105 protein-coding genes, 1 tRNA gene and 1 riboswitch (2 of these 107 running past the window's edge) are annotated in these 115,343 nt (G+C 34.7%); of the genes, 49 read left to right on the plus strand and 57 right to left on the minus strand.

Going from position 1 to position 115,343, the window contains the following annotated elements; all coding sequences use genetic code 11:
- On the minus strand, positions 1-618 hold the 5' portion of the coding sequence (locus ACFOWM_RS03620; protein ID WP_379707186.1) for a hypothetical protein. It extends 330 nt beyond the left edge of the window; only the first 618 of its 948 coding nucleotides appear in the window; its start codon is at positions 616-618; the stop codon falls past the left edge of the window.
- A 224-nt stretch (positions 619-842) separates the two neighbouring features.
- Between ACFOWM_RS03620 and ACFOWM_RS03625 the strand changes: the two genes are divergently transcribed.
- From ACFOWM_RS03625 to ACFOWM_RS03635, 3 genes are read left to right on the plus strand one after another with little or no spacing between them, the layout of a single operon-like run.
- A complete protein-coding gene (locus ACFOWM_RS03625; RefSeq protein WP_379707189.1) occupies positions 843-1,652 on the plus strand; it encodes an SDR family oxidoreductase in 810 nt (269 codons plus the stop codon).
- Between the two features lie 39 nt (positions 1,653-1,691).
- Positions 1,692-2,525, plus strand: a complete 834-nt coding sequence (locus tag ACFOWM_RS03630; protein ID WP_379707192.1) for an SAM hydrolase/SAM-dependent halogenase family protein — start codon at positions 1,692-1,694, stop codon at positions 2,523-2,525.
- Positions 2,526-2,543: 18 nt separating this feature from the next.
- Positions 2,544-3,371: a DUF2911 domain-containing protein gene (locus ACFOWM_RS03635; RefSeq protein WP_379707195.1), complete on the plus strand. Its 828-nt coding sequence runs from the start codon at positions 2,544-2,546 to the stop codon at positions 3,369-3,371.
- Between the two features lie 32 nt (positions 3,372-3,403).
- Here ACFOWM_RS03635 and ACFOWM_RS03640 read toward each other — a convergent pair whose 3' ends face one another.
- Together ACFOWM_RS03640 and ACFOWM_RS03645 are read right to left on the minus strand one after the other, a co-directional pair.
- Positions 3,404-5,044, minus strand: coding sequence for a sodium:solute symporter (locus ACFOWM_RS03640; RefSeq protein ID WP_379707198.1), 1,641 nt, complete (start codon positions 5,042-5,044; stop codon positions 3,404-3,406).
- Positions 5,045-5,199: 155 nt separating this feature from the next.
- Positions 5,200-7,677: a PIG-L family deacetylase gene (locus ACFOWM_RS03645; RefSeq protein WP_379707201.1), complete on the minus strand. Its 2,478-nt coding sequence runs from the start codon at positions 7,675-7,677 to the stop codon at positions 5,200-5,202.
- 191 nt (positions 7,678-7,868) lie between these two features.
- Between ACFOWM_RS03645 and ACFOWM_RS03650 the strand changes: the two genes are divergently transcribed.
- Positions 7,869-9,659 (plus strand): MutS family DNA mismatch repair protein, encoded by a 1,791-nt coding sequence (locus ACFOWM_RS03650; protein ID WP_379707204.1) that lies wholly within the window; start codon positions 7,869-7,871, stop codon positions 9,657-9,659.
- A 4-nt stretch (positions 9,660-9,663) separates the two neighbouring features.
- Here the strand turns inward: ACFOWM_RS03650 and ACFOWM_RS03655 are convergent, their stop codons facing one another.
- The 4 genes from ACFOWM_RS03655 to ACFOWM_RS03670 all read right to left on the minus strand — a co-directional run bounded on the left by ACFOWM_RS03655 (position 9,664) and on the right by ACFOWM_RS03670 (position 15,378).
- Positions 9,664-10,320: a protein-L-isoaspartate(D-aspartate) O-methyltransferase gene (locus ACFOWM_RS03655; protein ID WP_379707207.1), complete on the minus strand. Its 657-nt coding sequence runs from the start codon at positions 10,318-10,320 to the stop codon at positions 9,664-9,666.
- Positions 10,321-10,386: 66 nt separating this feature from the next.
- A complete protein-coding gene (locus ACFOWM_RS03660; protein ID WP_379707210.1) occupies positions 10,387-11,415 on the minus strand; it encodes an LIC11966 family surface protein in 1,029 nt (342 codons plus the stop codon).
- A gap of 39 nt (positions 11,416-11,454) precedes the next feature.
- Positions 11,455-13,521: a carboxy terminal-processing peptidase gene (locus tag ACFOWM_RS03665; RefSeq protein ID WP_379707213.1), complete on the minus strand. Its 2,067-nt coding sequence runs from the start codon at positions 13,519-13,521 to the stop codon at positions 11,455-11,457.
- Between the two features lie 135 nt (positions 13,522-13,656).
- Positions 13,657-15,378 carry a phospho-sugar mutase gene (locus tag ACFOWM_RS03670; protein WP_379707216.1) on the minus strand — a complete coding sequence of 574 codons (1,722 nt, stop codon included), beginning with the start codon at positions 15,376-15,378 and terminating at the stop codon, positions 13,657-13,659.
- Between the two features lie 159 nt (positions 15,379-15,537).
- Here ACFOWM_RS03670 and ACFOWM_RS03675 point away from each other — a divergent pair, with 159 nt between their 5' ends.
- Positions 15,538-16,488, plus strand: a complete 951-nt coding sequence (locus ACFOWM_RS03675; RefSeq protein WP_379707219.1) for a DUF2279 domain-containing protein — start codon at positions 15,538-15,540, stop codon at positions 16,486-16,488.
- Positions 16,489-16,545: 57 nt separating this feature from the next.
- Here ACFOWM_RS03675 and ACFOWM_RS03680 read toward each other — a convergent pair whose 3' ends face one another.
- Together ACFOWM_RS03680 and ACFOWM_RS03685 are read right to left on the minus strand one after the other, a co-directional pair.
- Positions 16,546-17,001 (minus strand): response regulator, encoded by a 456-nt coding sequence (locus tag ACFOWM_RS03680; protein WP_379707222.1) that lies wholly within the window; start codon positions 16,999-17,001, stop codon positions 16,546-16,548.
- A 123-nt stretch (positions 17,002-17,124) separates the two neighbouring features.
- Positions 17,125-17,613 (minus strand): phosphoribosyltransferase family protein, encoded by a 489-nt coding sequence (locus ACFOWM_RS03685; protein WP_379707225.1) that lies wholly within the window; start codon positions 17,611-17,613, stop codon positions 17,125-17,127.
- A gap of 125 nt (positions 17,614-17,738) precedes the next feature.
- Here ACFOWM_RS03685 and ACFOWM_RS03690 point away from each other — a divergent pair, with 125 nt between their 5' ends.
- Positions 17,739-19,055 (plus strand): 4Fe-4S dicluster domain-containing protein, encoded by a 1,317-nt coding sequence (locus ACFOWM_RS03690; RefSeq protein WP_379707228.1) that lies wholly within the window; start codon positions 17,739-17,741, stop codon positions 19,053-19,055.
- A gap of 63 nt (positions 19,056-19,118) precedes the next feature.
- Positions 19,119-20,255 (plus strand): tetratricopeptide repeat protein, encoded by a 1,137-nt coding sequence (locus ACFOWM_RS03695; RefSeq protein WP_379707231.1) that lies wholly within the window; start codon positions 19,119-19,121, stop codon positions 20,253-20,255.
- Between the two features lie 61 nt (positions 20,256-20,316).
- Here the strand turns inward: ACFOWM_RS03695 and ACFOWM_RS03700 are convergent, their stop codons facing one another.
- Together ACFOWM_RS03700 and ACFOWM_RS03705 are read right to left on the minus strand one after the other, a co-directional pair.
- Positions 20,317-20,985: a LysE family translocator gene (locus tag ACFOWM_RS03700; protein ID WP_379707234.1), complete on the minus strand. Its 669-nt coding sequence runs from the start codon at positions 20,983-20,985 to the stop codon at positions 20,317-20,319.
- A gap of 12 nt (positions 20,986-20,997) precedes the next feature.
- Positions 20,998-21,534 carry a YceI family protein gene (locus ACFOWM_RS03705; RefSeq protein ID WP_379707237.1) on the minus strand — a complete coding sequence of 179 codons (537 nt, stop codon included), beginning with the start codon at positions 21,532-21,534 and terminating at the stop codon, positions 20,998-21,000.
- Between the two features lie 188 nt (positions 21,535-21,722).
- Here ACFOWM_RS03705 and ACFOWM_RS03710 point away from each other — a divergent pair, with 188 nt between their 5' ends.
- From ACFOWM_RS03710 to ACFOWM_RS03720, 3 genes are read left to right on the plus strand one after another with little or no spacing between them, the layout of a single operon-like run.
- Entirely contained in the window at positions 21,723-22,841 is a 1,119-nt protein-coding gene (locus ACFOWM_RS03710; RefSeq protein WP_379707240.1) for a type III polyketide synthase, read from the plus strand.
- The gene (locus ACFOWM_RS03715) at positions 22,834-23,526 is read left to right on the plus strand and encodes a methyltransferase domain-containing protein (RefSeq protein ID WP_379707243.1); all 693 of its coding nucleotides are present in this window, start codon (positions 22,834-22,836) and stop codon (positions 23,524-23,526) included. Before ACFOWM_RS03710 ends, ACFOWM_RS03715 begins: the two co-directional genes overlap by 8 nt.
- Positions 23,526-24,665 (plus strand): NAD(P)/FAD-dependent oxidoreductase, encoded by a 1,140-nt coding sequence (locus ACFOWM_RS03720; RefSeq protein ID WP_379707247.1) that lies wholly within the window; start codon positions 23,526-23,528, stop codon positions 24,663-24,665. The genes ACFOWM_RS03715 and ACFOWM_RS03720 overlap by 1 nt, the downstream gene beginning before the upstream one ends.
- Here the strand turns inward: ACFOWM_RS03720 and ACFOWM_RS03725 are convergent.
- The gene (locus tag ACFOWM_RS03725) at positions 24,662-25,711 is read right to left on the minus strand and encodes a hypothetical protein (RefSeq protein ID WP_379707250.1); all 1,050 of its coding nucleotides are present in this window, start codon (positions 25,709-25,711) and stop codon (positions 24,662-24,664) included. The genes ACFOWM_RS03720 and ACFOWM_RS03725 overlap by 4 nt on opposite strands.
- A 90-nt stretch (positions 25,712-25,801) precedes the next feature.
- Here ACFOWM_RS03725 and ACFOWM_RS03730 point away from each other — a divergent pair, with 90 nt between their 5' ends.
- The 10 genes from ACFOWM_RS03730 to ACFOWM_RS03775 all read left to right on the plus strand — a co-directional run bounded on the left by ACFOWM_RS03730 (position 25,802) and on the right by ACFOWM_RS03775 (position 36,044).
- A complete protein-coding gene (locus ACFOWM_RS03730; RefSeq protein WP_379707253.1) occupies positions 25,802-26,578 on the plus strand; it encodes a (Fe-S)-binding protein in 777 nt (258 codons plus the stop codon).
- A 24-nt stretch (positions 26,579-26,602) separates the two neighbouring features.
- Positions 26,603-27,106, plus strand: coding sequence for a hypothetical protein (locus ACFOWM_RS03735; RefSeq protein WP_379707256.1), 504 nt, complete (start codon positions 26,603-26,605; stop codon positions 27,104-27,106).
- A gap of 118 nt (positions 27,107-27,224) precedes the next feature.
- Positions 27,225-29,528: a hypothetical protein gene (locus tag ACFOWM_RS03740; RefSeq protein WP_379707259.1), complete on the plus strand. Its 2,304-nt coding sequence runs from the start codon at positions 27,225-27,227 to the stop codon at positions 29,526-29,528.
- 75 nt (positions 29,529-29,603) lie between these two features.
- On the plus strand, positions 29,604-31,025 hold the full coding sequence (gene miaB, locus ACFOWM_RS03745; protein WP_379707263.1) for a tRNA (N6-isopentenyl adenosine(37)-C2)-methylthiotransferase MiaB: 1,422 nt from the start codon (positions 29,604-29,606) through the stop codon (positions 31,023-31,025).
- A gap of 30 nt (positions 31,026-31,055) precedes the next feature.
- Positions 31,056-32,300, plus strand: a complete 1,245-nt coding sequence (locus ACFOWM_RS03750; RefSeq protein WP_379707266.1) for a sigma-54 interaction domain-containing protein — start codon at positions 31,056-31,058, stop codon at positions 32,298-32,300.
- A gap of 39 nt (positions 32,301-32,339) precedes the next feature.
- A complete protein-coding gene (gene lptE / locus ACFOWM_RS03755) occupies positions 32,340-32,867 on the plus strand; it encodes an LPS assembly lipoprotein LptE (RefSeq protein ID WP_379707269.1) in 528 nt (175 codons plus the stop codon).
- 9 nt (positions 32,868-32,876) lie between these two features.
- On the plus strand, positions 32,877-33,611 hold the full coding sequence (locus ACFOWM_RS03760) for a hypothetical protein (protein WP_379707272.1): 735 nt from the start codon (positions 32,877-32,879) through the stop codon (positions 33,609-33,611).
- 1 nt (position 33,612) lies between these two features.
- Positions 33,613-33,966 (plus strand): preprotein translocase subunit SecG, encoded by a 354-nt coding sequence (gene secG / locus ACFOWM_RS03765; RefSeq protein WP_379707275.1) that lies wholly within the window; start codon positions 33,613-33,615, stop codon positions 33,964-33,966.
- A 99-nt stretch (positions 33,967-34,065) separates the two neighbouring features.
- Complete coding sequence (gene mltG, locus ACFOWM_RS03770) at positions 34,066-35,088, plus strand: endolytic transglycosylase MltG (RefSeq protein ID WP_379707278.1); 1,023 nt, start codon at positions 34,066-34,068, stop codon at positions 35,086-35,088.
- 8 nt (positions 35,089-35,096) lie between these two features.
- On the plus strand, positions 35,097-36,044 hold the full coding sequence (locus ACFOWM_RS03775; protein WP_379707281.1) for a YihY/virulence factor BrkB family protein: 948 nt from the start codon (positions 35,097-35,099) through the stop codon (positions 36,042-36,044).
- Between the two features lie 39 nt (positions 36,045-36,083).
- On the opposite strand, the gene ACFOWM_RS03780 is transcribed toward ACFOWM_RS03775, so the two are convergent.
- Positions 36,084-36,554, minus strand: coding sequence for a TspO/MBR family protein (locus ACFOWM_RS03780; protein ID WP_379707284.1), 471 nt, complete (start codon positions 36,552-36,554; stop codon positions 36,084-36,086).
- 40 nt (positions 36,555-36,594) lie between these two features.
- Positions 36,595-37,638 carry a DUF3810 domain-containing protein gene (locus ACFOWM_RS03785; RefSeq protein WP_379707287.1) on the minus strand — a complete coding sequence of 348 codons (1,044 nt, stop codon included), beginning with the start codon at positions 37,636-37,638 and terminating at the stop codon, positions 36,595-36,597.
- Between the two features lie 161 nt (positions 37,639-37,799).
- Here ACFOWM_RS03785 and ACFOWM_RS03790 point away from each other — a divergent pair, with 161 nt between their 5' ends.
- The 3 genes from ACFOWM_RS03790 (at position 37,800) to plsX (ending at position 39,627) form a co-directional block, all read left to right on the plus strand.
- A complete protein-coding gene (locus tag ACFOWM_RS03790; RefSeq protein WP_379707289.1) occupies positions 37,800-38,342 on the plus strand; it encodes a YceD family protein in 543 nt (180 codons plus the stop codon).
- A gap of 56 nt (positions 38,343-38,398) precedes the next feature.
- Positions 38,399-38,596 (plus strand): 50S ribosomal protein L32, encoded by a 198-nt coding sequence (rpmF, locus tag ACFOWM_RS03795; protein ID WP_379707292.1) that lies wholly within the window; start codon positions 38,399-38,401, stop codon positions 38,594-38,596.
- Between the two features lie 89 nt (positions 38,597-38,685).
- The gene (gene plsX / locus ACFOWM_RS03800; protein ID WP_379707295.1) at positions 38,686-39,627 is read left to right on the plus strand and encodes a phosphate acyltransferase PlsX; all 942 of its coding nucleotides are present in this window, start codon (positions 38,686-38,688) and stop codon (positions 39,625-39,627) included.
- 57 nt (positions 39,628-39,684) lie between these two features.
- Here plsX and ACFOWM_RS03805 read toward each other — a convergent pair whose 3' ends face one another.
- A complete protein-coding gene (locus tag ACFOWM_RS03805; protein ID WP_379707298.1) occupies positions 39,685-40,194 on the minus strand; it encodes a hypothetical protein in 510 nt (169 codons plus the stop codon).
- Positions 40,195-40,285: 91 nt separating this feature from the next.
- On the opposite strand from ACFOWM_RS03805, the gene pdeM reads away from it, so the two are divergent.
- Positions 40,286-40,942 (plus strand): ligase-associated DNA damage response endonuclease PdeM, encoded by a 657-nt coding sequence (gene pdeM, locus ACFOWM_RS03810; RefSeq protein ID WP_379707301.1) that lies wholly within the window; start codon positions 40,286-40,288, stop codon positions 40,940-40,942.
- Here pdeM and ACFOWM_RS03815 read toward each other — a convergent pair.
- Entirely contained in the window at positions 40,939-42,159 is a 1,221-nt protein-coding gene (locus ACFOWM_RS03815; RefSeq protein ID WP_379707304.1) for a proline dehydrogenase family protein, read from the minus strand. The two genes, pdeM and ACFOWM_RS03815, sit on opposite strands and share 4 nt — an antisense overlap.
- A gap of 164 nt (positions 42,160-42,323) precedes the next feature.
- On the opposite strand from ACFOWM_RS03815, the gene ACFOWM_RS03820 reads away from it, so the two are divergent.
- The 3 genes from ACFOWM_RS03820 to ACFOWM_RS03830 all read left to right on the plus strand — a co-directional run bounded on the left by ACFOWM_RS03820 (position 42,324) and on the right by ACFOWM_RS03830 (position 44,591).
- Complete coding sequence (locus ACFOWM_RS03820; protein ID WP_379707307.1) at positions 42,324-43,820, plus strand: cryptochrome/photolyase family protein; 1,497 nt, start codon at positions 42,324-42,326, stop codon at positions 43,818-43,820.
- A 35-nt stretch (positions 43,821-43,855) separates the two neighbouring features.
- Positions 43,856-44,011 carry a DUF2256 domain-containing protein gene (locus tag ACFOWM_RS03825; RefSeq protein WP_379707310.1) on the plus strand — a complete coding sequence of 52 codons (156 nt, stop codon included), beginning with the start codon at positions 43,856-43,858 and terminating at the stop codon, positions 44,009-44,011.
- A 70-nt stretch (positions 44,012-44,081) separates the two neighbouring features.
- Positions 44,082-44,591, plus strand: a complete 510-nt coding sequence (locus ACFOWM_RS03830; RefSeq protein WP_379707313.1) for an acyl-CoA thioesterase — start codon at positions 44,082-44,084, stop codon at positions 44,589-44,591.
- A 32-nt stretch (positions 44,592-44,623) separates the two neighbouring features.
- Here ACFOWM_RS03830 and ACFOWM_RS03835 read toward each other — a convergent pair whose 3' ends face one another.
- Positions 44,624-45,373, minus strand: coding sequence for a lysophospholipid acyltransferase family protein (locus tag ACFOWM_RS03835; RefSeq protein WP_379707316.1), 750 nt, complete (start codon positions 45,371-45,373; stop codon positions 44,624-44,626).
- A gap of 194 nt (positions 45,374-45,567) precedes the next feature.
- Here ACFOWM_RS03835 and rpsA point away from each other — a divergent pair, with 194 nt between their 5' ends.
- The gene (gene rpsA / locus ACFOWM_RS03840) at positions 45,568-47,472 is read left to right on the plus strand and encodes a 30S ribosomal protein S1 (RefSeq protein ID WP_379707319.1); all 1,905 of its coding nucleotides are present in this window, start codon (positions 45,568-45,570) and stop codon (positions 47,470-47,472) included.
- Between the two features lie 77 nt (positions 47,473-47,549).
- On the opposite strand, the gene ACFOWM_RS03845 is transcribed toward rpsA, so the two are convergent.
- Entirely contained in the window at positions 47,550-47,963 is a 414-nt protein-coding gene (locus tag ACFOWM_RS03845) for a hypothetical protein (RefSeq protein WP_379707321.1), read from the minus strand.
- An 81-nt stretch (positions 47,964-48,044) separates the two neighbouring features.
- Positions 48,045-49,202, minus strand: coding sequence for a homogentisate 1,2-dioxygenase (locus tag ACFOWM_RS03850; RefSeq protein ID WP_379707324.1), 1,158 nt, complete (start codon positions 49,200-49,202; stop codon positions 48,045-48,047).
- 64 nt (positions 49,203-49,266) lie between these two features.
- On the opposite strand from ACFOWM_RS03850, the gene ACFOWM_RS03855 reads away from it, so the two are divergent.
- Positions 49,267-49,785, plus strand: a complete 519-nt coding sequence (locus ACFOWM_RS03855) for a metallophosphoesterase family protein (RefSeq protein WP_379707326.1) — start codon at positions 49,267-49,269, stop codon at positions 49,783-49,785.
- 1 nt (position 49,786) lies between these two features.
- Here ACFOWM_RS03855 and ACFOWM_RS03860 read toward each other — a convergent pair whose 3' ends face one another.
- Positions 49,787-50,533 carry a hypothetical protein gene (locus ACFOWM_RS03860; protein ID WP_379707328.1) on the minus strand — a complete coding sequence of 249 codons (747 nt, stop codon included), beginning with the start codon at positions 50,531-50,533 and terminating at the stop codon, positions 49,787-49,789.
- A 59-nt stretch (positions 50,534-50,592) separates the two neighbouring features.
- On the minus strand, positions 50,593-51,696 hold the full coding sequence (locus ACFOWM_RS03865) for a TolB family protein (RefSeq protein ID WP_379707330.1): 1,104 nt from the start codon (positions 51,694-51,696) through the stop codon (positions 50,593-50,595).
- Positions 51,697-51,860: 164 nt separating this feature from the next.
- Between ACFOWM_RS03865 and ACFOWM_RS03870 the strand changes: the two genes are divergently transcribed.
- From ACFOWM_RS03870 to ACFOWM_RS03925, 12 genes are all read left to right on the plus strand, one after another.
- Positions 51,861-52,661: a tetratricopeptide repeat protein gene (locus ACFOWM_RS03870; protein ID WP_379707332.1), complete on the plus strand. Its 801-nt coding sequence runs from the start codon at positions 51,861-51,863 to the stop codon at positions 52,659-52,661.
- A 27-nt stretch (positions 52,662-52,688) separates the two neighbouring features.
- The gene (rpe, locus tag ACFOWM_RS03875) at positions 52,689-53,336 is read left to right on the plus strand and encodes a ribulose-phosphate 3-epimerase (protein WP_379707334.1); all 648 of its coding nucleotides are present in this window, start codon (positions 52,689-52,691) and stop codon (positions 53,334-53,336) included.
- Position 53,337: 1 nt separating this feature from the next.
- On the plus strand, positions 53,338-54,141 hold the full coding sequence (locus ACFOWM_RS03880) for an SOS response-associated peptidase (RefSeq protein WP_379707336.1): 804 nt from the start codon (positions 53,338-53,340) through the stop codon (positions 54,139-54,141).
- 48 nt (positions 54,142-54,189) lie between these two features.
- Complete coding sequence (locus tag ACFOWM_RS03885; protein ID WP_379707338.1) at positions 54,190-56,694, plus strand: TonB-dependent receptor; 2,505 nt, start codon at positions 54,190-54,192, stop codon at positions 56,692-56,694.
- 131 nt (positions 56,695-56,825) lie between these two features.
- Entirely contained in the window at positions 56,826-57,833 is a 1,008-nt protein-coding gene (locus tag ACFOWM_RS03890; RefSeq protein ID WP_379707340.1) for a PhoH family protein, read from the plus strand.
- Between the two features lie 9 nt (positions 57,834-57,842).
- Positions 57,843-58,520, plus strand: coding sequence for a hypothetical protein (locus ACFOWM_RS03895; RefSeq protein WP_379707342.1), 678 nt, complete (start codon positions 57,843-57,845; stop codon positions 58,518-58,520).
- A gap of 37 nt (positions 58,521-58,557) precedes the next feature.
- Entirely contained in the window at positions 58,558-59,091 is a 534-nt protein-coding gene (locus ACFOWM_RS03900) for a hypothetical protein (RefSeq protein ID WP_379707344.1), read from the plus strand.
- Between the two features lie 110 nt (positions 59,092-59,201).
- The gene (locus ACFOWM_RS03905; protein ID WP_379707346.1) at positions 59,202-59,615 is read left to right on the plus strand and encodes a hypothetical protein; all 414 of its coding nucleotides are present in this window, start codon (positions 59,202-59,204) and stop codon (positions 59,613-59,615) included.
- Between the two features lie 11 nt (positions 59,616-59,626).
- The gene (locus tag ACFOWM_RS03910; protein WP_379707348.1) at positions 59,627-60,184 is read left to right on the plus strand and encodes an inorganic diphosphatase; all 558 of its coding nucleotides are present in this window, start codon (positions 59,627-59,629) and stop codon (positions 60,182-60,184) included.
- A 4-nt stretch (positions 60,185-60,188) separates the two neighbouring features.
- Positions 60,189-60,623 (plus strand): sulfite exporter TauE/SafE family protein, encoded by a 435-nt coding sequence (locus ACFOWM_RS03915; RefSeq protein WP_379707350.1) that lies wholly within the window; start codon positions 60,189-60,191, stop codon positions 60,621-60,623.
- Positions 60,624-60,676: 53 nt separating this feature from the next.
- A complete protein-coding gene (locus ACFOWM_RS03920) occupies positions 60,677-61,246 on the plus strand; it encodes an RNA polymerase sigma factor (protein ID WP_379707352.1) in 570 nt (189 codons plus the stop codon).
- On the plus strand, positions 61,239-61,565 hold the full coding sequence (locus ACFOWM_RS03925; RefSeq protein WP_379707354.1) for a hypothetical protein: 327 nt from the start codon (positions 61,239-61,241) through the stop codon (positions 61,563-61,565). Before ACFOWM_RS03920 ends, ACFOWM_RS03925 begins: the two co-directional genes overlap by 8 nt.
- An 80-nt stretch (positions 61,566-61,645) precedes the next feature.
- On the opposite strand, the gene ACFOWM_RS03930 is transcribed toward ACFOWM_RS03925, so the two are convergent.
- The 5 genes from ACFOWM_RS03930 to ACFOWM_RS03950 all read right to left on the minus strand — a co-directional run bounded on the left by ACFOWM_RS03930 (position 61,646) and on the right by ACFOWM_RS03950 (position 73,717).
- Positions 61,646-69,331 (minus strand): T9SS type A sorting domain-containing protein, encoded by a 7,686-nt coding sequence (locus ACFOWM_RS03930; RefSeq protein WP_379707356.1) that lies wholly within the window; start codon positions 69,329-69,331, stop codon positions 61,646-61,648.
- Positions 69,332-69,593: 262 nt separating this feature from the next.
- A complete protein-coding gene (locus tag ACFOWM_RS03935; protein WP_379707358.1) occupies positions 69,594-70,130 on the minus strand; it encodes a DUF6799 domain-containing protein in 537 nt (178 codons plus the stop codon).
- A 107-nt stretch (positions 70,131-70,237) separates the two neighbouring features.
- Positions 70,238-71,548: a ribosome biogenesis GTPase Der gene (gene der / locus ACFOWM_RS03940; RefSeq protein ID WP_379707359.1), complete on the minus strand. Its 1,311-nt coding sequence runs from the start codon at positions 71,546-71,548 to the stop codon at positions 70,238-70,240.
- A gap of 147 nt (positions 71,549-71,695) precedes the next feature.
- The gene (gene era / locus ACFOWM_RS03945; protein ID WP_379707361.1) at positions 71,696-72,565 is read right to left on the minus strand and encodes a GTPase Era; all 870 of its coding nucleotides are present in this window, start codon (positions 72,563-72,565) and stop codon (positions 71,696-71,698) included.
- A 1,080-nt stretch (positions 72,566-73,645) separates the two neighbouring features.
- Positions 73,646-73,717 (minus strand) — tRNA-Met (locus ACFOWM_RS03950).
- Between the two features lie 103 nt (positions 73,718-73,820).
- Here ACFOWM_RS03950 and ACFOWM_RS03955 point away from each other — a divergent pair.
- Positions 73,821-74,603 (plus strand): hypothetical protein, encoded by a 783-nt coding sequence (locus ACFOWM_RS03955; protein ID WP_379707363.1) that lies wholly within the window; start codon positions 73,821-73,823, stop codon positions 74,601-74,603.
- Between the two features lie 45 nt (positions 74,604-74,648).
- Here the strand turns inward: ACFOWM_RS03955 and ACFOWM_RS03960 are convergent, their stop codons facing one another.
- Both ACFOWM_RS03960 and ACFOWM_RS03965 read right to left on the minus strand, forming a co-directional pair.
- A complete protein-coding gene (locus tag ACFOWM_RS03960) occupies positions 74,649-75,365 on the minus strand; it encodes a head GIN domain-containing protein (protein WP_379707365.1) in 717 nt (238 codons plus the stop codon).
- Positions 75,366-75,392: 27 nt separating this feature from the next.
- Positions 75,393-76,085, minus strand: coding sequence for a GIN domain-containing protein (locus ACFOWM_RS03965; RefSeq protein WP_379707367.1), 693 nt, complete (start codon positions 76,083-76,085; stop codon positions 75,393-75,395).
- Between the two features lie 118 nt (positions 76,086-76,203).
- Positions 76,204-76,299: riboswitch (TPP riboswitch) on the plus strand.
- Between the two features lie 43 nt (positions 76,300-76,342).
- Here ACFOWM_RS03965 and ACFOWM_RS03970 point away from each other — a divergent pair.
- Positions 76,343-78,493, plus strand: coding sequence for a TonB-dependent receptor (locus tag ACFOWM_RS03970; RefSeq protein WP_379707369.1), 2,151 nt, complete (start codon positions 76,343-76,345; stop codon positions 78,491-78,493).
- 62 nt (positions 78,494-78,555) lie between these two features.
- On the opposite strand, the gene ACFOWM_RS03975 is transcribed toward ACFOWM_RS03970, so the two are convergent.
- The 5 genes from ACFOWM_RS03975 to ACFOWM_RS03995 all read right to left on the minus strand — a co-directional run bounded on the left by ACFOWM_RS03975 (position 78,556) and on the right by ACFOWM_RS03995 (position 81,634).
- The gene (locus ACFOWM_RS03975) at positions 78,556-78,858 is read right to left on the minus strand and encodes a rhodanese-like domain-containing protein (protein ID WP_379707371.1); all 303 of its coding nucleotides are present in this window, start codon (positions 78,856-78,858) and stop codon (positions 78,556-78,558) included.
- A gap of 3 nt (positions 78,859-78,861) precedes the next feature.
- A complete protein-coding gene (locus tag ACFOWM_RS03980; protein WP_379707372.1) occupies positions 78,862-79,680 on the minus strand; it encodes a PASTA domain-containing protein in 819 nt (272 codons plus the stop codon).
- A gap of 37 nt (positions 79,681-79,717) precedes the next feature.
- Positions 79,718-80,698 (minus strand): D-alanine--D-alanine ligase, encoded by a 981-nt coding sequence (locus ACFOWM_RS03985; protein WP_379707374.1) that lies wholly within the window; start codon positions 80,696-80,698, stop codon positions 79,718-79,720.
- 20 nt (positions 80,699-80,718) lie between these two features.
- Positions 80,719-81,204: a YybH family protein gene (locus ACFOWM_RS03990; protein ID WP_379707376.1), complete on the minus strand. Its 486-nt coding sequence runs from the start codon at positions 81,202-81,204 to the stop codon at positions 80,719-80,721.
- An 82-nt stretch (positions 81,205-81,286) separates the two neighbouring features.
- On the minus strand, positions 81,287-81,634 hold the full coding sequence (locus ACFOWM_RS03995) for a 4Fe-4S dicluster domain-containing protein (RefSeq protein ID WP_379707377.1): 348 nt from the start codon (positions 81,632-81,634) through the stop codon (positions 81,287-81,289).
- Positions 81,635-81,669: 35 nt separating this feature from the next.
- On the opposite strand from ACFOWM_RS03995, the gene ACFOWM_RS04000 reads away from it, so the two are divergent.
- Together ACFOWM_RS04000 and ACFOWM_RS04005 are read left to right on the plus strand one after the other, a co-directional pair.
- Positions 81,670-82,665 (plus strand): acyl-CoA reductase, encoded by a 996-nt coding sequence (locus ACFOWM_RS04000; protein ID WP_379707379.1) that lies wholly within the window; start codon positions 81,670-81,672, stop codon positions 82,663-82,665.
- A gap of 138 nt (positions 82,666-82,803) precedes the next feature.
- Complete coding sequence (locus ACFOWM_RS04005) at positions 82,804-84,345, plus strand: trypsin-like peptidase domain-containing protein (protein WP_379707381.1); 1,542 nt, start codon at positions 82,804-82,806, stop codon at positions 84,343-84,345.
- Between the two features lie 68 nt (positions 84,346-84,413).
- On the opposite strand, the gene ACFOWM_RS04010 is transcribed toward ACFOWM_RS04005, so the two are convergent.
- Positions 84,414-85,691, minus strand: a complete 1,278-nt coding sequence (locus ACFOWM_RS04010) for an alpha-amylase family glycosyl hydrolase (protein ID WP_379707383.1) — start codon at positions 85,689-85,691, stop codon at positions 84,414-84,416.
- A gap of 85 nt (positions 85,692-85,776) precedes the next feature.
- Here ACFOWM_RS04010 and ACFOWM_RS04015 point away from each other — a divergent pair, with 85 nt between their 5' ends.
- Positions 85,777-87,012: a 4-hydroxy-3-methylbut-2-enyl diphosphate reductase gene (locus tag ACFOWM_RS04015; RefSeq protein WP_379707385.1), complete on the plus strand. Its 1,236-nt coding sequence runs from the start codon at positions 85,777-85,779 to the stop codon at positions 87,010-87,012.
- Here the strand turns inward: ACFOWM_RS04015 and cmk are convergent.
- The 4 genes from cmk to ACFOWM_RS04035 all read right to left on the minus strand — a co-directional run bounded on the left by cmk (position 87,009) and on the right by ACFOWM_RS04035 (position 91,535).
- Positions 87,009-87,689 carry a (d)CMP kinase gene (gene cmk, locus ACFOWM_RS04020; protein WP_379707387.1) on the minus strand — a complete coding sequence of 227 codons (681 nt, stop codon included), beginning with the start codon at positions 87,687-87,689 and terminating at the stop codon, positions 87,009-87,011. The genes ACFOWM_RS04015 and cmk overlap by 4 nt on opposite strands.
- A gap of 197 nt (positions 87,690-87,886) precedes the next feature.
- Positions 87,887-88,534, minus strand: coding sequence for an HAD family hydrolase (locus ACFOWM_RS04025; protein WP_379707389.1), 648 nt, complete (start codon positions 88,532-88,534; stop codon positions 87,887-87,889).
- Positions 88,535-88,606: 72 nt separating this feature from the next.
- Complete coding sequence (locus ACFOWM_RS04030) at positions 88,607-88,777, minus strand: phosphatidate cytidylyltransferase (protein WP_379707391.1); 171 nt, start codon at positions 88,775-88,777, stop codon at positions 88,607-88,609.
- A 211-nt stretch (positions 88,778-88,988) separates the two neighbouring features.
- Entirely contained in the window at positions 88,989-91,535 is a 2,547-nt protein-coding gene (locus ACFOWM_RS04035) for an ATP-dependent Clp protease ATP-binding subunit (protein WP_379707393.1), read from the minus strand.
- A 172-nt stretch (positions 91,536-91,707) separates the two neighbouring features.
- Between ACFOWM_RS04035 and ACFOWM_RS04040 the strand changes: the two genes are divergently transcribed.
- Together ACFOWM_RS04040 and ACFOWM_RS04045 are read left to right on the plus strand one after the other, a co-directional pair.
- Positions 91,708-92,094 (plus strand): STAS domain-containing protein, encoded by a 387-nt coding sequence (locus tag ACFOWM_RS04040; protein ID WP_379707395.1) that lies wholly within the window; start codon positions 91,708-91,710, stop codon positions 92,092-92,094.
- Positions 92,095-92,148: 54 nt separating this feature from the next.
- Complete coding sequence (locus tag ACFOWM_RS04045) at positions 92,149-93,051, plus strand: ribonuclease Z (RefSeq protein ID WP_379707397.1); 903 nt, start codon at positions 92,149-92,151, stop codon at positions 93,049-93,051.
- On the opposite strand, the gene ACFOWM_RS04050 is transcribed toward ACFOWM_RS04045, so the two are convergent.
- The 4 genes from ACFOWM_RS04050 to ACFOWM_RS04065 all read right to left on the minus strand — a co-directional run bounded on the left by ACFOWM_RS04050 (position 93,041) and on the right by ACFOWM_RS04065 (position 96,573).
- Positions 93,041-93,763: a hypothetical protein gene (locus ACFOWM_RS04050; protein ID WP_379707398.1), complete on the minus strand. Its 723-nt coding sequence runs from the start codon at positions 93,761-93,763 to the stop codon at positions 93,041-93,043. The genes ACFOWM_RS04045 and ACFOWM_RS04050 overlap by 11 nt on opposite strands.
- A gap of 26 nt (positions 93,764-93,789) precedes the next feature.
- A complete protein-coding gene (gene dapA / locus ACFOWM_RS04055; RefSeq protein WP_379707400.1) occupies positions 93,790-94,683 on the minus strand; it encodes a 4-hydroxy-tetrahydrodipicolinate synthase in 894 nt (297 codons plus the stop codon).
- Positions 94,684-94,816: 133 nt separating this feature from the next.
- Complete coding sequence (locus ACFOWM_RS04060; RefSeq protein ID WP_379707402.1) at positions 94,817-95,563, minus strand: murein L,D-transpeptidase catalytic domain family protein; 747 nt, start codon at positions 95,561-95,563, stop codon at positions 94,817-94,819.
- A 191-nt stretch (positions 95,564-95,754) separates the two neighbouring features.
- On the minus strand, positions 95,755-96,573 hold the full coding sequence (locus tag ACFOWM_RS04065; RefSeq protein ID WP_379707403.1) for a purine-nucleoside phosphorylase: 819 nt from the start codon (positions 96,571-96,573) through the stop codon (positions 95,755-95,757).
- 117 nt (positions 96,574-96,690) lie between these two features.
- Between ACFOWM_RS04065 and ACFOWM_RS04070 the strand changes: the two genes are divergently transcribed.
- Positions 96,691-97,287, plus strand: coding sequence for a TIGR04282 family arsenosugar biosynthesis glycosyltransferase (locus ACFOWM_RS04070; protein ID WP_379707404.1), 597 nt, complete (start codon positions 96,691-96,693; stop codon positions 97,285-97,287).
- Between the two features lies 1 nt (position 97,288).
- Here the strand turns inward: ACFOWM_RS04070 and ACFOWM_RS04075 are convergent, their stop codons facing one another.
- The 15 genes from ACFOWM_RS04075 to ACFOWM_RS04145 form a co-directional block, all read right to left on the minus strand.
- Positions 97,289-98,332: a VOC family protein gene (locus ACFOWM_RS04075; protein ID WP_379707405.1), complete on the minus strand. Its 1,044-nt coding sequence runs from the start codon at positions 98,330-98,332 to the stop codon at positions 97,289-97,291.
- A gap of 27 nt (positions 98,333-98,359) precedes the next feature.
- Positions 98,360-99,160 (minus strand): SDR family oxidoreductase, encoded by an 801-nt coding sequence (locus ACFOWM_RS04080; protein WP_379707406.1) that lies wholly within the window; start codon positions 99,158-99,160, stop codon positions 98,360-98,362.
- Positions 99,150-99,854, minus strand: coding sequence for a TIGR04283 family arsenosugar biosynthesis glycosyltransferase (locus ACFOWM_RS04085; RefSeq protein WP_379707407.1), 705 nt, complete (start codon positions 99,852-99,854; stop codon positions 99,150-99,152). Before ACFOWM_RS04085 ends, ACFOWM_RS04080 begins: the two co-directional genes overlap by 11 nt.
- 177 nt (positions 99,855-100,031) lie before the next feature.
- Positions 100,032-101,975, minus strand: coding sequence for a T9SS type B sorting domain-containing protein (locus ACFOWM_RS04090; protein WP_379707408.1), 1,944 nt, complete (start codon positions 101,973-101,975; stop codon positions 100,032-100,034).
- Between the two features lie 109 nt (positions 101,976-102,084).
- On the minus strand, positions 102,085-103,383 hold the full coding sequence (locus ACFOWM_RS04095; RefSeq protein ID WP_379707409.1) for an MFS transporter: 1,299 nt from the start codon (positions 103,381-103,383) through the stop codon (positions 102,085-102,087).
- A gap of 30 nt (positions 103,384-103,413) precedes the next feature.
- Positions 103,414-104,091, minus strand: coding sequence for a bifunctional 4-hydroxy-2-oxoglutarate aldolase/2-dehydro-3-deoxy-phosphogluconate aldolase (locus ACFOWM_RS04100; protein ID WP_379707410.1), 678 nt, complete (start codon positions 104,089-104,091; stop codon positions 103,414-103,416).
- 2 nt (positions 104,092-104,093) lie between these two features.
- Positions 104,094-105,089 (minus strand): PfkB family carbohydrate kinase, encoded by a 996-nt coding sequence (locus tag ACFOWM_RS04105; RefSeq protein ID WP_379707411.1) that lies wholly within the window; start codon positions 105,087-105,089, stop codon positions 104,094-104,096.
- A 66-nt stretch (positions 105,090-105,155) separates the two neighbouring features.
- Positions 105,156-105,986 (minus strand): 5-dehydro-4-deoxy-D-glucuronate isomerase, encoded by an 831-nt coding sequence (gene kduI, locus ACFOWM_RS04110; RefSeq protein WP_379707412.1) that lies wholly within the window; start codon positions 105,984-105,986, stop codon positions 105,156-105,158.
- 29 nt (positions 105,987-106,015) lie between these two features.
- The gene (locus ACFOWM_RS04115) at positions 106,016-106,774 is read right to left on the minus strand and encodes an SDR family NAD(P)-dependent oxidoreductase (RefSeq protein ID WP_379707413.1); all 759 of its coding nucleotides are present in this window, start codon (positions 106,772-106,774) and stop codon (positions 106,016-106,018) included.
- A gap of 24 nt (positions 106,775-106,798) precedes the next feature.
- Positions 106,799-107,998 (minus strand): alginate lyase family protein, encoded by a 1,200-nt coding sequence (locus ACFOWM_RS04120; RefSeq protein ID WP_379707414.1) that lies wholly within the window; start codon positions 107,996-107,998, stop codon positions 106,799-106,801.
- 10 nt (positions 107,999-108,008) lie between these two features.
- A complete protein-coding gene (locus tag ACFOWM_RS04125; RefSeq protein WP_379707415.1) occupies positions 108,009-109,487 on the minus strand; it encodes a polysaccharide lyase 6 family protein in 1,479 nt (492 codons plus the stop codon).
- 108 nt (positions 109,488-109,595) lie between these two features.
- The gene (locus ACFOWM_RS04130) at positions 109,596-113,048 is read right to left on the minus strand and encodes a beta strand repeat-containing protein (protein WP_379707416.1); all 3,453 of its coding nucleotides are present in this window, start codon (positions 113,046-113,048) and stop codon (positions 109,596-109,598) included.
- Positions 113,049-113,053: 5 nt separating this feature from the next.
- Positions 113,054-113,947, minus strand: a complete 894-nt coding sequence (locus ACFOWM_RS04135; RefSeq protein WP_379707417.1) for an alpha/beta hydrolase fold domain-containing protein — start codon at positions 113,945-113,947, stop codon at positions 113,054-113,056.
- A gap of 16 nt (positions 113,948-113,963) precedes the next feature.
- Complete coding sequence (locus ACFOWM_RS04140; RefSeq protein WP_379707418.1) at positions 113,964-114,869, minus strand: alpha/beta hydrolase fold domain-containing protein; 906 nt, start codon at positions 114,867-114,869, stop codon at positions 113,964-113,966.
- Between the two features lie 2 nt (positions 114,870-114,871).
- Positions 114,872-115,343, minus strand: partial view of a RagB/SusD family nutrient uptake outer membrane protein gene (locus ACFOWM_RS04145; protein ID WP_379707419.1) — the final stretch only. Its footprint extends 1,073 nt past the window's final position; only the last 472 of its 1,545 coding nucleotides appear in the window; its start codon lies beyond the right edge, outside the window — the gene reads right to left on this strand; it ends in the stop codon at positions 114,872-114,874.

Here is a 115,343-nt window from a genome sequence, read left to right on the forward strand (position 1 = left end):
GATGTCTGACCCATATATGAATGCCTTCTCCTGCAGGTCAAGTAACGAAACCTGGAAGTACAGGGGATCGTTCACTAATTGCACAGGGTCGCAACCTTTTTCTTTTAAAAGGTGCATAAGCCAATCTTTTGTGTCTGGATTTTTGTCTAGTTTATAAACCAAAGCTTTGAGTTGCTTAAACTGGTTTGCTCGAATTTCTTCGGCTCTTAGGAGGTATTGAAACTGCTGCTTGTTACCATCGGTAGCATCGTATGTAATTGTGAAAGTGCCGTCGTAATGTATACCAAGTACATCGGCCGCTTTTTGAAATGAGGTTAATGTTACGTTGAAATTTTTATCAACCTTCACCAATTCTAGTCTACACAGTTCTTTTAAATGGCTTCTGAATGAATTTTCTCGAAGCTTTAAGTACTGCAGTAAATATTGCTTCTGATTAATCCAATGCTGAATAGTACCACTGGTAGTTTGTGCCTTCAGCAAAAAGAAAGTACTCCACACCTTAATAGATCGGTTGGTAAAGTAACAGCTGCGCTGTTCTCTTTGGCCGACTAGTTCCTCAGGTGCACCGTTTAAAACGGGCACTTCGAAAATAACTTTATCCGTGTGAGCAATATGCATTTTGCTTGCAAAAAGGTTACAAATGGGGTTGATAATCTGTATCTTTGCAGCCGTAAAACGGGTAAGAAAGCATTACAAAAGGCATATTACTCACATGAAATTAGGCAGCTAACGCAACGATGGACTTCAAGTCGTGTATAAAAAGGTTCGAAAAAAGTACCTCTTTGTTCACTAAGGGAGTTCACAAAAGTGAACTCCTTTTTTTATGCTTTAATTATCTTCATATGAACGATTTTTTTAAAGGCAAAACAGTTGCAGTAACAGGTGGTAGCGATGGTATCGGAAAAGCACTTGTAACATTATTAATACAGGCTGGTGCTAATGTAGCCACTTGTGCAAGAACTCCCCAAAAATTAGAACAATTAAAAACTTTGTTTGCAGATAAACCTTTTTGGTGTGTACCTGCTGATGTAAGTGTATATGAAGATTGCAAACATTTTATTGAAGGTGCTATTGAGCAATTTGGCTGTATAGATATTCTCATTAATAACGCAGGTATTTCTATGAGGGCTGAGTTAAAAGATGCGGATGTAACAGTATTTAAAAAAGTAATGGATATAAACTATTTGGGTACGGTGTACTGTACCAAATTAGCGTTACAAAGCATCATCAACAATAAAGGCACTATTGTAGGTGTATCATCAATTGCAGGTTACAGAGGCTTACCTGGTCGCAGTGGTTACTCAGCTAGCAAGTTTGCAGTAAATGGCTGGCTTGAAGCTGTTAGAACCGAATTAATACAAGAAGGTGTAAATGTAATGTGGGTTTGCCCAGGCTTTACACAAAGCAATATCAGAAATGCTGCTTTAAATGAAAAAGCTGCGGCACAAGGTGAAAGTCCGTTAGAGGAAGGTAGCTTAATGTCATCAACTGAATGTGCACAACATATTTTAAAAGCCATTGAAAAAAGAAAGCGAACCTTGGTGCTCACCTTTACAGGTAAGCGTACCGTTTTTATGAATAAATTTTTTGCAGCATTAACTGATAAGCTTACCTATAATTTCTTTTATAAAAAAGGCAAACTTATAAAATAGCAAAAGCCTATTCTACTTAACTTGCAGCAAATTTTTTAAATGCCATTAGTAACCCTCACAAGCGATATAGGTGTACAGGATTTTATGCCTGGTGCTATTAAAGGGCAGTTAATGCAAGCTAACCCTAGCTTTAATGTTATTGATATTACGCATTTACTATCGCCATTTAATTATCCGCAAGCTGCGTATGTTTGTCGTAATGCCATCAAAAATTTTTCTGCTGGTACTTTCCATTTAATACTTATAAATTTATTTCACGAAAAGTTAGATCATCTTTTAATAGTTGAACATAATGGCCATTATATCGGCTGTGCCGATAATGGGCTTATCACTATGATTTTGGAAGAAATTCCACAACAAATTGTTGGCATACCACTCGAAAAAAATCAATCTATCAACGCATTGTATTGTACCAATGTTTTAGCAAATGCATTTAGTAAAATAGCGGCCGGTGCTAGTTTGCAAAGCTTGGGCGATACCAATGTTTCTATTAACGTAAAAAATCCACTACGACCATTATTGGGCAATGATTGGATTGAAGGTCAAATTATTTTTATTGACAACTTTGGTAACGTCATCGTAAACATTAGTAAAGAGGCTTTTGAAGAACAACGGAAAGGAAGACGATTTGCCATCGTATTTAAAAGAGATGAAAGTATTGAAAAAATTAGTGAGACTTATGCTGATGTGCCTGAGGGTGAAAAATTAGCTATCTTCAACTCAGCAGGTTATTTAGAAATTGCCATGAACAAAGGGAATGCAGCGAATTTATTTGGGTTACAGAGTTACTCTGAACACCAACAAAAAACATTAGGACCACAGTTTATGAACAACAATATTTTTTACCAAACCATTAAAGTACATTTTCAATAAACATTAAAATCAAAAAAAATGAAGCAACTATTATTTGCATTGTGTATCATGAGTGCCGCTGCTGTAAATGCACAAGTAAAAATGCCGGCACCTTCGCCTAAGCAAACCATTGTACAAGATTTTGCATTGGGTACCATTGAATTAACCTATAGCCGTCCTGCAATTAAAGGGCGTAAAGTATTTGGTGATTTAGTTCCTTTTAACGAATTATGGCGTACAGGTGCCAACGCAGCCACCATCATTAAATTTACCGATGCTGTAGAAATTGGCGGTAAAAGAGTTGATACAGGTTCTTACGCTCTATACACCATACCTACTGAAGGTAGCTGGGAAGTTATTTTAAACAAAGGCATTACCAACTGGGGTGTTGATGGTTATAAAGAAACTGAAGATGTAGTACGTTTTAAAGTACCATCAATGAAAGTAAAGCAATCATTAGAAACGTTTACGATGCAGTTTGCTAACATTAAACCAGAAAGTTGTGAGCTACATATTATGTGGGATAAAACTGCGGTGGCTATTCCAATAACTGCTTTAATTAAAGACAGGGTTAGGGCACAAATTGAAAAAGCTATGGCAACAGATAAAAAGCCATATTGGACCGCTGCTCAATTTTACAATGAATACGATAACAATCCTAAAAAAGCATTAGAAGCCATTAACGGTGCGGTGGAGCAAAACCCTAAAGCATTTTACATGTGGATTTACAAAGCAAAAATTGAAAAAGCAATGGGCGACAAAGCAGCTGCTTTGGCTAGTGCACAAAAATCATTAGCACTTTCAAAAGAAGCTAAAAACAATGATTACGTAAAAATGAATGAAGATTTAATTAAAACGTTGAAATAATATAAAATTCAAATATTTTAAATAATGCCATGTTACAACATGGCATTATTTTTTTTGAATAAGTTAAACAATGGCTGCATCATTAGAGCAAGTAACACCACTAATAATGCACCAATAACATTCAGCCATAAAAAAGAAATAACATCTAGTTTATAAATAACAATTACAGCTATTTGAGCCAGTATTGCCGCTGTAAAAACTGCATTTGCTTTTATATGCTTTATCCAAAAAGCTACTAAAAAAACACCTAATATTACCCCATAAAATATGGAGCCTAAAATATTGACCGCTTCAATTAAACTGTTACCAATATTTTGTGCAAACATGGCAATAATAATACAAAATATACCCCAACCAAATGTATACCATTGCGATGTAGTATAATCTTGTAAATCAGTACCCTCCTTCTTAAAAAACTTTTTATGAAAATCAATCATGGTACAGGCCGCTAAAGCATGCAAAGCGCCGGCAATACTGCCCCAAGCGGAAAGAAAAATAACTGCAAACAATAAACCCGTTAACCCAATAGGCAAATTATCTTTCACAAATCGTAAAAAAATAAAATTGGTATCATTAGCATCATCACCTGGCAAAGCTTGCTTTAATACAGCTTTATATTGAGCCCTTATGATGTTGGCGGCTTCAATATTTTTTGCAGTAATAGCTTTGTTATATTGTTCCGTTAAAATTTGTAACTCACTGGCATAAGTAGTTTTTGATGCCGCTTCAATTTTAGTATCATCAAAAAATACAGGTGCTTTGTGGTATAAATAAAATGTAAAAATTAAAATACCTAATAATAAAATAAAAAACTGCATTGGTATTTTCACCAATCCGTTCATCAACAAGCCTTTTTTACACTCTTGCGTATTTTTTGCTGTTAGGTATTTACCAACCTGACTATGATCTGTACCAAAATAGCTTAATGCTAAAAAAAAGCCCCCAATTAAGCCACTCCAAATGTTGTATTTATCTTTCCAATTAAAGCCGTGTTCATCAAAGCCTGAGGTGATCACATTCATTTTTCCATATGTGGCTGCTTCGTTAATGGCTGCTTTAAAACCCATATCAGCTGGTAACATTTTTACAGCGATGTAACCAATTATAAACAACGAAATAAATACAATTATCATTTGCAGCTTTTGGGTATGAGCCACTGCCCTAGCACCTCCTGTAATAGTATAAATAATTAATAAGCCACCCATTAAAATATTGGTGTAATAAATATTCCATCCCATTATGGAGCATAAAATTAATGATGGTGCATAAATGCTCACACCCGTACTCAAACCTCTTGACAGTAAAAATAAAAACGATGTAAATGTTCTTGTTTTAACATCAAACCTGTTTTCTAAAAATTCATAGGCTGTAAACACTTTTAATTTGTTGTATACAGGCACAAAAAATAGGCTGATCACCACCATGGCAATAGGCAACCCAAAATAATATTGAACAAACCGCATACCATCGGTATAGGCTTGTCCGGGCCCGGTTAAATAAGTAATGGCACTTGCCTGCGTACCCATAATGCTTAACAGTACTAAATACCAAGGCATGTTACGGTTACTTAAAAAATAGCCTTCTAAGTTTTTGGATGTATTGGTTTTATAAATACCATATAAAATAATACCTGTTAACACCAATACCAGTATAATCCAATCGTACAAACTCATATTATTGTTTTTTGGCGCTTTCGGCAATGGGTGCCAGTGGCAACAGTTGTTCGGTGCTTTCGCTTGTACGTCTCGGCCTTTTGCAAAGGCCTGTGGGGTACCGCTGCAGCACCGCAGCCCTTCAACTTTATATCATTATTGATCGATGTTGTACACTATTTCTTTTTATTTGCAATTAAATTGGCAAACAAACGATACGCACCTGGCACACCTGCTGGCAACTCTCTAAAAAATACCAATCCTGTATAAACAAATCTTCCTTTACCATAATCAGCAATAATTAAACTACCGTCTTGGTTTTGTTCACCAGGGTCTTTCATGCTAATAATTTTTTTGTAGGCTGGGTCAACGTTTTCAGCATTGTAAATACTGCGTTCTTGTATCCATCCATCAAAATCACTTGCAACAATTTTATTAGGGAAATTTAATGCAGGGTGATCAGGAATTAAAAAATTAACCGCTGCTGTTTCATCAGTTATACGGTTTCTACTAATCGTAAAAGGAAAAGGTGAAATATTTGCCTTTACTGGGCCAATACTATTATTTGTATTGTATTGCGTAAGTAAAACACCTCCAGTTTTAACATAGTCCATTAATACAGGGTATACATTACTCAACCAAGTATGAATATTATAAGCCCTTACACCCGTTATAACAACATCAAATTGTTTTAAATTATTGGGGTTAATATCTTTCTCCGTAAGTATGGTAACGGTATAGCCCATTTGTTCCAGTGCCTGCGGCACTTTATCGCCAGCACCTACAATGTAACCAGCCTTTGTGCCTTCTGTTTTTAAATCCATTTTGAGTACTTTCACCTTATCTTGATAATTGTAAAAAATATCAGGAATATGATCGTAACTAATTTTATGTAACGAACCATACTGGTGCTCATAAAAAGAAGCCGCTACCATTTCGCCACCAATAGTTGTAGTGCTATTATTAGGCAATTCGTTACCATTTATGGTATAAATAAATGTACGTTGTTCATTTTTTTTAAGTGTTAATACAGAGTCGAACAATAGCTTTTGTTCATTATTAAAACGAGCTAAAAATTGTACCTTTTCGTTTAATGCAATATTGCTTTGTACTTCAAACTTGAGGGGCTTTTGTTCGCTTTTTTTATTGTTTGAAAATATCATTAATTGTGGCGAAACATTTATAAAAGCAGGAGCAACCAATTGCACAGGCTCATACAACTCACCTTTTACAGGGTCAGTATATTTATATGATACTGGTTGTGTAAATTCAAATGTATTATCATCAATTTTTATAGAAAATGAAGCCGTTGTAGTAAAAATTTCAGGCGATCCAACTTCTGTTAAATCTGCCACGTAGCTTCCTAATTTTTTGGGTGATACTAAAAAATAAGGCTGTGTTACTTTAGTATCTGCCGGTACAAAAACAGTTTTGATGATTTCATTATTTTCATTTGATACTACTTCTTTAAAATTAACGGTACTACCCATACATGAAATAGTAATATTATTTACATTAGTTACAGAACGATTAATAAAATTAAAACGAAGTTTCATACTATCACCAATGGTATTGAGTTGGTTCACCGCTGTTACTTCAGCATAAATACCTGCACAATTTTTAATTATTTGTTGTATCAGCATTTTACGTTGTGGCGTAACAAAAGCTAATGTAGCCGCTTTATTATACAGATCTATTAAGCTTTTTACAGATGCCGATGGGTTTTCTATTTTATATGATTGCAAAATATTGCTCACCATTGCAAAATAATCACTGGCTTCAGGTTTATTAAATGGGCTCACATCTATCCCATCCATTAAATCATAAACAGGTTTATCACCTTTAATAGTTGTAAAATATTCAATAGCTTTACCACGTTGTGCTGGCACCCCAAAGCCTTGACTTTTATGCCTGCTCCTACTTTCGGCAGCCATTTCACCATAACTTTTTCCGATGATAGGGTTGTACAAACCACAATCAATTTTAAACTGATCTTCTTTTGTAGTGTTCGTATTGCCGAAGTTAAATGTATTCCAAAGCAAACGCTTGGCTTGCCATACTTGCACATATTTTAATTGTTCAGGAAACATGGCTGGGTTAGCAGCAGCATCAAACGCTTCACCAGCTAATATTGCAGAAGCGGTATGGTGCCCGTGGCCGCCTTCGCCTGTGGTTGGGAAACGTGTAATAATAACATCTGGCCTAAACTTTCTTATTACCCAAACAACATCTGCCAGTACCTTATCATGCTCCCAAATTTTCATAGCTTCCTCAGGGTTTTTACAAAAACCAAAATCATACGCTCTTGTAAAAAATTGTTCAGCGCCATCAATACTTCTGGCAGATAACAATTCTTGCGTACGAATCAATCCTAAATCAATGCCTTGTTCATCGCCAATTAAATTTTGGCCACCATCGCCCCTTGTTAAACTTAAATAACCCGTACGTACTTTTTTTTCGTTGGCCAAATAACCTAGTAAACGGGTATTTTCATCATCCGGATGAGCAGCTACGTATAATACAGAACCAAATACTTCTAACTTTTTTATTTGCTGATAAATATCAGCAGCCGTATTTTTTGATGATGTTTGTGCGTTTATGGATGTACCAAAAAAGATGAATAACAAACAGCTGAATATAACTTTCATTTTCATGATCTTATTGTATAGAATATAACTTCAAATAAAAGATGAAATTAAAGTCAAATACCGAAAAAGCCATTATTATTTTATAAATGCTTATTAATTGCAATTAAACATGCTACAGAAAATAAAAATATTATTACCATTTAAATAAATGCATTTTATAAAGCAGGTTATATTGTGTTTTTACCGTTACTTTAATTATGAGCAATAGGGTATTTTACGAAACTAGGTTAGCAACACTTCAACAACAATTAAAAACACACCAAAAACGTACAACAACTTTTGCGGTAGTTAGGTTAGGTAATGTATTTGCAATAGTATTATTAATGTATTTTTTATGGTCGCATTACCAATGGTTGGCCATAGTAAGCACTGTAATTTTAATAGCAATATTTATAAGAATTATTTATAAAGATGTTGCGAATAGGGCTGCCATAAAGCACCTTCAACTATTAATTACAATTAATGAAAATGAATTATTGGCGTTAGATGAACAATACCATCCTTTTAAAAACGGACAAGCATTTACACGTCATGATCATTTTTACGCCAACGATATGGATATATTTGGCGCTGCTTCGTTGTATCAGATGATTAACCGTACAACCTCCGAAATTGGTGCCGCTACTTTAGCAAATTGGTTATTACAACCTGCTACTATTGATACAATCACTAATCGACAAGAAGCTATAAAAGAACTTTCAAATCAACAAACATTTACACAACAGATTCAAGCTTTAGGTAAAGCCAATTTTATTAAAAACGATACGATTGCATCAATCAACAAATGGCTGCAATCGCCCAACCAATTTTTACAATACAAACATTGGCAATGGTTGCGTTGTGTGTTACCTGCTATAAGTATCAGTATTACCGCTTTGTATGTAGTTGATATTATTACCATCAATTGGTGGTATCTCTCCCTTTTTATTTTTGCTGCAGTGGCGTTTCAATTAAACAAAATTATAGCCCCAATTCATAACCAATTGAGCCATATTGTTGATGAATTAAATATTTTGTCGCAAAGCTTGGCTTGTATTGAAACGCAAACATTTCATTCACCCTATTTACAACAATTACAAACGCAATTAATTTCTCAAAACAAAACAGCATCTACCCAAATAAAACAAGTCACTAAAATTTTAGAAAGATTAGACCTTCGTTACAATGTTGTGATTGCCATTCCGCTCAACATTTTGCTATTATGGCATTTACAGCAGATACTCGATTTAGAAAAATGGAAAATGAACCAGCAAGCGCATTTAGACAATTGGCTGCAAACCTTAGCCACATTTGAAGCGCTCAACAGTATGGCAGTACTACATTTCAACCAGCCAAATTGGTGTTTCCCCGTTTTAAAACAGCAACATTTTTTTATGAAAGCTACTGCATTAGGGCACCCACTTATTAAAAGTAATAAACGTGTAAACAATTATATTGATATTGAAACAGCAGGACAAATAATGCTGATAACCGGTAGTAATATGGCAGGCAAAAGCACCTATTTACGAAGCATTGGCATCAATACAATTTTAGCCATGGCAGGCGCTCCTGTATGTGCAAGTCACTTCGAATTATCGCCAGTACAGCTCATTAGTAGTATGCGAATTGCTGATAATTTAGAAGAAAGTACCTCTACTTTTTATGCGGAACTAAAAAAACTTAAAACCGTTATTGAAAAAGTAAATGCAGGTGAAAAAGTATTGATTTTACTAGATGAAATTTTAAGAGGTACCAATACACTCGATAGGCATACAGGCTCTAAAGCACTTATACAACAAATCATTAAACAGAAAGCAGCTGCTATTTTAGCAACACATGATGTTGATTTGGCTGCGTTACAACAACAATACCCTCACCAAATTATGAACTACCATTTTGATGCTCAAATAAATGGCGAAGAGTTATTTTTTGATTACAAATTGAAAGATGGTGTATGCACCAATATGAATGCCAGCTTACTCATGAAAAAAATTGGGTTGGATGTATAAAAGCTTATGCATTTTTACCTTTTAGCATTGGTACAAATGAAAAATTTTCAAACAATTCTTCACTATAACTACCATCAGCTTTTTTGGTTAAACGTAGCATTTGTTGGGTTTCGCCTTCACCCAATGGAATCACCATCATACCGCCTGTTTTTAATTGAGCAATTAATTTGGGTGGAATAATAGGTGCAGCAGCAGTAATTAAAACTTTATCAAAAGGAGCAAAGGTTGGCAACCCTTCAAACCCATCGCCGTAAAAAAATTTCAGGTTGGGGTATTTATCTTTAAAGATGTATTGCTTCGTTTTATCGAACAATTTTTTTTGTCGTTCAATGGTAAACACTTTGGTACCTAATTCAGCTAATACGGTAGCTTGGTAAATACTTCCTGTACCAATTTCTAATACTTTATCGTTTGGCTTTAATTGCAATAACTGCGTTTGGTACGCCACTGTGTAAGGTTGTGAAATGGTCTGATCGGCATCAATAGGAAAAGCCCTGTCTTCATAAGCAATATTATCCAACGCACTATCCATAAAAAAATGACGTGGAATATTGTTCATAGCCGTTAATACAGCCTCATCTGTTATACCTTTTGTACGTAATAGTTCTAGTAATTTTTTTCTTAATCCTTTGTGGCGGTAAGTATCTTGTAAAATGCTCATGATTGAAATGCAATTTAAAATAAATGCCAGATTTCTCTGGCATTTATTTTAAATTTTTATGAAGTGTTATTTATAACGAGGTGTATGCTCATCAAAAAAAGTTTTGACTGATTTATTCCACTCGTTTAATTTTTCGTTACGCATATTGTTGAGTTCATTATTATTATTGTTATACACTTCAGCAGCTTTATTGATATCATTTACCCCTTTATTGTAAGCATCAATATCTTCTTTTGATTTGCTGCTTTTCTTCTCCATTTCTTTTTTAATGTTCTCAAATTTTTCTTTTGTTAAGAAGAAGTCGCTAATGGTTGATGATTTTTCAGCTTCTTTCACATAAAAATTAAGCATGCTTTTACAACTATATACAATACTTTTATCGCCATTAAAACCAGTCATGGTGCTGAGTTTCACCAAACCTTCTTGTGCATATTTCAACATTGCGCTTCTACTCTGCTCCATACCTGTCATATTACCTTTTGCTATGGCAGCTAGCATATTTTTCTCTTGTATATATGGTTTAAAAAATACCAAATAAACTTCATGGTAATGTTTACTAACTCCGCCAACTTCTTTCATCATTTCGTTGAGGGCAGATGTTGATTCTACTAAATTTACTTTGTTATTGGCAGCAAAAGTTTTTGCAGCTAACGAAAGTTTGTTATTAGCTTCTGATAATTTTTCTTGAATTTTTTCTTGCAATAAAAGATAAGCTTCCATTTCATCATAGCTTTGCTCAGCAATCTCTTCCATATTGATGATTTTATTGTAATCATCATTCATAACATTGTAATAGAATTTCATAAAATTTACAGCAGTGTCACGGTAACTTTTATCACCATTATAACCGGGCAAAGCTTGAATATTACTTTTAGCTTCTTCAATTTCGGCCAATAATTTGTTACGCAAGTTCTCTACCTTACGTTCTCTTTTACCGTGAGCAGAAGCACTTACATACGACATATATCGCTTTGATATATTTTCTTGTTGTTTTGAAATAGCATCCATGTATTGCCCAGGATTTGTAATTTCTTGTGCTTGTAAATGCGTAAAGCTCATTAATAAAAACACCACAAAAGCGTATACAATTTTCATAAAGTTTTAATTTTTAATGTAGGTTATAGTTTCAAATTTTTATTTACTGATCCAATCATAAAATATTTTACAAGCCTCTGCTATCTCATTATCGGTATTAATATTTTTGATATAAGTGTCATTTGTTTTTTTATTGGTGGTAGTTCCTAAAGAAATTCTTTCTTTATCAAAACTGTTGTTCTCCACTTTTAATAAAGTAGCAACAGCTTTTTCATCTTCATTTAAAAAAGAAAATAGTTCTTTGTTGTTTTTGTTGTAAGCCGTATAGGTTTGCCATTGCAACGGAACAGTTGTTCCATTTTGGTAATTTGCTAAAAATTGTGATGCCGTTGTGATGTTTTTAAAATAACTATTTTGCTTTATACGTTCTTCACTTTTTAACTTCAATTGTTTTGTTGGTAAGCCTTCTAAAGGTTTGTAAAACCCCATTTTACTGGTATCGGGCAATAAGGCACTTTCATTTACTTTTTCTTTGAATGAAATGTCAGCATAAATATCAGGCAACAAAATATCTGGTATTACGCCTTTCCATTGCACTGTATTACCATTTATTCTATAAAATTTCATATTGGTTACTTTTATAAAATCAGCGTAATCTGTTTCTTTTTTACCCACAAACGAAGTATCTAAAGGCAAAATTTCTTGTCCGGTTCCTTTACCATATGTAACACCCCCAACAATTAAAGCCCTATTATAATCTTGTAAAGTAGCACTCAAAAACTCACTTGCACTAGCACTAGCTCCGTTTATTAACACCATTAATGGTCCATCATAAATAGTACCTCTGTTGGGGTCTTTTAAAAACACGGCTTTACCATCTCTTTCTTTAATTGATGCAACAGGACCAGCATCAATAAAAATTCCTGCAAGTTGCATAGCTTCCCAAATGCTACCACCGCCATTGTTTCTTAAATCTAAAATGAGCCCACTAATATTATCTTTTTTGAGTTTTAAAATTTCTTTACTGATGTCATTGGCACAACCATCTACTTGTTGGTTTTTTCTTCTAGCACCTTCATCTCTATTATAAAAACCGGGCAGGTTAATGTAACCGATGTTGAAGGCATCTTTTATAACAAAGCTCTTCACAATTTCTTCATCATCGCTCACTATTTGTTGCGTAAGCACTACTTTTTTAATTTCATTTGCTACAGTTCGTACAGTTAAGGCAATTTCATTATTACCTGCACTTTTTAATATGGCCACCACTTCTTTATTTGATAATTCGGTAACATCCATTTCTTTTGAAGCAATTTCTATTTTTAATAACACGTCGCCTTTATGTAGTTGTCCGCTTTGCCAAGCACTACCACCTGGTTGTAAAAAATCTATGGTTTTATCGCCTTTATCATTTGTGTTAAAAGTGAAACCTGTAGTGTATTCCATTGCACTCACCTCAGCGGTGAATGCTTCTTTCTCTTTTAGATTAAAGTAATTTGAATGTGGGTCGTAACACCAAACAATATCATTCAAATATTCATCTTGCTTATCACTTAAAAAAAGTGCAGGTGTTTGTAATAAATCTGATAAATAAGCTTTCTCTTTTACTTTTAGTTTGGAACGTTCTTGTTGTTCAACAGTATTAAAATCTGCTGGAGGTACAGCAGAAAGTATAATTTTTTGTTCAATGTATTTATTTGTGATACGTGATAACAGTTGCCATTTTAAATACTGTTGCCATCTTTTTGCAAGCAATGCATCATTGATAGCATAGTTTTTTTGGGGCCATTCAAGGTTATCTACTTTTGAAAAATCAACGGGTTTTGATAAAAAACTTGTTACAATACTATCAGCCTTTTTTATTTGTTGTTGCAGTAATTGTGTTGATACGTCAAAAAAACGCCATCCTTTACCATTCAATTCATCATCTAAAGTAGTGGTATAGTTTTTTAATTGGTCAACTTCTTTTTGCGTAAAAAAGAGCTTTTCATCATCCAACGTATTCATCCATTTTTTATACAGCCTTGCAGATGATGAATCGTTCCATACCAAGGGTTGGTAATGGTATTTGTCCATAAACTTAACCGCCAATAAAGCTTTTGATTGTAATGTGTTGCTATTGCTAGGTTGTGCCGTACACAAAAGCGGAAAAAGCAGCGTAAGCAAACAAATAATTTTATTCATAAAAGGTACCTATAGGAAAATAAAAATAATAAAAGTTCTAATAATTACAATAAAAAAACGATACAAACCAACATTAAATTGTTGTTAGTTTATATCGTTTCATAACAATCAACCAGGTTATAAATTCATTTCTTTAATGATTACTTCAATTTTATCATCTAATACTTTTTCAGTAGCATGAAAATCCGCAGCACTTGCCAATGTAGTATTCACACTAAAATAAAATTTAATTTTAGGCTCCGTACCGCTTGGTCTTGCTGATATTTTTGTACCATCTGCTAACTCAAACTGCAACACATTACTTTTTGGAAGGGTTATTTTCCATTCTTTATTTTCAACTAAATCTTTACCAACTTGCAATTCATAATCAAGCAAATATTTTACTGCAATACCATTAATAGTCGCTGGCGGATTTTTTCTGTAACCTTCCATCATTGCTGCAATTTCAGCAGCACCATTCATACCTTTTTTAGTGATGCTGATTAAGCTTTCTTTGTAAAAGCCATACTGCACATACAAATCAACCAATTTATCGAACAACGAACGACCTTTATTTTTTTCGTATGCCGCCATCTCACAAATAATAGCCACTGCACTTACAGCATCTTTATCACGAATTTTATCACCTATCATTAAGCCAAAACTTTCTTCACCACCAATAATATAATTTTCGGTGCCTTCTTTCTCAGCAATTAATGATGAAATCCATTTAAAACCTGTTAATACATTATAGCAAGCCACGTTATTTTGTTCAGCAATACGATCAATTAAATCAGTGGTTACAATTGTTTTAATCACCATATCATTTGGCGCTGCAATACCTTTTGCTTTACGAGCTTCTATCATATAATTAAAAGCCAGTAAAGCGGTTTGGTTACCATTCATTAAAATCCATTCGCCTTTATCGTTTTTAACGCCAATACCTACTCTATCTGCATCGGGGTCGGTACCTAGTAATATATCAGCATCTAATTTTTTGGCTTGTTCTAACCCAATACTCATGGTTTCTTTTTCTTCGGGGTTAGGGTAATTTACAGTGGGGAAATTACCATCTGGCGTACGTTGTGCCTCTACAACATGAACATTGGTAAAGCCATATTTTTTGAGCACATCAGGCACCAACATAATGCCTGTACCATGTATAGGTGTATACACAATTTTTAAATCATGCTGTGCCGTACACACTTCTGGGTAAACACTTAAGCCTTTCACCATATCTAAATAAAGGGCATCTGTTTCTTTCCCAATAATTTCAATATTGGCTTCGCCACCACTCCATTGCACATCATCTACCGATGCAATTTTTTCTACCTCAATAATTACATTTTTATCATGCGGCGCTACCATTTGTGCTCCATCATCCCAATAAGCTTTATAACCATTGTACTCTTTGGGGTTATGGCTAGCCGTGCAAACTACACCACCTTTACAGCCATAATGCCTAATAGCAAAGCTTAACTCTGGCGTTGGGCGAAGGCTTTCAAATAAAAATACTTTTATACCATTGGCAGCAAAAACGTTGGCGGTAATTTCTGCAAACGTTCTGCTATTATTTCTACTATCGTGTGCAACGGCCACACTAATTGCACCTGAAAAACATTTTTTTAAATAGTTAGCATACCCTTGTGTGGCCATACCAATAGTGTATTTGTTAATGCGGTTGGTACCAATACCCATTAAGCCACGTAGGCCGCCTGTTCCAAATTCTAAATTTTTATAAAAGGCATCCGCCAATTCATCGGCATCATTTTCTTGTAACTTTTTTATACCCTCTTTTGTTTCGGCATCGTAATTACCTTCAAGCCATTTATTTACATTGGCTGCTATTATTTTTTCCATATTGCTGGTTTTAACATCTTCAAAAATATAATATTCGTATCTGTTTACAGTATATCTAGTATTTTTGTTTCAAGCATTTTATCATTTTTCAACATCGTTGTGTCACTCACTTCAACATTTAAAACATTATTCATCTTTTTTTGCAGCACACTGCCCTATTTGAGGCTGTTTGCTCAAGTTGGTAATGTACCTGATTCAACTGCTGTAATAGATACTACGCAAACAAAACCCAATTTAATTGTAAACAACAATACAACCTACCCTTTTAATAAAAAAAGAGTAAAAACAATTGCTATCGCAAATATTGCTGGGTACAGTGCTGCTATGGTTGGTTTGTATGCCGCTTGGTATAAAGATTATCCGCAGAGTAAGTTTCATACGTTTGATGATAACAGCGAATGGTTACAAATTGATAAAATTGGCCATGCCTATAGTGCTTATGCGGAAAGTAAAGCTAGTATGGAGTTATGGCGGTGGACGGGCATTAGCCGTAACAAACGCATTTTAATTGGTGGCTTTAGTGGTGCCTTTTACCAAACAGCTATTGAAACACTTGATGGCTTTAGTGCTGAATGGGGCTGGAGTTGGGGCGATTTTGCGGCTAATATTGCTGGTAGTGGTTTATTGGTGGCACAAGAGTTTGCTTGGGATGAACAACGCATACAGTTTAAATTTTCGTTTCACCGAAAAAAATACAACGATGCTACTTTAAATGCTAGAAGTAATGAAATATTTGGTAAAAGTGGCGCTGAACGATTTTTAAAAGATTATAACGGCCAAACCTATTGGCTCAGCACTACACTAAAACCTTTTTTTCCTAAAAGCAATATACCAGCTTGGTTGCAAGTGAGTATTGGCACCGGTGCCGAAGGTTTATTTGGGGCCAATAGTAATTATGATACTGATAAGCTAGGCAATGTAACTTTTAATAGGCCCGATATTAAGCGGTACCGCCAATGGTATTTAGCACCCGATATTGATTTTACAAAAATTAAAACGAAAAAGAAAGGCGTAAAATTGCTTTTAAATATATTGAACATTGTAAAGTTCCCTACCCCATCATTAGAATATTCGAGAAACGGGTTTAAATTTAATTGGCTACATTTTTAAGTAGCAAGTAGGCATCATTTTGCTCCTTTGCTTATAAAATTAATGTAACAGCAGTTATTATGATGCAATGTAAAAATTCTCTCTTGTTGGCCTTACCAATAAATCTTCTGAAGTAAAATTTAAAATGTGCTTGAGTAGTTGCTTTAATTTTTGAAAATTATCAGGCTTACACATGTAGTAGTTTGCACCTTTTTTATATACCTGGTCCATGGCTTCTTGCTGACAAGAAGTTGAAAAAATCACCACAGGTACATCTTTATAATTATCATCTTTCTTTAAATCTTCTAAACATTCCATACCATTTTTTACGGGCATGTTTAAATCTAAAAAAATTAAATGTGGTTTGGGTGGCGTATTTTCATCAAGTGATTGTAGCAGTAACTCACCATTATTGGCAGTAGTTAATTTTACCTCATTGTTCACTTCCATTAATGCCTCTTCAAACAATAAACGATCATCTGCATCGTCATCAGCTAAAAAAACAGAAAGCATTTCGTTGGAAACTGTACTCATTTTACAAAAATAACTGTTTACATTAATAATATTTGGTGATTTCTATTAATATAAAAATGTTACAAATAATTGACAATCAAATGTAAATATTTAATACAACTTATATAATTATTTTAAAATATATTACTCATTTATTATAGATGCACCCTTTACAACACCTTCATTAACAGTAACCACAATATGCTGTGCCGTTGTAGTAGCAACTGATAGGCCTACATAATTTAATGCCACAGGAAAAGTTTTATGCATCCGCTCAACCAACGCCAAAGTTTCTATTTGTGAAGGATGTTGATTTAGCAATGACTCAATTGCATACATCATTGTTTTACCACTGTTTGCTACATCATCAATTAACAATATCGCTTTATTATGTAAGGCAATAGGCTCACTTAATGAAATATCAGTACAGCTTTTTTTATTAATAGTTAAAGCGATGGTATGTATGTTTCCTTTAAAATATTCTTTCAAATAATGGGCTATTTTATGAGCAATGTAAATACCATTTTCCTTTATACCAATGATAATAATTTCGTTTTGGTGCAAATTACGTTCAGCAATTTCGAGTGCCATTCGGCGTAATTTTTTATCGGCAGTTGTTTCGGTTAAAATCATATTAGGTTAGCTGTTTTAAAAAGTAGCATTAAAGCAACATTACTTTTATTGATTCATAAAATTAAGTCCTTATGATTAATAATGAAACTGTATTTACTATAACTTTACGCTATATAATTTAAACTATGCATTACTTAGGTCAAATTGCGTTTGTGTTGTTGTTTGCTGCGGCAGTAGGCTTATTCACCAAAAACATCACTCAAATTAGAAGAAATATTTTTTTGGGATTGCCTGAAAACTTAAACGATCAAAAATCGTTGCGTTGGAAAAACTTAATGTTATTAGCATTAGGCCAAAAAAAGATGTTTAAAAATCCATTTGTGGCCATAATGCATTTAATTATTTATGCAGGTTTCATTATCATTAATATTGAAGTTTTAGAAATATTGATTGATGGAATTGCAGGAACACACCGTATATTTTTTGAAACCTTAGGTAGTTTTTACACATTTGCTATTAACTTTTTTGAAATTTTAGCTTTTGGCGTAACAGCCGTATGTGTGGTGTTTTTAGCTAGAAGAAATATCATCAAACTAAAACGTTTTATCAGTAAAGATTTAAACGGATGGCCTCGTAGCGATGCCAATTATATTTTGATCACTGAAATTGTGTTGATGGCATTGTTTTTAACCATGAACGCAACTGACAGTGCCCTACAACTCAAAGGTGCTGAGCATTACAAAGCAACAGGCGACTTTGTAATTTCAGGCTTTATGGCACCTTGGTTTAGTGGTTTTTCTGTTGAAACACTTACCATTATTGAACGTAGTTGTTGGTGGTTGCATATTACGGGCATTTTCATTTTCTTAAATTATTTACCTTACAGCAAACACTTGCATGTAATACTAGCTTTCCCTAACGCATATTATGCCCGTTTACAACCTGTAGGTGAAATGAACAACATGGTGCATGTACAAAATGAAGTAAAGTATATGATGCAACCAGAGTTAGCACCAACAGGTGAAGCTGCACCAATGAAATTTGGCGCTAAAGATATTTTTGATTTGAAGTGGAAAAATTTGTTAGATGCATACTCATGTACTGAATGTGGAAGGTGTTCAAGTGCATGCCCAGCAAATATGACAGGCAAATTATTGAGCCCACGTAAAATAATGATGAATACCAGAGATCGTTTAGAAGAAGTAGGTAAAAATATTGCAAAAAACGGCTCGTTTGTAGATGATGGTAAAACATTATTAAACGATTACATTACGGTTGAAGAATTGAGGGCTTGTACATCGTGTAATGCATGTGTTGAAGAATGTCCGGTAAGTATTAGCCCACTTGAAATTATTTTTGAACTACGCCGTAGTTTAATTATGGAAGATAGTAATGCACCACAAGAGTGGAATGGCATGTTTAGTAATATTGAAAATAATTATGCACCATGGAAGTTAAGTCCTGATGAAAGAGACAAATGGGCAACAGAAATGAATGCTTAAAATACCCTCAATTGGGTATAAATTACAATACAACAAACAATACTTTTACCAAAACAAACCAACATGAAAAAAATATCAAAATTGTTATCAGCACTAGTTTTATTACTATGTTTATCAATAACAGTTAACGCTCAAAAAACAGCAACAGAGTGGTACGATAAAGGTATTAGTTTAAAAGAAAAAGACCAGTTTAAAGAAGCACTTGAGGCATTCAAAAAATCAGCTGCTATAGATGATAAAAATGATAAAACATTTTACCAATTAGGTTGGTGCCTTAATGAATTAGAAAATTATAACGAAGCAATAACTGCTCTTAAAAAAGCAACTGTTTTAACGCCTGATTATAGTGCTGCATATTACGAGTTAGGTTATGCTTACAAAAACCAGCAAAAATACAACGACGCTATTGTTAGTTATAAAAAATTTATTGAATTAGAAGGCGAAGACCCAAGTGGCTACAAACAATTAGCTTTAATTTATAATAAGGTTGATAAAATTGAAGATGCGATTGAAACATTTAAATCAGCTTATTTTTATGATGCGGAAGATAGTGATTTACCATTTTATATTGGTTATGATTATAATGAATTAGGCAAATACGACGAAGCCATTACTTGGTTAAATAAAGCAAACGCTATTAAAGAAGAGTTTGAAACTTTTTATGAACTAGGCTTTGCTTATTACAGTTTAAAGAAAAATAATGAAGCGGTTGAAGCTTACAATAAATCGATTGCAATAAAACCAAATGCCACTGCTTACACTGGTTTGGGTGATGTATACAGGAGAAATTTTGACCCAATTAAAGTTGAAGAAAGCATAGAAGCTTATCAAAAAGCTATTACCTTAAACCCAAATGCTGGGGGCGCTTACTACGGTTTGGGTTGGCTTTATAACGATACCCAAAAATATAAAGATGCAATTCAACCACTTAAAAAAGCACTCGATATCAACAAAAACAACAGCTCTGCTTACAGTGAATTAGGGTATGCTTATTACATGACAGACAATAATGATGATGCTTTAAAAACTTTAGAAAAAGGCATTGAAATTGACAAAGAAAATGCCCTTTGCTATTATTACAAAGGCTTTGTATTTGTTGACCAAAAAAAGAAAAAAGAAGCAACTGCTGTTCAAAACGAATTAGCTAAACTTGATAAAGATTTAGCCAGTAAATTGCTTGAAAAAATAAACAAATTGTAAATGCTGAAATATTTTATAAAAAAGCCCATCACAAAATGATGGGCTTTTTATTTACATCTTTTTACAATGCTTGTTTCTTTTTAAAATTAGAAATAGCATCTTTCTTAGTGAGCATCTTAAATAATTGTATCAATGCAGTAATTGTAAAAATGCCCCCTATTATCCAGTTTATGTACTGTTGACTATTACCAATTTTTTCTACTAAATATTTGCCACCAAAAATAAATACTGCATTACCCATTAGTGTACCTAAACCAATACCAACAATGTAACTGTTGTATTGTGATGGTGATGGCGCTAAAATTTTTTTCTGAAATAGTACTGTACTCCAACCAAACCAAAAAGGTATTTGAACAGGGTTTATTGCACACATAAACATACCTAATAAAAACCGATGCATATTGTTATTGAGCACCACATTTTTTGAAGCACCATCACCTTTCATTGCTGCTAAAAAACTACCTACTGCCAATGCTATGATGATGCCTAAAGTGATCCACTCTAAAATTTTCATTAACCGTTGTTGTTTCATAATCCAATCAATACCAATTAATGAAAACCGTACATAAATCATTTCAACAATTAATGACCCAACTGAAAACAATAAAGCATTGTAAATACCTTCATATATACCAATTTGCATAGCTGCCACATTTAAAGTACCTAACGGCAGCGACCCTAAAAAACTGATTCCCAATCCCCAACAAAAAACTTTAATTAATTTTTGCATAACTATTTGCAATTATAATGCTTTTGCAAAAGCATTAATACTAATTTTTACTTTATTTGAAAGTACAGCACTACTACCCCCTACGCCAAATGTTTGTCTATTTATTGTGAAACCACCTGTTAAAAATATACCGTCATTTTTTTGCGTTACTACAAATGGAAACTCAACAGCAACCGTTTTATTCTTAATAGTTAGGTTACCTTTTAAAATGTAATGATGCGGCTGGGTGGTTGCTAAAATTTGTGTGCTCACCAATTGCATGGTAGGATAATTTGCTACATCAAAATAATCTTCTTTTTTTAAATGTTGGTCACGGGCTTTATTATCAGTATCAATAGTAGCTACTTGTAAGGTTACATTAACTGTTGCGTAACCCAATAATTGCGGATTTAAATTGATAAAACCATTTATACCACCAATATCGCCACCGGTATTGATACCAAAGTTTTTAATTTCAAAATGGCATTTACTAGCTTCATTAACCAATTGGTATTTTTGACCAAATGCCTGTAAGCAACAGCAACAAATAATACACATCACAAATTTCATAACCTCAATTTTTAAAATGTAAAGTAACTCCAAAAAGCGTAACCACTAAAAAATCGTTTAAGGTGCATATATCGTACATTGTAGTACCATTATTTTGTGGCACGTTTCATGTACCTCTTGCAATAACATTATTGTGTGTTGCAAGTAAACACTGTTCATCAATATTAAAGTTTATACAAATAACTTTAATGAAAGATTATAAAAATTATACTTTGAGTAATATAGTTTCCATAGCAACCGGCGTACCAGCGTACAAACATTTACAGAAAGATTTATTCAATTTTGCTGATGCCACTTTTAATAGCAACGAACAAGACAGTAGAAAACTTCGTTTTTTATACAACCAAAGCGGTATAGCATATCGCCATTCTATTATAAAAGATTTTTGTGTACCAGCAAGTGAACGCAATTTTTTTTCATTAGAAGATGGCAAAACCCAAGTACCAGATATTGCACAACGCATGGCATTGTATAACCAATTTGCAGCGCCACTTTCAGTGAAAGTAATTGAAGATTGTATTGCACCTTTCATCAATAAAAATGATATTACACACCTCATTACCGTGAGTTGTACGGGTATGAGTGCTCCAGGGTTAGATTTACAAATTATGGAAGCAATGGATTTGCCGAATAACATTGTAAGAACATCCATCAATTTTATGGGTTGTTATGCTGCCATACATGGTATGAGATTGGCCGATGCTTTTTGTAAAACCAACCCTAATGCCAATGTAGTAGTTGTTTGTACAGAATTTTGTACGCTCCATTTTCAATCTGCTTACACAGTTGATAATTTAACAGCTTCACTTTTATTTGCTGATGGTTGTGCTGCCTTTTTAATGCAAGCACAACATCAACACAAGGGCTTACAACTACAAAATTTTTATGCAGAAGTTAGTTTTAAAGGTAAAAAAGATATGGCTTGGGAACTATCACCCACAGGTTTTTTAATGACCTTGAGTGGCTACATTCCCGAACTTGTAAAAGCCGATTTTGATAAACTAGTAACCAATGCACTACAAAAAAGTAACTTAACAAAAAAAGATGTTACACAATGGTGTGTTCACCCTGGCGGTAAAAAAATATTGCAGAGTATTGAAGATAGTATGCACTTGCAAAATACAGCATTACAATTTTCTTATGATGTATTGAATGATTACGGCAACATGAGCTCTCCCACAATTTTGTTTGTATTAAAAAAGATTTTAGAAAATTTACAACAAACAAATGCCACAAATGAAACTATATTTGGTGCAGCATTTGGGCCAGGCTTAACAATGGAAACCTTCACTGCAACTTATGGTTAATGTAACTTACAGGTCAACACAAACCGAAATTTTAGATGAACCTCATCTTCCTTTCGAAGATGTTATTCAGTGTATGAAGGAATTAAATAGCATCAACACTTTATTAGGCGGACATGCTATTACAAAAGTTGCAGTAAAACAATTTCTAAAAAACAATTCAAATAAGCCTATTCAAATTTGTGAAATTGGTTGTGGTGGTGGCGATAATTTAGCTGCCATTGATAGCATAAAAAATAAACCAACTACAACCTATATTGGTATTGATTTAATTGAAGCTTGTACTGCATTTGCAGCATCGCAATACCCACAACTACCAGCAAAATGGATAGCCAGCGATTATAGCAAAGTAATATTCGAAAAAAAGCCTACCCTCATTTTTTCATCGCTTTTTTGTCATCATTTTAGCGACGAGCATTTGGTTACCATGTTGCAATGGATGTATCATAACAGTGAACAAGGTTTTTTTATAAACGATTTGCAACGGCACCCCATTGCTTATCATCTTATTAAATGGCTTACAAAAATATTTTCAAAGTCGTACATGGTAAAAAATGATGGACCAATTTCTGTAACCAGAGGATTTAAAAGAAAAGAATGGGAAATACTTTTTCAAAAAGCAGGCATTCAACAATACAAAATTCATTGGAAATGGGCTTTTAGGTATTTAATTATTTGTAAAAAATAATGGAAACAATCGTATACGATACCGCAATTATTGGTGGTGGTTTAGCCGGATTGAACCTTTCCATTCAATTGGCTCAGCAAGGTTACAACGTAGTACTATTTGAAAAAGAAACTTACCCTTATCACAAAGTTTGTGGTGAATATATTAGCTTAGAAAGTTGGCATTTTCTTAATAACGAAATTGGTATTCCATTAGAAACAATGGATTTGCCGATCATAAAAAAACTATGGGTAACCAGCCCTAACGGCAGCGCTTTACATGCACCATTACAATTGGGAGGTTTTGGTATTAGTAGGCATAAGTTAGATTTTGAATTGAAACAATTAGCCATACAAAAAGGTGTGCATTTGTTAGATGATTGTAAGGCAACAGATGTAATTTTTAACGACGAACTATTTACCATACACACAAGCAAAGGTATTTTTAAAAGTAAAGTTTGTGCCGGCTCATGGGGCAAGCGCAGCAATATTGATGTAAAATGGAAACGACCGTTTCTCTCAAAAACATCAAGCAGGCTCAATAATTATGTTGGCATAAAATACCATGTCACCATGGATTTTCCTGATGATGTAATTGCCTTACATAATTTTAAAGATGGGTACTGTGGTATGTCAAAAATTGAAGATGGCAAATATTGTGTTTGTTATTTAACCAAAGCAACCAACCTTAAAAAAGCAGGTAATTCAATTGAAAAAGCGGAACAACTGATTTTATCTGAAAATCCACATCTTAAACATACTTTTCAAAACATGAAAAAATTGTACGATGCACCGCTATCCATATCACAAGTAAGTTTTAGTAAAAAGGCGAATGTTGAAAATCATGTACTCATGTTAGGTGATGCCGCTGGTATGATTACGCCTTTATGTGGCAACGGTATGAGCATGGCCATGCATGGCTCAAAATTAGCAGCGCAAGCTATATCAAGTTTTTTAAAGGGTAATGTTACAAGAGCCACTATGGAACTGCAATACAGCAGCAACTGGCGTAAACAATTTGCTACTCGTTTAGCAACAGGTAAAACCGTTCAATATTTATTCGGCCGAAAATTAGTAACCAATATTTTAGTGAATTGTATGAAGCGTAGTAAGCGACTTACGCAATATTTAATTAGTCTTACCCACGGCAAACCTTTTTAGCCAATTTGGGCATCAACAGCTTTCATATGCTTCATAAGGGCTTTCGTTGCTTTTAAAAATTTGTACCCTTTTACAAACGACCATGGTTTAATACCCTTAGCTGCATTGTATTTACTTATTTCATACAAGGCTTTCCAATGTTTTAAAATTTCTTTGTGTGCTGCTCGTAAAGTGTATCCGGTATCGTAAAAATGATTAGGCTCAGCACCACAACCGTTGTATTCTAAAATAGTAAAATTTTCGCCTTGCTTTAATTCTTCAATACTATTGCACATAATATCATACCTACCATAAAAAAAGTCATTGATTTGTGTACTAAGTCCATCAAATATGGATAACAATTGATCATCAATTTCATGTTTCAAATCTATGAAATGAGCGCCCCTGTTATGATTTGCAGCATAACTCAAAATATATTTTTCGCCAACCGGTATTATATTTTGCCAATTATGTTGGTGCTTAGTATACAATTCATCTATACGTAACGAAGCTTTAGGGTGTGCCTTCATTAAAGCCTCAAGTGTGCTGTTACCATCACCCACAACATGTAATGGAATTTTATGCAAAAAACCAGTGATAGTTCCTTTTACTGCAGCTGGGTGTTTAATATGAAATACACTTACCTCAATAGGAAAATGTACCATTTGTTGTACAATATACTCAACCGTAACAATGCTGTGGTAATGAGCAAGTGCCGCCTCATCATCAATTTTCCTGAAAAGAATGCCTTGTCCGCCCACTTCAGGCTTTACAATAAATGGGTATTGTATATCGTGTTGTTGTAGTGTTGCTACAATACTTTCAAATGTTTGCTGAGGTTGTACATTAAACGTAGTTGGATATAGGTGTTGTGGCAGCAACGCATACATTTCTTTTTTGGGTTCACCTTCCATACCACCAAAAGTTAATTTGGGGTTACTGGGTGTAAAAAACCAAACAGCTTTCGATTTTAACATGTACCAAACCCACATTGGCGCCACAGGTGCATAAATGAATGCAAATGGCCAAGCTTCCCAATTCGTAATTTTTGCTAATAGTTTTTTCAAATCTTCAATTAATCTGCAAAAATAAATCCAATACGGCAAACATCCATAACAAAATGTTAGTTACTTTGTTGTACAAAATTTTTGAAGTGTATGCAAGTACCAATTATGGCCGAGTTAATGGCAGCAGGAGAAACACCTGAAATACTTTTTTGGGTAGGTTGTGCAGGTAGTTTTGATCAACGAGCACAAAAAATCACCAAAGCCTTTGCAACAATTTTAGATAAAACAGGCACTAAATATGCCATTTTAGGCAAGGAAGAAATGTGTACTGGCGACCCTGCACGTAGGGCAGGTAATGAGTTTATGTTTCAAATGATGGCTTATCAAAATATTCAAATATTAGATGGATATGGTATTAAAAAAATTGTAACTGCTTGTCCGCATTGTTTCAACATTTTTAAAAATGAATACCCTGCATTGGGTGGCAATTATGAAGTAATTCATCATGCAACCTTTTTGCAACAACTTATTGATAGCGGTAAAATAACCATGACAGAAAATGGTGCCTTTAAAGGTAAAAAAATTACTTACCACGATAGTTGTTACCTCGGTAGGGCCAATGGTATTTATGAAGCGCCTCGTAAAGTGTTAGAGGCATTAGATGTGGAATTGGTGGAAATGAAACGTTGTAAAAGTAATGGTTTGTGCTGTGGCGCAGGTGGTGCACAAATGTTTAAAGAAGAAGAACATGGTGATGTACGCATCAATATAGAACGTTCAAATGAAGCCTTAGCCACTGGCGCTAGTGTAATTGCAGCTGCTTGTCCGTTTTGCAATACGATGATGACCGATGGTGTAAAAAACAAAGAAAAAGAAGACGAAGTAGCTGTTTTAGATATTGCTGAATTAGTAGCAGCTAGTTTATAATAATTTATTGCGAAAAAAATTAGCATGATGTCGTTTGATATAAGTGAACATTTACCTGAAGATTTTGCAGCATCCTCAAGGGTATGGATTTACCAATGTAACCGTATTTTTTTTATGAGTGAGTTGCTTGATATTGAAACCATGTTACAAGAATTTGTAACGAATTGGAAAAGTCATGGTACCCCTGTAAAAGGTTACGCTAACATATTTTTTGGAAGGTTTGTTGTACTAATGGCTGATGAAAATGCTACGGGTGTAAGCGGTTGCAGTACCGATAGTTCAGTAAGGTTAATTAAAGCGATTGAAAGTAAGTACAACGTGAATATGTTTGATAGGTTGTTATTAGCTTTTTACATAAAAGACAAAGTAGAGCAAATTCCACTTTCGCAATTAAATTATGCCATTACCAATAATTTTATAACACCTGATACGCTTTATTTTGATAATACCATCCTCACCAAAAAAGATTTAATGGAAAGATGGCCATCGCCAGTAAAGCAAACCTGGTTGGCTAATAAATTCGTATAGAGTGTAAGTATTACCCCTGTTTGGGGTAATACTTATAATATCATATCATAGTTTTGAAAAGATTTATTCACATTAAAGCATGGCATGATTTTACGTTTTATATAAAAAACACATACGAATGCAGTTGAAAATTAATGGCTCTTTATTTTTAAAAATTGTATTCAGTTTTTTAAGTTTTACATCTACCTACTTTTCATTTGCACAGCAACGTCCAACTAAAAGTATTGCTGAACCTTCTAGCTTTCAAAAACCTTTTTTATACAAGGTTATTTTTGGCAAAAATAATCGTAGTATTTGGTCTACTCAATTAGATACAATTTCAAACATCAATACCAGCTTAGCACCTATTTACAAGGGATCGTTTATTGAAAATATTGCAAATGATGAAGCTAGTACCACACTCCCATTTCACTACAATATTATTGCGCCATTATTAGCAGCAGCAAATATCAAAAACGTCAATTCAAAAAATTATAACTGCATCAATACAGCAACGTTATTACAAAATTTACTTACCAGTAATCAATATAGCGTTGATGATGAACTGTATTTAAAAAATAGACTTTTTGATATGTGGGTGGGTGTATACGACCATAATGAAACACAATGGCAATGGGGCATTGAGCAAACTAATACTGGTACAAAATATTTTCCTATTGCAGTCAATTACAATACTGCTTTCACCACATCTAACGGAAAACTTACTAATTTATTCAATAGTGTAGCTCAACTAAATACTATTCATAGTTTTAAAAATAAAATAAAAGATATAGCAATTTTTAATGAAGCCAGCATCCACATAGATCAACTTTTACTGAACCAACTATCACTTACGCAATGGCAACAATTAGCAGCTCAATTACAAAACAGCTTAACAGATAGTGTTATCAATAATGCTGTGAATAATTTGCCAGCTAACTTCAATGCAGCTACAAAAAACAATATAGCTTTTACTTTAAAAAATAGGCGTACACAATTACAAAAATGGGCTACTGAATATTATTATTTTTTAGCAAAAGAAGTGGTAATACCTACTACTGCGGCAAACGAAATTTTACAAATAACACCTGTAAATAACAACGCTTTAAGTATTACCATCAGTAATGCTGTATTGAATAAACTAGTATACAAACGTGTTTTTAAAAATAACGAAACCAAACAAATTAGGTTGTACAGCATAAACGGTGAAGATGTATACCAGCTGCCCAACCAAACCAATGGTTTAAAAATAATCATCATCAGTGGTGCTGCTAAAAATATTTATGTAAAAGATACTAATCAAATTACTCCAAATTCAAAAGTGATTATTTACGATTATCAACAAACACTTACTTTTCAAAACATCAAACAAAGCAGCGATAGCAATATCAATCGTTATCATTATGATGATTTTAAGTTTAGTAAAAAAGGAGTCAGTCCTATTTTTTATTACGATAATGCCGATCGTTTTTATTTAGGTATCATTTATAAATTAACGCAACAACGTTGGCCCAAAAAGCCGTTTGCTTACCAACATTATATTGATTTTAGGTACTCCATTATGCAAAATGCTTACAGCGGCACTTACAAAAGCACTTATAAGGCTATTACTGGTAAATGGGATTTAAATAACTACATCAATTACGATGCAGTGCGTTGGACCAACTTTTACGGCTTAGGCAATGCATCAACCTTAAACACCAAAAACAGGGACTTTTACCGCATGCGTTCCAAAGAATTCATTGTAAAAATGAACCTCGAAAAAACGATAGCCAATCAACAGAAATGGAGCATTGGTGGCAGCTATAAAACCTATCGGTTACTAAATGATAGTAGCAGATACATTGCTAAACAAAACATTTACAACACACCTTCTTTAAAAAGTCATGAAAGTTTTGTTGGGGCTGATGCTACTTATATTTACCAAAAAATAAATGATTCACTTATACCCACCAAAGGCTTTGCACTAAAAATAAAAAGTAACATTACCACCAATACAACATCAGCCGCTACCGTATTTAAAATTGGTACAGAAGCCAATTACTTTTTACCACTTTCAAAAAAGTGGAGCATTGTTTTAAGGGCTGGAGGCTCAACTTTAGCTGGTAAACCACAGTTTTTTCAATATGATTATGTGGGTGGTACTGAAACCTTAAGAGGCTACCAACGTGAACGTTTTTATGGTAACAGTACCATTTTTAACCAAAACGAAATACGCTATTTTACCAATGTTCAGTCATACCTTTATAATGGCCCAATTGGCTTTTTTGGATTGTATGATGTAGGTAAAGTGTGGCTAAAAGGCGAAACAAATCGTATTTGGCACACTGGTTATGGTTTGGGATTCACTCTTGCGCCTTTTAAAAAATTGATTGTTTCAACATCTTACGCATTTTCAAAAGAAGATAGCAACCTACATATTGAATTTAGTAAAGCATTTTAACGAATATTAATACTGTCAACATGTCATTTTTAAAGCAGTAAAGGTTATCTTTGCAGCCTTAATTTAGTTTACAGCATGGATGCGTTACTTACAACGAAAGAGCATGATGAAGCACGACAAGGTGAAGCTTTTGCACCTTTTCAATCATCTTTAGATACTACTACCAAAAAATTTTATATAGAAAGTTATGGCTGTGCTATGAACTTTGCTGATAGCGAAGTAGTGGCTTCCATTTTAGGTGAGCAAGGCTTTGGTGCCGTAACCGAGCCAGCTTTGGCCGATTTAATTTTAATAAACACCTGCTCCATTAGAGAAAAAGCAGAAGCAACTGTACGCAAACGTTTAACGGAATTTAAAAAATTCAAACGCAGTCGCCCCGGTGTAGTAGTAGGTGTGTTAGGCTGTATGGCTGAACGCCTCAAAGGCACTTTTTTAGAAGAAGAAAAACTTGTTGATATTGTTGTGGGGCCCGATGCCTACCGCAGTTTACCTGGCTTAATTGAAGAAGCTTATGGAGGACAAAAAGGGGTGAACGTCTTATTAAGTAGAGATGAAACCTATGCTGATATTGCACCTATACGCCTCAATAGCAATGGCGTAACCGCTTTTGTAAGTATCATGAGGGGTTGCAATAATATGTGTTCATTTTGTGTGGTACCTTTTACAAGAGGAAGAGAACGTAGCAGAAATGCCGCAAGTATTGTAAGTGAATGCGAAGCCCTTTTTAACGATGGTTATAAAGAAGTAACGTTGCTCGGCCAAAATGTTGACAGCTACTACCAAGCACCACAACAACAAGGCGTTGACGAAGCCATAAGCTTTGCTAAATTGCTTGAAATGGTGGCCTTAATTTCTCCTGATTTAAGGGTTCGTTTTTCAACATCGCACCCAAAAGATATTACTGATGATGTGTTGTTTACCATGAAAAAGTACGACAACATTTGCAACTACATACATTTGCCTGTACAAAGCGGCAGCAGCAGAATATTACAATTAATGAACCGTACCTACAGCCGTGAATGGTACCTTGCCAAGGTAGATAGAATAAGAGAAATTTTACCTGATTGTGGTTTATCAACTGATATGATTACTGGCTTTTGTACAGAAACAGAAGAAGACCACCAAGCATCATTATCATTGTTTGATTATTGTAAATACGATTTAGCATACTTATATTATTACTCTGAACGACCAGGAACACTTGCTGCCCGTAGGTTTGAAGATGATGTACCATTAGAAACTAAAAAAAGAAGGCTACAAGAATTGGTTGATTTGTACAGAGGGCATTCTTTGGTTTCAATGCAAAAAGAAGTTGGTAAAACGTTTAAAGTATTGGCTGAGGGTTTTTCGAAAAAAAGTGATGAACAATTGCAAGGTCGAACTGATCAAAACAAAGTAGTTATTTTCGATAAAGGGCAACATAAAAAAGGCGATTACGTAAACATAAAAATTACGCATTGTACAGCAGGTACCTTGTTTGGTGAAGTGATTAATTAATAAATTTCTGTACTAAAAAAATTCATTGAAATGGATTTACAATCAATAAAAAATAGGTTTGGCATCATTGGTAATTCGCCATCGTTGAACTATGCCTTAAATGTAGCATCACAAGTATCTAATACTGATTTGAGTGTGCTCATTAATGGCGAAAGTGGTGTTGGTAAAGAGGTGTTTGCACATATCATTCATGCTTTATCTGCCCGTAAACACAATCCATTTATTGCTGTAAACTGTGGTGCCATACCTGAGGGCACTATCGATTCTGAATTATTTGGTCACGAAAAAGGCTCATTCACCGGTGCTACAGATAGCAGAAAAGGTTATTTTGAAACCGTAAACGGTGGCACCATTTTTTTAGATGAAATTGGTGAAATGCCGTTGGGTACACAAGCTCGTTTATTAAGGGTTTTAGAAACAGGTGAATATATAAGAGTAGGTAGCAGTAAAGTACAAAAAACAGATGTACGGGTAATTGCAGCTACCAACAAAGAGCTGTTAGAGTACACCAGTAAAGGTAGGTTTAGAGAAGATTTATATTATCGTTTGAACACAGTACCTATAAGGGTTCCGGCGCTTCGTGATCGTAAAGAAGATATTATTTTATTGTTCAGAAAATTTACAACTGACTTTGCTGATAAATACAAAACAAGTAGCATACAATTAACTGATGAAGCTCGTACTATTTTATCACAATATGCTTTTCCGGGTAATGTTAGAGAACTTAAAAATATTGCAGAACAAATATCCGTTTTAAGTAAAGATAAAAACGTGAATGGCGAACAGCTGCGTTCATTTTTACCACAAAACAATAACCCACGTTTGCCCGTTTTAGCAGCTAGTAGTAGTGCAGAGGCTCAAAGTGAGTTTGCCAACGAAAGAGAAATTTTATACAAGCTCTTTTTCGATATGAAGAAAGATGTAAATGAACTCAAAAAAATGTTTTTTGATATTTTACAAAATCCTACCGCAGCAGCCAATGCAAGTTTTAGCAATGACAGTAACACTTTTAGGGAACTGAGCACCATTAATAACAACAGTGGGTTTACAAATGCTGCAACACAACCCGTAATTTTACACCACGATGCTAGTGTTGATATTCAACACCATGAAGATGTGGAAGAATCACTCAGCATTATGGATAAAGAAAAAGAACTGATCATAAAAGCACTTAAAAAACACCGAGGCAAACGCAGAGATGCTTCGCTTGATTTAGGAATTAGCGAACGAACCTTGTACCGTAAATTAAAAGAATACGATATTGAAGATTTGTAAATATTATAACAACCATTTCAATCATCTTTATCAAAAAAAATGTTACAAACTATCATTAAAAAAATACCTTTAATTGCATTATTACTGCTGTTGTGTTGCGTATTTAATTACGCCTCATGTAAATATTCATTTAGAGACGCATCGCCTATTCCTGCTGAGGTAAAAACTTTTAGGGTAAACTATTTAGAGAATAAAGCACAGTTTGTAAATGCACAATTGAGTCCACAACTTACGGAGAGCTTAAAAAGAAAAATCATCAACATTACTCGTTTAAAACAAACGAATGAAGATGATGCTCATTATGATATCAGTGGTTATGTAAGCCAATATTATCCATCAACGGTTAACATTACAAACAATGCAACGAGTACCAACCGTTTAAATATTGGTTTTCACCTTATTTTTAAAAATACACTCGACCCAACAAAAAATTTTGAAGTAGATATCACACGTTACGAAGATTTTTCTGCACAGCTTACTTTATCTGATGCTGAAAGTAGCTTAACTCCTAGAATTGTTACGGGTATTGTAGATGAAATTTTTAATAAAATATTTTCAAATTGGTAATTTAGTAATATGCAAGCAGCGCTATATAAATCTATGTTTTCAGGTTCAGCCAATGATGCTGACTTTCTTCACAATATTACTAAACAACACCCCTATTTTGCGGTGGCACATTACTTTTTATTAAAAAATAAAACTGTAAATGCAGCTGATTATAATGAAACTGCCAACAAAACAGCCTTGTTTTTTGATAACCCCTATTTATTGAATGCGCAATTAAATAATATTGATCAAAAAGTAAATGAAAGTACCATTACCATAGAAGATGCTGATGATACTGATAAAGTTGATGAAAATGCAACTAATGAAATGGTAGAAGTGGCTACCACTAATGATAATGCGCTTACACAAATAACAACAACTGCTGCACCTGCAAAAGAGCCGTTGCTTTTTGAACCGTTGCATGCTACCGATTATTTTGCATCGCAAGGCATTAAATTAACTGCCGAAATGTTGAAAGATGATAAATTAGGCATGCAGCTCAAAAGCTTTACATCATGGCTTAAAACCATGAAAAAAGTACATCCTGATAAATTGCCTGAAGTAAGCAAACAAATTGAAAAAGCAGTGCAATCTTTAGCCGAAAAAAGTAATAACGAAGCCGAAATTTTAACGGAAGCTATGGCAATTGCCTATGAGCAGCAAGGTAAAAACCAACGAGCTATCGATATTTATTCAAAATTAAGTTTGATAAATCCTGCAAAAAATACTTACTTTGCAGCCAAAATTGAATCATTAAAAAAGTAACATGTTAGTAATATTCGGAATTTTAATCATTGTAGCATCTGTAATTTTAGGTTTCATTGTGTTAATTCAAAACCCTAAGGGTGGCGGTTTATCTGGCTCTTTAAGCGGTATTAGCAACCAATTAATGGGTGTAAAGCAAACAACAGATGTATTAGAAAAAGGTACTTGGATATTTGCCGCAGTAGTTGGTATTTTATGTTTAGTATCACCAGCTTTTATTCCAAAAAATGCCTCTTCATCTTCTTCTAATGATGATTTATTAAAAAATACTGTAGCGCCGGCTGCAAAACCAGCTGTACCTGCAAATACGGGCACCATGACAACTACACCAAAAGTTGATAGTCCAAAAAAATAATTTACATTTAATTTATATAATTGCCCTGCTTTAGTAAAGGCAGGGTTTTTTATTTTTATATTTTCATACATTACAGCATATTACGTACAACATCATTTAATGAAAAAAACTATTACTTACATCGCCGTTATTTTGGTATTACTGGGAGGCTTTGTAGCTTGGCAACTATTCGGGCCAACTGTTTCAAGCCCAGTCAGTAAATTTTTTTACATCAAAACAGGCACTTCTTATGAAGATGTAGTGAAGCAATTAAAGAGCGAAAACATTATTAGCAATGGTTTCTTTTTTGATAAAATAGCCAAACAAGTAAAATACCCAAACAACATTAAACCAGGTAAATATGAAATTAAAAATAACAGTAGTGTAATAAGTTTGGTACGTATGCTAAAAGCAGGTACACAAAGCCCTGTACGTTTGGTCATTAATAAATTGCGAACTAAAGAAGATTTAGCTAGTAAAATTGCTAAAAATTTTGAGTGTGATTCAACAGCAGTCATACAATTTTTAACCAACAACGATTCATTAGCAGCTTATAAGTTAGATACCAATACTGTAATGACAGCCGTAATTCCTAATACCTACCTTTTGAAATGGAATACTAGTTTTGGTAAATTATTCAATCGCTTGTACGATGAATCTCAAAAGTTTTGGAACACTGAACGTTTACAAAAAGCAGCACAAAAAAACCTCACAACCCAACAAGTGTATACTATGGCAAGTATTGTAGAAGAAGAAACAAACATGCCGAGTGATAAGCCATTAATCGCCAGCGTATATATAAATCGCATAAACAGTAACAATAAATTAGAAGCCGACCCAACTGTGAAATATGCCATGAGAGATTTTGGTTTAAAACGCATTTTAAAAGGGCATTTAAAATACCCATCGCCTTATAATACCTACCAAAACCTTGGCTTACCGCCGGGGCCTATTTGTACACCAGCCACTACTACCATTGATGCTGTGTTAAACGCACCTACTACAACTTATATGTTTTTTGTTGCCAAACCCGATTTTAAAGGCTACTCAAACTTTGCTACAACTTATGCTGAACATTTAGTATTTGCAAAAGCATACCAACAAGCATTAGATGAATTGATATTGAGCAAACAACAAAAGTAAATGAACAAGTGACCAAGTTTCAACGTATCATATTATCATATACGCCTATCCCTTTTTTAATACGAAAGAGTAAAAACTGGTACCCTCCTGGGTTTGAAGGCTTAGCATTGTATGATGTGTTACAATTTTTTAGGAATCAAGTAAAAAGACAAGGACTTACAGAAAGAGCCTCAGCCATTGCCTACAATTTCATCATGGCCATACCACCCTCTTTATTATTTATTTTTACGTTGATACCCAACCTTCCGTTTATTTCAAAAAGAACCATCAAAGTTCAACTACATAGTTTAATCAGAGATATTATTCCATCGCCAGATTATAATAAACAAGTAATGGTTTTTGTTGATAGTTTTATTGATGGCAATAAAATTGGGTTACTATCTTTTGGGTTATTACTAACGTTGTTCTTCTCGTCAAACGGAATGATGGGTATTATGCGTTCTTTTAATAAAAATTATGTTGGTTTTGAGCAACGCAAAGGTTTACAAAAAAGAGGCGTTGCACTACGACTTACTATTTTAATTTTTGGATTGTTGCTTGCCTATTTATTGTTATTAATTATGCAAGGAGCCTTATTAAAAATGGTTGTACAAAGTACCACTGCAAGGGCTGTGATCACTTATATTCGGTGGGGTTTAATTATTGTATTAGTATACTTAATAATTGGTGTAATTTTTAAATATGCACCAGCTGTTCAAAAAAGATGGCGCTTCTCCTCACCAGGCACTATTTTAGCAACTACTTTAAGTCTTTTTTCATCATTAGTATTCTCCATTTTTGTAAGTAATTTTGCTCGTTACAATGCATTGTATGGTTCTATTGGTACTATTATGATGGTAATGGCACTCATCTTCATCAATTCGTTAGCGTTACTCATAGGTTTTGAATTGAACGTAAGTATTCACTCTTTAAAAGTAATGGCAGCTGAAAGAGCAACTGTTAAAAATGAAAGCTAGTTACTGTAAGTAACTTAACGGTACATTATAAATGCAACATTAATTCAATCTCCAAATTTCAAAATTCAAAGCAGTTGCAAAAGTTACCCAACATAAATAAGGCACTAGCAACCAAGCAGCTGTTTTTGAAACTTTCCTAAAACTGATGATGGTACATGATATTAAAATAAACATCAAAACAATATCTATTAAAGCCCAACCTGGTTGTCTGTAATAAAAAAACAAAAAGCTCCATAAAAAATTTGCCGCTAATTGTAACCAATAATAGGTGTAACCGGTGTAACGCTTTTCTAACTTAGCATGGCTTTTCCAAATAATGTAAAAAGCTATACCCATCATTATGTAGAGGGTTGTCCACACTGGGGCAAATACCCAACTTGGTGGGTTAAAACTGGGCTTATTTAATGTTACAAACCATGTAGTTACTGAGCTTTGTGTAAAATAACCTGATATAGCCCCCACTGCTAATGGTATTGCAATAGAAATAATGAGTTTGAATATATTTTTCAATGTATGTAATTTTAAAAGATGAATATGCTTTAATAGTAACTTAAATAGTGCCAAATTTTTTATAGTAAGCAATTATAAAACTGGTTACTTCATCATAACTCAATATACCCATTGGCTGTTGGTTACTTTGTAAAAATTTACTGTATAAAAATCGAATAATAGGCTCCATAAAACTTCTATGAGCATTATAAAAAGCCCTACGTTCTTTAAAATCTTTCAAAACGTCGGGTGCTAATAAACGTTGGTATTTTCTGGCCAACATGGTATCAGCAATATATAAAGTACGATTAGCATAAGTAAACAAATCAGTATACACCGCATATTTAAAACGTTCATCATTGCTAGCTGATGCGGCTAAATAACCTACAAAATTTGCTTCCATTTCTTTTGCATAGCCTAATTGGTGGGCCACTTCATGACAAGCAGTGAATGGCTGCGTAAAAGCAGGTACGGTAGTATTCACTTGTGCCTCTCCTGTTATGGGGTTATAGTATCCTAAAAAACCAGTGTAGTTGCCTACCCAACCCCAAAGTGAAGTTTTAATGGCAGGATGATGGTACGTTAAAAATGAGTACTTTTTTGATACATTTTGATAGGCAGCAACTGTGAATGAATATAAACTATCTGTTGACAAAGGCTTACATTGATGCACCAATAATTGAGCCTTTGAGTGGTTTATTTTAAATACCAATACATCATTTATGGCAGCCAACTCTTTAACGGTATATTCATCCAACGATAATCCCAATTGCGTTGCTATGCCTTGTCGGTTATAATTAATACCCCAACATACATTAAAAATGATGTATACAACAGCCAATGTTTGAATAAACTTGAACAAGGGTTGCCAAAGCAACAACTTCAACCGCTGTAATCTATTTGGCTTCCAAAAAAATATAAAGCATTGTACTAATTTATAAAGTAGCCAAATAATAAGTAATGCCCATAAAATATCACCCAAACTAAAGGGTAGCCCACCCACACAAAGCCTAAATGTATTGGCCAGTTTAGGATAAAATTGAGTACTATAACCTTCTTCCACTCGTTGTACATCGCTACTATACCATCGTATAAAAATGTACATAAAGAGCAATAATAGGAGTAAATATGAGGGTCGTTGGCTTTGTTTCATATATTTATGTAAAATATTTACCAAAAATGAGGCATTTTAAGCACTATAATGCAGGTTAACTTATAAAAATTAAAAATAAAGATGTACATTTGCAATCCTTTAAAAAGAAAGCCATGGGAACTAAGCGGTTGTACGAAATTGCTTTTGTGGGTTTAAAAATGGGTGAACACTCATTTGAATATGACTTGAACACGGCTTTTTTTACAGATAAAGGTGCTGAAGGTATTGAAGAAATTGAGGCGAACGTAAAATTAACACTTGAAAAAAATGTTGGTTTCATGTTACTCAAATTTGCAACAGGTGGTAAAGCAGCAGTAAACTGCGATCGTTGCGGCAATATCCTCAAAATAGATCTTTGGGATGAGTTTAATGTAGTAGTAAAATTAACGGATAATGCGGATGAGGCAAATGAAGAAGAAGAAGATCCTGATATTTTCTACATTGAACGAAACGAAAGTCATTTAGATGTTAGCGATTGGTTATACGAATTTGTAATGCTAAGTATACCCACTCAAAATGTTTGTGGTAATGATGCAGCAGGCCATTCACTTTGTAATGAAGAAGTGTTGAATAAACTCAAAGAAATGGCAGCAAACACTGAAATCGTAAAAGAAAACAACATCTGGAAAGGATTAGATAAATTTAAACAAAATTAGTACGGCTTAAAAACCTACTTTTAATATTAATTACTCAATACTAAAATAAACAAGTCATGCCAAATCCAAAAAGGCGCCATAGTCAGCAACGCAGTGCAAAAAGAAGAACGCATTATAAGGCAACTGAACCAACTTTAAGTATCGATGGTACTACAGGCGAAACGCATGTACGTCATCGTGCACACGTAAGTGAAGGTAAATTGTACTACAAAGGAAAATTAGTGTCTGAAAAAGCGCCATTAAGAGCAGTATAATTTTACTGATTAAAATATTTTATTCCAGGGTTGATGATGTTACACAACATTTTCTGCTTTGGAATTTTTAATTTTTAAATTTTCTTGTAATGATCACTATTGGGCTCGACATGATGGGGGGCGATTTTGCGCCACTTGAAGCAGTGAAAGGTGCGGCAGCTTTTTTTGCCGAAAACCACACCACTGTGCAACTAGCTTTAATAGGTGATGAAGAAAAAATAACACCGCTCCTTGCAACTTATTCTTTACCTGCTACGCAGTACCATATTGTACATGCACCACAGGTAATTGAAATGCACGAACACCCTACAAAAGCATTAAAAGAAAAACAACAAAGCTCCATCGCTATTGGTTTTCATTTATTAGCTAGCGGCAAAATAGATGCATTCATAAGTGCCGGAAATACAGGCGCAATGATGGTGGGTGCTTTATTTAGCATCAAAACTATTGAAGGTGTATTACGACCAACCATTGGCGCCTACATGCCCCGTGAAAATGGTTCGTTAGGGTTGTTGGTTGATGTTGGTTTAAACGCTGATTGTAAGCCAGAAAACCTCAACCAATTCGCTGTACTAGGTTCTTTATTTGCTGAACATGTTTTAAAAATTAAGCATCCTAAAACAGGGCTGGTTAATTTAGGTGAAGAAGAAGGTAAAGGCAATATTTTAGCACAAGCAACCTACCCTTTATTAAATGAAAACAAGCACATCAACTTTATTGGCAATATTGAAGGTCGTGATATTTTAATTGATAAAAGTGATGTTATGGTTTGTGAAGGTTTTACAGGTAATGTAGTATTAAAACTTGCTGAAAGTGTGTACGATATTGTAAAACGTAGAAATATTACCGACGAACATTTTGAGCGTTTTAATTTTGAAACCTATGGTGGTGTACCTGTTTTAGGCGTTGCAAAACCTGTAATTATTGGCCATGGTATTAGTGGTACCACTGCTTTTAAAAACATGATCAATATTGCACAACGCATGATAGAGGTTGACCTAACCGAAAAAATAAAAGAAAGTTTTAAATAACATACACATTAAAAAAGCCCGTTAATAACGGGCTTTTTTAATAAACTTTATGCTTCACTATTTTACTAGATATTTTCTCTGAGCAGCATATAATGCTATAAATACAAATGGAATAAGTGCAAAAAAGTAACTCCAAATACTGGTGAATTGACTTAAGCCTAATAAAACAAAATTACCTACAACAGGAACTATTTGACCAGCACAGTAAATAAAAAAGCCATCTTTTTTGAGTTTACGCATCATCATAGCACCAACAAAACATAAAACAATACCCACAATTCCTATAATTAATACAGGTGTTAAATTTGCCATCATAATTTCCATACCTGCCCTACTTTTTTCTAACTCAGCTAATTTTTCTGGAGGCAAACTTGAACTATTTTCCATTGCTTTATCTACAAAGCCTTTGCTTAACTTCATTAACCATGGTGTACCTAAACTAAAAAGGGCACCAAATGCACAACCTATAAAAGTTAATATCGTTAATACATTCAACCCTTTAGGTAATGTTTCTGTTTGATATAATTCACTAGAAATTTGATCAACATCTTGTTTGTATTCATTCATATTTGTTAGTTTTTAGATGTGAAAAATAAGAAACTTTTACCATACCAAATATGAAATTTGATAATCGGTTTACATTGTACATTTGCAACCCATGCAACCACTTTTACCTCATTACATTTTAGGCGAACAATTTATTGTATCAGCACAACGTACGCTTTTTTGGGAAGCACAACAAACATTGATTTTATCTGATTTACATTTAGGTAAAACAGGTCATTTTAGAAAAAGTGGTATAGCCATACCCCAAAATATTTTTAAAGAAGATTTACATAAGTTACTGCAAGAAGTACAGTTTTTTAAACCTAAAAAAATTATTATCGTAGGCGATTTATTTCACAGCAGTTTTAATAAAGAGTTTGAGTTATTCAAACGTTGGCGTAATGATATTGATTATGTTGCTATTGATTTAATAAAAGGCAATCATGATATTTTACCTGCTCAAGTTTATACTCATGCTAATATACAAGTAATACCATCGCACCATATTATTAATGGGTTTTGCTTTACGCATGATATGGCCGATGTAAAGCAGGTAAAAGCCGAGTATTTTTTTAGCGGTCATATTCACCCCGGTATCAACATCAAAGGTTTGGGCAAACAATCGTTACAACTAGCCTGTTTTTATTTCACCGAAAAATATGCGGTGTTACCAGCATTTGGCAGGTTTACAGGCACACACACCATCAAACCCCAAAAAGGTGATCATGTGTATGGTTTGGTTGAAAATAAAGTAACCAAAATATATTAAGCTAATTTTCTACGAGCCAACTCTTTCTTAATTAAACCAAGTTCTCTACCTGTTTGTCCGGCTACAGAACTGTTTTCTTGTGCCCTGCGCATCAAATAAGGAATCACATCTTCAATAGGCCCAAAAGGCAAGTACTTACTAACACTACAACCGCTTTTTGCAAGGTTAAAAGTAATGTTATCACTCATGCCATACAATTGTGAAAAATGAATATGTGGATGGTTATGCGGCAATCCCTTAGCGTCTAACAATTGTGTAGCACGTAAGTTACTGTATTCGTTGTGCGATGCAACAATTACGGCAATTTGTTCAATATGTTCAATACAAAAAGCTACCGCTGCATTATAATCATTGTCGCTGCTTTCTTTATTAGGTTGTATGGGCGATGGATAGTTTTTTTCGGCTGCACGTTTTCTTTCTTTTTCCATGTAAGCGCCACGTACCAACTTCACCCCTAACACAAATGACCTGCTCATTGCAGCTTCATAGCTATCTTTTAAAAATGCTAACCTATCATGGCGGTATAATTGAATAGTATTGTACACTACTGCATTGGTGGTATTAAATTGATCCATCATTAATATGGTAAGTGCATCTACTGGGTCTTGAATCCAAGTTTCTTCAGCATCTACCAACACACCAACTTTTTTATCGCTACCTGCTTTGCAAATTCGCACTACCCTAGCCACTACTTTTTGCCATTCAACTCTTTCAATATCGCTTAATTGAGCAATTGCATTTTCATACCGTTTCATTAAAGTGCCTTCAGCTTTACTCATGGCTGCATCAATTTGCTCAAGCAACCCAAAACGTACCAAACCAGTAACTTTAATACTCATAAATGGTATGTTCTGTTGCGTTGTAGCATAATCAATCACTTTTATAAATTCATCTGCTGCATGGTCAAAACCACTTTCGCCTTCTTCGCCACCTTCAACACCATAATCTAAAATAACTTCTACATTATACGCACCTAGCTTTTGTGCAACTGGTGCAGTTTCTTGCAGAGTTTCGCCACCAACAAATTGACTAAAAATGGTTTGCTTTATAATTGATTTTGTAAACGGAATATTCCATTTAATGGCTTTTGGCATTAATGATAAACCCATATTAACCAACCAAGGTTTACCCATTGATGAAAATAAAAAATGGGCTTTTTTAAGCTCTTTATTGCTTTTATAAGCGAAAGCATATTCAGTATTATCAAACGATATCATATAAAAAATTATACGCAAAAATAGGGAGTTTACAGCTGCAATAGTGCAGTACTGTTGGTTAAACACTATACATTTACTTCATGCGTAAATATTATGCCTAAACCACTGTTTAAACTTTTTACTGTGAACGAATGCTTATAATTTGCAGTATAAAATATGTAAGTATGACAGCAGTGAGTTTGATTTTTCCACACCAACTATTTAACCTCAAAAAAATAGCTCCTTTACAACAACGAGTTGTGTTGGTTGAAGAAGCCTTATTTTTTACCCAATATAATTTTCACCAACAAAAACTGGTGTTTCACCGTGCCAGTATGAAACAGTATGCAGCACATCTTACAGAAAATGGTTATAATGTATTGTATATTAATTCAAATGAACCAATACATGATATTTCAAAACTAATACCTCACCTAAAAAAATCATTAAAGGTTACGGATATTCATTTTACTGAAGTGGTTGATAATTGGTTGTACCGTCGTTTAAAAAATGCTTGCAAAAAGCAACAAATACAGCTACATCAACACACCACACCAGCTTTTCTCAACACATTACAAGAGGGTAACCAATTTTTTGATTCAAAAAAAAGGTATTTTCAAACAGATTTTTACATCCATCAACGCAAAACCAGGGGTATTTTGTTAGATGATGGAGGGCAACCTGTTGGCGGACAATGGAGTTATGATGCTGATAACAGAAAAAAATATCCATCTTCAGAAAAACCTCCCAAACTAGCGTTTCCTTCTACAAATACTTTTGTGAAAGAAGCACTGCAATATGTTGCAACTAATTTTGGCAACAACTATGGTGTTACAACAAATTTTATATATCCTATTAACGAACAAGATGCACTGCATTGGTTAAAAGATTTTTTACAACATCGTTTTGAAAAATTTGGAGTGTATGAAGATGCATTAGTGGCAAATGAACATTACCTGCATCATTCACTATTAAGTCCGTTATTAAACGCTGGTTTATTAACACCTCAACAAATTATTGATACCACTTTACAATTTGCTGCAAAACACCAAATACCATTAAACTCAACAGAGGGTTTTATTAGGCAAATTATTGGTTGGAGAGAGTTTATAAGAATGGTTTATGAACGTGAAGGCAGCAAACAACGCACCACCAATTACTGGGGTTTTACCAGAAAAATACCTGCTACATTTTGGACTGGCAACACAGGTATAACACCTATTGATAATGTAATAAAAAAAGTATTGCAAACTGGTTACTTGCACCACATTGAACGCCTCATGTTACTAGGCAATTTTATGTTGCTATGTGAGTTTGACCCCGATGAAGTGTACCGTTGGTTTATGGAATTGTTTATTGATAGTTACGATTGGGTAATGGTACCTAACGTATACGGTATGGTGCAGTTTGCTGATGGTGGCCTTATGACCACCAAACCATACATCAGCGGCAGTAATTATATCACCAAAATGAGCGATTATAAAAAAGGGGAATGGACGTCCATTTGGGATGCGCTGTTTTGGCGGTTTATGCATACACAACGTACTTTTTTTTCAAAAAACCCACGTTTGGGCATGTTGTTAAAAACTTTCGATAAAATGGATGCTACCAAACGAAATCAATTGTTAACCACTGCCGATGCTTATTTAGCTTCGCTAGATGATGCATTTGAAAAAAAGTAACATTACATCATCCATAAATCATTGTTGAACAGCATATGAAAAATGTAAAAAAACAACACCTTCCACAAAAAATTTGTGTTGTGTGTAACCGACCATTTACTTGGCGAAAAAAATGGGAAAAAGTGTGGGATGAAGTAAAGTATTGTAGTGATAAATGCAGGGGCGAAAAAGGCAGTAAATCACAGTCATAATATTGTTAAGGTTTAAATTGACCCTAACTTATTGGGTTTAATATTTTAGCTTTGCGCCCAAATTGAAAGTATGGTAAAAAAAGCAAGTGAATCGTTGGTGGTAATGACGGAATTGGTATTACCCAACGACACCAATAATTTTGGAAACTTAATGGGTGGTCGCCTCATGTATTGGATGGATATTGCAGCTGCACTTGCAGCGATGAAGCATTGTGCCGCACCAGTAGTTACAGCATCTGTAGATAATATTTCATTTGAAACTCCAATAAAAATTGGCAATGTAGTACATATTGAAGCCAAGGTTACACGTGCTTTTAACAGCAGCATGGAAGTACATATGAATGTATGGGGTGAAGATGCTATTCAACAATACCGTTACAAAAGCAATGAAGCATATTATACATTTGTAGCACTTGACCCAAATGGTAAACCAAGAAGCATCAATGCCTTGGAGCCAGAAACGGATGATGAAAAGAAGCTGTTTGAAGGTGCTTTAAGAAGACGCCAAATACGTTTGATATTAGGTGGAAAAATGAAGCCTGAAGATGCAGATGAATTAAAAGCATTATTTGTAAAATAAATAAAAAAGCGTTCAATTAATGAACGCTTTTTTTATGTGGTAACTGTTTGTTTTGGTATAACAGGCATAAATGCTTTACTCTGTTCAATAGCATCCATTACTTGTGCTAAAATAGCTTCGGTACTATCGTCAAAATTAATGTTAAGTGGCGCTTTAAAGGTTACTTGTAAAGGTGTACCTCTTCGTTTAATCACAAGTCCTTTTTTGTTAAAAGCTCTTGAAAAACCTTTAATAACAACAGGTATTACAATGGGCTTCGTTTGTTTAATGATATGTGCTGTACCTTTTCTACCTGGTGCAAAAGCCTTAGTGGTGCCTTGCGGAAAAGTAATCACCCAATTATCATCCAAAGCTTTAAAAATTTTCCGAGTGTCTGAAGGGTCTAAACCTCTTCTAATTTCTTTGCCACCCTCATTCCAAGTTCTTTTAACAGTAAGTGCCCCTGCCAAAGTAAAAAATTTGGTAAGCAAACTACTATTCATGGTTTCTTCAGCGGCAACGTATTTAATTTTGGTGAATGGCCATAGTAAATAATAAGGAATACCTAATTTGTTTTGTTTGCGCCACTTTACGGCGCAGAATATATGTATAAAAGCTATAACATCGGCAAAATATGTTTGGTGGTTACTTACAAATAACACTTTCTTTTTAGGTAAATTTTGAAGATGCTCTGTGCCACAAATTTTAAGCGAATTAATGATATTTAAACCCGGATAAGTAATAATGCCTACAATAGCATACACCAACCCTTTTATAATACCAGAATCCTTTATCTTTTTCATTTACGCTTAATCTAAATCTCTAAAAAAAGAGTGAATTTAAAGAAAAAATGAAGTTTATACATTTCATTTTTGTTATCCACCATCAAAAAAGCTTGTTCTTATAATGTAAGAAAGCTATTCATAAGTAATACCATACTCATTTTAAGTAAAAAATACTATCTTTGCAACCCGTAAAAAAACAACGGGATAATTTTATGTCATTTAACATTCACAAACAACTAAACGCAGAAGGTCAGGAGCCAACGGCAGCACAAGATGCACCGGAAGCAGCTGCGACAACAAACCAACCTGAGGCTGTACAAACTGCCCACGATGATTTCGATTGGAGCAGAGACAAACGCAACGTATCATCTTACTCAAAAGAAGAGAAAGAAAAGTACGATGTAGTTTACGACAACACTTTCAAACAAATCAATGATGGTGAAATGATTCAAGCAACTATTGAGTCATTAACTAAAACTGATGCGGTTGTAAACATTGGCTTTAAAAGCGATGGTTTAATCTCTTTAAACGAGTTTAGAGATATTCCGGGTGGCGTTAAAGTAGGTGATGTTGTAGAAGTAATGGTAGTAGAAAAAGAAGACAGAGAAGGTAATTTACACCTTAGCCGTAAATCTGCTCGTATTACCCGTGCTTGGGAGCGTATTGTTGAAGTTAACAAAACTGGTGAAATTGTTACTGGTTTGGTTACTAGCAAAACCAAAGGTGGTTTAATCGTTGATGTATTTGGTATGGAAACTTTCTTACCAGGTTCTCAAATTGATGTGAAACCAGTTACTGATTACGATCAATTCGTTGGTAAAACCATGGAATTTAAAGTGGTTAAAATTAACGAGGCTATCAAAAATGCAGTAGTATCTCACAAAGCACTTATTGAAAGCGATATTGAAGCTCAAAGAGCTGAAATTATTGGTAAACTTGAAAAAGGCCAAGTTTTAGAAGGAACTATCAAAAACATTACTGATTTTGGTGCGTTCTTAGACTTAGGTGGTTTAGATGGTTTATTATACATTACTGATATTTCATGGGGCCGCATCAATCACCCTGCTGAGGTGTTGAAAATGGATCAGAAATTAAACGTGGTTGTTCTTGACTTTGATGATGATAAAAAACGTATCAGCTTAGGTTTAAAACAATTAACGCCTCACCCTTGGGATACTTTATCTGACAGCTTAAAAGAAGGTGAAGTAGTAAAAGGTAAAGTAGTTAATATTGAAGATTATGGCGCTTTCTTAGAAATTATGCCAGGTGTTGAAGGTTTGGTACACGTAAGTGAAATTACATGGGCTAATACACCAATCAATGCGAAAGAGTTCTTCAAATTAGGTGACGAATACGAAGCTAAAGTAGTAACCTTAGATAAGGATACCCGTAAAATGAGTTTATCAATTAAGCAATTAACTGAAGACCCATGGAGTACCATCGAAAACCGTTTCCCTGAAAATAGCAAGCACATGGGTACTGTTAAAAACATTACTCCTTACGGTGTGTTTGTTGAATTATCAACAGGTATTGGTGGTATGATCCATATCAGCGATTTAAGCTGGTTAAAGCGTTTCAATAACCCGAATGAATACACTAAAGTAGGCAACGAAATAGAAGTAATGATTTTGAGTATTGATAAAGAAGGTCGCAAATTACAATTAGGCCATAAGCAAATTGAAGAAGATCCATGGAATAGCCTTGAAGATACTTTTGCAGTAGGTACTGTACATGAAGGTACTGTTAGCAAAAAAGATGATAAAGGTGCTGTGGTACAATTACCTTACGGTTTAGAAGGTTTTGCTCCTACACGTCATTTGATGAAACAAGATGAAAAAGCGATTGCACAAGACGAAATTGCACAATTTATTGTGATTGAGTTTGACCGCAACGATAAACGCATCGTATTAAGTCATACAAGAATGTGGGAACAAGAGAAAGAAGAAGAAAGACAAGTAGAAATGAAAGAAAAAAGAGCCGAAGCTGAATCAACTAAGAAAGCGGTGAAAACCATTCAAAGCAAAGTAGAAAAAACTACTTTAGGTGATTTAGGTGCATTAGCAGATTTGAAAGCTAAGTTTAGCAGCGATGAAGCAGATGCAGCAAAAGGTGAATAATTTTTACGAGTTCACATAATAAAAAAACCTCTCAATAATTGAGAGGTTTTTTTATGCTTATAAATTTTAAATATTTATTAATCGAATGACCCTTCATTTAAAAATACTTTCGTCATTTCATAAAAATGATTTTGTAATACATGTAATGGAATAGGTTCCATAATATGACGTTGTTCATCTCTATACCAAATTTCCATCCTTGAAAAATCGCCTTCTTTCGGTATTAATATTCTAAAAGCTCCTTTCATATATTTCACGGTGCCATCATCATTCACAAGTTTATGAAACTTAAAATTGGTGAGCTCATCATCAGTGATAGGTATGGCTTCTAAATGCCCTTTACCCATATCAAACCAAAAATCTTGTACACCTGAGTTAATACAAATTTGTTTATCTGCGTTGTTTATTTTAACAATTTCTCCTCGTTTTTTATCTCCTTCATGTTCTGCTATAATATGGCCGCCTTGTTTTAATTCGCTCAATTTAATCATGGTAGTAATGTTTTAATTCACTATCAATTTAATGAAAATAAATAATACAAATAAAAATACTTCTCAAAAAATAAATGTGGCTTACTCACTCCAACTCATTACATAACCTTCATTTTCAATAGCAATAGCATCTACCGTAAGTTTTAAAGGCCTAAACGTATCAACCATTACCGCCAATTCTTTGGTTTCTTTAGCACCTATACTTTTTTCTGCTAGGCCAGGGTGAGGACCATGAGGTATGCCAGCAGGGTGTAGCGTTATCATACCCCTTGTAACATGTTTACGGCTCATAAAATCACCATCAACATAATATAATAATTCATCACTATCAATATTGCTGTGGTTGTAAGGAGCAGGTATTGCTAAAGGATGATAATCAAACAACCTAGGTACAAATGAACAAATTACAAAAGCATCCGTTTCAAATGTTTGATGCACTGGTGGCGGCTGATGAACCCTACCGGTAATAGGTTCAAAATCGTGAATGCTAAAAGCATAAGGGTAACAACATCCATCCCACCCTACCACATCAAAAGGATGTGTGCCGTAATGTATACCATACAACAACCCCTGCTTTTTGGTTTTGATGATAAAATCACCTTTCTCATCAATTGTTTGCAAATTTTGTGGTACACGAATATCTCTTTCACAATAAGGAGCATGCTCCATTAATTGTCCGTACTTACTTAAGTAACGTTTAGGGTATCTTATAGGTGCATGTGATTCTACAATAAACAATCTATTATCTGGTGTATCAAAATGAATTTGATAAATACAGCCCCTTGGTATCACCAAATAATCACCATAAGCAAAGGCTAATTCACCATAACATGTTTTTAAAACACCACTTCCTTCATGTATAAACAGCACTTCATCACTATCAGCATTTTTATAGAAATAACCTGTCATACTTTGTTGCGGAGCCGCTAACACAATATGGCAATCATTATTTACCAACACTGCTTTTCTACTTTCTAAAAAATCAGCTACTGGCTTTATTTTAAACCCCTCTAAACTGCGGTGTTTCAACATATGCTCTTCAGCAATTTTAGGCGACACATCAATAGGGTCATCGCACTTAACAATTAATGTGGGTGCATAAGTATGGTACAGTAATGAATAATCGTTTGAAAAACCTTCGGTAGAAAATAATTGTTCTGCATACAAACTACCATCGGGTTTACGAAATTGTGTATGACGTTTGTGTGGAATTTTTCCGGCTTGGTGGTAATGAGCCATATCAAAAATATTTTTGAATTACATTGTTAGATGCACGAATTTACATCAAATTAAATGAACAATTTTGACAAGAATTGGGTTAATGTCTGATACGCATGGTTGGTTAGATGAGCTGGTACTCACTCACTTTAATGAGTGTGATGAAATTTGGCATGCTGGCGATTTTGGTCCAAATGAGGTAGATCAAAAAATAAAGGATCATTTTGAGAACACCCTTAAAAAACCAATAGTTTTTAGAGGCGTTTATGGCAATATAGATACTCCTTTGCAACGGCAACAATATCCTGAAAATTTATTTTTCACTTGCGAACAAGTAAAAGTTTTTATGCGACATATTGGTGGTTACCCTGGCAGGTATGCACCGGGTGTAAAACAGCTCATACAACAACAGCAACCGCAATTATTTATTAGCGGCCATTCGCATATTTTAAAGATAATGTTTGATGATACTTTGCAGTGTTTACATATGAACCCCGGCGCTGCTGGCAAACAAGGGTGGCATAAAATAAGAACCCTCATTAGGTTTACTATCGAGGGCGCCAATATGAAAGATTGTGAAGTAATTGAATTAGGATCGAGATAATTTATTTGCCGCCATTGGCTTGTAAATCTGCCCTACAATTTGCATCTAAAGTTGGTATGGGGCCTGTCAATATAAGCCCACCAATCATTGTTGTTTGTGAAGCATAATACATTAAACAATTGGTATTATTACAATGGCTACCGTTAGCTGCATCTTTATGGGGTGTTACCATTTTAGTACCCAAATCAGTTAACCCAAGTAAATGCCCAAACTCATGCTCCGTTACAACGGTTTCTAATTTAGTTCGGCTGGTTTGGTTTAAACCACCACTATTGGCGTTTATAGTAGCTGCAAAAATTACCAACGAAGTATTTTTATAAGCAATACCCAATACATTGTTTTGTGTAAACGGAGCATCTGCATACAACACATACACCGCAATATTTTTACCGTTATTAAAAGCAGTTCTGTTGGTGTTTTCAATTTTTACAATATCATCTATCGATAAACTAGCTTTACCAGAGGCAGCAATGGGGGTTTGAATAATGGAAATACCCTCAGGCTTGTTCAACAAACTGTTTAAAAAATTGGTAAGGTTATTCAAGGCAGTTGCATCTGGTGCAAAGCCAGGCATATATTGCAGTTGTATGGTTAAGCTCGTAAATTTATTACTACTCAAAAAATCGTTGGCAGAAGTACCTAAAGTTTGGTTGTTAGCGCTATTAGTACCATTAACTGCATCTGATTTTGAACATTGTGTTAGGCTTAATAAAAGGGAAAATAATAATAGATAGTTACGCATTTTCATATAAATTATTTATCTAAAAAATTGATGTATGTAACCATTACAAAAAGTATCCCAAAAAATTAATTCACCCAATCTGCAATAAAAATATTGGTATCTCTTGTGCCACCATTATTACGGTTACTGCTAAACACTATCTTTTTACCATCGGTTGTAAACATTGGGAAGGCATCAAAACCTTTATCTCTTGAAATTTTTTGCATGTTTTTGCCATCTAAATCAATCATGTACATATTAAACGGAAAACCATATTTGTATTCATGATTGCTGCAAAAAATAACATGCTTACCATCTGGCGTAAAATTAGGTGCCCAGTTAGCTTGTGCTAAATTGGTGATGGCATGGGCGTCACTACCATCTGCGTTAGCTATCCAAACTTCCATATGAGTAGGTGCTACTAAATTTTCTGCTAATAACTCTTTGTACTCTTTTACCTCTTCAGGCGTAGTTGGCCTGCTTGCTCTCCATAAAATTTTAGTACCATCGGGGCTAAACCATGCACCACCATCGTACCCCAACATATTGGTAATACGCTTTACATTTTTGCCGTTTAAATCCATCGTGTATAGTTCCAAATCACCATCTCTCATAGAAGTAAAAACCATTTTATCGCCTTTTGGTGAAATGGTAGCTTCAGCATCATAACCGTTTGTTTTGGTTAATTGTTTTACTATTTTACCATTTAAATCAGCTTTAAAAATATCCATTGATTGGTAAATTGGCCAAATGTATTTATTGCCATATTTTTTACGATCAGGCACTGGCGGACAAGCAGCATCAGCTAAATGTGTAGACGCATACAAAATATGCTTATTATCTGGGTAAAAATAAGCACAAGTGGTACGACCAGTACCAGTGCTCACCAACTTTGGCTCAAACTTTTCATTGTCAGTTTGCGGCACTTTGCCTAACCAAATTTGATCACACATAATACCAGTTTTTGTATCTGTTTTTTGAAAAACTAAATACTTACCATCTTTACTAAAATATGCCTCTGCATTATCGCCACCAAATGTTAATTGACGTACGTTTTTAAAATGTACTTCACCTGCAAAATGGATTGAATCAGCAAAAACTGATTTTGTATCAAGATTGTTTTTGTTGGTTTTAAAGGCCATCAACAACACCAAAACGGCTACAACTACTGATGATAATAAATATTTCATGTTTATTCTTTTAAATTATTTAGATGTTGTTACGTACTTCAAATAAAGCCAACACCCACGCAACTGAATCATTAACGAAATTACTACACATCAAATAGCGAATTGTCAAAGAATTGTAAACTAACCATTTATAAATCTTTATTTTTGCGCCATAAGTAATAAATATGAAATTATTTTATTGGGCAATAGTAATACTTAGTTTGGGCGCTTGCAAACAAAATAGCCAACAAACAGCCGCAACTATTAAAACAACGCCAGGTAAAACTGAAGAGGAAACTTTAAAAGCCGCATACGCTCAATACCCTGACTCAGCTAGTACATTACAAAACCTTGTTGAATATTATACTTACAATGAAAATTATGATGCAGCCTTAGCCACTATCAACAAAGCCATAAGCCGAGATAGTTTAAATGATACCTATTGGGATATGCAATCTATCGTTGCTGGTTTAAAGGGCGATACTGCATTAATGATTAATGGTTTACAACATGCTATTGATATTATACCATTACCAAAATATATAATTTCACTTGGTGCCGTATTTGCTCAAACCAAAAACCCAATGGCCTTACGTTTAGCAGATGCTTTATTAGTAGCCAATAAAGCAAATGCAGCGGTGGAAGCAAACTTCATTAAAGGTTTGTATTACAGTTTTACCAATCAAAAAGATTTGGCGATTCCCTTTTACGATAAGTGTATTCAATTACAATATACTTTTATGGATGCTTACATTGAAAAAGCTTTGGCGTTGTACGATTTACAACAATATCAAAAAGCTGCAGATGTGCTAATTAAAGCTGTAACCATTCAAAATAATTTTGATAAAGGCTACTATTATTTAGGCCGTTGCTTTGAAAAACTCAATAAAAAAAGCGATGCTATTGAAGCATACCAAACAGCCTTATTTTATGACCCCAACTACATTGAAGCACAAGATGCTTTAGGTAAACTAGGCGTTAAATAAACATCATTAAATAAAAATAACAATACAATGGCACTTATTGCACCTTCATTATTATCAGCCAATTTTTTACAGTTGCAACAAGATTGCGATATGCTTAACAACAGTGTGGCTGATTGGTTTCATATTGATATAATGGATGGTATTTTTGTACCCAACATAAGCTTTGGTGCTATGGTAACACAATTTATTATCAACGCTAGTAAAAAGTACAACGATGTACATTTAATGATTGAAAAACCTGGCGATTATATACAAGCATTTAAAGATGCTGGTGCCCACAATATATCTGTACACATAGAAGCTTGTACGCATTTGCACCGCAATATTCAACAAATAAAATCATTGGGGATACATGCAGGCGTTGCTATAAACCCACATACCAACGTAGCACTTTTAAAAGATATTTTAGTAGATATTAATGTGGTTTGTGTAATGAGCGTAAACCCGGGTTTTGGCGGACAAGCATTTATACCGCATACCTTACAAAAAATAAAGCAACTACGTAAAATGATTGATGAGCAAGGCTTATCAGTAAAAATTGAAGTTGATGGTGGGGTAACATTGGCTAATGCCACCGCAATTATTGAAGCTGGTGCAGATGTGTTGGTGGCGGGTAATACGGTTTTTAAATCGCCTAATCCTACAGAAACTATTGCAGCTTTAAAAGCATTATAGCATGTGTTATGTAAACGGGTTACAGGTAAGTTACCAAACATATATTAAACTAAAGGGGCAACAAAAAAAAGTTGCACCCACACAACAACATTTAGCGGAACGCCCTGCTGTAAAAGGGTTTGATTATGGTAATTGGTTGGTCATTAAACCTACAAATAATGATTGGGATATCGCCACTATGCAATGGGGCTTTCTTCCAAACTACATTAAAAATGAAACCCAAAAAAATGCCTTTCGTTTTGGCTATAAAGATGCTAACCAAAAATTTCATACTCCTTACACTACTTTAAATGCCATTGGTAATGAATTATTAAAACCTGGTAAAATATTTAGAGAGGCAGCTTTGCATAGACGTTGCTTAGTATTATCAAGCGGCTTTTTTGAATACCGACATATTCATCCAATAAGTAAAAAAACGGGTAAACCTTTAAAAACTGCTGTAAAATACCCCTATTTTATTGGTGTTAAAAATGAACCAGTATTTTTTATGGCAGGCATTTATGAAACGAATACTGATGTTGAAACAGTTGAAACCTACGACAGCTTTGCCATTGTAACTACACAAGCCAATAAACTGATGGCCCAAATACATGCCACCAAACTAAGGATGCCTGTTATTTTAAATGAAACACTTGCTACCCAATGGATAGATACCTCCATTGATGAAACCATCATTGAACAATTAGCGCAACATCAAATAAACAGTAATTTGTTGCATGCCTACCCTATAGCCAAAAACTTTATTGAAACACAAGATATTTCACCATTTAATTATGGCAGCGAATTACCAGCTTTGAAGTATTAAAAAATAGTATTCCCATCAATACATCAATATTTTTTTTACCTTCATTGCATGAGAATGTTTACCATGCTAATGGGCTGTTTTTTATGTGTACTCACCGCAACTGCTCAAACTAAATATGCTACTGTAAAAGGAATTATTGTTGATGAAAATGATAATCCTATGAGTAAAGTAGCTATTACCATTTTGGGTAAAAACTCCAGCATTAATAGCAGCGATAGCGGTTTATTTACTATTAAAGTACCTGCACAAAAATCATTAGCATTAATTTTTAGTTTTGAAGGATATGCTGATCAACAAAAAAACTTTTTTTTGAGTAATGATGAAACAGAAACCATTGTAATTCAAATGAAAAAAAATGGTAAAACATTGGAAACTATTACCATTGCCAACGAAAAAGAACGTAAAGAAGCAGGACTTATTAAAATCAATCCGAAATCAGCTATTACATTACCCAGCACCATTGGTGGTGTTGAAGGGCTAATAAAAACATTGGTGGGTAGTAACAACGAACTATCATCGCAATACAATGTACGTGGTGGCAACTATGATGAAAATCTTATTTATATCAATGATTTTGAAGTATATCGTCCGTATTTAGTAAGCAGTGGCCAACAAGAAGGCCTAAGCCTTATTAACCCAGCACTTACCCGAAACATTAATTTTTATACTGGCGCTTTTCAAAGCAAGTATGGCGATAAAATGAGCAGTGTGTTAGATATTCAATACAAAAAACCTACACAATTTAATGGCAGTGTGTACGCTAGTTTATTGGAACAAGGTTTACATTTAGAAGGCAGTACAAAAAACAATCGCTTCAATTATTTAGTGGGTGTTCGCAATAAAAGTAATCGAAATTTATTAAGCAGTCAGCCTACTAGGGGAGCATATATACCCTCAGCATCAGATGCACAAGGGCTACTCTCTTACAAAATAAATAACAAATTACAGTTAGATGTTTTGGGCATTTATTCGGTAGCTCGTTTTACATTTTTACCAGAAGCGGTTAAAAAAACAGCTTCTGTTTTTTCGCCATTTTTTACAGCCAATATTGGGTTAGATGTATTTTTTGATGGACAAGAAAAAGACAACTACAGCTCCAGCTTACTGGGCATTACGTTATTGCAAACGGTAAATAAAAAAACCAAATTAAAATGGATGGTAAGCAGCTTTAAAGATGTTGAAAAGGAAAATGTTGATATTGGTGGGGCTTACCTTTTCGGTGATAGAGATTTTGATAATGCTAGTGCTACATTCGGCCAAATTATAAATCCACTCGGCGCCGGCTACAACCAAAATTACAGTCGTAATAAATTAAATATTGATGTACTCAATGTTGGCCACCGTGGATATTTTGATGCCAAAAAACATTATCTACAATGGGGCGTAAATGTTGAACAAACCAAAATTAAAGATGCATTACAACAATTTGAATTTAGAGATTCAGCTGGTTATTCATTACCGTACAACCCAACATCGTTAACACTTTACAACGTTCAACAATCAACCGCTTCACTAAATATTCAAAAATACAGTGGCTTTTTTCAAGATAATATTAACATCAGTAAAGGTAAAAGTGATATCAATGTACAACTAGGTGTACGTTTCAATTACAACAGTTTAAATAAGCAAACTTTAATAAGCCCAAGAGCTCAAATAAGCTTAAAACCCAATGGTAAAAAAGATGTAGTTTTTAAACTTGCTGGCGGTGTTTACAACCAACCTCCTTTTTATAGAGAGTTGCGTAATTACAATGGCGAACTCAATACCGCCATTAAAGCACAACAAAGTGTACAAGTAGTAACTGGGTTTGATTATAATTTTAAAGGGCCGGGTAATAGAATATTACGCCTTACATCAGAAGCCTATTACAAACAATTATCACAGGTAATTCCATACGATATTGATAACGTAAAAATAAGGTACCTCGGTGCTAATAATGCCAAAGCTTATGCAACAGGTATTGAGTTACGTTTGTTTGGTGAGTTAGTGAAGGATGCTGAAAGTTGGGTAAGTGTAAATTTTATGCGTACCAAAGAAAACATCAACAACGATTTTTATTTCGATTATAAAAATGCAGCTGGCGAAATTATCACTGCAACAAGTACTGATCAGGTTGTTAAAGATAGTATTCGTAGAGATGTTGGTTTTGTGCGTCGCCCAACAGATAGAACCATCACTGTTGGTATGTATGTTGAAGATTATTTATCAACCAACAAAAACTTTAAAGTGCACTTAAACGCTATTTACGGTAGCAATATGAGCTACAATGTACCCAACTCAGTAAGGTACCGTAACGGCTTAATTATAGCGCCTTACATTAGAGTTGACATGGGTTTTAGTGCATTACTTTTAAGTGAAAAAAGTGTAAGAAGAAGTCATAGCCCTTTTAAAAACTTTGATAACATTTGGGCAAGTGTTGAAGTATTTAATTTAATTGACAGGGCCAATACCATTTCATTTCAACTCATAAAAGATTATTCTAACACAGTGTACGCTTTACCAAATAGGCTTACACCAAGATTGGTTAATTTTAAAATTGTAGCTAAATTTTAAGCTTTTTTTACACAACATCATTTAATAATGTGCATAATTTTATTGTACAGTAAACGATTGCTATTTATTAAATTTGAATATCTAATAAACAACAACTCATTCCAATTTTTTAACGCTCAAAGTTGTAACAATTGACAGAAACCATTATCAATTTAGAAAATGTTAACCCTATTGAATTTTTCGGAGTAAACAACGGCAAGCTCGACATTCTGAAAAAAAAATTCCCTCTACTTAAAATACTCAGCAGAGGCACACAAATAAAATTAAGTGGTGCGGCTGAACAAATAGAAGAAGCAAAAGAAAAAATAGATTTACTCATCAAATACTTAGAACGTAGTGGCCATATGAGTGAAAATTATTTTCAACAAATATTAGGTGGCGATGATGAAAAAAGCATCGACAATTTTATTGATCGCAACCCCAATGATGTGTTGGTGTTTGGACCAAACGGTAAAACCGTAAGAGCCAGAACAGCCAATCAAAAAAATATGGTACAAGCTTGTGACAAAAACGATATTGTTTTTGCTATTGGCCCAGCAGGTACAGGTAAAACCTATACTGCTGTTGCTTTAGCTGTAAGGGCACTAAAAAATAAAATCGTTAAAAAAATTATTTTAACAAGGCCAGCAGTTGAAGCTGGTGAAAGTTTAGGGTTTTTACCTGGCGATTTAAAAGAAAAAATTGACCCGTATTTACGACCATTATACGATGCTTTAGATGATATGATACCAGCGGATAAATTGGCGTATTACATGAGCACACGTACTATTGAAATTGCTCCATTGGCATATATGAGAGGTCGTACTTTAGATAATGCATTTATTATTTTAGATGAAGCCCAAAACACCAATGACTTACAAATTAAAATGTTTTTAACACGTATTGGCCCTAATGCAAAAGCCATTATTACAGGCGACCCTACACAGGTTGATTTACCAAAAAACCAACAAAGTGGTTTATGGAGAGCCACCAAGTTATTGCGTAATATTGATGGTATATCTTACATAGAATTAGATGAAGAAGATGTAGTGCGTCACCGATTAGTAAAAGCTATTATTAAAGCGTACAATAAAGATGATGCCAACGCTTTAGCTGAAAAAGAAGCGGAACAAAAAGCCCGACAATCAAGAAATATTTAAGCATAGTAAATGATGATCCCCCATTATTTTAAAAAGAGGTGGCTACTCAGCTACCTCTTTATTTTTTTTATAAGTTGTACCAACCAACAAAATAAGGTTACCACCATTTCTTTCAAGGATAGTATTGCACTACAACAAAAAATCAAAATAAATTTAGTTGAACTACAATCTATAAAAGCAACCATACAAGCAGGTGACATTATTACAAGAGAGGGCAATGATTTTACCAGCCAAAGTTTAAAAAAACTCAACCGTAGAGATGAAACCTTTTCACACATTGGTATTGCCAACATCGAAAATAATCAACTCTATATTTACCATGCCATTGGTGGCGAATGGAACCCCAACCAACAAATAAAGAAAGAAAGTTTTGAAACATTTACAAACCCAATTGATAATAATGCCATGGGTATTTATCGTTTCAATATTAACCCAATTGCAAAACAATATTTTATTGAAAAGGCCATCAATTTTTACCAACAAAAAATAATATTCGATTTGGATTTTGATTTAAAAACAAACGATAAAATGTATTGTGCAGAATACGTTTACAAAAGCTTTGTACAATCAAAAAACAACGAACTAACTTTTAATCATAGCCATATAAAACAATTTGAATTTATTGGGGTTGATGATATTACTTTACACCCTCAGTGTAAAAATATATTGTTGTACGTTTATAAATAAAAATGATATTTTTGAAACAAAAACTAAAACTAGAAAAATGAAAAAATTATTATTTGCCATTGCTGTAGTATCAACAGCTTTATTTGTAAGTTGTAAAGGAAGCAGTAGTGGTAGCCCTGAAGCAGTGTTGTCACAATTTTTTGATGCAATGAGCAAAAAAGATATGGCTAAAGTAAAAGAATTATGTACGCCAGAAAGTGCACAAATGTTAGGCTTTATGGAAATGGGCATGAAAGATGGTGGCAAAACAAACGAAATGGAAAAGTACGATAAATCAAAGGTTGATTTTGGTACGCCTGTAATCAATGGCGATAATGCAAAGGTACCGGTGAAAGATAAAAAATCAGGTAGCACCATCAACTTCCCAATGAAAAAAGTAAACGGCCAATGGAAAGTTGCATTTGACAAAACCAGTGTTATGGAAATGGGTATGGAAACCATGAAAGATAAAAACATCAACCTAACAGATTCAATTTCTAAAGGACTAGATGAATTAAAAAATATTGATGCTGACACTTTGAAAAAAGAAATGCAAAACGCATTGGATACTGCAAAAAAAGAAATGAAGTAATATTTCATTTTTGCATAAAAAAAGCACTTCTTTCGGAGTGCTTTTTTTATGCTGTTAAATACATGCTTCCATTTTAAAATAAGCTTACTTTTACAATTAAAATACTTTAAATGAAATACAACATCATTGCTATAGTTTTATTTTGCACATTTTTAAGTTGTAACAGTAATGAGCAAAAAACGCCTACTACCCCAATTGATACTGGGAGAGAATTTATAAGAGCTACTTTAGATGGTAACTTTACCACTGCAGAAAAATTATTGTTGAAAGATGAACAGAACAATGAAATGTTTTCATCGTACAAAAATTTTTATGAACGTTTACCAGTTGAAAAAAAGCAAGCCTATAAAAATGCATCATACAACATCAACACATTAACCGATGTAAATGATTCAACCACCATTATCAATTACAGCAATACCTATATGAATCAACCTATGAATATTAAAGTTATTAAACGTAATAACCAATGGGCTGTTGATTTTAAATATACATCTGCAACTGATACTTCATTAACTAAATAATACCCTACAATATGTATGTTTTACACCCTTGGCATGGCGCTGAATATGGCTTTGATGCCCCTGAACAAGTTAATGCACTCATAGAAATACCTATGGGCAGCAGTTGTAAATATGAAATTGACAAAGCAACTGGTTTATTAAAATTAGATAGGGTTATATATTCGTCTTTTCACTACCCTGTTAATTATGGTTTTATACCACAAACGCTGGGTGATGATGGTGACCCACTTGACATTTTGGTAATGTGTAGCGAAGCCATTAACCCTTTATGTTTAGTAAAAGCTACTGTAATTGGTAATATGCAAATGATTGATAATGGCGAAAAAGATGATAAAATAATTGCTGTAGCCACCAACGATCCATCAGTAAATCATATAAAAGATATTAATGAATTACCTGACCATTTCTTTAATGTACTCAAAAACTTTTTTGAACAATACAAAGTATTAGAAAATAAAGTAGTTGAAATTGATGATTTTCAAAACAAAGAAGCTGGCTATAAAGTAATTGATGACGCTATCAAAATGTATAAAGATCATTTCAATGCAAACGGACAAGCAAAAAAATAAAGATATGGATACTCAAACCATCATCATACTGCTATTAATTGGCCTTGCAGCTGGCACACTAAGTGGTGTAGTGGGCATTGGTGGTGGTATTATTATTGTACCTGCATTGGTGTATTTTTTAGGATTTAGTCAACGCATGGCTCAAGGCACATCACTGGCTATTTTGCTTTTACCCATTGGCTTATTAGCCGTAATTCAATTTTACAAAGCTGGTTATGTTGATGTAAAAGTTACAGCAACCATCGCCATCGCATTTTTTATTGGCAGTTATTTTGGGAGTAAAATAGCACTTACCGTACCACAAGAAGTATTAAAAAAAATATTCGCTATTTTATTATTGGTTGTGGCCGTTAAAATGCTCTTTTTTGATAAATCACCCAAAACAGAAAAAAATACTTCTATCAACAGCCCATTTCCTACCTCACAACCTGAAACCTAATTTTATGGATTTTTTGTAAAATAGCATCTTTACAAAAAACACAGTAATTACATTTGAAAATACCGCTACCATATCAAGATAAAGATGATCAATGGTTATTGCAAAACTACCTCAACAGTGGCGATAATGAATGGCTTGGGCATTTACTGCAGCGGTACACAACTATATTATTTGGTGTGTGTATGAAATATTTAAAAGATGAAGTTGAAGCTAAGGATGCCGTGCAACAAATATTTTTAAAAGTAATTAATGAAGTAAAAAAATACAAGGTTGATTATTTTAAAAGTTGGCTATACATGATTGCAAAAAATTATTGCCTTATGCAATTACGTGCAAGCAAAAAAACAACTTACCCCATAACAGATCAATTTACCGCTGATGATGAGCTTGCCAATAAAAATAACATCATACAAAAAGAGCAATCATTACAATTGTTAGAAAAGGCATTGCAACAATTAAATGAAGAACAACAAGTTTGTGTAACTTTATTCTATTTACAAAAAAAATCATACCAACAAATTATTGAAGCAACCAATTACAGTGCCATGCAGGTAAAGAGTAATATACAAAATGGCAAACGCAATCTTAAAATAATTATGCAAAGATTAGGCAACCATGAATAACGATTTTGACCATAACGCCCCTTCATACAACGATGATAATAAACCCAATAATCAAAACGATTGGAAATCATTGCATGATGCTTTACATGATAATGATGATTTTGAAACTGATGCTGAAGAAGGGCTTCAACACATCAATAAAGAAGCATTACCTACCATTGTTGCTCAGTTAAATACACAATTACATCAGCAAATAAAAAAGAAGAAAAACATCAACAAGAAAAAATTGATGGACCAAACCAGTACTTATATTACCATTATCACTATATTAATTTTGGTAGTGGTAGCTTATATCGTGATCAAAAAATTACTTCCTTAACGCTTTCTTTTAACCCCCTCAAATAAAAAAGAGGCTGCTCAATTGAGCAGCCTCTTTTAGTATGGTTTATTTACTAAGTATTAATATTTAATAAACCTTGTTGATCTAATTTCACCCTCAGCATTTACTGCTGTAATTTGGTACGAACCTGCACCCAATTGGCTAAAGTTCATATTAATAGGGTTATTACCGGCTATAATAGTAGTTGATTGTTTCATTACAACTTTACCAGTTACATCAGTTACATTAATGTCAACCTTACCACCTTTGGTTGTAGTTAACGTTAATACAGCTGTTGTTTTAACTGGGTTTGGAGCTAAGCTAATCAATTCAAAACCTTTCTCTTTATTTAACAACACTACTATACTACTGTACCTAAATGTACCATCTAATGATATTACTTTCAAACGATAGTAATTAGCACCTGCTAAAGGCGCAACATCAGTGTAGTTGAAGCCTTGTAAACAACGTACGGCTGTAGCTACTTGATCTTGTATTGAGGTAAAGTTTCTACCATCAGCACCTCTTTCTAAGATAATGCGTACGGAAGGTTCGCTAGTACAAGTAACTTTCCAATCGAGGTAGTTAGCCGAAGCCAATTTGCTACCACGGAAGCTTTCAATTGAAATTGGTAATACAGTAGCAAACTTACCACCAATTGCAAATTCAGAGAAACCTGTCATACCTGTTCTACTTACCACTGGAGCAGTTGCAGTACCAGTTGCCGTTACATGGGTACCATCTAAAACCCAATCACCACCTGCACTCGGACGTTTAATTAAAACTAAACCAGTTAAGTCTACAACATCATTAGCACCATTACCTGTAAAGGCTGCGGTATAATTACCACCTGCTAAACCATCAGCAGCATCAACAAACCATGAGCCTTGTGCACTTGCATAGTCAACAATTAAAGCGCCTTCTGTTAACGGTGTACTGTTAGGGAAGTTAGGAGCCACACTTGAGAAACGTGCTGTTAATGTACCACCTGCTGTAGGAGCAGTAGTGTAGTTGATAGATGCATTTTTTAATAACGAAGTATTACCAACTGGGAACACTCTAGCACCTGTTGTGGTACCAATCCAACGTTTGAATGGACCATTAATGAAACCTGCAGTGTAAGATAGTGAACCAGTATTTGAAGCATTAAAACCTAAGGTTAACATGTTGGTAGCATCAGTATTAATTCTTCCCGCAATCATTGATAATGTTCCACTTATACGTATCGGTGTTAATAACGTTACACCAATTGAACTTGAGTTATTTATTGTTAAAGAAGTGATTTCAGCAGTTGCAGCCGTTGCAAGGTTTGCATAAACGCCTGTCCCACCAATAGTTTGTGGATTTGTATTAGCAATACCTGTAGTACTATTTGCTGCAATTGTAGTTAAAATTAATGTACCCCTATTAATAAATGTACCATTATTGATAATATTACCAGTTACTGTTTTTGCTAATGATGTACCTTGTATAGCGTCAGATAAAGTACTACCTGTATTGATTGTTAAATTACCACCAATGTTTATGGCACCTGCACCAGAAATTACATTGGTATTTACGGTTCTGCTTGCAGCTGCACCACCATTAATGATTACATTGCCTAATTTCAACATACCTGATGATATATATGTATCAACGTAAAAACCGGCAGTAGCAGTTGAAGTATTCGTATTTGTGTTTCCTCCTACGATTAATGTATGGTTTGTACCAAAAGCGTTGCTTGTTGTTGCAACTTCATAAGCAAATGCAGCACCTCCATCCGTAGCAGCTGAACCGCTAAAATGAGGATCAACAATTGTCATATTTCCATCCGTAACACCTAAGTTACTAGTGTAAATACCTACAATGTCAGCTGTAGATGCTACGCTTCCGCCAGCTGTACCATCATTACCATCAACAAATATATCACCACCAGTTTGGTTAAATGTTGAAGAGGCATTCATGATGAACGAACCATTTTGGTTTAATACACCACCTGTTACAGCTAGTGTACCATTATTAGTAAGTACCCTATTGCCGCCACCTACAGTACCTAGTGTTAACTCCCCACCAGTGTTAATGGTTAATGAAGCACCCGTATTAATTGTAACATTACCGCCAATATTGCCGGTGTTACTTACTGTAATAGCATTAGCAATCGTAACTGCCGTTGCGTTGGTAGGCGGTATATTACCACAAGCCCAAGTAGCTGGGTTATTCCATTCTCCATTAGCAACAGTAGTGAAAGAGGTAGCTGCTGCTATTGCATTAGCTGCTGCTGCAGTACCTGTTACTGGAATGGTTGTGCTGTTTACAACTAATGAAGTAATGTCAGCATTTACTGAAGCTGCTACTGTTGCGAAGCAATCAACATCATATACTACCCAGAAATAGTTATTACCAGTTGCTAATAATTGTGAACCTGTAAAACTCAAGGCACCTGATGCAGGGTTGATAATATCTGTACCAAATTGGGTTGCATTACTAAATGTTGTGGTTGTTGTATAATAACACTTCGCTTTTGCAATATCAGTAGGCGTTGCATTGGTGGCTGTAAAATTCACTGTTGTTACAGTACCTGGGCAAGCAGCCGAACCAGCTATTAAAGCTCTTGAAAACTGAGCATTTACTGCTCCTACAAATACCGCAGTAGTACCGTTAGGGTCTGTTTTTGTTGGTGCATATAATGCTGTGATCGCTCTAGTACCAGTTGGGTTAACGGTTGTTGGAGCATATATATTACCTGCGATTGTTACATTATTTACTTCTGCATCTAAAACATTTGTTGCGGTTGCATTACAAGCCACATCGTATACCAACCAGAAATAGTTAGTAGCAGTGGAACTTAAAGTTTGGCTACCAACTACGTTAAACGATCCATTTGGTAACAAAACATCTGTACCAAACTGAGTGGTGGTTGCAAAAGTAGTAGTCGTAGTGTAATATACCCTTGCTGCTGCAATATCAGTAGCAGCATTGGTTGAACCATTGGTATTAAAAGTAATATTAGTTAAAGCACCACAAGCAGTAGCAGGCACTGAAATTCTCACTATTTGCTGATTTACACTACCATTTGTAACAGCAGTTGTTGAAGGTTGTGTAGTAGCGAATAATGAAGCCAAGCTTGTAATAGTTCTTGTACCAGTTGGGTTAGTTACTGTTGGTGTATAGTTTGAAGCCCCAACCGTAAATGATGTTAAACCAGCATCAATTACGTTAGGGTTAACTGCATTACATGCAACGTCATACACTAACCAGAAGTAATTTCTGGTAGTAGTTGATAATGCTTGATTACCAGTTACAGAAAATGTTGCACCTGGATTTGCAAGGCTACCGAATAAATTGGTAGTAGCAAAAGTGTTAGTTGTGGTATAGTATACTTTGGCATTTGCAACATCAGCTGGTAAGGTACTTACATTGGTAAAATCTAACTGAGTTAAATTTTCTGGAGCACATGCTTGTGGTATATCAATAGCTAAAACCTGTGCATCTAATGCTCCTGCTGTAACAGCTGTTGTGCTTGGTTGCGTTGTAGTTGCAGAATTGTATGTTGCTAATGTAACTGGCACATTACCACTTGTAGTAGTACAACCATTTCTTGATACTTGTACTGTGTAAGTTGTATTTGCAGTTACACCTACAGCTATTGGGTTAGCTAATGTAGCATCGTTTAAAAAAGTACTTGGCGACCATAAGTAAGTATATGTTGGTGGTGTAAAAGTGTAAATAGTACCAGCAGCAGGGAAACTAGTTGCTGTGGTTGTAGCCGTACTATTACCAGTTACAGCATTCAAGTAAACACCTGCTGCGTTGGCAATACCAATTACGCCATTTTCACCAGCTGTACCTAATCTTGCACCATAAATAATATCAATTCTACCAGGGTTTGCACTCGTACTACCCCATAATACGATTTGTGAAGTAATATATGATGTAGCACTAGTAGCACCACCACTTGCACCTGAATTATTGGTAAATTGGAATACATACTTGCCACCAGCAGCAGGACCATGCGTTAAATTACCACCATTTGCTGTATTCAAATTGGCATCATGCCCAAATGCATAAATACCATTTTGGCTTAAGCTAGTTAAAGAACTAGGAATATTTGTAGCTGGTGCAGTCGCTGCCATTTTTAACCAGCCGTTTGTGTTAGCAGAAAAACCATTATAATTAACACCTTCAAAAGCAAAAGTAAAACCTGGCGTTGGTGTTATTTCATTTGATCCATCATCTGTATTTCCTGTAGTTACAGTTGTTACAACTGTTGGAGTAGTGATGGTTTCTAGTGACGCACCAGTTCCTGTACTGAATGTGTAGGCATTTACAGTAGTCGGCACATTTACTTGCAATTGTGTATTTCCTCCACTACAAACTGAAGTTGGTAAAGCTGTCGCACTTGTAATAACAGGTGATGCAGATACTGATATTACTGATGTAGCCGTATTTGTACAACCATTGCCATCAGTACCTGTAACAGTATATGTTGTATTACCTGTTGGTGATGCTGTTACTGAAGCGCCTGTAGTAGCACTTAAGCCTGCAGCTGGCGACCATGCATACGTACTAGCACCGCTTGCTGTTAAAGCAACCGGTGAGCCACTAGGGCTACAGAAAGATGCTGAAGTAGGTGTTACTGCTACCGTTGGTAAATTATTTACTGTTAAAGTAAATTCATTGGTGATATTTGTTTGACTAGACACTGTACAAGTAGTTTCAAGTACATAATAGAAAGTACCACTTGTAAGTGCACCAGTTGTGTAAGATGCAGTATTAGCTCCTGTACCGCCAGTAACATTCACATAAGGACCACCTGAAACCGTAGCAACTTTCCATTGGTAAGTAATACCTGTGCCATTAGATAAACCAGTTGCATTAATTGCTTGTGTTTGGTTTACACATTTATTAACATTTGCAGTCGTAATTACACCAGCATTTGGTGTACCTGTACAAGTAATTACACTTAAAAATTCATCAGCGCCAATATCTGGTACTGTGGTACTTCTTGTATCACCATCATAATCGTCGGTAATACCACTAATAACATCAGCACCACCATCAATAGCCGTAGCAACTGTTGTATTAATGTGCAAATAAGTAGCATCACTACCAGTTGTGCTCAAAAATGGCGGATTTTCTGAAATTGATGCAGCATCTCTTGCAGCTACTCTAGTTTTGTAATCAGCTAAAGTAACATCGGTATTAGTACCATCAGTGAAAATATTAGGTGCAAAAAATAAATTTTTGTTTGATGCTGCATTGTAAGTTGTTAATGTTGCAGTTGACCTTCTATAAGCCACTGTTAACCCTGCACCATTACTGGTTGAAGCATTTACAAAAATATTATTACGTAATGTTAATGTTGGTGTTGTAGATGCTGAAATAGCTGATGAGCCAAATAATGCACCTGTGCTAGTTGCATTTAAGTAAACAGTATTAAAATAAATATTAGCTGTTGTACCACCAGTTACATTAATACCATTAACTGGGTTAGCTGCGTTGGCAGCGGTAGCCCTTAAATCACCAATTATATTATTATATGCTGTAATAGTAGTACCAGCAGAGATTAATAGCCCATTTACAGCAGTAGAAGCATTATTACCAGAAATATCATATATTTTATTTCTGAAAACATTTGTATTAGTTGCTCCAGAAACAACAATACCTGATGAAGTAACAGCACCCGTTGATGATAAACCACTTACTTGGTTATTGTTAATGTTTATATTAGCTGAAGTATTTGAACATATAATACCAATAACCGCTCCACCAGTACCTGATGAAGTTAGTCTAGCAACTGTATTATTGCTAATATTTACAGGATTTGCAGTATTCGCCGTTGCACCAATATTGATACCTGTTATAGAGCCTTGACCATTTATATTGCTAACAGTATTATTAGATAAGGAAGAATTGCCATTCCAATAAGTAAAGTTCATTCCAATTAGAGTTCCTGTTACTGCAGTCCAATTACTTAAAGTATTACCACTCACTGTTCTTGCAGGCGCAGTTCCACCATCAGTATAATTTAAACCAGTAATTGTAGTAGTACCAGCCACTGTAATGTTAGAAAAATTATTTGAGGTACAATTTGATACAGTACCAGTAACTGAGCTACCGTTATCAGACACTAACAATACAGAACCTGATGCTCCTAATCTATTGAATCCTGTTACAATAGAGTTTCCACTAACTGTTTTAGTTTGTGTACCAAGAGTAGCGGAGTAAGTTATCGATACAAAAGTAACAGTACCAGTAGTATTAGCGGTTAAGTTTGTAAAAGTATTTGTGTTAACAACTAAGGATAAAGCAGGAGCGGCATTAGAAATATAAGTTTGAGTACCACTGCCCACAACATTATGTACAATACCCCTAATATCATTATTTGAAATTGATACAGCACATGTATTAGTTGCACCAGTAGCTGTTACAGAAATACCAGTTGAAGCACCAGTGTTAGTATTAGAAAAAGTAACAGCTCCTGCTGTAGCATCTCCAATACTATTATTGTTGATGTTTAAATTATTAACTACCCCATTAGTTTGTTGTTGTATACCTGCAAAAGACCCTGTAGTTGCAGTAGAAGTAAACCCACGAACAATGTTATTATTAATATTAAATGTACCTGGAGCAGAACTATGAAGCATTCCTAACATAGTAGCAGATGTAGCACCTGCACCAGTAACTGCACAATTAATGATACTATTATTATTACAGTTTAATGTTGCTGTAGCTAGAGCTGTTAACCCTTGCAAACCTATACAAGTCATTTGACTGGTTGTAGGCGCATTTGTTAGAGTTACTGTGTTGTTATTATAATTTGAAGTAAAAGTTAAGCCAGTAGGCTGCCCAGTTGAGTAACTTTTAAAAATACCTAAAAAACCTGTTGTAGTTAATGTGGTAATGTTTGTAGCACTTATGAGTGTATTAAATGAAACATTCTCACTAACTTGATGGTTCATAAAAATACCTGCATTACTTCCGGTTAAAGATATAAAACCAGAGATTGTACCAGACACCAGCCCACCCCAGTTTGTCAAAGTATTACCTGTAGCTAAACTATTTCCACCTACGTCATTACCGTTATCCATAGCTACTGCAGTACTAGAACCAATAAATGCAATACCATAGTCAACATTGCTAATACTATTGCTGTATACTTTATTACCAGAATTGGAACCAGGAGCTGTTGTGATATCAGCAGCAGTTGTAACAACTGTAGAACTATGTCTCACATTACTATAAATACCAATGGTATTTGAATAAGCCCTGTTTAAACTAATCGTATTATTTTGAATAGTATTATTTTTTGCACCATCAGTTAAGGTAACATAAAACAACGCCACCCCAAATTCAGTCATATTATTAGTAGCAGCGGCTGTAGTGGTATTACTTGCATTTTCTTGCATAGTAAAACCAGTAATAGTTACCCAGTCTGCTCCAACTAATTTAAAAATTGCATCTGTTAATACACCACTAGCTTGCGGTGTTGATGCTGTAACAGTATTACCATTACCAATAATGGTAACTTGGTTCGTACTGCTTGTTGTTGTTAATATGGCTGTACCTGCACCGCCCAATACCAACCCACCAACTGGGGCCGATTGTGGGTTACCTGCTAGTACGTTGATAATAACGCCGCCTGTACCTACACCCTGTGTGTTCAGGTCAGTTATTGCAGCAGCCAAAGTTGCATAATCACCAGGTATATTTTTTGTACCAGTGAGTTGCGCATTTGCAGCAACTACCATCAATGATGATAGTAAGATTAAGTAAATCTTCTTCATAATAAATTAATTAATAAAAAATTGATTTTGGTTGTGAAAACCCTAAGAAAATTTACCGTTTTGGTGAGGTAAAAAATATAAGCAGTTAGTTTTTCACGTGATGAATTTACTATTAATATTTAGTTTTCCAAATTATTTGTTAAGAAATTATGAAATTTTAGTCATTACAACACAATAAAAAATAATATAAAACGTTCGCAAACGTTAAAGCAATAAAAAAAGTGCCCCTTGAGGCACTTTTTTTATATAGAATATTTTCAAATTAAGGCTTGGTTTGTAGTTTATCGCCTGTTTGTTGCATTTTTTCGCCTGCCTTCTCTATCAATTTACCTGCACCTTCTTTTGCATTTTGAGCGCCTTCCTTCAATTTATCAACGCCTTGTTGCATGGCTTGGCCAGCTTTGTTCATAGCATCTACAATTTTTCCTTCTTTGGTCATGGCAATACCATTGGCATGTATCATACCGCCTTCTGTTAACTTAAATGATGTACCATCTTTCAAAGTTACTTCACCATTTGGTTGAACAGTAGTACCATTACTCAAAGTAATAGGTTTTTCAAATGCAACTGCAACACCATTGGTATACACCACCATTTTACCATCTTTCATCATCATATCACCATCAGCCATGTGCATACTTGCATCCATTTTACTATTAGCGATTGAATCGTTTATACGAGCTTCTTCAGCCATTGATGCGGCACTATCAGCAGCAGGTGTTTTAGGCGTTTCGTTTTGTTGGTTGTTGCAAGCGGTGAACATTATTGCCACTGCTGCTATCATTGTTATGCGTTTCATTTTTTAATTTTTTTGATTAAATATTTTTATGTGGTACATATTATTAAAATTAAAATATTATAAGAAGAAAAAACAAATCTTTACAAAGACGATTTTCTTGCTGAAAACTATTTTTTCCTAAAAAATAAGCGAACCGGTACACCTTTAAAATCAAAGTTTTCTCTCAATTTATTTTCTAAATAATTTTGATAGGGCAACTTTACATCATCAGGATAATTACAGAAAAAAGCAAAAGTTGGTGCATGTGTTGGCAATTGTGTTACATACTTAATTTTTACCGCATTACCCCTCACTACTGGTGGGTGAAAAGTTTCAATGGCTTTCAACATCACTTCATTAAGCTTGCTGGTTGGCACTTTACGTTGGCGATTTTCAAAAACTTCCAGTGCAGCTTCTATACTTTTTAATAAACGTTGCTTTTCTGTAACAGAGATAAAGATAATAGGCACATCAGAAAATGGTGCTAAACGTTGCTTTAATTGTTTTTCATAATCACGTGCTGTATTGGTTTCTTTTTCAACCAAATCCCATTTATTTACCAATACTACGATACCCTTACCTTTTTTTACAGCCATTGCAAAAATAGATAAATCTTGTGCGGTGATACCTTTACCAGCATCAATCATTATTAAGCAAACATTGGCTTCATCCATTGCTTTTATGGCACGAATTACTGAATAAAATTCAAGATCTTCATTCACTTTATTTTTTCTACGAATACCTGCCGTATCAATTAAAATAAACTCTTTATTGAAAAGATTGTAATGTGTGTGTATGGTATCTCTTGTTGTACCAGCAATATCACTTACAATGGTACGTTCTTGACCAATTAAGGCATTGAGCAACGATGATTTACCAACATTTGGTTGACCAATAATGGCAAATTTTGGGATTTCTTTTTCATCTTCAGCAGCATCACTTTCAGCAGGCATTAAAGCTACTACCGCATCAAGCAAATCGCCTGTACCACTACCGCTTATTGATGATACAAAAAAAATGTGTTCGAAACCTAAGCTATAAAATTCGCTGGCTTCTAACATACGAGCATGGTTATCTACTTTATTTACAACTAAGTATACAGGCTTGGTACTTCTACGTAATAAATCGGCCATGTTTTCATCTAAATTGGTAATACCAGCTGCGGCATCCACCATAAAAATAATAACGTTGGCTTCGTCAATTGCAATATGAACCTGCTTTCTAATTTCTTTTTCAAAAACATCATCACTACCGGCTACAAACCCACCTGTATCAATTACATTAAAAGTACGGCCAATCCATTCGGCAACACCATATTGTCTATCTCTTGTTACACCGCTTACATCATCAACAATGGCTTTACGTTGCTCAAGCATACGATTAAAAAAAGTACTTTTCCCAACATTTGGGCGACCTGTTATTGCTACTGTAAAACTCATATTAATTACGATTTTTGAATTAAAAATTACAAATGATGCTTTTAAAAAATTGGGCTATCATTCATGATTCAAATTCTTTAATTTTTAATTTATTTTAAAACTTTCGAAACACTTATAAAGTAATTCGTTAGTAATAATTTTTATTATTTAGTACCCGTATTCCTTCAAAAACATATCACTGTCTCTCCATTTTGGACGCACTTTTACAAACAATTCTAAAAATACTTTACTATCTAAAAATGCTTCTATATCTTTTCGTGCAGTTGTACCCAATTGCTTAATCATGCTACCATTTTCTCCTAAAATAATGCCTTTTTGCGTATCACGTTGCACAATAATTTCTGCTCTAATTTTTATTAAAGTAGTTTTTTCTTTAAACTCTTGTACTAATACCGTTGTGTGATATGGTAATTCTTCATGGTATAATTGAAATATTTTCTCTCTAATAAGTTCACTCACAAAAAACTTTACAGGCATATCGCTCAAATCATCACCTTCATAAAACGGATGACCTTCTGGTAAATACACTAATATGCGTTGCAACAATGCATCAATATTGTCTTTTCTTAAAGCAGATATTAAAATAACTTCTTTACAATAGGTTTGTGCTTCAAAAAATAATTTTGCCTGCTCAATAGTGGCTTTATCTTTTACACTATCAATTTTATTAAGCACCACAATTACTGGCGCTTTCAATCTTAATTTTTGAAAAATTTCATGGCTTTCTTGAACAGGTTCGCCAGCATCCACCATTAATAAAGCAACATCGGCATCTTCTAAACTACCCTTTACAGCCTGCATCATTTTTTCGTGTAGTTTGTATTTTGGGTCGATGATACCGGGTGTATCAGAAAAAATAATTTGATATTCGGGAGATGTTAAAATGGCTTTTATACGATGCCTAGTAGTTTGTACCTTATGCGATACGATGGCCATTTTTTCGCCCATTAATGCATTAAGCAAAGTACTTTTACCTGCATTGGGTTTGCCAAAAATATTTACGAAACCTGCTTTCATTATTGTGGTTTTAATATAAGTTGATTACCACAAACAAGCTATTAAAATGAAGGAGGTAATCATTGTTTACCAATTTTTATTGATAAACAAAAAAATTCCTCAAATCAATTGAAATGAGGATTTGATGTTGTTGCGAAGACTGGGATCGAACCATTGTTCGCCACGGCGGATAAGAGCCCAACTTCAAATTTATTGTACAAAAAAAAAGAACTTAAAAAAATGACTCGACTTGCGGTTGAAACATTTTAATGTTGTGAAAACTGAAATCGAATCATTGTCCGCCTCGGCGGATAAGAACCCAACTTCAAATTTATTTTACAAAAAAGAACTTAAAAAAATGACTCGACTTGCGGTCGAAACATTTTAATGTTGTGAAAACTGAAATCGAATCATTGTCCGCCACGGCGGATAAGAGCCCAACTTCAAATTTATTTTACAAAAAAGAACTTAAAAAAATGACTCAATTTGCGGTCGAAACATTTTAATGTTGTGAAAACTGAAATCGAACCATTGTCCGCCACGGCGGATAAAAGCCCAACTTCAAATTTATTGTACAAAAAAAAGAACTTAAAAAAATGACTCGACTTGCGGTTGAAACATTTTAATGTTGTGAAAACTGAAATCGAATCATTGTCCGCCTCGGCGGATAAGAACCCAACTTCAAATTTATTTTACAAAAAAGAACTTAAAAAAATGACTCGACTTGCGGTCGAAACATTTTAATGTTGTGAAAACTGAAATCGAATCATTGTCCGCCACGGCGGATAAGAGCCCAACTTCAAATTTATTTTACAAAAAAGAACTTAAAAAAATGACTCGACTTGCGGTCGAAACATTTTAATGTTGTGAAAACAGAAATCGAATCATTGTCCGCCTCGGCGGATAAGAACCCAACTTCAAATTTATTTTACAAAAAAGAACTTAAAAAAATGACTCAATTTGCGGTCGAAACATTTTAATGTTGTGAAAACTGAAATCGAATCATTGTCCGCCACGGCGGATAAGAGCCCAACTTCAAATTTATTTTACAAAAAAGAACTTAAAAAAATGACTCGACTTGCGGTCGAGTCATTTTTGTTGTTGCGAAGACTGGGATCGAACCAGTGACCTTCGGGTTATGAGCCCGACGAGCTACCGCTGCTCTACTTCGCACTGCAAAAGTAAGGGTATTCATTTTATTAGCCTAATTAATTTACATTCTTTTATAAAAATTTATTTTAAATACATTTACGCTGTTAATTAAAACATCACATGTATGAAAATCACAAAACGCTTGTGCTACTTTATTTTTTTAGCATTTGTAAGCATGCTTTTTTCATGTAAATCAGCTACAAAAAAAATAGAAGATAGCTTATACAGCAGGCACTTACAACGCAACATGCCCATAACAATTATAAGTACTTCTGTACCTGATAATAAAAGTGATTATAACCTGTTGTTATTTAACCAAACAAGTATGTTAGATGTAGTGAATGCACAAAAAATAATAGACAGTCTCTTTAAGAAAAAACAAATTCAGCCATTGATTGTAGTAGCATTTGAAGGGAAAAGTGGCCCCATCAACAACGAATATGGGTTATCAAATATGGATAATAATGATGCAAAAAAATATAAAAAATTACATGATTTTATTATCAATGAATTATATCCGTTTGTAAAGAAAAAAGCAGGTGTAAGAAAATTTAATACTGTGGGTATACTAGGCTTTAAAAATGCTGCGGTTGCTGCTTTTGATGTATGTTTTAATAACGATGAAAAAATAAATAAAGTAGGTATGTTTTACCCAGACTTTACCATTGAGGCCGCTAATGATAGCATTACATTAGCAAACATTGGGGCTTCAAGAAAAAGACCTACCATTAATATTTGGGTAACAGATGTTGCAACTTCATTCACAACAAAACAATTTTGTGAAATGATGCAAGAAAAAAAATCAATTCAAAACTTAACCTACTACCCTACAACCGAAGTTTTTACAAACAATAAAAACAGATTACATCAATTCGCTGCATTTCTATTATGGGCTTTCCCCCAATAAAAAAAGCCCTGCAATAACAGGGCTTCCAACATGTTAATCTCTTAATTATCGCTGCACTTTTGCAAAACTACTAGCACCACTTGATTGTTGGTTTTTTATAACAGCATCGCCTTTATAAAAAATATTACTAGCACCACTTGCGTTAGCCGATATGTTTTTTGTGACAGTGATATTAATGTCGCTAGCACCACTAGCTTTTACATTACAATCATCAATAATTAACCCATAACTTTTTACATCACTTGCACCACTACACTCAAAATTAGCTAGCTTAACCGTACCTGTTAATTTTGCATCGCTTGCACCACTTAATTTTACATTGAGTTCGTTGGTAATAATTTGTCCTTTTAAATTACTAGCACCACTTAATTGCACATTCAACACAGGCACATTTAATTCGCCTGCAATAACGATATCAGCCGCACCTGAACCTTGAATTTGATCAATATTTTTAAACGCTACATAAACATTTAATTTATTATTACCGTTGTAACGCATTCTATCACCACTATAGTTTATATACAACACCCCATTTGATACGTTTGTTTTAATAGCATCAGCAAATTTTTGTTCACTTGCACTAACCGCAACAGCCGTAACATCAGCCTGACTTAAATATACATTAATACCAGAAGATACTTTGATGGCGCTAAAAGTACCTTCAATGGAACGTACCGTTGCGTTTGCATCAACCACCAATTGTTTTTGTGCATTTGCTGTAAAAAAACTCGATAAAAAAAGTAGGTGAAAAATATATTTCATAATAATTAAATGATTTGTTTTAAACAATTAAAGCCTACGCAAAGTTGCACCGCTGTTCAATTTTTTACCTTCAATTTCTGGCTCACCTTTGTAGCTAATTACCGCACCACTTGTACCTTTAACACTTAAACTTTTCTGAACATCAATTTTAAAAACCGAGCCACTTGTTGCGGCAACGGCACATATAGAAGTTTTTAAATCAGTTGCTGTACAAACCGCCCCACTGCTGAACTCAGCAGCTACATCTGTTGCTGTACCTGATAAAGTTGCCGTTGCACCACTGCTCATATCAATAGTTAGTTTAGTAGCTTTTATATCAGCTTTCAATTGGGCACCACTAGTAACATCTACTAATAAATCATTTGTATTTGCGGTATTAGTAGTACTTATGCCGGCACCACTACTAGCCATTAATTTTTGAATGGTAACATAACTTACAAAAGCCTTCAATTGTGCTTTTTTACTTTTAACGTAATTGTTTTTTTTACTATCAAAATAAATTTTAAGGATGTTATTTTCAACAACGGTTACAATACCATTTGCATATGCCTCATCAGCTGCACTTACAACAACAGCTTCAGTAGCTGCTTGTGTAATTTCTACTTGTATACCAGTTGCAGCGCTAATACCTGTAAAACCGGTGACGTTTCTAGTTTGTTGTACTTGAGCAAAACTAGCAAGTGATACCAAAACTAATAATGCTGTAATTAAATTTTTCATGATGCTTATTTGATAGTTATTTTTATTGAAACGTACCACAAAAAAAATAGTTACAAAAAAGTTGAAATATTTTGAAAAAATCTCCTTTAACTTTGCGACTCGTTCTTTTAATAACTGTCTGAATCTTCCGGGGTGCTTCTACAAAGAGGCTGAGATGATACCCGTAAACCTGCTCAGGATAATGCCTGCGAAGGGAGCTAGAAAAATGCATAATACCGGTGTGCCTAACCCGGAATGTTCAGCAAAAAAAATAATATATGAAATATTTATTGCTGTGCATGAGCGCCTTAGCCATAGGGCAAACAAATTATGGCCAAAAAAATACGCTTTTTAACGACACTACTTTTTTGCAACCTGTAGAGGTAAATTCAGTAAAAGCTACTGATAAAAATCCCTTTGCTAAAACCAACTTAAGTAAAGCCGCTATAAAAAAATTAAATATTGGGCAAGATTTACCGTTTATTTTAAACAACACACCATCTGTTGTTGTTAATGCTGATGCAGGTACAGGCATAGGTTACACAGGCATACGCATTAGAGGTACAGATGCTACCCGTATTAATGTAACTTTAAATGGTATACCGTACAATGATGCTGAAAGTTTAGGTACTTTTTTTGTTGATATTCCAGATATTGCTTCATCAGCTAGTAGTATACAAATTCAACGAGGTGTTGGTACATCAGCTAATAGTGCCGGCTCTTTTGGTGGTAGCATTAATGTAAACACTAATGATGTTGTAACAAAGCGTAACATCGAACTTAACAGTAGTGCAGGCTCATATGGCACTTTCAAAAATACACTATTGTTTAACAGTGGCATTTTCAATAAACATTTTACGGTAGATGCTCGTTTGAGTAATATCCGATCTGATGGGTATATTGAAAGAGCAGATGCTCGTTTACAATCTTACTACATTAGTGGTGCATATATTGACAAAAAAAATACGCTTCGGTTGAATGCTTTTACTGGTAAAGAAATTACTTACCAAGCTTATTTTGGAGTAAATGAAACAGCCCTTGATACCAACAGGCGTTACAATAGCGCAGGTACCGCAAAACCTGGTGCACCATACGAAAATGAGGTTGATAATTACAAACAAACGCATTATCAATTGTTTTATACCCATGAGTTTAACCCATATTTAAAAAGTAACATTGCTTTTTTTCTTACAAAAGGTAAAGGATATTATGAGCAATATAGGGCCGATGAAGATTTAGTTGATTATAATTTACCACCCGTTGGTACTACTACTTCTACTGATTTGATTAGAAGATTATGGCTTGACAATGATTTCTACGGGACTATTTTCTCATTAAACTATAACCGTAACAAAACACAACTTGCTGTTGGTGGAGGTTACAATAGGTACGAAGGCAATCATTTTGGTGAAATAATTTGGGCACAAAAAGCCAATACCGTACCTGCTAATTATCGTTGGTACGATAAAGATTCTCGTAAATACGATGCCTCTTTTTATGCAAAATGGACCCAAAATTTAACACCCGAATTACAAAGTTATATGGATGTACAAGTGCGTAATGTGCAATACCAAAATAATGGTTTTAGAAAAACACCCAACATTAGCATCGACAAAAACTTTACATTTTTTAACCCAAAAATTGGGCTAACCTACACAAAAAATTATTACAAAGTTTTTGCCTCATATGGCAGGGCCGTAAAAGAACCAAATAGAGATGATTTTGAAACAGCTACCAACCAACAACCAAAGCCAGAAGTATTAAATGATTTTGAAACGGGCATTGAGTATAATAAAAACAATTGCAGCTTTGGAGCTAATTTTTACTACATGTTGTATAAAAACCAATTGATATTATCAGGTAAAATAAACGATGTTGGTGCATATACCCGTTTGAATATTCCTGATAGTTATAGAACAGGAGTTGAACTTTTTGCTAATAGCACTATCAATAAATATGTTGCTGTTGCAGGTAATGTTACAATAAGCCAAAATAGGGTAAAAAACTTTACAGCATTTTATGATAATTATGATTTTGGCGGACAAAACAGTACTTTTTACAAGTCAGCACCATTGGTACTTTCACCGAGTACCATTGCCTCTTTATCAGTTAACTTAACGCCTATTAAAAATGGATATATTAACTTAACCAGTAAGTATGTAAGTAAACAATATTTAGATAATACTGGCAACAATAATGCAGCATTGGATGCGTACTTTACACAAGATGCAAAAGTTGGTTACAATATATTTGGAAAGTCATTAAAAGAAGTAAACATTTATGTTCAAGCTATCAATGTTTTTTCAAGATTGTATGAAGCCAATGGTTATAGTTTTAGTTATTTACTTGGCAATAAATACACTACCGAAAACTTTTACTTTCCTATGGCACCAGCAAATTTTGTTGCAGGTATCAACATCAGATTATAAAATATTTCAAAATAAAAAAGGCAAACCGTTTGGTTTGTCTTTTTTTATATAAACTATAAAAATTATGCTTCACTTTGCCATGCCAACATACCACCTTCAACATTTACAACGTTGGTAAAGCCCATGGTTTCTAGCATCATAGCAGCCTGCATACTACGTTTACCGCTACGGCAGTAACAAATAACTTCTTCATTTTTTAAATGCTCAATGTCATCCACTTGAAAACTCATTACTTGTCCTAACGGTATAAAATGACCGCCAATATTAAATTCATTTCTTTCATCAGGCTCTCTTACATCTAACAAATGCAATGCTTCATTATTAGCTAGCCTTTCTTTTAAAGTTTTTACAGAGATGTTATTCATACTTTAATTATTTGGAGTGGTTGTTTTATTGCTGGTTGAATCAACTAACGGAACATTATCTTTCGAAATCCAAAGATCAACAATTTGGCCAGAACGAATATATACGGGCCGTTGATCAACTGTGAAACGAGTAGGCATTTGTCTTACAACAAAGGCATTGGCCGTATCTGATATTGAAGAAGTATAAACAGTTGACGCTAACATTAACCCACTTTCTTCTAACACTGCTTTTGCTTGTTCGTACGTTAAGCCTACTAACTCCGGCACCATAATTTGTTCGTTAGATAAACCACCACCAATTACTAAATCAATGGTGCTTCCCCAAGGCACTTTTGCACCAGATGCTATAGTGGTTCCTTTAAATTTTTGTTCTAATACGGAGCCCATCATAAAATCGGGCTTAAAAGTGGTATCGCCCAACACTAAATGGCTTCTCTTCAAAATATCTAAAGCATAACTCAATGATTTACCTTGCAATGAAGGCATATCAATTAGCGGCAAGGTTACCCTATTTACCGTTAATAGCACTACCCTATTTACTTTTACAGTGCTATTGGGTTCAGGAAACTGCTTTAATACTGTACCCATTTTAGCAGTATCGGTATATACAGAATCTTGAATAACTACTTCAAATCCTTTACTTTCTAACAATTTTACTGCTTCAGCAGTAGTTTTGCTCGTTACAGCAGGTACAGTAAGGTATGAACCATGTTTGGTAATAACCCCAAGCAATTGTAAAAAAGCAAACAGTAACAAAGCTGTTAAACCCAGTATTACCAATATGTTTACCCAAAGTGGTTTGCTCGTTATAAATTTAAACACAACAATAAATTTAGATTGTGAGGGTGCAATATAATCATCACATAAAACATTCTTCTAATAAAGCACTATAAAATTCTTTTAAAGTGCTACCCATCGCTGCTACTTGTTGGGGTACAATACTTGCGGCACTTTGCCCTGGTACTGTATTAATTTCAAGCATATACGGTTCTTGCAGGGCTTCGTTGTAAATAAAATCAATACGTACAATACCTTTACAATGAAATACTTTATAAATTTTTTGTGCTGCTGCTTGTATTTGCGCTACAATCTTATCGCTTGCTTGTGCAGGTGTTACTTCTTCACTTGCACCTTCATATTTTGCTTCAAAATCAAAGAAATCATTTTTAGATATAATTTCTGTCATGGGTAAGGTAACAATAGTGCCTTTTGTTTGGTATACGCCAATAGTAAACTCACGGCCAGCAATAAATTCTTCTACCAACACTTGCTCATCTTCATTAAAAGCTTTTGCTAGTGCAGGTGCTAAATCATCAGCATGGTTCACTTTGCTCATACCAATACTACTGCCACCGTTATTGGGTTTTACAAATACCGGTAACTGTAACTGTTGTAAAATAGCAGCCGCATCCATTCCATCATTTTTAAAAAGATGTACCGACTTTGCAACATGTACACCAGCAAAAGCAGCTACAGCAACGGTATACCGCTTATTAAATGTTAGGGCCGATGTTGCTGCATCGCATGAAGTGTAAGGTATTTTTAAACAATCAAAATAGCCTTGTAATTTTCCATCTTCACCGGGGGTACCATGTAAACCCACCAAAACTGCGTCAAATGTAATTTTGCTTCCGTTAATAGTTAATGAAAAATCATTTTTATCAACCAATATTTTTTCACCATTGTTGGTCATGTGGAACCAACCGCTGGGGTGTATATCTATTAAGTAACAATCCCATTTATTGGTATCAATATTTTGTTGGATGGTGGCGGCGCTTTTATAAGATATTACGGATTCACCAGAGTAACCTCCTGTAATAAGGGCAATTTTTTTATTCATATAAATGTTGAATTGGGTTATTAAGGTTCATCTGAACCTATACCTTCGTTGTTACTTTGTAATATAAATTTCCACTTACCATCATTTTGTTTTTTCCAAATGGTAACATAATTGCCATACAACACAGTATCTGCAACACTTGGTACAATTTTATATATACCATAAGTGTAACCCAACTCACCCGATTCAGCAATATGTGCTTCTGTAGGTTTCCAGCTCATTACAAAGCCCGTATCTTGCAAGCCAATAATATAATCAACTGCATCAGCCCCTGCCAATGGCAATGCATCGGTTCTGAGCATAACACCATTGCTGTCAATAAAATTCAAATAAGCATCTTTCAAACCCTTAGCTGTACAAGTTTCAGCAAAAGCCTCATCAACATCCATCAATGCTAATTTTGCTTGTACGGCATCATTTTCAGCTGGTTTTTTGTTAGGTAATAAACAAGATGGTACAGCCAAAGCCACACAACATAAACTACCAAAAATGATTCGATGTAACATAACAACAAGTTAGCAAAAAAGCTTGGGAGTAGATACAAAAAAGCGAAAGCACATAATACTTTCGCTTTTTAAAATTATTTAATTAAATGTGTAAACGGTTCTTTTTATCCATTAAAGCTTCAACAGTTTCTACATAAGCTTCATCAGGCACACAACAATCAACCGGACAAACTGCGGCACATTGTGGTTCTTCATGAAAACCTTGACATTCTGTACACTTATTGGTTACAATGTAGTAGGTATCTACCGAAACAGGACTGTTACGTTGATCAGCATCAATAGTTGTACCATCCATTAAAGTAAAACTACCTTTTATTGACGTACCATCAGCAATTGCCCACTCAACACCGCCTTCGTAAATAGCGTTATTAGGACACTCGGGCTCACATGCCCCACAGTTTATACATTCATCTGTAATCTTTATAGCCATCTGTCGTAATTTTGATGCAATTTAATAAGAACCACATGATCTTACAAGAAAGAATTGAAATATTAGAAAAATTGGGGCAGTACCTTCAAAAAAATACCCCTGAGTGGCAGCAAGCCAAGCAGCTAGCCTATCAAAAAAATGGGTGGTTCACAGAAGCTTTTATTGATGCAGCTACACAAAATATTATTACTCATTTTTTATCGAAAACCGCTTTGCAACAATGGGTTACTAAATACCATTTAGATGATAATATTATACCCAAAAATGTTGGCATTGTAATGGCCGGAAACATACCAATGGTGGGCTTTCACGATATGTTGGCTGTATTTGTAAGTGGACATTACCAAACAATTAAATTATCATCAAAAGATGATGTATTGTTGAAACATGTAGTGCAGTTTTTAATTACGCAAAATAACGAAGTACAACACTATATTTCAATTGCTGATATGCTCAAAGGCTGCGATGCCTATATTGCCACAGGTGGTAATAATGCCGCTGCCACATTTGAAACTTATTTTGGTAAATACCCACATATTATTCGCAAAAATAGAACCTCTGTAGCCATACTGAACGGCAGTGAAACAGCTGCTGAGTTAGCACTTTTGGCAGATGATATTCATTATTATTTTGGTTTAGGGTGTAGAAATGTCACCAAACTTTATGTACCCAATAATTATGATTTTGTGCCAGTATTACAATCATTTAAAAAGTACCAATATTTTGCTGACCATCATAAGTACAAAAACAATTATGATTATCAATTATCTATTGTATTGTTGAATAATGTGTACTATATGACTAACGAAGCCACTATGCTTATTGAAAACAAACAATTGTTTTCGCCTATTAGCCAATTGCATTATGAGTTTTATACAAATGTAGCAGATGTTGTTGCAACATTAAAAAATAATGACGATGTACAATGCATAGTAGGCAAAGGTTTTGAGCCTTTTGGTGCTGCACAACAACCATCAATATTAACTTATGCTGATGGTGTGGATACGATGCAATTTTTACTAACTTTATGATCTACGAAAGTCTTACTAATTAATTGTTAAATAGGTGTAGCGGTCAATATCATTTTGTCAGTGTATCGTTACTTTGTTATGCAAAGGCATGTTTTTTGAAAACAATATTTAAAATCAAAGATTTAAAAATTTATAAAAATGAAATTCAAACAAATTGCATTTACGGTTGCCATTAGCGCCATTACTACGTTAGGCGTTGTTTGGGGTTACAGTAAATATTTAAAAGAATCGAATGCATATGGTGGACAGTTAGCCGGCGTTTTACCAGCAAATTATGCAAAAACAGCAGGTTATAATGACGGAGCTCCATTACCTGCTGGGGCAGTTGATTTTACCGTACCATCACAAGCAGCAATGCCAGCAGTGGTGCACATCAAAACAAAAACAAACGCAAAACAAATTTCGAACAACTTACCTAAAATTCAGCGTCAACAAAATCCTTTTGCCGATTTATTTGGTGATGATGATATGTTTGAACAATTTTTTGGGAGAAGAAATAACATCATTCCTGAACAAAGAGCATCTGGCTCAGGTGTTTTAATTAGCGATGATGGGTACATTGTTACAAACAACCATGTGGTAAACAATGCAGATGAAATTACCGTTACTTTAAACAACAAAAAAACGTACAAAGCAAAAGTAATTGGTGCTGACCCTGCATACGATTTGGCAGTAATAAAAGTTGAGGCAGCTGGTTTACCTTATTTAATTTACGGTAATTCTGATGATGTAAAAATTGGTCAGTGGGTGTTGGCTATTGGTTACCCTTTAAATTTAGAAGCAACCGTAACTGCAGGTATTGTAAGTGCAAAAGCTAGAAGCCTCAATTTAAATAGAGATAAAGCAGGTGCACCAGGTGTTGAATCATTCATACAAACAGATGCTGCAGTTAACATGGGTAACAGTGGTGGTGCTTTAGTAAATACCGATGGTAAAATTATTGGTATCAACTCTGCCATTGCTTCACCAACAGGTTATTACTCGGGCTACTCTTATGCTATACCTGTTAACATTGTAAAAAAGGTGGTAGATGATATCATTAAATTTGGTACGGTACAAAGAGCCTACATAGGTATTGCTTATGCAAACCCAAGTGAAATGACGGATGAGCAAAAAACAAAAGTAAATATACCGTTAGATGCTACAGGTATTATAGTTACAGATGTACCAACTGATGGTGGTGGCTATGCTGCTGGCATTAAAAAAGGTGATGTTATTTTAAAAATAAATGGCGTAGCAGTAAGCAGTGGTGCCGAAATGCAAGAGCAAGTAAGCCGTTACAAACCAGGCGATAAAATTACCATAACCTACAGCCGCAATGGTAAAGAAGTTACAACCAATGTTACTTTAAAAAACAAAGCAGGTAATTATGATGTAGTGAAAAACGAAATCATTGCCGATAAATTAGGAGCCGATTTAGCAACACTTGATGCCAAAAAAGCCAAAGAATATGGCGTAACGGGTGGGGTAATTGTAAAAAGAATTAAAGCTGATGGCGCTATTGAAAAACAAAGTCGTATGAAAGATGGCTTTGTTATTTTAAAAGTAAATGATAAAATTGTAAACACCGTTGATGAACTTAAAGCAACCATCGGTAATAATAAAGATGTTACGGTGAGTGGTTTTTACCCAGGTTACGATGGGTTGTATGAATACCCTTTTTCACTTGATGATAATTAATTAATAAAATTGAATTCAAAAAAAACCGCCTTTATAATGGCGGTTTTTTTATTGGAAAAATGCGATAACTAAGTAGCGAACACTAAAAAATTACCTGCCGTTAATTGAACATTTATTTGATGTGCAACATACATAACTTCATTCGTAAATATATTGGTGTAATTACCTTGTAATGTTGGCCAGTCAATCGTTTCATTAATTTCAAATTCATTAAAATTGATGAACACCACTACGGCATGTTGCTCATATTGTAAATGGTATTGCAACATATTTTTGGCTACTAAAGTTTGGTTAATGACAACATTAGTATGTGGTATATTTTGATACACCGCATGCGATTTTTTTAATGCAAATAAAATGCTGTAGAATGTATGCAGTTGATTAATGGGTTGCCATTCAATACAATCTTTATCAAAAAATTGTAGTCGTTTGTTCCAAGGTAATTCTTGTCCGCTATACAACAATGGCATACCAGTGTAGGTAGCACTAAACACCGCTAGCGCCTTGGCGAACATACCATATTTTTCATACTCAGTGCCATTCCAAGAGTTTTCATCGTGGTTGCTGGTAAAAAATAAACGGGTGGCGGTTGAGGGAAACGCTTGTTGGTACCACTGTAATGTAGCCACACATTGTTGTAAGCTCATTTCTTTTTTATGAAACAACTCCATGTGGTGCATCCATTGCCATGTGTATGAAATATCAAAAGCTTGGTGATAGCTAGGCTCTTCTGTTTCAGCAAGCCAAATCAAATCTTTTTTTAAGGGTGACAATTGCGTTCGGGCATGCTTCCAAAAAGCCAGCGGTGTTAAATGGGCTAAATCTGCTCTAAAACCATCAATATCAAATTCGGTTATCCAATATTGCATCGCATCTAACATAGCTGCTTGTTGGGCTTCATTTGTATGATCTATTTGAATAACATCATCCCAATCAAAAGCATTTTTAAATGCGCCATTCTCATCTCTCAAAAAAAAGTCAGCATGGGTGTTTGTCCACACATGATCCCAAGCTGCATGGTTAGCTACCCAATCAATAATTACCTTCATGCCCATACTATGAGCGGTAACAATTAAATTTTTAAAATCGGCTACTGTACCAAATTCAGGGTTTACCGCTTTATGATCGGCAATAGAATAATAACTCCCCAAACTACCTTTTCTATTTATTACGCCAATGGGGTGTATAGGCATCAACCATAAAATATCAACCCCCATGTGTTGTAACCTTGGTAAATGTGCTGCAAAAGCATTGAAGCTACCTTCTGGCGAATATTGCCGAATATTTACTTCATATATGTTGGCTGTATGTAAAAATGTAGGTGCTGTAAATGAACTATTAAACATGTAAACTATTTATGTGTATGCTAAATTTAAGGCTTTCATTGCAAAGCATTTGCCATAAAACGTACCTTTGTAATCAATATTTATTATGAAGCAGTTTACTATTCCATTTACTTATAGAAGTCCACTCATTACAGCTATTAAAAACAATCGTAAAGAGGCTGATAAAATGAAAAAAGATTTTACGCCTACTTTGCTTGATTTGGGTAATACACAAATTTACCTAGCTCGACATTTTGGATTTTGTTATGGTGTTGAAAATGCTATTGAAATTGCTTTTAGAACAATTGATGAAAACCCAGGCAAACGTATTTTTTTGTTGAGTGAAATGATACACAATCCACAAGTAAATGCCGATTTAGTGGCACGTGGGGTACAGTTTCTACAAGATACTAAAGGCAATATGTTGATACCTTTTGAATCGCTAACGGCAGATGATGTAGTGATTATTCCTGCATTTGGTACTACATTGGCGATTGAAGAAAAATTAAATACCATCGGCATCTCTACAAAAAAATACAACACCACTTGCCCGTTTGTTGAAAAAGTATGGAACCGAGGCGACCAAATTGCTAAAAAAAATTACAGTGTTATTATACATGGCAAACCTTCGCATGAAGAAACGAGGGCAACATTTTCACATGCTGCTAAGGGCACACCTACGGTAGTGGTGAATGATATGGATGAAGCAGTGGCATTATCAAAATACATTACCGGCGAAAAAAAGAGTACTGAGTTTTATACTGAATTTGAAGGTCGTTTTTCAAACAACTTCAACCCACAAACTGACTTACAGCGTATTGGTGTAATTAACCAAACTACAATGTTAGCAAGCGATACTCAGGCTATTGCTGATTTTTTAAAAAGCGTAATGGCGCAACAATACCAACTTACTGATCAAAATATTGCAGACCGTTTTGCAGATACCAGAGACACCTTGTGTTACGCTACCAACGATAATCAATCTGCCGTATATGGTTTGTTGGAGCAACCTGCTGATTTTGCCATTGTAGTAGGTGGCTACAATAGCAGCAACACCAGCCACTTAGTGGAGTTATGTGAACAAAAATTGACTACCTATTTTATTAATGGCGCTGATAAAATTAATGACGATAACAGCATCAATCATTATAACTTACACCAACACAAAGAGTTGGTTACAACACCATTTTTATCAACCGATAAAGCTTTAAAAATTTTAATAAGCAGCGGCGCTTCTTGTCCTGATGCTATGGTGGAAGCCGTTATCAACAAAATAGCTTCTATGCGTAATTGTACTGATGCGTTAAAAAATATAACAGCAACATTTGTTCAAAACAACTAAGCCATTGGTTTTTTAACCCATTCTAATGCCAATGCCAATTGCTCTTCCATAGTGAGGTTGCTATTGTTAAGTATAATAGCATCATCAGCTTTTTTAAGTGGACTTACTTCTCTGTGTGAATCAATATAATCCCTCATTTCGAGGTTATGTTTTACTTCATCTAAACGTACATTAGGGTTTTTATCATACATTTCTTTAAACCTACGCTCTACCCTTATGGCAATATCTGCCGTCATAAATATTTTTAATTCGGCAGTAGGAAAAACAGTGGTACCAATATCTCTCCCATCCATTACAATGCCTTTTTTTGCACCCATTTTTTGCTGCTGCGCCACCGCAAACGTACGTACAGCAGCTATTGCAGCAATATCACTTACTTTATCAGCAATGATTAAATCTCTAATAAGGTACTCTACATTTTCATCATTCAAATAAATTTCAGAATCACCCGTTTTGCTATTGGGTTCAAAATGTAACACAATATTTTTTAGCGCCTCGGCAACCTCAGCGTCATCCGTCCAATCAATATGATTACGCAAAAAATACAAAGTGATAGCTCGGTACATTGCACCGCTATCAATATAAGTGTAGCCTAATTTTTTGGCCAATTGTTTTGCCAAAGTGCTTTTACCGCAGCTTGACCAACCATCGATTGTAATTATTATGTTGTGTGACATGCAGCCGCAAAAATCAAATAAATTTGGGGCATCACAAAAATAAATTGAGCATTAATTTAAAATAATTGGTTTTATGGTGGGGGCTTTCAACTTTTGTGCAAGTAGCAGCAGTTGTTCGGGTCATTCGCTTGTACGCCTCGGCCTTTTGCAAAGGCCTGTGGGGTACCGCTGCTGCCCCGCAGCCCATCAGCATTTAATTATGCATCAACCAATTGCCAATGAAACATAGGCAATAGTTCTTCAAAATATTGAACAGTCGTTATTTGAGGCGGAATAAAATTAGCTTCAATTTTATTAATTAAAACAGCATCAATACCCAATGCTTGCGCAGCAGCAATTTCACTATTAGCATCATCACCAATTACCAAAACCTCATGGGGCAATAACTTTTTTTGTTGTAAAATGGTTTCAAATATATCTTTCTTGGTAACATGTGCTTTTGTATGATCAATTATATAAAATGCTTCAAAATCATTTTCAATACCCAATTGTTGTATTTTACTTTGTTGCAATATTGTAAAGCCAGCCGTCACCAATATTTTTTTACAAGGTATATTTTTTAAAACTACATAATCATCAAAAGGCTTCAATGTTTCACTAATAGTAAGGTTTTGTAATATTCCTAAACATTCGGTCGTTAATACATCATCAAAATTAAAATGTTGGGCAACGTATTGAAAAGGTTTTCGGGTAAGCATTCGTTTTATAGAATCGATAGTTGCATCATGCTTACCACTATTTTTTATAAGTGAAAGTATAGGTGCAAAAAGCTGGTCGCCCATACTTTTTACAGGGTATACAGTATTATCTAAATCAACAAAAATGTATTTTTTTATAGGTAACATAACAACCAAATATAGCTAAATTAAAAAAGGGAACACTGTTAACAATGTTCCCTTAAAAAAAATAACCATTCGTTAATTTTTAGATTTACCTACTAAAAATAGGATAAGTGCTACCACCAAAACAATGGCAATAATACCCGTCCAAACCCCAGCTTTAAATATACCTCCAATGGCGGCACAACTACTGGTGGTCATTATTATTAAAAGTAAAAAAGTGGCAATAAAATAATTGGAGCGTTGCATAATATGTTGGTTTGTTAAAGGAATTGTAATAACCTATATCATACCAAAATATAAAACATGCTTTTAATATATTATTTTACGAGGTAGCAGCAAACCTAACATACTAAATTGGAAATTATATTACACAACTGTTTATGATAGCCACCGCCAACGGGGAAAAATTGTCGCTATCATTCATTAAAAAAGCTCCACTTTGCAGTGGAGCTTTTTATTATGCTTCAGATTTTTTTTCTTTCTTTTTTGGTTCGTCTTTGTCTTTAAACCTAAACTTAATTTTTTGAGTAGGTTCATCTAACTCTGCCACCAATACATCGCCTTGCTTAATGGTCATATTTAAAATTTCTTCCGCTAACGGATCTTCTAAATACTTTTGAATGGCTCTGTGTAAAGGCCTTGCACCAAACTGGCTATCGTAACCTTTATCAGCAATAAATGATTTAGCTTCTGGCGTTAATTCCATTGAAAAACCTAAGCTGTTCAAACGTTTCATTACACCACTCATTAAAATATCAATGATGTTGAAAATATCATCTTTCGTTAATGAATTAAATATAATTACATCATCAATTCTATTTAAAAACTCAGGGCTAAATGTACGTTTCAACGCTTTTTCAATAACCGCTTTGTTATTTTCTTCGCTGTTTTCCATACGGCTTGCCGTTGCAAAACCCACCCCATCACCAAAGTCTTTTAACTGACGAGCACCAATGTTTGATGTCATTATGATCATGGTATTTTTAAAATCAACTTTACGACCTAACCCATCAGTAAGCATACCATCATCTAACACTTGTAATAAAATGTTGTAAATATCTGGATGTGCTTTTTCAATTTCATCTAACAAAATAACACTGTAAGGTTTACGACGCACTTTTTCAGTTAATTGTCCGCCCTCTTCATAACCCACATAGCCCGGAGGTGCACCAATTAAACGGCTTACGGTAAACTTTTCCATGTACTCACTCATGTCAATACGAATCAACGCATCTTCACTATCAAACATTTGACGAGCCATGCTACGAGCCAACTCCGTTTTACCAACACCTGTAGGACCTAAAAATATAAACGTACCAATAGGTTTTTTAGGGTCTTTTAAACCTACCCTATTTCGTTGAATAGCTTTTACTACTTTGCTGATAGCATCTTCCTGACCAACAACAGCACCTTTTAAATCGTCGCCCATTTTACGCAACTTATCTGTTTCGGCCTGTACCATGCGTTTTACAGGAATACCCGTCATCATGTGTATTACTTCAGCAATATCTTCTTCCTCAATAGGGAAACGTTTGTTTTTACTTTCTTCTTCCCAATCAATTTTTGCTTTTTCTAAATCTTCTTGCAAACGTTTTTCAGTGTCACGTAATGCAGCAGCTTCTTCAAACTTCTGGCTTTTTACGACCCTATTTTTTTCAACTTTTATATCCTCAATTTTCTTTTCGAGTTCAATAATACCTTCAGGCACATTGATGTTTTTAATGTGTTTTCTTGCCCCAACTTCATCTAAAATATCGATAGCTTTATCGGGCAGTAAACGATCCGTCATGTAACGGTCGCTCAATTTCACACAAGCTTCAATAGCTTCTTTGCTATACGTTACACTGTGATAATCTTCATATTTACTTTTAATATTGGTCAATATTTCAATAGCTTCATCAACAGATGGTTGCTCTACCAATACCTTTTGAAAACGACGATCTAATGCACCATCTTTTTCAATATGTTGACGGTACTCATCTAAAGTTGAAGCACCAATGCATTGCAATTCGCCCCTTGCCAAAGCCGGTTTAAAAATGTTTGATGCATCTAATGAACCACTAGCACCACCTGCGCCCACAATGGTATGTATTTCATCAATAAACAAAATTACATCCCTGTTTTTCTCAAGCTCATTCATAATGGCTTTCATACGCTCCTCAAACTGGCCACGGTATTTTGTACCTGCAACCAATGCTGCTAAATCTAAACTCACTACACGTTTATCAAACAATACACGGCTTACTTTACGTTGTACAATACGCAATGCCAAACCTTCAACAATGGCAGTTTTACCCACACCTGGCTCACCAATTAAAATAGGGTTGTTCTTTTTTCTACGAGATAAAATTTGAGATACCCTTTCAATTTCATTTTCACGACCTACAATCGGATCTAACGAACCTGTTTCTGCCAAACGGGTAATATCTCTACCAAAATTATCGAGTACTGGCGTTTTTGATTTTGGCAAATTTGCAGCGCCTGGTTTTTGCTGTTGTTTTTGACCAAACTTTTTACTTTCATCATCAAACTCATCTTCATCATTAAATTCTGAACGGGGCATATCTGATGATACAAAGCCTAACTCATTTTTAAAACCATCATACTCCACATCAAATTGATTTAAAATTTGTGTAGCAATATTTTCTTTATTCTTTAAAATTGAAAGCATTAAATGTTCGCTTTCAACATTCGTACTTTTAACTGCTTTAGCTTCTAAAACAGTGATACGAATTACCTTTTCGGCCTGCTTTGTTAAAGGCAGCGAATTGATGTTTGCAATATTTTTACCGGTTTTATCTTTTACGGCTAACTCAATTTCTTTGCGTAGTTCATACACATCAACATTGAGTGCTTTCAATACTTTTATAGCGGTGTTTTCACCATCTCTAATAAGCCCTAAAACCAAGTGTTCAATTCCAATGAAATCATTTCCCAGTCGTAATGCCTCTTCTCTGCTGTAAGAAATTATTTCTTTTACCTGTGTTGAGAAATTATTGTCCATTCTTTAAATTATTTTACTGATACAATGTTAACGAAAAAAGAAGTGCTTAAGTAATAAAGAAATCAAAAATGTTGATATGTGTACAAGATATTTTTAAAGTATTTACGAAAACAATTTGTACACCTATTTAAATAAGATATTTTTATAACTTACGTTTTTAATCGATAGTATTATGATAGTCAAAACAGATACCAAAGAGAAATTTACGGTTATAACCATACAAGAAGCCACATTATCTGCTAATATGACAGCTAACATCAAGCAACTTGACTCATACGGCCAACATGAAATTCCACATATCGTAATTAATATGACGGAAGTAACCAACATAGATACCGAAGCAGCACAAGCTTTGGCCAACCTACAACAACAATTTTATGAACGCAACCAATCATTTGTAATTTGTGGGTTGCAACCAGCTGTTGAGCAAGTTTTTGAAACCGCTGATTTATTAGATGTGATGAACGTAACCCCTACCGAAAGTGAAGCTTGGGATATTGTACAAATGGAAGAAATTGAAAGAGAATTACTAAGCGATTTTGATGATGAAGAAAACTAAGTATTGATGCAGCTATTTTTTGCATAAATAAGTCTTTCATAAAAACCAAAACGATTGTTCGCTATTACTATTTTAGGAAATAACTCTGCCATACCAGCACATGGCCGTAACCCTACTGCTCAAATTTTACAAACTACCGATGAAAATTATTTGATAGATTGTGGCGAAGGCACACAAAACCAACTAGCTAAATATAAAATTAAGCGTAGCAGAATCAACAATATTTTTATTTCGCATTTACATGGCGATCATTATTTTGGCTTAATTGGTTTAATTACAAGCATGGGTTTAATGAGCCGTACCAACGATTTACATGTTTATGCCCCTGCAGCACTTGAAGCCATTATTAAAATACAATTAGATGCGGCTGATATAGTACTGCCCTATAAAATAATTTTTCATGCATTAAAAGCCGATGAACTCATTGCAAGTGATAAACGAGTAACAGTTCATTCATTTAAAGTAAACCACCGTATTGAGTGTTATGGATTTTTGTTTAAAGAAAATAAAAATCCTCGAAGTATTGTACCCGAAAAAGCAAAAGCTTACGAAATACCCGAAGCTTTTTTTAAGCAACTACAACGTGGAGAAGATTACATTACCAAAAAGGGAACCATTGTACCCAACAATGCTGTAACAGAACCAACTGCTGCTGCAAGAAGTTATGCTTACTGTGCTGATACTATTTACGATGTTAGCATAGCCGAAAAAATAAAAGGAGCTCATTGGGTGTACCACGAAACCACATATTTAAAAGACTTAACAGAACGGGCTGCAAGCCGCTACCACTCTACTACAGAACAAGCAGCTAGCATTGCAACATTAGCAGGTGCAAAAAAATTATTGATTGGTCATTTTTCTTCAAAATATGAAACACTTGATGATTTTTTGATTGAAACACAATCGTTTTTCCCAGAAACGGAGTTAGCCATAGAAGGCGTAACTTTTAGAATGTAACAAGAGGCCTGATAATGTAGTTATTACCATTAGCCAATAACCAATTTGTAGCTTGCTGCAAAACTTTTTGTGAAGGGTAGTTTTTACCATAATCATTTAAGTTATAAATGACCAGTTTTGAATGAAGGGCAACAGTGTCTATTGCAGCATTAATATTTGCAGCAGTTGCAGCAGTTGCAGCAGTTGCTACATTATAAACAAACAATTTTCCCTTTAACTGTTTATATAAACTAATATCAAAATCTTCAACAAAACCTAAGTATGATTGATGATTGAACCACAACATGCTTTTGTTAAATATAGTAGGATGATGTGCAGCTTGCAAGAGTACAATGGCTGCCATATCATTTAATCCAATTAAAATAATTGGTTGTGCAATGTTTATTGTATGCTGATTATTTAAGAGAACGGAAAGTGCTTTATTAAGTAAGCTATCAATAATAACAAAATGCGATTTGTTTAAAATTGTATTATCGTTAATGGCTACATCAACAATAATAGTATTGACAATACTGTCATTGGCAACAAAAGCCGCCAACGCCTCATTGAATGAAACGTTGGCGGCTTTTACACAAACAATACTAATTCTATTTTTGGAAGTAACTGTTGATTTTGTTTTGCATACAATATTAAGCGATACATTATGGTGTAGCATATGTATAACCGTATCGGCAATGGGTACTTGAGCTTGTAATTGCAGCGTAGTAACCATAAAACATATGATAGCAATTAAAACCCTCACAGCTGGTTATGTATGGCTAAATACTTTTTCACATCTTGATGAATAACACCGCTTAAAGGCACACAAGGCAAACGTAACTCATTTTGTACAATACCCATTTCAAATAAAAATGCTTTAGCGCCAGCAGGATTATTTTCTGCAAACATTAATTTATAAGCATCTAACAATTGGTTATTGATGGTTACAGCAGCAGGGTATTCATTGGCTAAACAATGTTGTACCATTTTTGAAAATGCGGCAGGAAAAACATTCGCTGCCACACTTATTACACCACTCATACCACAAGCTATTTGAGGTAATGCCAAAGCATCATCACCACTAACTACAGCAAAGCCTTCAGGTTTGTCTTTTAAAATTTCCATACACTGCTGCAAATCGCCACTGGCCTCTTTTATACCTGCAATATTACTTACTTCATGTGCTAAACGTAAGGTAGTTCGTGCATCCATATTTCTACCTGTTCGGCCAGGTACATTGTACAAAATAACAGGCTTTGGTGAAGCTGCTGCAATGGCGCTATAATGCTGAAATATACCTTCTTGTGATGGCTTGTTGTAATTAGGACTAGCACTTAAAATAGCAACAGCACCATCTAATGGATATGTTTTTAAATCATTAATAACCGATTGCGTATCATTTCCACCTATGCCTACCACCATAGGCACTCTACCTGCAATATGCTTTTCGGTAAAAAGTATAATAGCCTTTTTTTCTTCGCTTGATAATACAGGGGTTTCACCAGTTGTACCTAAGGTAACAATATAGTTTACACCATTATCAATAATATGATCTATCAACTTTGCTAGCGCATCATAATCAACCGACAAATCTTTTGAAAAGGGTGTAATTATTGCAACACCAGTACCTTTTAAAGTATTGTATAAACTCATTCAATTATTTTTTACAAATGTAAGTATATAAAAACTAGGTAGCAGCAAGCTCCCCATAACAACAATACAAAAATGGTAAAAAAAAGAAGCACTTTTGCCACACCATATTGATGAGGCAATATGTGTGATGTAATTAACTATTGATGATGGCTGATTGTTGTAAGTAGCGATTGTTTTCGCTGTAAATAAATAAGCATGAACCATTTTTAATGGTTTCAATAATGGGCTTATTTAATTTTTCGGGTACAGCAGGGCACCCCCAACTTCTTCCTAAATAACCTTTACTAAAAATATAGTTTTCGCTTACATAAGGGGCTCCATGCATTACAATGCTGCGTTGGTAGGCTTTATCATTAATACCATATTCAATGCCTTGCAAATGCAACGAAAAGCCATTACGACCCATATAAGTATCAGCAGTGGTGTAAAAACCTAAACTGCTCTGTAAGCTTTCGGGCCTGTTTGAAAAATTAGTTGCCATTGCTTCGCCACTGCCTTGCCCATGTGCAACATAAGTATTAAACAATACCTTATAATTTTTTACATCAATTACGAATAAACGCTTCTGGTTTGAGGGCTTTGAAAAATCAACAATTGATAAAATGTTATCGTTGGCAATTTTTCCTTTTAATTTAAGAAAATCATATCCCTTATAAGCATATTCAAATGCTTGTATTGATAAACCACATAAGTTTAATTTTAAACTATCGTACATTTTATCAGCAAAGGCAAAAGCATTGTTTTTTGTTGACAAAGGTGCTGGTACAATAGGTTTATACGCAACTTTTTTTCCGGTTGAAAAGGCAAATGGTAAATGCAGCATAAACGTACACATAGCTGCAATAAAAAGATACACTTTTTTAAACTTTAAATTTTTCATTTAAATCATTGATATTGGTATAAACCAAACGATTAATAAGTGTAGCTATTGTGTCTATATAGTAAAATTTAGTAATTAAAAGGATGGCAAAAGTACCATTTAGCTTGTTTATACAACGTTAAAGTTGGCTATGGTGCATAAAAAATCCCTGTAATGAGGCATTACAAGGATTTTTAAATTATGAATATTTATTATATTTTATTAATAACAGCTGCAAATAAGTTACTCAATTTTTCATCTGCCTTACCTGCAACTGCAATTATTTCGGCAATATCTACAGGCTGTAAATGATCAGGGTCGCACTCATCTGTAATAACACTTACCGCTGCACATGGCAACCCAATTTGATTGGCAACAATTACTTCTGGCACCGTACTCATACCTACCATATCAGCACCAATGGAGCGTAAGTGGCGGTACTCAGCCCTGGTTTCTAAATTTGGGCCAGCTACTGCCACATAAACACCTTTGTGCAGCGCTACTTGGGCAGCAGCTGCTTGTTCTATAAATATTTTATTGAGTGTAGCATTGTAGGGCATACTCATATCAGGAAAACGAGGACCATAATCATTGCTATTTAACCCACGTAACGGATTTTCTGGTTGTTGGTTAATATGGTCATCTAACAACACTAAATCACCTTTTTTAAATTGTGGGTTCATGCCACCAGCAGCATTACTCAATAAAAGGTATTGTACACCCAACGCTTTCATTACCCGAATAGGGAAAGTAATTTGCTGCATACTATACCCTTCATAATAATGAAAGCGGCCGCTCATAGCCAAAACAGATACATCGCCAACGGTTCCGTATATAAGTTTACCTGCATGAAACTCTACGGTAGCTTCAGGAAAATGCGGAATATCTTTATATGTTATGGTTTCAATGGTTTGAATATAGTCAATCATTTTACCCAAACCCGTACCTAATACAATTCCCACTTTTGGTGTATGAATATTTTTAGATTTTAAAAAAGCAACCGCTTCTTCAATTTGTTGTAAATAGGTCATAGCTATCAATTAATTTTATAAAACTTTGAAAGGTACGAATGCGTATCTTTTAATTTATTTCACGTTAAATACAAATGTATTAATACAAATTTGTAAAAGACAATAATTTAAAAACGGATGCATCCAAAAAATAACGCATTAATCATATTTGCCAGAAAGCCAGAACTTGGTAAAGTTAAAACTCGATTGGCAGCAAGCATTGGCGATAAAAATGCATTAAAAATATACCAACAGTTATTAAATCACACCAAAGCTATTGCTGGTGATGCAGCAGCTGAAACACATGTTTTTTTAACTGCTTTTACAGATGATACTTTTTGGGAAGATTTTGAAAATCATTTACAAGAAGGTGATTCGTTAGGCGATAAAATGTTACATGCATTTACAACACTTTTTAAATTAGGTTACCAACATTGCGTAATTATTGGAAGTGACTGCCCTAGCTTAACACACGAAATTGTAAATGATGCTTTTGCAGCACTGAATCATAATGATATCGTAATAGGCCCTGCTGCTGATGGTGGCTATTATTTACTAGGTATGAACACATTGCATACAACTATTTTTGAAAACAAACAATGGAGTACTAACACGGTATGTAGCGATACTATTGAAGATGCACAACTACATCAGCTAACATACTTTTTGCTACCTACCTTAAATGATGTGGATGAAGTAACAGATGTGCCAGCTACTTGGTTAGCTGCTTTGTAAATTATTTTACTTTACTTAAGCCTAGTAAACCGATCATCCAATTGGGTAAAGGTTTTAACGGATTGCGTTTTTGGAGATTTAAGTAAATACCCCATTTTTTATAGATAGGCACTTTATGCGTTTCAACCAATTCAATTAATGTACCATCGGGGTCTTCAGCATAACAAAACCTGCCTGCTGCGTTTTGCATGGCAAACGATTCATTGCTATCAACCGTAAAAGTAACTTTATGTTGTAAGGCTAATTGTTTTAATGAATCCATCTGCAAAACATCAAAACATACATGAATAAAACCACAATCACCCCAAAACCGATTGCTGAAAATAGTTTGTACAGGAGCATCTAAGCGTTGCACCAATTCAATTTCAACATCGCCTAGCAACTTATTAAAAGCACCCACACCCGATACTGGTTTTCTTAATAATACCCTCCTACTTTTAATTGGTTGATGGGTATCATTATCCGTAAAACTATTAGTAACATCATACACAATGGTTGATATTCCTAATACATCTTTATAAAAAGATAAGGACCTATCAATATCACTTACCCCAATGACTACACCAATTACTCCGCCTGTTTTGTGATGGTTGTTTGAAAACCACTCTTTGCCTTGTACTATATTGAATGTATTACCGAATTTATCTTTCAACCAAAAATGTTGATTATTGATAGGATCAAACTGAATTGGTGTCAATTGAACCTCATCTATTTTACTAAAATACAAGTGCGATTCAGCTATATTTTTACACTTTATTTTGGTTGCATAAATACCAATATCGCCGTATTGGCATTGCTGAATAGATGGTTGCCTATTTTTATACTGCCAAATTTCAAAACCACCGCCGCCAGCCAAATTCATGGTTAAAATTGCTTGTCGGTTGTAAACCTTGCCACCCGTATATTTTGTCATTAAAGTAGCTTCAGATGTATCATCAAAAATCAATACATCCATACCAAACAATGCTTTATATAACAATGTTGCTTGCCTAATATTTTCAACACCAATACCAACTTGTTGTATACCAGAAATAAAATGATGCATAAATACTAGGAAAATTTAATATATAATTTACAAACTTTTCAAACCCTTATTGTGAGCAATTTTGTAATATAATGAAGGTAAATACCATTTAATTTTTAACAACAAACTTTCACCTCTTGCAATGATGATATGTTGTTTTTTTTGTGCTACCGCTTTTAAAATTTTAGTTGCACAAACTTTTACACTAATACCATTAAGTTGCCCTTCATCGTGTTTAAGATGTGGCGTACCATCTTTGGTAAGTGCATTTACTGAAATGGGTGTATTGATTCTACCAGGGCTTACCAATGTTATTGACAAACCCTCTATAGTATTTTCTGTTTGTAAGGTTTCAAAAAAACCTTTCATTGCATGTTTTGCGGCTGCATAACCAGATCGCAACGGAAAACCCATTAAACCAGCTACACTACTAATTGCCACAATTTGGCCGTTGTTGCGTTGTTTAAAATATGGCAGTAATTGTTTGGTGATAATAAGGGGTGCATAAAAATTAATATCCATTAAAGAACGATACACCGCAATATCAGTATCAATTGCTAAAGAGCGTTGGGTAACCCCTGCGTTTAAAAATACGATATCAATATGCTGAAATAATTCCATTGCTTGGTTGCAGGCTTGCAAACAACCTGCTTCCGTAGATAAATCAGCCACCACGATTTTACAAAACTCATTGTATTTTGAACATGCTTGATGAACTTCATTTAATGCTTGTTCATTTCTGCCCGTTAATATTACATAACCTCCTTGCTTTGCCAATTGCACCGCAAGCTCAGCACCAATACCGGATGATGCGCCAGTTACCCAAATAACTTTTTCTCTAAAATGCATTTTTTCTATAATTAAGCAACCGTTTATAGGCATCAATCATATCATGCTGCGAACAACCTCTTTTATACATTTTCACCACAGTATAGTTGGCTTTTTGTACTGTTAACCATGAGTTGTGATCGTATTTTCTTGCAGAAACGATGGTAGCTTTTGGTACTAATTTAAATTTACCTGCACTACGAATCCGCCTTAAAAAATCATAGTCTTCCATAATCAACATCTCATTTTTAAAACCGCCTACTTTTTTAAAAAGTGCTGTAGTAATAAAAATGGTTTGATCGCCACCTCTACAAAACAAAAAATTAAACCTTGTAAAAAAAGCATTCATTTTTAGTAATGTTCGGTTTTTATCAAACTGAAAACGGTAACTACCACAATCAAACCCTTTATTGATCGCATCTTCAATATCATGTTGAAAGCTCAATGGCGGTTTACTATCGGCATGTACGAAATAAAGTATATCTCCGTTTGCATATTGCACTCCGTGATTCATTTGGCCAGCCCTACCTTTAATAGGTGATTCAACTACAATTGCACCATGCTTTGCTGCCACCGCCTGTGTACCATCGGTACTACCACCATCAGCTACAATAATATCACATACTGCATTTCCGGGAGCACTTTTTATATAATCGATATTGCTACCGATAATATCAACCTCATTATATGTTGGTATAATTATACTAATTTTCATTGTTTAATATACTCCTATCAAATTAAAAAAATATTTTACTTGATAAAGTTTACAAAGCTTTGTAAGTGCTGGTTTTATTTATAAACGTACAATTTACCTATATATAGGCAATATTGAACAATGCCTATGTACGATAATTTTTAAATTTGGATTGATTGACTTCTGTAACAATTAAAATTAACGTAATAAAAGTACCGTACCCTTTAAAACAGGCGTACCGTTTTTTAAATCAATAATATAGGTGTAAGCGCCTGTTGGCAGGGGTTCTCCTTTAAATAAACCATTCCAACCTATTAATGATTTGCTTCTTTGAAAAACTGTTTGTCCGTAACGGTTATACACCATTAAAGTATGATCAGGATAAGCAGCCAATGCAGGAATATTCCACACATCATTTTTACCATCGGCATTTGGTGTAAAACTATTTGGAATAAAAATGCCTTGATAAATTTTTACATACACCGTATCATTTACTACACCACAGTTATTGAGGGATGTTACACTCAAAATATACCTGTCATCAGCCGGAGGATTTACAATGGGATTTAACACTAAAACATCACTTATAAAAGTGGGTGGCGACCATTGAAAACTGTTATATGTTCCATTTATGTTAGCATCTAATTGAATGGGATTATTAGCAACAATAAACCTATCAGCACCAGCATTTACTAAAGGCAGTTTAATTACGTTAATAGTAGCAAAAGCAGTATCAGCACAACCAAAACTATTTTTACCAATAACTTGATAATTGGTTGTTGCTGTTGGCGAAGCAGTTGGATTATTTATATTAGAATTTGATAAACCATTTGGAGGCGACCATTCATAATTATTAGCACCTGTTGCATTTAAAAGTTGTGATACACTTTCGCATAAAGTAGTAGTTGTTGGTGTTACTGAAACAATAGGTGATGGATTAACAACAACCGTTGTAGAATCAATATTTTGACAACCAGTTACATTATCTGTAACAGTTACATAATACTTTCCAGAACTATTTAAAGTGGTATTAATGATGGAAGGGTTCGCAATTGTAGCAGTAAAACCATTAGGACCCACCCAATTATAATTATTACCACCAGTAGCACTAAAATTTAAAACAGTTGCTTCACAAACAGGCCCACTGTTGATAGCTGTTGTAACGGGCAAAGGGTTTACTTTAACCAATATTGGGCTCGATGATACCCTACAACTTGGCGACCCAATATTACCAGCTTCAGCAACACTAAGGCGGTAGTAATAGTTGCCTACTGCTGCATTATTAGCGAATGCTACATTTAAGGTAGTAGTATTTTCATTTAAAATATCAGTGTAAGTAATATTATTAGTGCTTTGTTGCCATTGATATACTGGGTTATTAAAACCGCTTGATACATTACAGTTAAATACAAAGTTTTGAGAAGTGCCTTTACAAATATTACTTGTATCACTGGTATTACCATTTATTGAAGGCGACAATAACGGGCCACAAGGCCTAAACGTAATATCATCTAATGCTAAATCATTACCACAGCCACCACCAGCATTATTAATCATTCGCAATACCAAATTACCTACATTGGGTGGTGTAGTAAAAAAGAAACCATATTGTTTCCAAATGGGCGCATTGGTTGGTGGGATGTTATTGGTATTATACGTTTGTAATACCGTTCCATCTACCTGCTCAATTCTAAAAGTAATATTCGGTTGTATGGTATTATTATTACAAGATGTTGGTAATATCACATTCATAATCCATGCAGCAAATTCATAAGTGGTATTACTGCACAAACCCCTTACTGTGTCTATATAAAAAGGGTTTGGCTGTACCGATGCGTTCACCAGCATAAAATAACCATTGCCGTTATTGGTATGATCGGTATTTAATGAGTGCCAAGTATTACCAAAGCAATTATTGGTGTTATTACGAACGGTGTAAAAACCATCGTTAGGACAATCATTGCCTACAAACTGATACGCTGTTGTGGCTGCTGATAAAGCAGGACCAGGATTGGTGCCAGAACCAAATGTTATATTAATAATAGGATCGCCTAAACTACCTTGACACAGCTGCGCCTGCACAAATTCACTAAACAACAACATGACTATCAAAAAGCCACTAAACCTTTTAAATAATTTCACCTCAAAATTTTTGATACACAATAAAAACAAACGGTGAAGTTACGGCAAAAAAGAGGCCAATGAAAGTACTTAAACTATTAGCTTGCTAACAATAAAAACAAAACTGACTTTATATATTAATTTTTTTCAATGTTGGTGTTAACAAATGCATAATTACCCATGCTATAATGTAGGCCAAACCACAAATAATAAACATAATTAAATAACCGGTTTGATCATCGCCAATCGATTTATAATAATCAAATAATTTACCTGCACTTTTTGCAATTAAAATACCACCTACAGCACCAAACATGCCACCAATACCCGTTACCGTTGCAGTGGCTGATTTAGGAAACATATCGCTTACAGTTGTAAAAATATTAGAACTCCAAGCTTGGTGCATACCCATAGCCAAACCAATTATTAAAACAGCATACCACATATTAATTCTACCTAAATACTGTGCAGCTATAACCGTTACAATTACAGATGCAAATATGAGCATAGATGTTTTTCGAGATTTATATACAGGCCACCCTTTTTTTATAAACCACATAGGTAACCATCCTCCAAACACACTACCAACGGTTGATAACGTATAAGCAATGGCTAAAGGAAACGCAATATCAGTTTTTGATAAACCGTACTGTTTTTGCAAAAAATCGGGCAACCAAAATAAATAAAACCACCAAACTGGGTCTGTAAAAAATTTACCAATGGCAAATGCCCAAGTTTGTCGTGTTTTCAAAAGCTGCATGGCTGAAATTTTTGGTTCATCAACATTAGGTTCAGGTTGCTTTTCATCAACATCACTGTGAATAAAATCAAACTCAGCTTGCGATAATCGCTTTTGCTTTTTGGGTACTTCATACAAAATAAACCAAAAAATGAGCCATATAAAACCCACCAAACCTGTAAGTATAAAAGCCCATTTCCAACCATACTTATTAGCAATAAACGGTACTGTAAGTGGCGCTATAATAGCACCAATATTTGCACCTGAATTAAAAATACCAGTGGCAAAGGCTCTTTCTTTTTTAGGAAACCACTCAGCAATGGCTTTTACCGCAGCCGGAAAATTACCAGACTCTGTAACGCCCAAAGCACCTCTTGCTACAAAAAAACCAAAAGTGTTGGTCACTAAACCATGCCCAATTGCGGCTATACTCCACATAGTGGTTGCGACAGCATAACCAATTTTGGTGCCTAAAGTATCAATCAACCTACCTGCACCTAAAAAACCAATGGCATAACATACTTGAAAAGCCACAACAATATTTGCGTAGTCAGATTCTGTCCACTTAAACTCATCCGTTAAAGTTGATTTTAGTAAGCTGATTACAGCTCTATCTAAATAATTGATAGTGGTTGCAAAAAATACCAAGGCACATATCGTCCACCTGTAATTTCCAATTTTATTGTTCATAAACTTAAGTATTGAGTGGCTGAATATTTTTTATGATGTAGTAATAGCTGATGAAGTAATGGTATTTATATCTTGCAAAATTTGAGCAGTAGTAGTGGTTAGTAGCTCATAATTTTTATTATTCATTATTTGTTTTGTAATAAGTGTACTGCCCATACCCACGGCACAAACGCCTGCATTGAACCATGCTTGCAAGTTTTCGATATTGCCAGTAACACCGCCTGTAGGCATCATATACGTATGCGGAAATAAATCTTTTACGGCCGCTACAAACGAAGGTTGCAATACATTACCCGGAAATAATTTAACTAACGTACAACCACTACTTGAGGCGGTATGTATTTCAGTAGGTGTCATGCAACCTGGTATCCAACCTATGTTTAACTGTTGGGTGTTTTCATGAATTGCTGCATCGTAAACCGGACTAATTAAAAAATCAACACCTATTGCTGCAAAAGCGGCTGCCTGTTTTCCATCTGTGATAGTCCCTATTGAAATCAATAAATCGGGCATTGAAGCATTACGTTCACCAACTAATTGTTGTGCATTTTGTAAAGCATTAGTGCCTCTATTCGTAAATTCTATTACTCGTATACCTGCACTGTATAATGCTTTTACAATTTCAATACAAACTGTTGGGTCATCATGATAAAATAATGGCAACATTTTTTGTTGAAGAATAGCATCAATCATTTTTTGATGTGGCATAACTAAGGTATAAATGATTTAATGTCAGCTACAGTTTTATTAGTTGCATCACCCTTTACTCTCATTTTACTTACAGCAGCGGCAGCCGCAAAGTTGATGATGGCTGCATCATCATGATTATTAATTAAAGCATATATTAAACCTGCCATAAAACAATCGCCACTGCCTACTTTATCAATTACTTGTTGTTGTTCAAATGGTTTTGAAACAGTGATTGTTTCATTATTTTTCAATACAGCAAAGTATTGTTCATCAAACCTAAAAGTATATGCAATTGTTTTTACTTTAGGATAACGACTTTGTAATGCTTCCATTGATTTGGTTGCTGCCATTACATAATCATTATTACTATAATTTGCAGCTTCGACAATACCATGAGGTATATTCAACAAAGTTTGTGCTGCCCAAATATTGCCCATAACTACATCACAATAAGGCAACAACAACTGCATCATTTCAAAAGGTTGTTTTCCATATTGCCATAATTTTGAACGATAATTTAAATCAATTGAAATAGTCAAACCCATTGCTACTGCTGTTTCCAAAGCCTCTTTACAAACCATAGTGGTTTGCTCACTTAAAGCAGGACTAATCGCCGTAAAATGAAACCACTCACAACCTTGTAAAATTTGTCGCCAATTAATATCACCGGGTTTCAGTTCATAAAAAGATGAATATTTTCTATCATAAATAACGCCTGCATTTTTTAAATCGGCTCCTTGTGGTAAAAAATATAAACCGATTCTTTCGCCAGAAAAATGAATAGCATTGGTATTTATATTTTTTGTTTGAAGTGCATCTACTACTTCATTACTCAAATAATGGTTGGGCAATGCTGTACAGTATTCAACCGATAAACCCCATAGTGCCAGTGCATTTGCAACATTTAATTCAGCCCCACCAATATGCAAAGGCATGTTTGCCTCTTTAATCCATTGTCCGTTTAACTGTGGCGACATTCGCAATAGCAACTCTCCAAAACAACTAACTTTTTGCATGTAATTACCTTTATTGTTTTGGGTTAAAAGATACTTTTATTGATAAAAATTAAAATACTATTAAGCTTATTTTAGATCTGGAATTGCTACTTGATCCATATCAGTAAACTCTTTGTTTTCACCAGCCATACCCCAAATAAAACCATAGTTGGATGTACCACAGCCAAAGTGCATGCTCCATGGCGCCGACAGTGCCCCTTCTAAATTACCCACCACTAAATGCCTAGTTTCTTGTGGCTCCCCTAAAAAATGCATGACACGATGTCCATCTTTTACATCAAAATAAAAGTACGCTTCCATTCTTCGTGTGTGGGTATGCGGAGGTACTGAGTTCCAAACACTTCCATCTTCTAAAACGGTTAATCCCATTACCAATTGGCAACTTTGTATACCATCATTATGAATGTATTTATAAATAGTACGTTTGTTTGAAGTAGTGATATCGCCTAAGTTTACAGGTGCTGCTTCGGCTTTGGTCATTTTTGCATTTACATAGCTATGATGTGCCGGCGTAGATAAAATATAAAAATGTGCAGGGTTGCTTGCATCATTGCTACTAAACTGTACAGCTTGTGTACCTTTTGCTAAATACACACATTCTAATTTTTCAATGGCATAATCCACACCATCAGCCGTTACTGTGCCTGTACCACCCACATTGATGATACCCATTTCTCTACGCTCCAAAAAATATTTTGCTTTCAATTCATCTTCATTCGGCAATACAATAGCGTTAGTAGTAGGTACGACACCGCCTATAATCAATCGGTCATAATGAGAATATACTAAGTTGATACTACCTTGTTGCATTAAGTTTTGCAACAAAAAATTGTTACGCAGTTCTTGCGTATTCATTTGACTTGTTTCTTTCGGACTATTTTGAAACCTAATTTCCATTATAATATGTTTTAGTAATTGTTTAAAATTTATCTACCCATCCATCCACCATCAACCGTTAAAATAGTACCGTTGATATAATCTGATGCTGGTGATGACAAAAAGAGGTATGCACCTGTTAAATCAGTGGTTTCGCCCCAACGTGCTGCTGGTATACGAGCTAAAATGGCCGCATTTCTATCTTTATCTTCCCTTAATAATTTTGTATTAGCAGTAGCTATGTAGCCTGGCGCAATACCGTTTACAGTAATACCATGCTGTGCCCACTCATTGGCAAAAGCCTTTAATAAAGAAGCCACCGCCCCTTTACTAGCAGCATAACCTGGCACATTAATACCACCCTGAAAACTTAATAAAGAACAAGTAAACACAATCTTACCAAACTTTTGTGTTAACATCAATTTACCAATTTCTCGAGTAATGATAAACTGTGCATCTAAATTAATATTGATGATGGTATCCCACATTTCATCAGGATGTTCAGCAACAGGTTTACGTAAAATACTACCAGCATTGTTTATTAAAATATCAATACGATCGTGGTCTTTTTTTACTGCTTCTAAAAAATTGTAAATTGAATTTCTATCAGAAAAATCTGCAGTGTAAGGATAAAATTTTCGTCCTGTAGCTGCTACTGCTTTAGCAACTTCACTATCTGCAGTTAATGAACTACTTACGCCAATTATATCAGCGCCAGCTTCTGCCAATTCTACGGCTACAGCCAAACCTATACCACTGCTGCATCCTGTAACCAAAGCAATTTTGTTATCAACTCTAAAATTTTGCATGTTAAATGTTTAAGGTGATTTAGTTTACAACAAATTTATTAATAAACCTTTGTATGCATCACCTGTAATTTCTTTTATAGCATTTGTACAGCTTTTGCAATCATAATGTGATATGGCCTTCCACAAAAGCGGCACTGCATCACCATAAGTAAATGGTTTTATTTGCTGCCCTGTCCATGCTTGCTTTTTTGACAAATAGGGTAACATAGCATCAAAACCTTTTTGTAACGATTTACCAGATGGAGTGGTGAATTTCCACAAATTCAAATCAGTTTGGGTTGATAGTTCGGCAATAACATTAAAAGCATTTAATATAAAAACAGAATACCCCATTGATGTGGTACGTTGTAATTCATACGGGAAAAAACCTTTATCATCCATCTCTTTATCAAGCCTTGCTGCGGCTCTGGTAACAGTTTCATTAGCAACTGCTTTATTATCTGTAAACAAGGCATAAGCTAATGCTTGAGCATCATACCAAATACCATGATTATTTTTTGCATCACGTTCTTCAATGCCTATAACACTGCTTTGCATCCAATGCAAATAATCAGAAAACCATTTTTTTAAATCAGTAGTATTTTGAGTAGACCAACTTTTTGAATTTTTAAGTAACGAAACAGCATCAATAACAAAAATAAAATGCCTTGTGTCTAACACACCTTCTCCTCTGCCTTCGCTTCTACCCTTTACCGCCTGTCCGAAGTTTGCATTAGGATTCATTTTAGTGGCACTATTTAAAAACCACACTTTAATTAATTCGCTGGCATGTTTTGCATACTGTTCATCATTAGAATAATAATATGCCAACCCTAACACATAAATATGCTCACACATTTTGGGCATATTATCTTTATCAGAATAATTTTTTACTTCAGGGTTTACCTCTCCATCTTTACGCATATAAGGTACGCCATTAGGTTTTGACGGATCGGGCCACCAATAAGGTGCAATGCTCATATAATCATGCTTGTCGCCACTTGGCGGTACATCTACCTTATCCATTACTGAAACAGGTTTAAACTCTAACGATTTTTTAGCTTGCTTTAATAAATTCTCATACGATGCTAAAAGCTCATTATTCGTTTTAGATAAAATAGCTTTATTTTTTTCTAAAACTGCCACATCTAATTTGATAACGCTACTTTTTGTAAACTTATCTTGTGCCGATAATGTAACTGTGCCTAAACAAACAGCTACAATTGCTATTATTTTTTTGATCATGATGATTTTTTTAATGAAGCCAACTAACACCTACATCTTTTTTAGTAACAATCCATGCAGGGTTAAAATGGGTAATATCAGTATCGTTTAAAAAGATATTATATTTTGCTAATCGGCTATTGATAACATTTACCAACGTTTTATTTATGTTGATATTTTTATTAGATGTGATGTTAGTTGACACTACATCACTTTGAGTAATTTTTTGAAAACCTTTATCAACTGAAATACTGTTGTAATAATAATTTTGCTGTGCTAAATAAGTGCTTTCTGTATTTTCAATTTGAAATACTACTGGATTTTTACCTTTTGTATTCATCACCGAATTACCTTCAACCCAAACATGTTGTGGTGCTTCAAAAGGCTTGCCCTTAGCGGCGTTTCCTACACCGAGTGTTATGGCAGGCCCTACTGCATTGTAAACAGTATTATAAGCAACAATAGCACTATCAGCCGGGTAATATTCATTTAAAGCCGAGCCTTTTAAACCAGCCATTATACAAATAGGCGATTTCATTACACTACTACCACCAGCAACGTTTTCTATATAATTATTAAATACAGTTTGGTAAGGGTTGATGATACGTATACCACCACTGGTATTTTTTGATGCAGGACTATTAAAATAATTGCCATACACCACACATTGTTGCCCGTGACGTAACACCAATGCACCATCGTTATTTACAAAACTGTTGAACCTATAAATGTTACAAAAACTTTTATTGCTGATAACTTCTGCCTCAATTTTTTCATCTTCAAAAAAATTATTTTCAATTACATTATAGCCTTTCGTGAATGATGTTTTGCTATCTCCAATACGCATACATTCTCCACCATTTTCAGTATACGTTCTAAACCCAAAATAATTATGATGTATATGATGATGGGTTGATGGTGCCGCATCGCTACCGTCAACATAATCTTTCGACTTTTTATAAGCCACTACTAATGTGGGGCCTTTATTGCTCTTACCTAAAAAATAACAATGATCAACTTCGTTGTAACTACCTTTTAATAAAATACTGTATTGTAACACTTCCGCATCTTTAGGTGTATAATTTACCACGGCACAATTTGTAACCCTGCAATGATGCGTATTGTCATTATCTTTAAACTGACTTCCAAATTCAATGACATTATCACCATTATCTAATGTATTGACACCTTCAAACAAAAAGCCCTCCGCTTGCAAATAACTACCAGCAACAAATAATTGTGAACTGCCTTTAAAAATAACTTTGCCAGCTGTTTGTGCTTTCAAAACAATGTAAGCTTGTGCTGTACCATTTTGTGTTGGCTTAAAATTTATTTTCAAGTCATTATAAATACCATCTTTCCAAATAATGGTATCACCGGCTTTTACAGTTTGTAGCATATTATTAAAATCGACTGTATTATCCACTACAATATGATGTGCCGTAACATAAAATGGTACAACAAAAAATATCGTAAGCAGCAACCATTTAAATTGTTTTATAAATAACATGTTAGCAATTTCTTTAAAACTGTATAAAAACGGCATGTTGCTATATACTTACAATAGCGAACATACCGTTTGTGAAAGAACCCTTTATTAAAACCTCACCTTCTTAAATTATTTCTTTAAAAACTGACTCGTAGCTACTTGTTGATCAACCATTGCTTCAACAAAATAAACACCTTGAGGTAACGTTGATACATCTATTTGTAATGTTGTAATATTTTTAACTGATTTTGTTAAGATAACTTGTCCGTTTGTATTCACAATTTTCACTGCACTATTATTGCTTAACCCGTTTACATAAATAAATTGAGTTGCAGGGTTAGGATATACACTCGTTAGCAATTGCTTGTTATTTTTCACAATTACAATATTGCTGTACTGAAAACTTCCATCAACATTCACCACTTTTAAACGATAATAAACAGTTGCTGTGTAGGTAGTAGCATCTGCAAAAACATACTGGGATATTTGTTGTGCATTTACTGCACCGATTGATTTAAAATCAACACCATTCATACTCGTTTCAACAATGTATTGTTGCACATTAATTTCATTACTTACAACCCAATGCAAATTATTTTTTTGATCCACTTTTGTAGCATACACATTAACTAATTTTACTGGCAAAGGACCAGCAGCTTGGCCTACACTAAAGGGTGAAAAGTTAGTAAACGTTGCAGTTGCAGTATTTGAAGTATTATCACCCGTACCTATTGCAGGTTCCCAAATGGCACCGCTGTATCTATTAATACCTACTTGATTATTGGGGAATGCTGAAAAATTGGAACCCTCCAATACACTGGGCCAACTCAGTTGCATGGCACAATCGCCACTACCAGTAATTCGGTTGATCGTCCAAACAGCATCAACCACATCAGCTTTTTGCGTAGCGGAATATGCCGTACCTGTTGGCGTACCATCTGTTGTAATACCTTCAAAACAACTAGCAGCAAAATCCATGATTGATGTAGGCGTTAAACTAACCGGCAAATACTTTGTAGCAGTACCTATAGGAAATAATGTTGTAGTTGTAATATCATCAAACCTTAAAACACCCACACTATTACCAGCAGCTGCACAGGCAATATATTTACTGTTGCTGAAAGGAGCTCCTCCAATAATATTGTTAGTTAATACTCTTACCGTATCAGTTGCACGAATGGTTAAAATACCACTACCTAGTGTTAATGTACCTCTAATACGTGTATTAAAATTTGTAGTTACAGGTGCATTGAGCAATACGTTACCAACTATAATACCTGTGGTGGCTGTTGCACTTATACCAAATGGTGCTGTGGTAGCTGCATTAATAATATAGTTTGTGCCAGATTGATATGTTTTTGTACCACTTACCACTACTGCTCCTGTAGCATTATCAAAACCATTAGGGTTTGCCGAAACCAATGTTGCACTATCACTTGTAAAAGTGTATGTAACGCCTGTGGCAGTAGCTGTTGCTGGCTTTGATAAATTTATAACTGCATTTGCCGTTGAAAAACCAGCAACAGATGTAGTCGCATCTAGCCCCGTACCTGCAATAGCTAACCCAGCATTACCAGATAATGTGCCCACGATATTTGTAAGTAAATAAGAACCTTCGGTTGTATTACCTGTAATGGACGTTGCAGCACCAGCAACCCTTGCTGTAAAGGTTGCCGTGCCTGCAATTTGTCCACCACTACTAAAACTAAGCTTACCAACAATATTTACCGTTGTACTAACAAACATCTGTTTAAGCAAGCTAACATCACTATAATTCGCAACAGTGAATGATGGAATATTGATACTGCCTGTACCCGAAATAGTTTGTGGCGTACTGCCACCCATAACAATAATATTGGTGCTACCACCGGGTGCAGATAAAGTTCCGTTTACGGTGAGGTTACCCAAAATAGGTGTATTACCACTAGAGTGTGTTACAAATGTTGCTCCATTATCAATTGTAATATTTTCAACTTTATATAATGGTCCATCAGATGTAAATGTGGCATTGTTCTCTATAAAAATATTACCGTATGTTTTTAAGTTTGCGTATGAACCTGTAGCACTTGATGCATTACTTCTAAAATAGGTATTACTCCCAGGCATCATATTACAGGCCTGAAATGTAGATGTGCCGCCCATGGGACTTCTATTACCTGTTACTACTAAATTTGAGCCTGATTGAAAAATTACGCCATTTTGCACAGATTGTGTACTACTGCCAAAGGGATAGGCTGCAGTTGCAGGTGTGCCACCTGAGTTAAAAGTAGCCCCTGCTAGAAATGCCAACCCATTAGTTGTTTGTGAAGTAATACGGTGCGTACCGGTATTACTCATACTGAATGTACCACTTACTGTACCAGTAACATTTGCCAATAAATTGATGATGATGTTACCATCTGTTAACGGACTATTTACAGTGAAATTACAACCTGTACCAATAACAAAATCAGGATCGGGTGTGCCATCACCATTAACAGTTAAAGTACCCGTACCACCGCCCCCAGCAGGGCGTTGTATCACCACATTGGCATTATTCTGTAATTTAATTTGTCCGAATGAAGTAGAGGTAGCGGTTAATGTAACCGTACCTGTTGTTAGTACGGTACCACCAATATTACTACCATCAAAAATTAATACATCATCAATAGCAGTTGCACTTCTGCTCGTACCTAAACCATCTAACTGTGTATTCCAATTTGCATTTGCTGTAAAACTACCATTTGCGCCACCAATCCAATAATAAGTTTGAGCAGCTAATGTACCTTCAGCAATAGAGAAATCTGCAAAGCGTACTGCTTCATCACGTAAATCAGCAGGTGTGTTCAAACTTCTATAAATACCCCATTTAGGGCGTATAAAACTATTATCAGTTCTAATAGTAGCGATGTTATTATTGGTATAATTTAATAAAACAGCTCCATCGCTAACCCTTTTTAAAGTGATGGCATATTTGCCACTTGTACCTAATGCAGGGTTACCCACAACAATATTTTCAATAACAGATACCCACTGCCCTTCTAACAAGGTTAAATCAATAATTGCTGCTTTAAAAGAAGCACTAGCACTTGTTTCTACATATATTAATTCTAACTTGTTAGGTGTTCCTTTACGAGCTGTCAAAGTAAAAATAGGATCAGCATCATCACCATTCACCGGTTTAATTTGATGTAAATGTGTAAAGCTAGATGATGCTTTAAAACCATTTGGTATTTTAAATAACCATTTATAAGTTACCGTTTCGCCGTTAGTACCAATGAGGTTTGCAGGAGATGATGCATAGGTTTTAATTTCAACCCTTTGCCTATCAGCCGAACCTGTTGATGGATCACCATCAGTTGAAACATGCGAATAAAATTCAAATACATTTTTGTTCAATGAATTATCAAACACTTCAGCAATATGCCTACCAAAAGTTGTATGGCTATCATCTGGCGCTTCAACCACATCGTAACCGGGCGCTAGCTTGCTGTTGATGAGTTCGTAGGTATTGCCCGGACCATCAGCAGATAAACTCACTTGAGCTATGTTGGATTGCAAGATGGCCAATAAAAAACAACATTGTAATAAAATTTTTTTCATAACAATTATTGTTTAAAGTTTTTAAGATTCATTATGAACGCCATCATTGCTTTGTTAATTTCACTATTTTTTTCTTTTTCAAACTTACCATGTAAGCCACCTGGCACTGTAATGAATTGTGAAATGACACCAGCATCTTGTAGTTTTTTGTATAATGCTACAGATTCTTGATAGGGAACCGTAGGGTCAGCATCACCATGTACAATAAATGTTGGTGGGCTATTTTTATCAACATACGTAATGGGTGAAACTGATTTTGCAAAAGCTTCATCTTTTGATTTTGCTCCCAACCAATTCACAGCAGATTTGCTGGTGATATTTGGTCCATAAGCCCAATCCCAAACATCAGTGATACCATACTTATCAATAATGGCAGCTACTTTTATGTTTTCAACACCCGTACAGTTCGTATCGAAAATATGGTTATTACCTAATAGACCACCCATTAATGCCAAATGACCGCCTGCACTGCCTCCCATTATTACAATTTTGTTTACATCAATATTTAATTCCTTCGCATTTTTAATTAAATAAATTAAAGCACAACGGGTATCTTCAATTGCAGCAGGGGCTGTTGCTTTACCAGTTAAACGGTACTCAATGTTAGCCACTGCAAAACCAGCTTTAAAAAAAGTACTAAAGCCTGTTTGTGATTCTTTCTCACCGTGGTTCCAACCGCCACCATGTATATTAATAACAACTGCAGTAGCTTTTCCATTATTTGGGGGCAAATACAAATCCATTTTACCTTCCCAATCTTTAGCAGTGGTATACACTACATTTAATTTTGATGAATAACCAGCAGGGTATTCAACCGGCTTGAATTCTTTTTCAACAGCATCTTGAGCAAACGAAGAAAAAGAGAGTAAGCTCAAAGCAACGATGATTATTTTTTTCATGTAGATATAATTTTAATTATTGAATTGACAAGTGTTCTTTTAAAAATGGTATGAGTGCTGCTTGTATGATTTGTTTTTGTTGTTCATCATAACCACCATGTCCACCCCCAGGTATTGTAATAAACAGATGCTTTACTCCAGCTTTTGTTAAAGCCGCATCTAATTCAACAGTTTGCTGGTAAGGCACACGAGGGTCAGCATCGCCATGCGTTAAAAAAATTGGCGGATTATTTTTATTGATATATGAAATGGGTGATAACGATTTTGCAAAAGCCACATCATCTTTTTTTGCACTACCCAACCACTCATAAATTGCACCATCTTTTAAAACTTTATTAATGTTTGGATCAAATAAAGTAGATGGAGTAGATTGAGCAATAACTGCAGCAATACGATAAGGTTTATTAGTAATGGTACAATCTTTATCAAATTGAGCATTATTGTTCCCCATTAGCCCAGCCATTAATGCCAAATGTGCCCCAGCAGAACTACCACTTAATACAATGCGATTAACATCAATATTCAAAGAATCAGCATGGTTAATTAAATACATCATTACACAACGCACATCTTCAATGGCAGCAGGCGCTGTAGCTTGTGCACTCAACCTATATTCAACATTGGCTACAGCAAAGCCTAATTTAAAGTAGGTACTAAAGCCAGTTTGCGATTCTTTATTGCCATGCCGCCAAGCACCCCCGTGCATATTAATTAGTATTGGCATTGGCTTTACATTTACGCCTGATTTATAGTAAATATCAACCCTACCTTCCCAGTTGTTTACTTTTTTGTATACTACATTTAACTGCTGCGTATAACCAACAGGAACTTTCACTGATTTTACAGATGTAAGTTCTTGTTGTGACAACACAACTTGTGCACTCAGCAAAAAAACAATTAAAATGTATATACCCTTTTTCATGACTAGTACCCAGGATTTTGAGGAATTACCAATTGGGTGTTCGTATCTATTTCATGTTGTGGAATAGGCAACAACAAATGATCTGGCGTTACAAAAGCCTGTAATTGAGCCAATGTGAGTGCCGGCGCTGGGTATTGACCGTAATGCCTTGCATATTCTCTTGCAAATTGATTTTTTATTACATCTTCTGCTCTTATGGTAGTTAAAGTTGTATTATAACGCACCAAATCAAAAAAGCGTTGATTTTCAAAAGCCAACTCCAACCTACGTTCGTTAGAAAGTGCTTCTTCAAAAGTAGCCACACTGTTTACAGTAGCAGGTAAACTTGGTAACCCTGCCCTTGTACGAATGGTATTAATTAAACCAATACTTGAAGGGGTATAGCCTTGTGCTTCTGCCAACATTAATAATATATCAGCATAACGTAAAACGGGCCAATCACTTTCTCCATCACCTGTTAAAACAACAGGCGTT

The organism is Ferruginibacter yonginensis (assembly GCF_042651465.1).
In the GTDB taxonomy this organism is placed as follows: Bacteria; Bacteroidota; Bacteroidia; order Chitinophagales; family Chitinophagaceae; genus Ferruginibacter; species Ferruginibacter yonginensis.

What these genes read in the sequence shown, in the direction of transcription:
- ACFOWM_RS03625 (WP_379707189.1), top strand. Translation starts at nt 843, where the DNA reads ATGAACGATTTTTTTAAAGGCAAAACAGTTGCAGTAACAGGTGGTAGC.
- ACFOWM_RS03630 (WP_379707192.1), top strand. Translation starts at nt 1,692, where the DNA reads ATGCCATTAGTAACCCTCACAAGCGATATAGGTGTACAGGATTTTATG.
- ACFOWM_RS03635 (WP_379707195.1), top strand. Translation starts at nt 2,544, where the DNA reads ATGAAGCAACTATTATTTGCATTGTGTATCATGAGTGCCGCTGCTGTA.
- ACFOWM_RS03640 (WP_379707198.1), bottom strand. Translation starts at nt 5,044, where the DNA reads ATGAGTTTGTACGATTGGATTATACTGGTATTGGTGTTAACAGGTATT.
- ACFOWM_RS03645 (WP_379707201.1), bottom strand. Translation starts at nt 7,677, where the DNA reads ATGAAAATGAAAGTTATATTCAGCTGTTTGTTATTCATCTTTTTTGGT.
- ACFOWM_RS03650 (WP_379707204.1), top strand. Translation starts at nt 7,869, where the DNA reads ATGAGCAATAGGGTATTTTACGAAACTAGGTTAGCAACACTTCAACAA.
- ACFOWM_RS03655 (WP_379707207.1), bottom strand. Translation starts at nt 10,320, where the DNA reads ATGAGCATTTTACAAGATACTTACCGCCACAAAGGATTAAGAAAAAAA.
- ACFOWM_RS03660 (WP_379707210.1), bottom strand. Translation starts at nt 11,415, where the DNA reads ATGAAAATTGTATACGCTTTTGTGGTGTTTTTATTAATGAGCTTTACG.
- ACFOWM_RS03670 (WP_379707216.1), bottom strand. Translation starts at nt 15,378, where the DNA reads ATGGAAAAAATAATAGCAGCCAATGTAAATAAATGGCTTGAAGGTAAT.
- ACFOWM_RS03680 (WP_379707222.1), bottom strand. Translation starts at nt 17,001, where the DNA reads ATGAGTACAGTTTCCAACGAAATGCTTTCTGTTTTTTTAGCTGATGAC.
- ACFOWM_RS03685 (WP_379707225.1), bottom strand. Translation starts at nt 17,613, where the DNA reads ATGATTTTAACCGAAACAACTGCCGATAAAAAATTACGCCGAATGGCA.
- ACFOWM_RS03690 (WP_379707228.1), top strand. Translation starts at nt 17,739, where the DNA reads ATGCATTACTTAGGTCAAATTGCGTTTGTGTTGTTGTTTGCTGCGGCA.
- ACFOWM_RS03695 (WP_379707231.1), top strand. Translation starts at nt 19,119, where the DNA reads ATGAAAAAAATATCAAAATTGTTATCAGCACTAGTTTTATTACTATGT.
- ACFOWM_RS03700 (WP_379707234.1), bottom strand. Translation starts at nt 20,985, where the DNA reads ATGCAAAAATTAATTAAAGTTTTTTGTTGGGGATTGGGAATCAGTTTT.
- ACFOWM_RS03705 (WP_379707237.1), bottom strand. Translation starts at nt 21,534, where the DNA reads ATGAAATTTGTGATGTGTATTATTTGTTGCTGTTGCTTACAGGCATTT.
- ACFOWM_RS03710 (WP_379707240.1), top strand. Translation starts at nt 21,723, where the DNA reads ATGAAAGATTATAAAAATTATACTTTGAGTAATATAGTTTCCATAGCA.
- ACFOWM_RS03715 (WP_379707243.1), top strand. Translation starts at nt 22,834, where the DNA reads ATGGTTAATGTAACTTACAGGTCAACACAAACCGAAATTTTAGATGAA.
- ACFOWM_RS03720 (WP_379707247.1), top strand. Translation starts at nt 23,526, where the DNA reads ATGGAAACAATCGTATACGATACCGCAATTATTGGTGGTGGTTTAGCC.
- ACFOWM_RS03730 (WP_379707253.1), top strand. Translation starts at nt 25,802, where the DNA reads ATGCAAGTACCAATTATGGCCGAGTTAATGGCAGCAGGAGAAACACCT.
- ACFOWM_RS03735 (WP_379707256.1), top strand. Translation starts at nt 26,603, where the DNA reads ATGATGTCGTTTGATATAAGTGAACATTTACCTGAAGATTTTGCAGCA.
- ACFOWM_RS03740 (WP_379707259.1), top strand. Translation starts at nt 27,225, where the DNA reads ATGCAGTTGAAAATTAATGGCTCTTTATTTTTAAAAATTGTATTCAGT.
- miaB (WP_379707263.1), top strand. Translation starts at nt 29,604, where the DNA reads ATGGATGCGTTACTTACAACGAAAGAGCATGATGAAGCACGACAAGGT.
- ACFOWM_RS03750 (WP_379707266.1), top strand. Translation starts at nt 31,056, where the DNA reads ATGGATTTACAATCAATAAAAAATAGGTTTGGCATCATTGGTAATTCG.
- lptE (WP_379707269.1), top strand. Translation starts at nt 32,340, where the DNA reads ATGTTACAAACTATCATTAAAAAAATACCTTTAATTGCATTATTACTG.
- ACFOWM_RS03760 (WP_379707272.1), top strand. Translation starts at nt 32,877, where the DNA reads ATGCAAGCAGCGCTATATAAATCTATGTTTTCAGGTTCAGCCAATGAT.
- secG (WP_379707275.1), top strand. Translation starts at nt 33,613, where the DNA reads ATGTTAGTAATATTCGGAATTTTAATCATTGTAGCATCTGTAATTTTA.
- mltG (WP_379707278.1), top strand. Translation starts at nt 34,066, where the DNA reads ATGAAAAAAACTATTACTTACATCGCCGTTATTTTGGTATTACTGGGA.
- ACFOWM_RS03785 (WP_379707287.1), bottom strand. Translation starts at nt 37,638, where the DNA reads ATGTACATTTTTATACGATGGTATAGTAGCGATGTACAACGAGTGGAA.
- ACFOWM_RS03790 (WP_379707289.1), top strand. Translation starts at nt 37,800, where the DNA reads ATGGGAACTAAGCGGTTGTACGAAATTGCTTTTGTGGGTTTAAAAATG.
- rpmF (WP_379707292.1), top strand. Translation starts at nt 38,399, where the DNA reads ATGCCAAATCCAAAAAGGCGCCATAGTCAGCAACGCAGTGCAAAAAGA.
- plsX (WP_379707295.1), top strand. Translation starts at nt 38,686, where the DNA reads ATGATCACTATTGGGCTCGACATGATGGGGGGCGATTTTGCGCCACTT.
- ACFOWM_RS03805 (WP_379707298.1), bottom strand. Translation starts at nt 40,194, where the DNA reads ATGAATGAATACAAACAAGATGTTGATCAAATTTCTAGTGAATTATAT.
- pdeM (WP_379707301.1), top strand. Translation starts at nt 40,286, where the DNA reads ATGCAACCACTTTTACCTCATTACATTTTAGGCGAACAATTTATTGTA.
- ACFOWM_RS03815 (WP_379707304.1), bottom strand. Translation starts at nt 42,159, where the DNA reads ATGATATCGTTTGATAATACTGAATATGCTTTCGCTTATAAAAGCAAT.
- ACFOWM_RS03820 (WP_379707307.1), top strand. Translation starts at nt 42,324, where the DNA reads ATGACAGCAGTGAGTTTGATTTTTCCACACCAACTATTTAACCTCAAA.
- ACFOWM_RS03825 (WP_379707310.1), top strand. Translation starts at nt 43,856, where the DNA reads ATGAAAAATGTAAAAAAACAACACCTTCCACAAAAAATTTGTGTTGTG.
- ACFOWM_RS03830 (WP_379707313.1), top strand. Translation starts at nt 44,082, where the DNA reads ATGGTAAAAAAAGCAAGTGAATCGTTGGTGGTAATGACGGAATTGGTA.
- ACFOWM_RS03835 (WP_379707316.1), bottom strand. Translation starts at nt 45,373, where the DNA reads ATGAAAAAGATAAAGGATTCTGGTATTATAAAAGGGTTGGTGTATGCT.
- rpsA (WP_379707319.1), top strand. Translation starts at nt 45,568, where the DNA reads ATGTCATTTAACATTCACAAACAACTAAACGCAGAAGGTCAGGAGCCA.
- ACFOWM_RS03845 (WP_379707321.1), bottom strand. Translation starts at nt 47,963, where the DNA reads ATGATTAAATTGAGCGAATTAAAACAAGGCGGCCATATTATAGCAGAA.
- ACFOWM_RS03850 (WP_379707324.1), bottom strand. Translation starts at nt 49,202, where the DNA reads ATGGCTCATTACCACCAAGCCGGAAAAATTCCACACAAACGTCATACA.
- ACFOWM_RS03860 (WP_379707328.1), bottom strand. Translation starts at nt 50,533, where the DNA reads ATGAAAATGCGTAACTATCTATTATTATTTTCCCTTTTATTAAGCCTA.
- ACFOWM_RS03865 (WP_379707330.1), bottom strand. Translation starts at nt 51,696, where the DNA reads ATGAAATATTTATTATCATCAGTAGTTGTAGCCGTTTTGGTGTTGTTG.
- ACFOWM_RS03870 (WP_379707332.1), top strand. Translation starts at nt 51,861, where the DNA reads ATGAAATTATTTTATTGGGCAATAGTAATACTTAGTTTGGGCGCTTGC.
- rpe (WP_379707334.1), top strand. Translation starts at nt 52,689, where the DNA reads ATGGCACTTATTGCACCTTCATTATTATCAGCCAATTTTTTACAGTTG.
- ACFOWM_RS03880 (WP_379707336.1), top strand. Translation starts at nt 53,338, where the DNA reads ATGTGTTATGTAAACGGGTTACAGGTAAGTTACCAAACATATATTAAA.
- ACFOWM_RS03885 (WP_379707338.1), top strand. Translation starts at nt 54,190, where the DNA reads ATGAGAATGTTTACCATGCTAATGGGCTGTTTTTTATGTGTACTCACC.
- ACFOWM_RS03895 (WP_379707342.1), top strand. Translation starts at nt 57,843, where the DNA reads ATGATGATCCCCCATTATTTTAAAAAGAGGTGGCTACTCAGCTACCTC.
- ACFOWM_RS03900 (WP_379707344.1), top strand. Translation starts at nt 58,558, where the DNA reads ATGAAAAAATTATTATTTGCCATTGCTGTAGTATCAACAGCTTTATTT.
- ACFOWM_RS03905 (WP_379707346.1), top strand. Translation starts at nt 59,202, where the DNA reads ATGAAATACAACATCATTGCTATAGTTTTATTTTGCACATTTTTAAGT.
- ACFOWM_RS03910 (WP_379707348.1), top strand. Translation starts at nt 59,627, where the DNA reads ATGTATGTTTTACACCCTTGGCATGGCGCTGAATATGGCTTTGATGCC.
- ACFOWM_RS03915 (WP_379707350.1), top strand. Translation starts at nt 60,189, where the DNA reads ATGGATACTCAAACCATCATCATACTGCTATTAATTGGCCTTGCAGCT.
- ACFOWM_RS03925 (WP_379707354.1), top strand. Translation starts at nt 61,239, where the DNA reads ATGAATAACGATTTTGACCATAACGCCCCTTCATACAACGATGATAAT.
- ACFOWM_RS03930 (WP_379707356.1), bottom strand. Translation starts at nt 69,331, where the DNA reads ATGAAGAAGATTTACTTAATCTTACTATCATCATTGATGGTAGTTGCT.
- ACFOWM_RS03935 (WP_379707358.1), bottom strand. Translation starts at nt 70,130, where the DNA reads ATGAAACGCATAACAATGATAGCAGCAGTGGCAATAATGTTCACCGCT.
- der (WP_379707359.1), bottom strand. Translation starts at nt 71,548, where the DNA reads ATGAGTTTTACAGTAGCAATAACAGGTCGCCCAAATGTTGGGAAAAGT.
- era (WP_379707361.1), bottom strand. Translation starts at nt 72,565, where the DNA reads ATGAAAGCAGGTTTCGTAAATATTTTTGGCAAACCCAATGCAGGTAAA.
- ACFOWM_RS03955 (WP_379707363.1), top strand. Translation starts at nt 73,821, where the DNA reads ATGAAAATCACAAAACGCTTGTGCTACTTTATTTTTTTAGCATTTGTA.
- ACFOWM_RS03960 (WP_379707365.1), bottom strand. Translation starts at nt 75,365, where the DNA reads ATGAAATATATTTTTCACCTACTTTTTTTATCGAGTTTTTTTACAGCA.
- ACFOWM_RS03965 (WP_379707367.1), bottom strand. Translation starts at nt 76,085, where the DNA reads ATGAAAAATTTAATTACAGCATTATTAGTTTTGGTATCACTTGCTAGT.
- ACFOWM_RS03970 (WP_379707369.1), top strand. Translation starts at nt 76,343, where the DNA reads ATGAAATATTTATTGCTGTGCATGAGCGCCTTAGCCATAGGGCAAACA.
- ACFOWM_RS03975 (WP_379707371.1), bottom strand. Translation starts at nt 78,858, where the DNA reads ATGAATAACATCTCTGTAAAAACTTTAAAAGAAAGGCTAGCTAATAAT.
- ACFOWM_RS03985 (WP_379707374.1), bottom strand. Translation starts at nt 80,698, where the DNA reads ATGAATAAAAAAATTGCCCTTATTACAGGAGGTTACTCTGGTGAATCC.
- ACFOWM_RS03990 (WP_379707376.1), bottom strand. Translation starts at nt 81,204, where the DNA reads ATGTTACATCGAATCATTTTTGGTAGTTTATGTTGTGTGGCTTTGGCT.
- ACFOWM_RS03995 (WP_379707377.1), bottom strand. Translation starts at nt 81,634, where the DNA reads ATGGCTATAAAGATTACAGATGAATGTATAAACTGTGGGGCATGTGAG.
- ACFOWM_RS04000 (WP_379707379.1), top strand. Translation starts at nt 81,670, where the DNA reads ATGATCTTACAAGAAAGAATTGAAATATTAGAAAAATTGGGGCAGTAC.
- ACFOWM_RS04005 (WP_379707381.1), top strand. Translation starts at nt 82,804, where the DNA reads ATGAAATTCAAACAAATTGCATTTACGGTTGCCATTAGCGCCATTACT.
- ACFOWM_RS04010 (WP_379707383.1), bottom strand. Translation starts at nt 85,691, where the DNA reads ATGTTTAATAGTTCATTTACAGCACCTACATTTTTACATACAGCCAAC.
- ACFOWM_RS04015 (WP_379707385.1), top strand. Translation starts at nt 85,777, where the DNA reads ATGAAGCAGTTTACTATTCCATTTACTTATAGAAGTCCACTCATTACA.
- cmk (WP_379707387.1), bottom strand. Translation starts at nt 87,689, where the DNA reads ATGTCACACAACATAATAATTACAATCGATGGTTGGTCAAGCTGCGGT.
- ACFOWM_RS04025 (WP_379707389.1), bottom strand. Translation starts at nt 88,534, where the DNA reads ATGTTACCTATAAAAAAATACATTTTTGTTGATTTAGATAATACTGTA.
- ACFOWM_RS04030 (WP_379707391.1), bottom strand. Translation starts at nt 88,777, where the DNA reads ATGCAACGCTCCAATTATTTTATTGCCACTTTTTTACTTTTAATAATA.
- ACFOWM_RS04035 (WP_379707393.1), bottom strand. Translation starts at nt 91,535, where the DNA reads ATGGACAATAATTTCTCAACACAGGTAAAAGAAATAATTTCTTACAGC.
- ACFOWM_RS04040 (WP_379707395.1), top strand. Translation starts at nt 91,708, where the DNA reads ATGATAGTCAAAACAGATACCAAAGAGAAATTTACGGTTATAACCATA.
- ACFOWM_RS04050 (WP_379707398.1), bottom strand. Translation starts at nt 93,763, where the DNA reads ATGGTTACTACGCTGCAATTACAAGCTCAAGTACCCATTGCCGATACG.
- dapA (WP_379707400.1), bottom strand. Translation starts at nt 94,683, where the DNA reads ATGAGTTTATACAATACTTTAAAAGGTACTGGTGTTGCAATAATTACA.
- ACFOWM_RS04060 (WP_379707402.1), bottom strand. Translation starts at nt 95,563, where the DNA reads ATGAAAAATTTAAAGTTTAAAAAAGTGTATCTTTTTATTGCAGCTATG.
- ACFOWM_RS04065 (WP_379707403.1), bottom strand. Translation starts at nt 96,573, where the DNA reads ATGACCTATTTACAACAAATTGAAGAAGCGGTTGCTTTTTTAAAATCT.
- ACFOWM_RS04070 (WP_379707404.1), top strand. Translation starts at nt 96,691, where the DNA reads ATGCATCCAAAAAATAACGCATTAATCATATTTGCCAGAAAGCCAGAA.
- ACFOWM_RS04075 (WP_379707405.1), bottom strand. Translation starts at nt 98,332, where the DNA reads ATGCATCATTTTATTTCTGGTATACAACAAGTTGGTATTGGTGTTGAA.
- ACFOWM_RS04080 (WP_379707406.1), bottom strand. Translation starts at nt 99,160, where the DNA reads ATGCATTTTAGAGAAAAAGTTATTTGGGTAACTGGCGCATCATCCGGT.
- ACFOWM_RS04085 (WP_379707407.1), bottom strand. Translation starts at nt 99,854, where the DNA reads ATGAAAATTAGTATAATTATACCAACATATAATGAGGTTGATATTATC.
- ACFOWM_RS04095 (WP_379707409.1), bottom strand. Translation starts at nt 103,383, where the DNA reads ATGAACAATAAAATTGGAAATTACAGGTGGACGATATGTGCCTTGGTA.
- ACFOWM_RS04100 (WP_379707410.1), bottom strand. Translation starts at nt 104,091, where the DNA reads ATGCCACATCAAAAAATGATTGATGCTATTCTTCAACAAAAAATGTTG.
- ACFOWM_RS04105 (WP_379707411.1), bottom strand. Translation starts at nt 105,089, where the DNA reads ATGCAAAAAGTTAGTTGTTTTGGAGAGTTGCTATTGCGAATGTCGCCA.
- kduI (WP_379707412.1), bottom strand. Translation starts at nt 105,986, where the DNA reads ATGGAAATTAGGTTTCAAAATAGTCCGAAAGAAACAAGTCAAATGAAT.
- ACFOWM_RS04115 (WP_379707413.1), bottom strand. Translation starts at nt 106,774, where the DNA reads ATGCAAAATTTTAGAGTTGATAACAAAATTGCTTTGGTTACAGGATGC.
- ACFOWM_RS04120 (WP_379707414.1), bottom strand. Translation starts at nt 107,998, where the DNA reads ATGATCAAAAAAATAATAGCAATTGTAGCTGTTTGTTTAGGCACAGTT.
- ACFOWM_RS04125 (WP_379707415.1), bottom strand. Translation starts at nt 109,487, where the DNA reads ATGTTATTTATAAAACAATTTAAATGGTTGCTGCTTACGATATTTTTT.
- ACFOWM_RS04130 (WP_379707416.1), bottom strand. Translation starts at nt 113,048, where the DNA reads ATGAAAAAAATTTTATTACAATGTTGTTTTTTATTGGCCATCTTGCAA.
- ACFOWM_RS04135 (WP_379707417.1), bottom strand. Translation starts at nt 113,947, where the DNA reads ATGAAAAAAATAATCATCGTTGCTTTGAGCTTACTCTCTTTTTCTTCG.
- ACFOWM_RS04140 (WP_379707418.1), bottom strand. Translation starts at nt 114,869, where the DNA reads ATGAAAAAGGGTATATACATTTTAATTGTTTTTTTGCTGAGTGCACAA.